Annotated in this window: 83 protein-coding genes, 1 tRNA gene, 1 rRNA gene, 1 pseudogene and 1 riboswitch (1 of these 87 running past the window's edge); of the genes and pseudogenes, 57 read left to right on the plus strand and 29 right to left on the minus strand. The window is 71.6% G+C overall.

Annotated elements, in window-relative coordinates; all coding sequences use genetic code 11:
• From rrf to ACFYP4_RS00015, 3 genes are all read left to right on the plus strand, one after another.
• A 5S ribosomal RNA gene (gene rrf / locus ACFYP4_RS00005) occupies nt 1-93 on the plus strand; the annotation flags it as partial.
• Nucleotides 94-207: 114 nt separating this feature from the next.
• A complete protein-coding gene (locus ACFYP4_RS00010) occupies nt 208-870 on the plus strand; it encodes a DegT/DnrJ/EryC1/StrS family aminotransferase (protein WP_388782627.1) in 663 nt (220 codons plus the stop codon).
• 84 nt (nt 871-954) lie between these two features.
• Nucleotides 955-1,030: transfer RNA gene (locus ACFYP4_RS00015), tRNA-Thr, on the plus strand.
• 112 nt (nt 1,031-1,142) lie between these two features.
• On the opposite strand, the gene ACFYP4_RS00020 is transcribed toward ACFYP4_RS00015, so the two are convergent.
• Nucleotides 1,143-3,890 carry a SpoIIE family protein phosphatase gene (locus ACFYP4_RS00020; RefSeq protein ID WP_358855566.1) on the minus strand — a complete coding sequence of 916 codons (2,748 nt, stop codon included), beginning with the start codon at nt 3,888-3,890 and terminating at the stop codon, nt 1,143-1,145.
• Between the two features lie 342 nt (nt 3,891-4,232).
• On the opposite strand from ACFYP4_RS00020, the gene ACFYP4_RS00025 reads away from it, so the two are divergent.
• From ACFYP4_RS00025 to ACFYP4_RS00065, 9 genes are all read left to right on the plus strand, one after another.
• Nucleotides 4,233-9,728: a HAMP domain-containing protein gene (locus ACFYP4_RS00025; protein WP_388781195.1), complete on the plus strand. Its 5,496-nt coding sequence runs from the start codon at nt 4,233-4,235 to the stop codon at nt 9,726-9,728.
• Nucleotides 9,729-10,067: 339 nt separating this feature from the next.
• Nucleotides 10,068-10,751, plus strand: a complete 684-nt coding sequence (locus tag ACFYP4_RS00030) for a two-component system response regulator (RefSeq protein ID WP_388781198.1) — start codon at nt 10,068-10,070, stop codon at nt 10,749-10,751.
• Between the two features lie 179 nt (nt 10,752-10,930).
• A complete protein-coding gene (locus tag ACFYP4_RS00035; protein ID WP_388781201.1) occupies nt 10,931-13,684 on the plus strand; it encodes a DNA translocase FtsK in 2,754 nt (917 codons plus the stop codon).
• Between the two features lie 264 nt (nt 13,685-13,948).
• A complete protein-coding gene (locus ACFYP4_RS00040; RefSeq protein WP_358855562.1) occupies nt 13,949-14,803 on the plus strand; it encodes a RodZ domain-containing protein in 855 nt (284 codons plus the stop codon).
• 92 nt (nt 14,804-14,895) lie between these two features.
• Nucleotides 14,896-16,371: a 30S ribosomal protein S12 methylthiotransferase RimO gene (rimO, locus tag ACFYP4_RS00045; protein WP_388781205.1), complete on the plus strand. Its 1,476-nt coding sequence runs from the start codon at nt 14,896-14,898 to the stop codon at nt 16,369-16,371.
• Complete coding sequence (gene pgsA / locus ACFYP4_RS00050) at nt 16,368-17,066, plus strand: CDP-diacylglycerol--glycerol-3-phosphate 3-phosphatidyltransferase (protein WP_358855560.1); 699 nt, start codon at nt 16,368-16,370, stop codon at nt 17,064-17,066. Before rimO ends, pgsA begins: the two co-directional genes overlap by 4 nt.
• Nucleotides 17,063-17,608 carry a CinA family protein gene (locus tag ACFYP4_RS00055; protein ID WP_358855559.1) on the plus strand — a complete coding sequence of 182 codons (546 nt, stop codon included), beginning with the start codon at nt 17,063-17,065 and terminating at the stop codon, nt 17,606-17,608. Before pgsA ends, ACFYP4_RS00055 begins: the two co-directional genes overlap by 4 nt.
• 109 nt (nt 17,609-17,717) lie before the next feature.
• Nucleotides 17,718-18,095, plus strand: a complete 378-nt coding sequence (locus ACFYP4_RS00060) for a helix-turn-helix domain-containing protein (RefSeq protein ID WP_037620346.1) — start codon at nt 17,718-17,720, stop codon at nt 18,093-18,095.
• A 208-nt stretch (nt 18,096-18,303) separates the two neighbouring features.
• Nucleotides 18,304-18,774 carry a Dps family protein gene (locus ACFYP4_RS00065; RefSeq protein ID WP_388781209.1) on the plus strand — a complete coding sequence of 157 codons (471 nt, stop codon included), beginning with the start codon at nt 18,304-18,306 and terminating at the stop codon, nt 18,772-18,774.
• 772 nt (nt 18,775-19,546) lie between these two features.
• Here the strand turns inward: ACFYP4_RS00065 and ACFYP4_RS00070 are convergent.
• From ACFYP4_RS00070 to ACFYP4_RS00080, 3 genes are all read right to left on the minus strand, one after another.
• Nucleotides 19,547-20,308: an SDR family NAD(P)-dependent oxidoreductase gene (locus ACFYP4_RS00070; protein WP_388781212.1), complete on the minus strand. Its 762-nt coding sequence runs from the start codon at nt 20,306-20,308 to the stop codon at nt 19,547-19,549.
• Nucleotides 20,309-20,450: 142 nt separating this feature from the next.
• Nucleotides 20,451-21,296: an Fpg/Nei family DNA glycosylase gene (locus ACFYP4_RS00075; RefSeq protein WP_388781215.1), complete on the minus strand. Its 846-nt coding sequence runs from the start codon at nt 21,294-21,296 to the stop codon at nt 20,451-20,453.
• A gap of 51 nt (nt 21,297-21,347) precedes the next feature.
• Entirely contained in the window at nt 21,348-26,471 is a 5,124-nt protein-coding gene (locus ACFYP4_RS00080) for an ATP-dependent helicase (RefSeq protein ID WP_388781218.1), read from the minus strand.
• Between the two features lie 234 nt (nt 26,472-26,705).
• Here ACFYP4_RS00080 and ACFYP4_RS00085 point away from each other — a divergent pair.
• The 3 genes and pseudogenes from ACFYP4_RS00085 to ACFYP4_RS00095 all read left to right on the plus strand — a co-directional run.
• Nucleotides 26,706-27,557 (plus strand): annotated as a pseudogene (locus ACFYP4_RS00085) (AraC family transcriptional regulator); the annotation flags it as partial.
• A 287-nt stretch (nt 27,558-27,844) separates the two neighbouring features.
• Nucleotides 27,845-28,633 carry an AzlC family ABC transporter permease gene (locus ACFYP4_RS00090; RefSeq protein WP_388781221.1) on the plus strand — a complete coding sequence of 263 codons (789 nt, stop codon included), beginning with the start codon at nt 27,845-27,847 and terminating at the stop codon, nt 28,631-28,633.
• Nucleotides 28,630-28,938, plus strand: a complete 309-nt coding sequence (locus ACFYP4_RS00095) for an AzlD domain-containing protein (RefSeq protein ID WP_388781224.1) — start codon at nt 28,630-28,632, stop codon at nt 28,936-28,938. Before ACFYP4_RS00090 ends, ACFYP4_RS00095 begins: the two co-directional genes overlap by 4 nt.
• A gap of 100 nt (nt 28,939-29,038) precedes the next feature.
• Here ACFYP4_RS00095 and ACFYP4_RS00100 read toward each other — a convergent pair whose 3' ends face one another.
• A complete protein-coding gene (locus tag ACFYP4_RS00100; protein WP_358851425.1) occupies nt 29,039-29,995 on the minus strand; it encodes a hypothetical protein in 957 nt (318 codons plus the stop codon).
• A gap of 80 nt (nt 29,996-30,075) precedes the next feature.
• On the opposite strand from ACFYP4_RS00100, the gene ACFYP4_RS00105 reads away from it, so the two are divergent.
• The 4 genes from ACFYP4_RS00105 (at nt 30,076) to recX (ending at nt 34,059) form a co-directional block, all read left to right on the plus strand.
• Nucleotides 30,076-30,270: a DUF3046 domain-containing protein gene (locus ACFYP4_RS00105; protein ID WP_358851426.1), complete on the plus strand. Its 195-nt coding sequence runs from the start codon at nt 30,076-30,078 to the stop codon at nt 30,268-30,270.
• A gap of 236 nt (nt 30,271-30,506) precedes the next feature.
• Nucleotides 30,507-31,754 (plus strand): AI-2E family transporter, encoded by a 1,248-nt coding sequence (locus tag ACFYP4_RS00110; protein ID WP_388781229.1) that lies wholly within the window; start codon nt 30,507-30,509, stop codon nt 31,752-31,754.
• 313 nt (nt 31,755-32,067) lie between these two features.
• Nucleotides 32,068-33,189, plus strand: coding sequence for a recombinase RecA (gene recA, locus ACFYP4_RS00115; protein WP_358851428.1), 1,122 nt, complete (start codon nt 32,068-32,070; stop codon nt 33,187-33,189).
• A gap of 3 nt (nt 33,190-33,192) precedes the next feature.
• Complete coding sequence (recX, locus tag ACFYP4_RS00120; protein WP_388781233.1) at nt 33,193-34,059, plus strand: recombination regulator RecX; 867 nt, start codon at nt 33,193-33,195, stop codon at nt 34,057-34,059.
• A gap of 232 nt (nt 34,060-34,291) precedes the next feature.
• Here the strand turns inward: recX and ACFYP4_RS00125 are convergent, their stop codons facing one another.
• The 8 genes from ACFYP4_RS00125 to ACFYP4_RS00160 all read right to left on the minus strand — a co-directional run bounded on the left by ACFYP4_RS00125 (nt 34,292) and on the right by ACFYP4_RS00160 (nt 41,137).
• Nucleotides 34,292-34,759: a rhodanese-like domain-containing protein gene (locus ACFYP4_RS00125; protein ID WP_358851430.1), complete on the minus strand. Its 468-nt coding sequence runs from the start codon at nt 34,757-34,759 to the stop codon at nt 34,292-34,294.
• Nucleotides 34,756-35,283, minus strand: a complete 528-nt coding sequence (locus tag ACFYP4_RS00130; RefSeq protein WP_358851431.1) for a cysteine dioxygenase — start codon at nt 35,281-35,283, stop codon at nt 34,756-34,758. The genes ACFYP4_RS00125 and ACFYP4_RS00130 overlap by 4 nt, the downstream gene beginning before the upstream one ends.
• A 76-nt stretch (nt 35,284-35,359) precedes the next feature.
• A complete protein-coding gene (locus ACFYP4_RS00135; protein ID WP_358851432.1) occupies nt 35,360-35,554 on the minus strand; it encodes a putative leader peptide in 195 nt (64 codons plus the stop codon).
• Nucleotides 35,555-35,713: 159 nt separating this feature from the next.
• Nucleotides 35,714-37,519 (minus strand): FAD-dependent monooxygenase, encoded by a 1,806-nt coding sequence (locus ACFYP4_RS00140; protein WP_388781238.1) that lies wholly within the window; start codon nt 37,517-37,519, stop codon nt 35,714-35,716.
• 255 nt (nt 37,520-37,774) lie between these two features.
• On the minus strand, nt 37,775-38,677 hold the full coding sequence (locus tag ACFYP4_RS00145) for an amino acid ABC transporter permease (RefSeq protein ID WP_358851434.1): 903 nt from the start codon (nt 38,675-38,677) through the stop codon (nt 37,775-37,777).
• On the minus strand, nt 38,674-39,342 hold the full coding sequence (locus ACFYP4_RS00150) for an amino acid ABC transporter permease (protein ID WP_358851435.1): 669 nt from the start codon (nt 39,340-39,342) through the stop codon (nt 38,674-38,676). Before ACFYP4_RS00150 ends, ACFYP4_RS00145 begins: the two co-directional genes overlap by 4 nt.
• A 114-nt stretch (nt 39,343-39,456) precedes the next feature.
• On the minus strand, nt 39,457-40,299 hold the full coding sequence (locus ACFYP4_RS00155; protein WP_358851436.1) for a glutamate ABC transporter substrate-binding protein: 843 nt from the start codon (nt 40,297-40,299) through the stop codon (nt 39,457-39,459).
• A gap of 61 nt (nt 40,300-40,360) precedes the next feature.
• Nucleotides 40,361-41,137 carry an amino acid ABC transporter ATP-binding protein gene (locus ACFYP4_RS00160; protein WP_388781243.1) on the minus strand — a complete coding sequence of 259 codons (777 nt, stop codon included), beginning with the start codon at nt 41,135-41,137 and terminating at the stop codon, nt 40,361-40,363.
• A 284-nt stretch (nt 41,138-41,421) separates the two neighbouring features.
• Between ACFYP4_RS00160 and ACFYP4_RS00165 the strand changes: the two genes are divergently transcribed.
• Nucleotides 41,422-42,108, plus strand: a complete 687-nt coding sequence (locus ACFYP4_RS00165) for a response regulator transcription factor (protein ID WP_358851438.1) — start codon at nt 41,422-41,424, stop codon at nt 42,106-42,108.
• 9 nt (nt 42,109-42,117) lie between these two features.
• Nucleotides 42,118-43,527 carry a HAMP domain-containing sensor histidine kinase gene (locus ACFYP4_RS00170; protein WP_358851439.1) on the plus strand — a complete coding sequence of 470 codons (1,410 nt, stop codon included), beginning with the start codon at nt 42,118-42,120 and terminating at the stop codon, nt 43,525-43,527.
• 45 nt (nt 43,528-43,572) lie between these two features.
• On the opposite strand, the gene ACFYP4_RS00175 is transcribed toward ACFYP4_RS00170, so the two are convergent.
• Nucleotides 43,573-44,571, minus strand: coding sequence for a TAXI family TRAP transporter solute-binding subunit (locus tag ACFYP4_RS00175; protein ID WP_358851440.1), 999 nt, complete (start codon nt 44,569-44,571; stop codon nt 43,573-43,575).
• 161 nt (nt 44,572-44,732) lie between these two features.
• Between ACFYP4_RS00175 and miaB the strand changes: the two genes are divergently transcribed.
• Nucleotides 44,733-46,259: a tRNA (N6-isopentenyl adenosine(37)-C2)-methylthiotransferase MiaB gene (gene miaB / locus ACFYP4_RS00180; RefSeq protein WP_358851441.1), complete on the plus strand. Its 1,527-nt coding sequence runs from the start codon at nt 44,733-44,735 to the stop codon at nt 46,257-46,259.
• 161 nt (nt 46,260-46,420) lie between these two features.
• Nucleotides 46,421-47,140, plus strand: coding sequence for a class III extradiol dioxygenase subunit B-like domain-containing protein (locus tag ACFYP4_RS00185; protein WP_388781248.1), 720 nt, complete (start codon nt 46,421-46,423; stop codon nt 47,138-47,140).
• A gap of 146 nt (nt 47,141-47,286) precedes the next feature.
• Here the strand turns inward: ACFYP4_RS00185 and ACFYP4_RS00190 are convergent, their stop codons facing one another.
• On the minus strand, nt 47,287-47,607 hold the full coding sequence (locus ACFYP4_RS00190; RefSeq protein ID WP_358851443.1) for an Rv0909 family putative TA system antitoxin: 321 nt from the start codon (nt 47,605-47,607) through the stop codon (nt 47,287-47,289).
• The gene (locus ACFYP4_RS00195) at nt 47,579-47,833 is read right to left on the minus strand and encodes a hypothetical protein (protein WP_358851444.1); all 255 of its coding nucleotides are present in this window, start codon (nt 47,831-47,833) and stop codon (nt 47,579-47,581) included. The genes ACFYP4_RS00190 and ACFYP4_RS00195 overlap by 29 nt, the downstream gene beginning before the upstream one ends.
• 181 nt (nt 47,834-48,014) lie before the next feature.
• On the opposite strand from ACFYP4_RS00195, the gene miaA reads away from it, so the two are divergent.
• The 6 genes from miaA to hflX all read left to right on the plus strand — a co-directional run bounded on the left by miaA (nt 48,015) and on the right by hflX (nt 56,190).
• A complete protein-coding gene (miaA, locus tag ACFYP4_RS00200) occupies nt 48,015-48,953 on the plus strand; it encodes a tRNA (adenosine(37)-N6)-dimethylallyltransferase MiaA (RefSeq protein WP_358851445.1) in 939 nt (312 codons plus the stop codon).
• A gap of 107 nt (nt 48,954-49,060) precedes the next feature.
• Nucleotides 49,061-49,600, plus strand: coding sequence for a hypothetical protein (locus ACFYP4_RS00205; RefSeq protein ID WP_388782630.1), 540 nt, complete (start codon nt 49,061-49,063; stop codon nt 49,598-49,600).
• 66 nt (nt 49,601-49,666) lie between these two features.
• On the plus strand, nt 49,667-50,560 hold the full coding sequence (gene dapF / locus ACFYP4_RS00210) for a diaminopimelate epimerase (protein WP_388781253.1): 894 nt from the start codon (nt 49,667-49,669) through the stop codon (nt 50,558-50,560).
• Between the two features lie 217 nt (nt 50,561-50,777).
• A complete protein-coding gene (locus ACFYP4_RS00215; RefSeq protein WP_358851447.1) occupies nt 50,778-52,958 on the plus strand; it encodes an HD domain-containing protein in 2,181 nt (726 codons plus the stop codon).
• 82 nt (nt 52,959-53,040) lie between these two features.
• Nucleotides 53,041-54,525, plus strand: a complete 1,485-nt coding sequence (locus tag ACFYP4_RS00220; RefSeq protein WP_358851448.1) for a M1 family metallopeptidase — start codon at nt 53,041-53,043, stop codon at nt 54,523-54,525.
• Between the two features lie 168 nt (nt 54,526-54,693).
• Nucleotides 54,694-56,190, plus strand: a complete 1,497-nt coding sequence (hflX, locus tag ACFYP4_RS00225; protein ID WP_358851449.1) for a GTPase HflX — start codon at nt 54,694-54,696, stop codon at nt 56,188-56,190.
• A gap of 121 nt (nt 56,191-56,311) precedes the next feature.
• On the opposite strand, the gene ACFYP4_RS00230 is transcribed toward hflX, so the two are convergent.
• On the minus strand, nt 56,312-57,511 hold the full coding sequence (locus ACFYP4_RS00230; protein WP_388781257.1) for a trypsin-like serine peptidase: 1,200 nt from the start codon (nt 57,509-57,511) through the stop codon (nt 56,312-56,314).
• Nucleotides 57,512-57,565: 54 nt separating this feature from the next.
• Nucleotides 57,566-58,795: a hypothetical protein gene (locus ACFYP4_RS00235; RefSeq protein ID WP_358851451.1), complete on the minus strand. Its 1,230-nt coding sequence runs from the start codon at nt 58,793-58,795 to the stop codon at nt 57,566-57,568.
• Nucleotides 58,796-59,160: 365 nt separating this feature from the next.
• Between ACFYP4_RS00235 and ACFYP4_RS00240 the strand changes: the two genes are divergently transcribed.
• The 4 genes from ACFYP4_RS00240 to ACFYP4_RS00255 all read left to right on the plus strand — a co-directional run bounded on the left by ACFYP4_RS00240 (nt 59,161) and on the right by ACFYP4_RS00255 (nt 66,027).
• Nucleotides 59,161-60,564 (plus strand): diaminobutyrate--2-oxoglutarate transaminase family protein, encoded by a 1,404-nt coding sequence (locus tag ACFYP4_RS00240; RefSeq protein ID WP_358851452.1) that lies wholly within the window; start codon nt 59,161-59,163, stop codon nt 60,562-60,564.
• A 460-nt stretch (nt 60,565-61,024) separates the two neighbouring features.
• Nucleotides 61,025-63,097 (plus strand): IucA/IucC family protein, encoded by a 2,073-nt coding sequence (locus ACFYP4_RS00245; RefSeq protein WP_388781260.1) that lies wholly within the window; start codon nt 61,025-61,027, stop codon nt 63,095-63,097.
• Nucleotides 63,098-63,127: 30 nt separating this feature from the next.
• Nucleotides 63,128-63,895, plus strand: coding sequence for a GNAT family N-acetyltransferase (locus ACFYP4_RS00250; RefSeq protein WP_358851453.1), 768 nt, complete (start codon nt 63,128-63,130; stop codon nt 63,893-63,895).
• A 92-nt stretch (nt 63,896-63,987) separates the two neighbouring features.
• The gene (locus tag ACFYP4_RS00255; RefSeq protein WP_388781264.1) at nt 63,988-66,027 is read left to right on the plus strand and encodes an ATP-dependent DNA helicase; all 2,040 of its coding nucleotides are present in this window, start codon (nt 63,988-63,990) and stop codon (nt 66,025-66,027) included.
• A 154-nt stretch (nt 66,028-66,181) separates the two neighbouring features.
• Here ACFYP4_RS00255 and lexA read toward each other — a convergent pair whose 3' ends face one another.
• On the minus strand, nt 66,182-66,958 hold the full coding sequence (gene lexA, locus ACFYP4_RS00260; protein WP_358851455.1) for a transcriptional repressor LexA: 777 nt from the start codon (nt 66,956-66,958) through the stop codon (nt 66,182-66,184).
• 515 nt (nt 66,959-67,473) lie between these two features.
• Between lexA and nrdR the strand changes: the two genes are divergently transcribed.
• Nucleotides 67,474-68,025: a transcriptional regulator NrdR gene (gene nrdR, locus ACFYP4_RS00265; protein ID WP_358851456.1), complete on the plus strand. Its 552-nt coding sequence runs from the start codon at nt 67,474-67,476 to the stop codon at nt 68,023-68,025.
• A 164-nt stretch (nt 68,026-68,189) separates the two neighbouring features.
• Nucleotides 68,190-71,084 (plus strand): vitamin B12-dependent ribonucleotide reductase, encoded by a 2,895-nt coding sequence (locus tag ACFYP4_RS00270; protein WP_358851457.1) that lies wholly within the window; start codon nt 68,190-68,192, stop codon nt 71,082-71,084.
• Nucleotides 71,085-71,289: 205 nt separating this feature from the next.
• Here the strand turns inward: ACFYP4_RS00270 and ACFYP4_RS00275 are convergent, their stop codons facing one another.
• Nucleotides 71,290-71,865, minus strand: a complete 576-nt coding sequence (locus ACFYP4_RS00275; RefSeq protein ID WP_358851458.1) for a TerD family protein — start codon at nt 71,863-71,865, stop codon at nt 71,290-71,292.
• 114 nt (nt 71,866-71,979) lie between these two features.
• Between ACFYP4_RS00275 and ACFYP4_RS00280 the strand changes: the two genes are divergently transcribed.
• From ACFYP4_RS00280 to ACFYP4_RS00295, 4 genes are all read left to right on the plus strand, one after another.
• A complete protein-coding gene (locus tag ACFYP4_RS00280; protein WP_358851459.1) occupies nt 71,980-72,585 on the plus strand; it encodes a YdbC family protein in 606 nt (201 codons plus the stop codon).
• Nucleotides 72,586-72,714: 129 nt separating this feature from the next.
• Entirely contained in the window at nt 72,715-73,374 is a 660-nt protein-coding gene (locus ACFYP4_RS00285; protein WP_388781269.1) for a histidine phosphatase family protein, read from the plus strand.
• A 12-nt stretch (nt 73,375-73,386) separates the two neighbouring features.
• The gene (locus tag ACFYP4_RS00290) at nt 73,387-74,292 is read left to right on the plus strand and encodes an ADP-ribosylglycohydrolase family protein (RefSeq protein WP_388781272.1); all 906 of its coding nucleotides are present in this window, start codon (nt 73,387-73,389) and stop codon (nt 74,290-74,292) included.
• A 601-nt stretch (nt 74,293-74,893) separates the two neighbouring features.
• The gene (locus ACFYP4_RS00295) at nt 74,894-76,744 is read left to right on the plus strand and encodes a DUF4153 domain-containing protein (protein ID WP_388781275.1); all 1,851 of its coding nucleotides are present in this window, start codon (nt 74,894-74,896) and stop codon (nt 76,742-76,744) included.
• Nucleotides 76,745-76,852: 108 nt separating this feature from the next.
• On the opposite strand, the gene ACFYP4_RS00300 is transcribed toward ACFYP4_RS00295, so the two are convergent.
• Nucleotides 76,853-78,400, minus strand: a complete 1,548-nt coding sequence (locus ACFYP4_RS00300) for an MFS transporter (RefSeq protein WP_358851463.1) — start codon at nt 78,398-78,400, stop codon at nt 76,853-76,855.
• A gap of 174 nt (nt 78,401-78,574) precedes the next feature.
• Between ACFYP4_RS00300 and ACFYP4_RS00305 the strand changes: the two genes are divergently transcribed.
• The 3 genes from ACFYP4_RS00305 to ACFYP4_RS00315 all read left to right on the plus strand — a co-directional run bounded on the left by ACFYP4_RS00305 (nt 78,575) and on the right by ACFYP4_RS00315 (nt 80,697).
• The gene (locus tag ACFYP4_RS00305) at nt 78,575-79,198 is read left to right on the plus strand and encodes a TetR/AcrR family transcriptional regulator (RefSeq protein ID WP_358851464.1); all 624 of its coding nucleotides are present in this window, start codon (nt 78,575-78,577) and stop codon (nt 79,196-79,198) included.
• Between the two features lie 93 nt (nt 79,199-79,291).
• Nucleotides 79,292-79,993 (plus strand): ribonuclease HII, encoded by a 702-nt coding sequence (locus tag ACFYP4_RS00310; protein WP_358851465.1) that lies wholly within the window; start codon nt 79,292-79,294, stop codon nt 79,991-79,993.
• A 68-nt stretch (nt 79,994-80,061) separates the two neighbouring features.
• Nucleotides 80,062-80,697: a hypothetical protein gene (locus tag ACFYP4_RS00315; protein ID WP_388781280.1), complete on the plus strand. Its 636-nt coding sequence runs from the start codon at nt 80,062-80,064 to the stop codon at nt 80,695-80,697.
• Between the two features lie 674 nt (nt 80,698-81,371).
• Here the strand turns inward: ACFYP4_RS00315 and ACFYP4_RS00320 are convergent.
• The gene (locus ACFYP4_RS00320) at nt 81,372-82,007 is read right to left on the minus strand and encodes a hypothetical protein (protein ID WP_358851467.1); all 636 of its coding nucleotides are present in this window, start codon (nt 82,005-82,007) and stop codon (nt 81,372-81,374) included.
• 224 nt (nt 82,008-82,231) lie between these two features.
• Entirely contained in the window at nt 82,232-84,412 is a 2,181-nt protein-coding gene (locus tag ACFYP4_RS00325; protein ID WP_388781283.1) for a RecQ family ATP-dependent DNA helicase, read from the minus strand.
• A 436-nt stretch (nt 84,413-84,848) separates the two neighbouring features.
• Between ACFYP4_RS00325 and ACFYP4_RS00330 the strand changes: the two genes are divergently transcribed.
• From ACFYP4_RS00330 to ACFYP4_RS00355, 6 genes are all read left to right on the plus strand, one after another.
• Nucleotides 84,849-86,534 carry a DUF4192 domain-containing protein gene (locus ACFYP4_RS00330; RefSeq protein ID WP_388782633.1) on the plus strand — a complete coding sequence of 562 codons (1,686 nt, stop codon included), beginning with the start codon at nt 84,849-84,851 and terminating at the stop codon, nt 86,532-86,534.
• Nucleotides 86,535-87,313: 779 nt separating this feature from the next.
• Nucleotides 87,314-88,072, plus strand: a complete 759-nt coding sequence (locus tag ACFYP4_RS00335; protein WP_388781286.1) for an NUDIX domain-containing protein — start codon at nt 87,314-87,316, stop codon at nt 88,070-88,072.
• A 136-nt stretch (nt 88,073-88,208) separates the two neighbouring features.
• Nucleotides 88,209-89,966 (plus strand): ATP-binding cassette domain-containing protein, encoded by a 1,758-nt coding sequence (locus ACFYP4_RS00340; RefSeq protein ID WP_388781289.1) that lies wholly within the window; start codon nt 88,209-88,211, stop codon nt 89,964-89,966.
• Nucleotides 89,967-90,128: 162 nt separating this feature from the next.
• Entirely contained in the window at nt 90,129-91,016 is an 888-nt protein-coding gene (locus ACFYP4_RS00345; protein ID WP_358851471.1) for an FCD domain-containing protein, read from the plus strand.
• A 402-nt stretch (nt 91,017-91,418) separates the two neighbouring features.
• Nucleotides 91,419-92,960 (plus strand): RNA polymerase sigma factor, encoded by a 1,542-nt coding sequence (locus tag ACFYP4_RS00350; RefSeq protein ID WP_388781292.1) that lies wholly within the window; start codon nt 91,419-91,421, stop codon nt 92,958-92,960.
• 131 nt (nt 92,961-93,091) lie between these two features.
• Nucleotides 93,092-93,910, plus strand: a complete 819-nt coding sequence (locus ACFYP4_RS00355) for a S1 family serine peptidase (protein WP_388781295.1) — start codon at nt 93,092-93,094, stop codon at nt 93,908-93,910.
• Between the two features lie 111 nt (nt 93,911-94,021).
• Here ACFYP4_RS00355 and ACFYP4_RS00360 read toward each other — a convergent pair whose 3' ends face one another.
• The gene (locus ACFYP4_RS00360) at nt 94,022-94,252 is read right to left on the minus strand and encodes a hypothetical protein (RefSeq protein ID WP_358851474.1); all 231 of its coding nucleotides are present in this window, start codon (nt 94,250-94,252) and stop codon (nt 94,022-94,024) included.
• Between the two features lie 438 nt (nt 94,253-94,690).
• On the opposite strand from ACFYP4_RS00360, the gene ACFYP4_RS00365 reads away from it, so the two are divergent.
• From ACFYP4_RS00365 to ACFYP4_RS00385, 5 genes are all read left to right on the plus strand, one after another.
• Complete coding sequence (locus tag ACFYP4_RS00365; RefSeq protein ID WP_358851475.1) at nt 94,691-96,814, plus strand: DNA topoisomerase IV subunit B; 2,124 nt, start codon at nt 94,691-94,693, stop codon at nt 96,812-96,814.
• 482 nt (nt 96,815-97,296) lie between these two features.
• Complete coding sequence (locus tag ACFYP4_RS00370) at nt 97,297-98,448, plus strand: sensor histidine kinase (RefSeq protein ID WP_388781299.1); 1,152 nt, start codon at nt 97,297-97,299, stop codon at nt 98,446-98,448.
• The gene (locus tag ACFYP4_RS00375) at nt 98,445-99,131 is read left to right on the plus strand and encodes a response regulator transcription factor (RefSeq protein WP_358851477.1); all 687 of its coding nucleotides are present in this window, start codon (nt 98,445-98,447) and stop codon (nt 99,129-99,131) included. The genes ACFYP4_RS00370 and ACFYP4_RS00375 overlap by 4 nt, the downstream gene beginning before the upstream one ends.
• Nucleotides 99,132-99,199: 68 nt before the next feature.
• Nucleotides 99,200-99,766 (plus strand): DUF485 domain-containing protein, encoded by a 567-nt coding sequence (locus tag ACFYP4_RS00380; RefSeq protein WP_388781303.1) that lies wholly within the window; start codon nt 99,200-99,202, stop codon nt 99,764-99,766.
• Nucleotides 99,763-101,355: a cation acetate symporter gene (locus tag ACFYP4_RS00385; RefSeq protein ID WP_358851479.1), complete on the plus strand. Its 1,593-nt coding sequence runs from the start codon at nt 99,763-99,765 to the stop codon at nt 101,353-101,355. The genes ACFYP4_RS00380 and ACFYP4_RS00385 overlap by 4 nt, the downstream gene beginning before the upstream one ends.
• Before the next feature lie 162 nt (nt 101,356-101,517).
• Here the strand turns inward: ACFYP4_RS00385 and ACFYP4_RS00390 are convergent, their stop codons facing one another.
• From ACFYP4_RS00390 to ACFYP4_RS00405, 4 genes are all read right to left on the minus strand, one after another.
• On the minus strand, nt 101,518-102,195 hold the full coding sequence (locus ACFYP4_RS00390) for a response regulator (protein WP_358851480.1): 678 nt from the start codon (nt 102,193-102,195) through the stop codon (nt 101,518-101,520).
• Entirely contained in the window at nt 102,192-103,979 is a 1,788-nt protein-coding gene (locus ACFYP4_RS00395; protein WP_388781306.1) for an ATP-binding protein, read from the minus strand. Before ACFYP4_RS00395 ends, ACFYP4_RS00390 begins: the two co-directional genes overlap by 4 nt.
• Before the next feature lie 140 nt (nt 103,980-104,119).
• On the minus strand, nt 104,120-105,064 hold the full coding sequence (locus ACFYP4_RS00400) for a sucrase ferredoxin (protein WP_388781309.1): 945 nt from the start codon (nt 105,062-105,064) through the stop codon (nt 104,120-104,122).
• 118 nt (nt 105,065-105,182) lie between these two features.
• Nucleotides 105,183-106,448 (minus strand): citrate/2-methylcitrate synthase, encoded by a 1,266-nt coding sequence (locus tag ACFYP4_RS00405; RefSeq protein ID WP_388781312.1) that lies wholly within the window; start codon nt 106,446-106,448, stop codon nt 105,183-105,185.
• A gap of 108 nt (nt 106,449-106,556) precedes the next feature.
• Here ACFYP4_RS00405 and ACFYP4_RS00410 point away from each other — a divergent pair, with 108 nt between their 5' ends.
• Nucleotides 106,557-107,735 (plus strand): citrate synthase, encoded by a 1,179-nt coding sequence (locus ACFYP4_RS00410; RefSeq protein WP_388781316.1) that lies wholly within the window; start codon nt 106,557-106,559, stop codon nt 107,733-107,735.
• A gap of 421 nt (nt 107,736-108,156) precedes the next feature.
• Nucleotides 108,157-109,290 (plus strand): CobW family GTP-binding protein, encoded by a 1,134-nt coding sequence (locus tag ACFYP4_RS00415; protein WP_388781319.1) that lies wholly within the window; start codon nt 108,157-108,159, stop codon nt 109,288-109,290.
• Nucleotides 109,291-109,297: 7 nt separating this feature from the next.
• Here ACFYP4_RS00415 and ACFYP4_RS00420 read toward each other — a convergent pair whose 3' ends face one another.
• A complete protein-coding gene (locus tag ACFYP4_RS00420) occupies nt 109,298-111,754 on the minus strand; it encodes a DNA topoisomerase (ATP-hydrolyzing) subunit A (protein ID WP_388781322.1) in 2,457 nt (818 codons plus the stop codon).
• Nucleotides 111,755-112,276: 522 nt separating this feature from the next.
• Here ACFYP4_RS00420 and ACFYP4_RS00425 point away from each other — a divergent pair.
• Together ACFYP4_RS00425 and ACFYP4_RS00430 are read left to right on the plus strand one after the other, a co-directional pair.
• The gene (locus ACFYP4_RS00425; RefSeq protein WP_358851487.1) at nt 112,277-113,644 is read left to right on the plus strand and encodes a pitrilysin family protein; all 1,368 of its coding nucleotides are present in this window, start codon (nt 112,277-112,279) and stop codon (nt 113,642-113,644) included.
• Nucleotides 113,641-115,029, plus strand: coding sequence for a pitrilysin family protein (locus ACFYP4_RS00430; protein ID WP_358851488.1), 1,389 nt, complete (start codon nt 113,641-113,643; stop codon nt 115,027-115,029). The genes ACFYP4_RS00425 and ACFYP4_RS00430 overlap by 4 nt, the downstream gene beginning before the upstream one ends.
• Nucleotides 115,030-115,275: 246 nt before the next feature.
• Nucleotides 115,276-115,343, plus strand: a riboswitch (cyclic di-AMP (ydaO/yuaA leader); it runs 92 nt beyond the window's last position.

Below are 115,343 nucleotides of genomic sequence, written 5' to 3' on the forward strand. Positions count from 1 at the left end.
ACGCCCGGTTACATTCCGAACCCGGAAGCTAAGCCTTACAGCGCCGATGGTACTGCAGGGGGGACCCTGTGGGAGAGTAGGACGCCGCCGAACAAATTTTGACAGAGCTGGTCCCCGAACTTCGGTTCGGGGACCAGCTCTTTTTTGTTGTGCGTCACTTGCAGTTCACGTTGCGCGACCACCATCCGAGGCATGGGTACTGCTGCAATGCTCAGGGCCGCGGGTGTCGGAGCCGGCGACGAGGTCATCGTGCCGGCCTTCGGGAACGTCGAGGTCGCCGAGGCCGTGACCCTGGCCGGGGCGATACCGGTGTTCGCCGACATAGACCCGGCGACGTACTGCCTGGACGCCCTCGCGGTCGAGGACGTGGTGACCCCGCGGACCGCTGCCGTGGTCGTCGTACACCGCTTCGGGCGGCCGGCCGCCATCACCCGCCTGCACGGGATCGGACAGCAGCACGGCCTCCTGGTGCTGGAGCACGGCGAATCCGACGCACCGTACGACGAGATGGCGCAGCGCAGGGCGCGGGCCGCCTACCTCGACGCGCGGCTCAGCGGAGTACGGACACCGGACGGCGCGGACGGGCACACCTACCAGCAGTACGTGGTACGCGTGCCCGGCAACGGGCGGCCCGACCGGGACGCCTTCGCGCGGGCGGTGCGGGCCAAAGGCATCGACTGCCGGGTGCCCGTGAAGACACCGGTGCACCGCATGCCCGGGTTCCGCCGCGACGTCTGTCTCCCGGAGACCGAGCGCGCCTCGGACGAGACGCTCGCCCTGCCCGTGGACGCCTCACTGACCAAGCGCGACATGCAGCGGCTGGTCTCCGCGTGCAATGCGCTCGGGGGACTGCTGCAACCCGCCTTCTGATCACGGCGGACTGGTTGGGTCCACGGTTCTGTTCGGGGTATGATCTATTCCGTTGCCGCGGGGGAAACCTCGAAAAGGCGACCGGCCCCCATAGCTCAGTCGGCAGAGCGTCTCCATGGTAAGGAGAAGGTCAACGGTTCGATTCCGTTTGGGGGCTCCACACGAAAAGGCCTCCGCCCATCCGGGCGGGGGCCTTTCTTCGTATTCGATTCGGGGTCTCCGACGAATCGGACTTCCGGCTTTTTCGGACAGCCGGCGGGACAGTCCGTCGGTCAGTCCCTCTGAAGGCCCGGGACGCGCATCGCGAGAATCGCCATGTCGTCAGACGGGGCGTCCGAGGCGAAACGCTCCACGGCACGCATGATGCGCGCCGCCACCGCACCGGCCGTCAGCCCCGTGCAGGTGGTGAGGACATCGGCCAGACCGTCGTCGCCGAGCATGCGGGTGCCCTCACGACGCTCGGTCACCCCGTCCGTCACGCAGAGGAGCACATCGCCGGGATCCAGCGTCACCGTCTCCTCGTACAGCTCCAGGTCCTCCATGACGCCGAGCAGGGGCTGCGGTTCCGCGGCCGGTTCGACCGTGCCGTCCTGGCGCAGGCGGAGCGGCAGCGGATGCCCCGCGCAGACCACCTTGAGGATGGCCGAGCCGTCCTCCTGCGGCCACAACTCCCCGTACAGGAGCGTCAGGAAGCGGCTGCGGGCGCCCTCGTCGAGAATCGCGGAGTTCAGGCGCTCCAGGACGGCCGGGCCGCCGAAGCCCTCGCGGGCGAGGAGCCGCAGCGCGTGCCGCGCCAGGCCCGTGACCGCAGCAGCCTCCGGGCCCGTACCGCAGACGTCGCCGATGGCGAAGCCGTAGGCACCGTCGCGGATCGGGAAGACGTCGTAGAAGTCGCCGCCCACCTCGTTGCCCTCGCCGGCCGCGCGGTAGATGACCTCGACCTCCACGCCGTCGATCACGGGGAGTTCGGGCGGCAGCAGGCTGCGCTGGAGGGACTGGCTGATGGCCGTGCGCTCCGAGTACAGGCGGGCGTTGTCCAGGGCGAGCGCGGCCCGGCGGCTCAGGTCCTCCGCCAGCTCCAGGATCTCCTGGCGGAAGTGCTCGTCCGACGGCTTGCCGAGCGTGAGCATGCCGATGACGCGGTTGCGGGCCACCAGCGGGAGGACGACGGTCTCGCCGCCGACCGCCGCGGCGGTGGCGAGGTTCGTGCCGATGCCGGAGCCCGACGACGGGGACTCGCCCAGGCCGAGACTGCGCATTGAGGTGCGCAGCGCCGTCTGGTGGGCCGCCTCGGCGGGGGCCGACCAGACGCGGGCGCCGGGGGTGGGGACCGGATCGGGCGGCGAGATCTTGGACAGCAGGGCCTTGAGGCCGTCGATGCGCTCCTCGTCCTCATGCAGGACGTACGAGAGATACGGGTCCGAGGACTGGTCGGCGATCGTGTAGACAGCGCACCAGGTGGCCAGCGTGGGGACCGTCATCTGGGCCATCAGGGCCAGCGTCTGGTCGCGGTCCAGGGTGCCGGCGAGGAGGTCGGAGGCCTCGACGAGGAAGGACAGGGAGCCGCGGCGCAGGCGTTCCAGCTCGCCGAGGCGGGCGGACTCGACGGCCAGCGCGATGCGGTCGGCGGCGAACTGCAGGCGCAGCGCCTCCTCGTTCGAGTACCTGCCGGGCGCCTCGGCGGCGACACCGAGGGAGCCGGTGAGGCGGCCCTCGACCTTCAGGGGGACGGTGACGACGGAGCGCATTCCGGTGCCGTTCAGCAGGGGGACGGCACCGGGGACGGCCGCGAGGTCGTCGTGGACGGCCGGCATGCGGGCCGAGCCGTAGCGGCCGGGGCCCGCCTCGACGGGGACGCGGGCGAAGCGCTGACGGGCGGAGGGCAGGCCTGTCGAGGCGCGTACCTCCAGTTCCGTCTCGTCGTCGGTGGCGAGGAGCAGGAAGGCGGAGTCGGCGTCGAGCATGTCGCGGGCGCGCTCCACCGTGCGCTGGAGGAGGCCGTCCAGGTCGTCCGGGGCCGGAGAGCCGATGAAGACCTCGAACGGGTCGGTGCTCTGGCCCTCGCTCATGGTGCCGGAGTCGGCGGAGGCGCCGCGCAGGGGGGTCTGCAGGACGGCGCGTTCGTGATTGCGCACCAGGAGGCAGACCGTCGAGGGTTCGCCGCCCGTGTCGCGGACGCGCAGGTGGGACGCGTACACGGCGATCACGCGGCCGTCGGCGCCGCGGAGGCCGTAGCTGCCCTCCCAGCGCGAGAGCTGGAGGGCCTCGACGATGCCGGTGCTGGTGCCGGGGGTGTGCGGCCAGGCGGCGAGGTCCGTGAGCGGTTTGCCGGTGACCTGCTCCGCCGTGTATCCGAAGAGTTCCTCGGCGTCCTCGTTCCAGGCGGTGATGGCGCCGGTGCGGTCGATCTGGACGACGGCGACGCGTACCCGGCCGTCGGCGAGGGGGAGCAGCGCGGCGGGGAGGGCGGGACCGGCGGTGCGGGTGCCCACCGCGCGCTCGGGCAGGTCGAGCTGGAACCAGACCCGCTTCCGGGTGGGCGTGTACTCGACGCCCCAGCGGTCGGCCAGGGCCCCGCAGAGCTGGAGGCCGCGGCCGCCCTCCCGGTCGGGGCTGCCCATGCCCGCGGAGGTCCCCTGGAGCGGGATCTCGCGTTCCGGGTAGCGGTCGGCCACCTCGACGCGTACGCCGTCGTCACTGCGCAGACACAGGACGTCGGCGGACGTGCCGGCGTGCACCACGGCGTTGGTGACCAGTTCACTGGTGAGGACCACGGCGTCGTCGACGATGTCGGCGAAGCCCCAGCCCTGGAGGGTGTCACGTACGAACCCGCGGGCGGTCGCGACCGATCGCCCCAGGGGCTCGAAGGTGGCGGCCGCGCGCGCGGTGATCACAGAACTCCTCGTCCGGTTGTCGGCGTGCAGGGCTCCGTGGTCTACCCGCTCCTGCCGGGGCAGGGGCTGGTCCCCCGTCGGCCGGGGATCCCGGGGTGCTTCCCCGGGACGCAGTCCGGTGGTCATGGTGCGGCGCCCCTCCGATGCCTGCCCGCTCGTGCTCGTGCCACCGCCCAGTCCGGACGGAACCGGCGTGGCTGGACAGCCGCATGCAAGGTTACTTACCTTCGCGGTCCGCGCGGATGCCGGTCGCCGGTGTTTCCGTCCGGAGGGTGTGCGGACGATGTGCGAGCTGCCGAACTGTTATGGCCTGGTTCGGCCGGGGTGAAACACTGGGGATGCTCCTTGGGAAGGTCCGGGCAGGCAGAGGACCTTCCGAGTGTGCCGGGCAGAGGTACGTTCGGTACGCCGAGCGGAAGTACCTGAGCACGCAGAGCAGTAATGGTCGACCCCTGCGGGAGGGACACAGTGGAGTCTGGCGCAGCGACGCGGGGCACGAGGACGCGCGCGAAGGACGGACAGTCCCCGAGCGGCGGGCGTGCACCGCGCGGTGGTACGACAGCGGTGGACACGGCCGCGCTGAACCGGCTGCTGGCCGCCCTGGTCTCGATGCGGGACGGCAACTTCCGCAAGCGGCTGACGGTCTCCGGCGACGGTGTGATGTCGGAGATCGCGGCGGTCTTCAACGAGGTGGCCGACCGGAACCTCCAGCTCACCGGCGAGCTGTCGCGGGTGCGGCGCATGGTCGGACGTGAGGGCAAGCTCACCGAGCGGCTGGAGACGGGTGCCTGCGAGGGCTCCTGGGCGGCCGCGATCGAGGCGTCCAACGCGCTGGTCGACGATCTCGTACGGCCCGTCTCCGAGGTCGGCCGGGTGCTGTCCGCGGTGGCCGAGGGCGATCTGTCGCCGCGTATGGAGCTGCGGGCGCAGGCTCCGGACGGCAACGGCCATCCGCTGCGCGGCGAGTTCCTCAAGGTCGGGCGCACGGTCAACAACCTGGTCGACCAGTTGTCGACGTTCACCGACGAGGTCACGCGAGTGGCCAGTGAGGTGGGCACGGAGGGCAAGCTGGGCGGGCAGGCGCGGGTGCGCGGGATGTCCGGTTCGTGGAAGGACCTCACGGACTCGGTCAACACGATGGCGTACCGGCTGACGGCTCAGGTGCGGGACATCGCTCTGGTGACGACGGCGGTCGCCAAGGGTGATCTGTCCCGGAAGGTCACGGTTCATGTGGCCGGCGAGATGCTGGAGCTGAAGAACACCGTCAACACGATGGTGGACCAGCTGTCGTCCTTCTCGTCCGAGGTGACGCGGGTCGCCCGGGAGGTGGGCACGGAGGGTGAACTCGGCGGCCAGGCCCAGGTACCGGGTGTGGCGGGAGTGTGGAAGGACCTCACCGACTCGGTGAACCTGATGGCCGGGAACCTAACGGCCCAGGTGCGCGGGATCGCGCAGGTGACGACGGCGGTCGCCAGCGGTGATCTGTCGCAGAAGGTGACGGTGTCGGCGCGCGGCGAGGTCGCGCAGCTCGCCGAGACGATCAACCAGATGACCGAGACGCTGCGCACGTTCGCCGACGAGGTCACGCGGGTGGCGAACGAGGTCGGCGGCGAGGGCCGGCTCGGCGGCCAGGCGAACGTGCCGGGTGCGGCGGGCACCTGGAAGGACCTCACCGACTCGGTGAACACGGTCTTCCGGAATCTGACCACGCAGGTGCGGGACATCGCCGCGGTGACGACGGCGGTGGCCAACGGTGACCTGTCGCAGAAGGTCACCGTCGACGTGGCCGGCGAGATGCTGGAGCTGAAGAACACCGTCAACACAATGGTCGACCAGCTGTCGTCCTTCGGTGCCGAGGTCACGCGCGTGGCGCGGGAGATCGGCGTCGAGGGCGAGCTGGGCGGCCAGGCGCAGGTGCCGGGCGCGGCGGGTACGTGGAAGGACCTCACGGACTCGGTCAACACGGCGTTCCGCAACCTCACCGGTCAGGTGCGCAACATCGCGCAGGTGACGACGGCGGTGGCGAACGGCGACCTGTCGCAGAAGGTCACCGTCGACGTGTCCGGCGAGATGCTCCAGCTGAAGAACACCGTGAACACGATGGTGGACCAGCTGTCGAGCTTCGCGGACCAGGTGACGCGGATGGCCCGGGACGTAGGTACGGAGGGCCGCCTCGGCGGTCAGGCCCGCGTGGACGGCGTGTCCGGTACGTGGAAGGAGCTCACCGACTCCGTCAACTTCATGGCGGGCAACCTGACCTCGCAGGTGAGGCAGATCGCCCAGGTGACGACGGCGGTGGCGCGGGGTGACCTGTCTCAGAAGATCGACGTGGACGCGCGCGGCGAGATCCTGGAGCTGAAGAACACCATCAACACGATGGTCGACCAGCTCTCCGCGTTCGCGGACCAGGTGACGCGGGTCGCCCGTGACGTGGGCACGGAGGGCCGGCTGGGAGGTCAGGCACAGGTGCCCGGCGTGGCCGGTGTGTGGCGCGACCTGACGGACTCGGTGAACGGCATGGCCGGCAACCTCACCGCGCAGGTCCGCAACATCGCGCAGGTCGCGACAGCTGTGGCCCGCGGTGACCTGTCGCAGAAGATCGACGTGGACGCGCGCGGCGAGATCCTGGAGCTGAAGAACACCCTCAACACGATGGTGGACCAGCTCTCGAACTTCGCCGAGCAGGTCACGCGGGTGGCCCGTGAGGTGGGTACGGAGGGCATCCTCGGCGGGCAGGCCGAGGTGCAGGGTGTCTCCGGCACCTGGAAGGACCTCACGCAGTCCGTGAACTTCATGGCGAACAACCTGACCATCCAGGTGCGCAACATCGCCGAGGTCACGACCGCCGTCGCCAAGGGCGACCTGTCGAAGAAGATCACCGTCGACGCGAAGGGCGAGATCCTCGAACTGGTCACCACGGTCAACACGATGGTCGACCAGCTCTCCAACTTCGCCGAGCAGGTGACCCGGGTGGCCCGTGAAGTGGGCACCGAGGGCAACCTGGGCGGGCAGGCGCGGGTGCCGGGTGTCACGGGCATCTGGAAGGACCTCAGCGACAACGTCAACGTGATGGCCAACAACCTGACCAATCAGGTGCGGAACATCTCGCAGGTCGCGACGGCGGTGGCCAACGGCGACCTCACCAAGAAGGTGACGGTCGAGGCGAGCGGGGAGGTCGCGCAGCTCGCCGACACCGTCAACACCATGGTGAAGACGCTGAGTTCGTTCGCCGACCAGGTGACCCGGGTGGCGCGTGAGGTGGGCACGGACGGCATCCTCGGCGGGCAGGCGCGCGTGCCGGGGGTGTCCGGCACGTGGAAGGACCTCACCGAGTCCGTGAACGGGATGGCGTCCAACCTGACCGGTCAGGTGCGCAATATCGCGATGGTCACGACGGCCATCGCGAAGGGCGACCTGACGAAGAAGATCGACATCGACGCGCGCGGCGAGATCCTGGAGCTCAAGACCACCATCAACACGATGGTCGACCAGCTGTCGTCCTTCGCGGAGGAGGTCACCCGCGTCGCCCGTGAGGTGGGCACCGAGGGCCAGCTGGGCGGCCAGGCGCGGGTCCGCGACGTCGACGGCACCTGGCGCGACCTCACCGAGTCGGTGAACGAGATGGCGGGGAACCTGACCCGGCAGGTGCGCGCCATCGCGCGCGTGGCGACCGCGGTGACCCGCGGCGACCTGAACCTGAAGATCGACGTGGACGCCTCGGGCGAGATCCAGGAGCTTCAGGACTACATCAACAAGATGATCGCCAACCTGCGCGACACCACCATCGCCAACAAGGAGCAGGACTGGCTCAAGGGCAATCTGGCGCGCATCTCGGCCCTGATGCAGGGGCGGCGCGATCTGGAGGACGTGGCCTCGCTGATCATGAGCGAGCTGACGCCGGTCGTCTCCGCGCAGCACGGTGCGTTCTTCCTCTCCATGCCGCTGCCGGACGGCAAGGACGCGGGCGCCCAGGACGAGGAGGCGTACGAGCTGCGGATGCTCGGCTCGTACGGCTACTCGATGGGCTCCATGCCGACGTCGTTCCGGCCCGGTGAGGCGCTGATCGGGACGGCGGCGCAGGAGAAGCGCACGATCCTGGTGGAGAACGCGCCGAGCGGCTACCTGAAGATCTCCTCCGGGCTCGGTGAGGCGCCGCCGGCGCAGGTGATCGTGCTTCCGGTGCTCTTCGAGGGCACCGTCCTCGGGGTGATCGAGCTGGCGTCGTTCACGCCGTTCACGCACATCCAGAAGGACTTCCTGAACCAGATCGCCGAGATGATCGCGACGAGCGTCAACACCATCTCCGTCAACACGAAGACGGAGGTGCTGCTGAAGCAGTCGCAGGAGCTGACCGAGCAACTCCGTGAGCGGTCGGCCGAGTTGGAGAACCGGCAGAAGGCCCTCCAGGAGTCCAACGCCGAACTGGAGGAGAAGGCCGAGCTGCTGGCCCAGCAGAACCGTGACATCGAGGTCAAGAACACCGAGATCGAGGAGGCGCGGCAGGTCCTCGAGGAGCGCGCCGAGCAGCTCGCGGTGTCGATGCGCTACAAGAGCGAGTTCCTCGCCAACATGTCGCACGAGCTGCGTACGCCGCTCAACTCCCTGCTGATCCTGGCGAAGTTGCTCGCGGACAACGCCGACTCCAATCTCACTCCGAAGCAGGTCGAGTTCGCCGAGACGATCCACGGCGCGGGTTCCGACCTGCTCCAGCTGATCAACGACATCCTCGATCTGTCGAAGGTCGAGGCGGGCAAGATGGACGTCTCGCCGACCCGCATCGCCCTGGTGCAGCTCGTCGACTACGTGGAGGCGACCTTCCGCCCGCTGACGGCGGAGAAGGGGCTCGACTTCTCCGTGCGGGTCTCGCCGGAGCTGCCCGCCACGCTGCACACCGACGAGCAGCGCCTCCTTCAGGTGCTGCGCAACCTGCTGTCCAACGCGGTGAAGTTCACCGACTCGGGAGCGGTGGAACTGGTCATCCGGCCGGCGGGCGCGGACGTGCCGGTGGCCATCCGGGAGCAGCTTCTGGAGTCCGGTTCGCTGCGGGACGCGGACGGTGATCTGATCGCCTTCTCGGTGACCGACACCGGTATCGGGATCGCGGCGAGCAAGATGCGGGTGATCTTCGAGGCGTTCAAGCAGGCGGACGGCACGACCAGCCGCAAGTACGGCGGTACGGGGCTCGGGCTGTCCATCTCGCGGGAGATCGCGCGGCTGCTCGGCGGGGAGATCCACGCGCAGAGCGAACCGGGGCGCGGCTCCACGTTCACGCTGTATCTGCCGCTGTACCCGAGTGAACTGCCGCCGCAGGGCTACGGGCAGCTGGCGCCGGAGCTCGGAGCGGGGGAACTGCTCGCGTCGGAGGCGGAGCAGGCCGGGTCCGGCGTCGAGACGCCGGCCGAGGTGAGGTCTTACCAGGACACCCAGAACGGTCCCGCCGCGCTCTTCAGGCGGCGGCGCCGGGCGGTGCCCGCCGCCGAGCAGCGGCCGGGGCTCGGCGGGCCGTCGGCGGCCGGGGCGACGCCGGAGCGGTGGCAGGGTGACGGGCAGCAGCAGGAGACACCGCGGCCGAGGTCCGGCATCCGCTTCGACAGCGAGAAGGTGCTCATCGTCGACGACGACATCCGCAACGTCTTCGCGCTCACCAGCGTCCTGGAGCAGCACGGCCTGTCCGTGCTGTACGCGGAGAACGGCCGCGAGGGCATCGAGGTGCTGGAGCAGCACGACGACGTGACGGTCGTCCTGATGGACATCATGATGCCGGAGATGGACGGGTACGCGACGACCACGGCGATTCGCCGGATGCCGCAGTTCGCGGGCCTGCCGATCATCGCGCTCACCGCGAAGGCGATGAAGGGCGACCGGGAGAAGGCCCTCGAGTCGGGTGCCTCCGACTACGTGACGAAGCCGGTCGACCCGGATCACCTGCTCTCGGTCATGGAGCAGTGGATGCGGGGGGAGTGAGGCGGGCACACCGCTACACCGTGTCAGCGGCAGGGGGGCCGGGCCGGGTGATCCGGATCACCCGCCGGGACCGCCCCCGCGCCCCTGTGCCGACCCGGGCCCATGGTGGAACGCGCCCGACGTGCGTGACTGACGGTGCTCGAAGTCGTGTAGAACCCGGGATGCGGGGAACCTTCTGGTCTCCTACCGCGTTTCTGCTACGTGCACAGTGACATCACGGTGACAGGGTGTGGCGACGAGCGGGGTGCGGCTACGATGACCGGCACAAGGACGGGCGGCGCAAGGGAGTCGTCCCCTGGGGCGGCGCCCGGCGCACTGCCGGGGCGAGGAGGGCGGGCCATGGTGCAGAAGGCCAAGATCCTCCTGGTCGATGACCGGCCGGAGAATCTGCTGGCGCTGGAGGCCATCCTCTCTGCGCTCGATCAGACACTGGTGCGGGCATCGTCAGGGGAGGAAGCGCTCAAAGCGCTGCTGACCGACGATTTCGCGGTCATCCTGCTGGACGTGCAGATGCCGGGGATGGACGGTTTCGAGACCGCCGCCCACATCAAGCGGCGGGAGCGGACGCGGGACATCCCGATCATCTTCCTGACCGCGATCAACCACGGCCCGCACCACACGTTCCGCGGGTACGCGGCCGGCGCGGTGGACTACATCTCCAAGCCGTTCGACCCATGGGTGCTGCGTGCGAAGGTCTCCGTCTTCGTCGAGCTCTACATGAAGAACTGCCAACTCCGTGAGCAGGCCGCCCTGCTGCGGCTCCAGCTGGAGGGCGGCGGCAAGGCGGCGCTCGGTGACGCCAAGGAGCCGGCCGGACTGCTCGCCGAGCTGTCCGCGCGGCTCGCGGCCGTCGAGGAGCAGGCCGAGGCACTGTCCAAGCAGCTCGACGACGACTCCGCCGACGCCGTCGCGGTGGCGACCGCGGCTCATCTCGAACGCAAACTCACGGGCCTGCGCAGGGCCCTGGACGCCCTGGAGCCCGGTACCGGGAGCGGCGCTCCTTCGGTTTCCTCGCAGAACTGACGCGCGGCACCCGCCGGTTGCCTGCCGGGGAACGAACCGTTCCCCGGCGCGGCTCGGTGTGGCGCGAGGCGCGGAACCGGTGAACCGGCGTCAGTTCCGGTCCCCGGCAGGGGCGACACGAACGGGTGAAGCAGTAGGCACACGTGTCCGCTGTCGTCTCCACCGGTAACCTCACACCCATGGCCTCACGTCAGCCCGCAGCCAAGAAGCCGCCCGCGAAGAAGGCGGTCGTTCCGACGCGGGCTCCGGCGAAGAAGGCCCCCGCCAAAAAAGCCGTCCCGAGACGGGCGCCGGCCAAGAAGGCCGCCGTCAGGAAAGCCCCTCCCCGGCCGGCGCCCAGTCCGACCGGGGGCGTGTACCGGCTCGTACGCGCCGTGTGGCTCGGCGTCGCGCACGCCGTCGGAGCGCTGTTCCGCGGCATAGGGGCGGGTGCCAAGGGACTCGACCCGGCGCACCGCAAGGACGGCGTCGCGCTGCTGCTGATCGGCCTCATGCTGATCACCGCGGCCGGTACGTGGTCGAACCTCCAGGGGCCCGTCGGCGAGCTCGTCGAGATGCTGGTGACCGGCGCCTTCGGCCGGCTCGACCTGCTCGTCCCGATACTGATCGGCATCGTCGCCGCGCGCCTCATCCGGCACCCGGAGAAGCCCGAGGCCAACGGCCGCATCGTCATCGGGCTGTCCGCCCTCGTGATCGGCGTGCTCGGCCAGGTGCACATCGCGTGCGGGGCGCCCGCGCGCAGCGACGGCATGCAGGCGATAAGGGACTCCGGCGGACTGATCGGCTGGGGCGCGGCGACTCCGCTGACGTTCACGATGGGCGACGTCCTCGCCGTACCGCTGCTGGTGCTGCTGACCGTCTTCGGTCTGCTGGTCGTCACGGCGACCCCGGTCAACGCGATTCCGCAGCGGCTGCGCCTGCTCGGCATGAAGCTCGGCATCCTCGCGCCCCCCGAGGACGTGGACGTCTTCGGCGAGGACGACGAGCGCTACGAGGAGCAGTGGCGCGAGGCGCTGCCCGCGCGCTCCCGGCGCCCGCGCGCCCCTGAGGCGTACGACCCGGACGGTGTCGAGCAGGAGGCGCTCACCAAGCGCCGGAGCCGCCCCCGGCGCTCCGCCGTGCAGCAGCCCGACATGGACCGCCCCATGGACGCGGTCGACGTCGCCGCGGCCGCCGCTGCCGCGCTGGACGGTGCCGTCATGCACGGAATGCCGCCCTCGCCGCTGGTGGCCGACCTCACGCAGGGCGTGAGCCCGGAGCGGGACGGTTACGAGGAGACGACGCCGGTCCCGGCCGCGCGTGCCAAGACCGCTCCGGCCGCCCGGCCCGGCGCGAGTGCCAAGCCGGCGAAGCAGGACCCGTTCAGGGCCGACGCCGTCGTGCCCGACCTGACCAAGGCCGCGCCCGAGCCGCCGCGTGAACTGCCCTCCCGCGCGGAGCAGCTCCAGCTCTCCGGGGACATCACCTACGCGCTGCCGTCCCTGGACCTGCTGGAGCGCGGCGGCCCGGGCAAGACGCGCAGCGCCGCCAACGACGCCGTGGTCGCCTCGCTGTCGAACGTCTTCATGGAGTTCAAGGTCGACGCCGCCGTCACCGGCTTCACGCGCGGCCCGACGGTCACCCGCTACGAGGTCGAGCTCGGCCCCGCCGTGAAGGTCGAGCGGATCACGGCGCTCACCAAGAACATCGCGTACGCCGTCGCCAGCCCGGACGTGCGGATCATCAGCCCGATCCCCGGCAAGTCGGCGGTCGGCATCGAGATCCCGAACACCGACCGCGAGATGGTCAACCTCGGTGACGTGCTGCGCCTCGCGGACGCGGCCGAGGACGACCACCCGATGCTGGTCGCGCTCGGCAAGGACGTCGAGGGCGGCTACGTGATGGCCAACCTGGCGAAGATGCCGCACGTCCTGGTGGCCGGCGCGACCGGCTCCGGCAAGTCGTCCTGCATCAACTGCCTGATCACCTCGGTCATGGTGCGCGCGACCCCGGAGGACGTGCGCATGGTGCTCGTCGACCCCAAGCGCGTCGAGCTGACCGCGTACGAGGGCATCCCGCACCTGATCACGCCGATCATCACGAACCCGAAGCGGGCCGCCGAGGCGCTCCAGTGGGTCGTACGGGAGATGGACCTGCGCTACGACGACCTCGCGGCGTTCGGGTACCGGCACATCGACGACTTCAACGAGGCGATCAGGAACGGCAAGGTGAAGCTGCCGGAGGGCAGCGAGCGCGAGCTGAGCCCGTACCCGTATCTGCTGGTGATCGTCGACGAGCTCGCGGACCTGATGATGGTCGCCCCGCGCGACGTCGAGGACGCGATCGTGCGCATCACGCAGCTCGCGCGCGCGGCCGGCATCCACCTGGTGCTCGCCACGCAGCGGCCGTCCGTGGACGTCGTCACGGGTCTGATCAAGGCGAACGTGCCGTCCCGGCTCGCCTTCGCCACCTCCTCGCTCGCCGACAGCCGGGTCATCCTCGACCAGCCGGGCGCCGAGAAGCTGATCGGCAAGGGCGACGGACTCTTCCTGCCGATGGGGGCGAACAAGCCGACCCGTATGCAGGGCGCCTTCGTCACCGAGGACGAGGTCGCGGCCATCGTGCAGCACTGCAAGGACCAGATGGCCCCGGTCTTCCGGGACGACGTCACCGTGGGCACCAAGCAGAAGAAGGAGATCGACGAGGACATCGGCGACGACCTCGACCTGCTGTGCCAGGCGGCCGAGCTGGTCGTCTCCACCCAGTTCGGGTCCACCTCGATGCTCCAGCGCAAGCTGCGCGTCGGCTTCGCCAAGGCGGGCCGGCTGATGGACCTCATGGAGTCGCGGAACATCGTCGGCCCGAGCGAGGGCTCCAAGGCGCGTGACGTGCTCGTGAAGGCGGACGAGCTGGACGGAGTGCTGGCCGTGATCCGCGGGGAGACCGAGGGGTAGGGAAACGGGGCGCACGGGCCGTCCCAGGGGTGGATCCGCGCCCGGCGGGTATTCGAACGTGACTTACCCGTAAGGGTTCCGTGAGCAACCGTTTCCCTTCGGCGTACGTCAAGTTGAGCGAGGGGACAGGTACACGTCCCAGCATCAGGATGACCGGCCATTCTGATGGCGTACAAAGTCCCACCGCCCGGTTGCCCCACCCTTTCGTACCCCCCCTAGACTGAACCTCCAGCACAGGTGGCTACACGCTCGAAAGGCGCCCCCGTGTCCATCGGCAACTCCCCTGACGGCAACTCCCCCGAAGACGAGCGTCCGTTCGAAGACGATCGCGAGGCGGAACGCCCCTCGATCGGTCACGCCCTGCGGCAGGCGCGCATCGACGCCGGGCTGACCGTCGACGACGTCAGCACCGCCACCCGGGTCCGCATCGCCATCGTGCACGCCATCGAACAGGACGACTTCACGCCCTGCGGCGGTGACGTCTACGCCCGCGGTCACATCCGGACACTGGCGCGCGCCGTCCACCTCGATCCGGCCCCCCTCCTCGCGCAGTACGACGCCGGCCACGGCGGGCGTCCCGCCCCGACCCCCGCGGCCCCCCTCTTCGAGGCGGAACGGATCCGCCCGGAGCGACGCGGGCCGAACTGGACCGCCGCCATGGTCGCCGCGATCGTCGCGGTGATCGGCTTCGTCGGGTTCACCATGGTCAAGGGCGGTGACGACGGGGACAGCACGGCGGCCCAGGTCGCCGAGGGGTCCACGCCCACCGCCGGCAAGACCGCGGCCAAACCCACCCGCAGCAAGCCCACCGACCCCAAGCCGGACCCGACCGACAGCGCGATCGCGGCGGCGCCCCAGGACAAGGTGACCGTCCAGGTCAGCGCCACCGACGGCCGCAGCTGGATCTCCGCCAAGGACCACAACGGCCGGATGCTCTTCGACGGACTGCTCAAGAAGGGCCAGTCGAAGACCTTCCAGGACAGCACGAAGATCAACCTCATCCTGGGTGACGCCGGCGCCATCCAGCTGTACGTGAACGGCAAGAAGATCGAGAACGACTTCCAGCCGGGCCAGGTCGAGCGCCTGACCTACACGAAGGGCGACCCCGAGGTCGGATAACCGGACCGAGGGGCAGCGCGCGCACGGGGTTGGCCATGATCGGCCAACCCCGTCGACATGAGGCCTCGGCGGGACGAAGTAGTCTTGAGTCCATGCCTGAACGCCGTACCGTCGCACTCGTCACTCTTGGCTGCGCCCGCAACGAGGTGGACTCGGAGGAGCTCGCAGGCCGTTTGGAGGCGGACGGCTGGCACCTCGTGGAGGACGCCGAGCAAGCGGACGTCGCCGTCGTCAACACCTGTGGTTTCGTCGAGGCCGCCAAGAAGGACTCCGTGGACGCCCTCCTGGAGGCCAACGATCTCAAGGGGCACGGCAGAACCCAGGCCGTCGTGGCCGTGGGCTGCATGGCCGAGCGGTACGGCAAGGAGCTCGCCGAGGCGCTGCCCGAGGCCGACGGCGTACTCGGCTTCGACGACTACGCAGACATCTCCGACCGCCTCCAGACCATCCTGAACGGCGGCATCCACGCCTCGCACACCCCGCGCGACCGCCGCAAGCTGCTGCCGATCAGCCCGGCCGCGCGGCAGTCCGCCGGCGACGAGGTCGCCCTGCCCGGCCACGGCGCGCCCACGGACCTGCCGGCGGGCGTGGCCCCCGTGTCCGGCCCGCGTGCCCCGCTGCGCCGCCGCCTGGACGGTTCCCCGGTCGCCTCCGTGAAGCTCGCCTCCGGCTGTGACCGGCGCTGCTCGTTCTGCGCCATCCCGTCCTTCCGCGGCTCCTTCATCTCGCGGCGGCCCAGCGACGTGCTGAACGAGACCCGCTGGCTCGCCGAGCAGGGCGTCAAGGAGGTCATGCTGGTCTCCGAGAACAACACCTCGTACGGCAAGGACCTCGGGGACATCCGTCTGCTGGAGTCGCTGCTGCCCGAGCTCGCGGAGATCGACGGCATCGAGCGCGTGCGGGTCAGCTACCTCCAGCCCGCCGAGATGCGCCCCGGGCTCATCGACGTCCTCACCTCGACGCCGAACATCGCGCCCTACTTCGACCTGTCCTTCCAGCACTCCGCCCCCGACGTGCTGCGCTCGATGCGGCGCTTCGGCGACACCGACCGCTTCCTGGAGCTGCTCGACACCATCCGCGCCAAGGCCCCGCAGGCCGGCGTGCGGTCGAACTTCATCGTGGGCTTCCCCGGGGAGTCCGAGGCCGACCTGGTCGAGCTGGAGCGTTTCCTCACCGGCGCGCGGCTCGACGCCATCGGCGTCTTCGGGTACTCCGACGAGGACGGAACCGAAGCGGCGACCTACGAGAACAAGCTCGACGAGGACGTCGTCGCCGAGCGTCTCGCGCGCGTGGCGCGCCTCGCCGAGGAACTGGTCGCGCAGCGCGCCGAGGAGCGCGTCGGCGAGAGCCTCGAGGTTCTGGTCGAGTCCATCGACGACGAGGAGGGCGCGGTCGGCCGCGCCGCCCACCAGGCTCCGGAGACGGACGGCCAGGTGCTGCTCACGAGCAGCGCGGGCCTGACCGTCGGTCGTATGGTCGAGGCGAAGGTGGTCGGTACGGAAGGTGTCGACCTGGTGGCCGAGCCGCTCCCGGGCTCGTCCGTGGGGACCGAGGAGGCGGGCAGATGACCGGAGTCCCGGCATCCGCGGCGGACAGTTCCCCCAGCGCCCCGGGCACGCCCGGCGCTCCGGACGGAACCAAGCCGGTGCGAAAGCTGGGCGCTGCGGCCGTCGACCAGGCCAGCCTCTGGAACGTCGCGAATCTCCTCACCATGCTCCGGCTCGTGCTCGTGCCGGGCTTCGTGATGCTGCTGCTCGCCGACGGCGGGTACGACCCCGTGTGGCGCGCGTGGGCCTGGGCCGCCTTCGCCGTCGCCATGATCACCGACATCTTCGACGGACACCTGGCCCGCACCTACAACCTGGTCACCGACTTCGGGAAGATCGCCGACCCCATCGCCGACAAGGCGATCATGGGCGCGGCGCTGATCTGTCTGTCCTCGCTCGGCGATCTGCCGTGGTGGGTGACGGGGGTGATCCTCGGGCGCGAGCTCGGGATCACCCTGTTGCGTTTCCTGGTGATCCGCTACGGGGTCATTCCGGCCAGCCGCGGCGGCAAGATGAAGACACTGGCGCAGGGCACCGCGGTCGGGATGTACGTGCTGGCACTGACGGGGCCGCTGGCGAGCCTGAGGTTCTGGGTGATGGCCGTGGCGGTCGCCCTGACCGTCGTGACGGGACTCGACTACGTAAGACAGGCCATTGTGCTGCGCAGGCAGGGAATCGCCGCACGCCGGGCGACCGCCGGGGAGGCCGAACGGTGAGGTCCGAGGCCGCTGAAGTGCTGCGACTACTCACGGTGAGGGGCGAGACGCTCGCCGTCGCCGAGTCTCTCACTGGTGGCCTGGTGGCCGCTGAGATCACCGGGACCCCCGGGGCGTCCAAGGCCTTCCGAGGCTCCGTGACCGCGTACGCCACCCCGCTCAAGCATGAACTGCTCGGGGTCGACGCCACTCTCCTGGCCGAGCGCGGCGCGGTGGATCCGCAGGTCGCGGCCCAGATGGCGGCCGGCGTCCGCAAGGCACTCGGCGCGGACTGGGGGATCGCGACCACCGGCGTCGCCGGCCCCGACAGCCAGGACGGACAGCCGGTCGGTACCGTTTTCGTCGCCGTCGACGGACCCATGACGGAAAGAGCGGATGTCGAATTTGGCGGGAAAGTGGCGTCCCTGCGGTTGAACGGCGACCGTACGGAAATTCGTATGGAGAGTGTACGGAGCGTACTCGCGCTGCTCCTCGCGGAGCTCGCGGACGAACACACCGGAAACGAGCGGGCACAGGATACGGAACAGAACGGGGGGACTTGATGTTTGCAGCCCTGAGTGAACACGACATCGCTCCCCGCACGGCCGCGGCGCAAGGCGGTACGGTGGGGCGTGAAGGATGCGGCTACGCGGTCCGAGGAGGGAGCCACCGATGATTCTGCTCCGTCGCCTGCTGGGTGACGTGCTGCGTCGGCAGCGCCAGCGCCAGGGCCGTACTCTGCGCGAAGTCTCCTCGTCCGCCCGAGTCTCACTCGGCTATCTCTCCGAGGTGGAGCGGGGGCAGAAGGAGGCATCCTCCGAGCTGCTCTCCGCGATCTGCGACGCGCTTGACGTACGGATGTCCGAGCTCATGCGGGAAGTGAGCGACGAGCTCGCCCTCGCCGAGCTGGCACAGTCGGCTGCTGCCACCGAACCGGTGCCCGCACCGGTGCGTCGCCCGATGCTCAATTCCGTATCCGTGACCGGTGTGCCACCGGAGCGGGTCACGATCAAGGCACCTGCCGAGGCCGTCGACGTCGTCGCGGCCTAGCGTTCACAGACCCTCGCGGTCTGCACTGCACCACGTCAGCGAGAGCCCCGGCCGGGGCTTCTCCGGGGAGACCCGGAGGGGACCGGCCGGGGCTCTCGCTTTGCCGCGGGCGCGGCGGAACCCCGTTTGCCGGTGTGCCCCGGGGCGGTCATGGTGGAGAGGCGGTGGCTCGGGGCCGTACTGAATGATCTTGAATCGGAGGATTCGGATGTACGTCGTGAAGAGCCCGTTGTCCGACGCGGACCTGAAGATCGTGTCCGAGGCACTGCAGGGCGCGCTGGTCGACCTGGTGGACCTGTCCCTGGTGGTCAAGCAGGTCCACTGGAACGTGGTCGGGCCGCGGTTCCGGTCCGTCCATCTCCAGCTGGACGACGTAGTGGCCAGTGCGCGGCTGCACTCCGACACGGTGGCCGAGCGGGCCTCGGCGCTGGGCGTCTCACCCGACGGCCGCGCGGCGACGGTCGCCGCCGGCAGCGGGATCGGGACCGTCACCGACGGCTGGGTCAAGGACGCGGACGCCGTGGGGACACTCGTGGAAGCGCTGGGCGCCGTGATCACGCGGATGCGGGAACGGGTCAAGTCAACCGAGAACCCGGACCCCGTCAGCCAGGACCTCCTCATCGGGATCACCGCGGATCTGGAGAAGCACCACTGGATGTTCCAGGCGGAGAACGGCTGAGGCCGGAGTGAAGCGCGGGCGATCCGGACCGTCGGGGCTCGCCGTGGCCCGGAACCCGCCGGGTACCGGGCCACGGCGGACCCCGCGTGTGCGGGAAGCCGGGCGCGCCCGTGGGCAGGGCGCGTCATGGGCGCGTGGAGGAGAACGTCCCGCGTCCGATGCTGGGGCGCGCCCGGGTCCTGGCAGCAAGAGGCGCGTGTGTGCGTGCGGTGCGCCTCTGTGCCGGTGGTGCGCCCTCCCGGCCGGCGAGAGCGGCGGTCTAGCGTCGGGCCGGAGGTGGCCGCCATGGCAGGGCGGATAGCGCGCTGGGGGGCGACGCTGACGCTCGGGGGGCTTTGGTGGTGGGGGATCCTCCGGCTCGCGCTGGCTCCTGACGCAGGTGTGTGGGAGGGAGCCGTCGCGGCCGGAGGGTGGGGGCTGGGCCTGCTGCCCGTGCACTGCGCGCCGAAGGCGCGGGCTGCACGGGCGGTGGTCGCGGACCAGAGGGCGACACGGAGTCCCGGGACGGCCGGGACGGGGCGACGAGGGTCCGGGGGAGGGCGGGGGATGTAGGGCACGAGGGTGCGGGGCGCGGGGGCGCGGAGTGCCGGGGAGTGTTGCGACATCGGGGGGCGGTGAAGGGGGCTGCGACTTCGCGGGGCGGGGCGTTGGGGTGCCGTGACGTGGCCGCCGGGTGGCTGGGCGCCGCGATTCGCCGCACTCTCACCCAAGAGGGGGTGGGTGGTGGGCTGCGGGGCGTGGCTGTCCCGTACCCCCGTCGACTGTCCCTGACTCACCAGGGCATGGCCACGCCGCCGTTCGGGCGGAGGATCTGTCCCGTGGTGAAGGGGGAGGCGTCGGAGGCCAGGTGGAGGACGGCGTGGGCGACGTCCTCGGGCTCACCGACCCGGCCCAGGGGTGACATCCGGGCCATGAACGCCTCGGTGTGTGCCTGCGTCGCCCCGTGCCGGTCGGTCATGGGCGTGCGGACCCAGCCGGGCGCGACGGCGTTCACGCGGATCCCGTGCGGGCCGATCTCCGTCGCCAGCGTCCTGGTGAGCTGGACGACGGCCGCCTTCGCCACGCCGTAGCAGAGCAGGCCGGGCCCTCCGGTGTCGACGGCGCCGGAAGCCATCGTGACGATGCTGCCCCGTACCTGCCGCGCGATCATGTGGCGAGCGGCCTCCTGGCAGGCGTACAGCACGCCCTTGAAGTTGACGCTCCACACCCGGTCCAGGTCCTCTTCCCGCGTCTCCAGGACCGGACTGCTGTGCATGATCCCCGCGACCGCCGCCATGACGTCGAGCCGTTCGCAGGAGTCGACGGCCTTCCGCAGGCCGGTCCGGTCGGTCACGTCGAGCCGGTGGACGCGGGAGGTGCTGCCCTCGTCCTCGATCAGGGCCGCCGTCTCGTGCAGGCCCCGGTCGTCGCGGTCCGCGCAGTGCACCCCGGCTCCCGCCCGGGCGAGCAGGACGGCACAGGCACGGCCGATACCGCTCGCGGCGCCGGTGACGAAGGCCGTGCGGCCGGTGAGGTCGTACGCCGTGAGGGGCATGCAAGGACGGTACGAGCATTTCTGACGGGGCGTCAATTATGTGTGCGGGGTGGAGTCGTGTGGGGTGGGTGCGCGCCGGACGGGGTGGTGCGGGGGCGCGCCGGGCGTGGCTGTTCACGAAGGGTTTTGACCTACCGGAGGTTCAGCGGGGTGCGGTGCGGGTCGAGGGTCCCGCGGCCCGGGGGGTCGTGCGCGGCGGTGTGGGGCCCGTCTGGCAGGACGGGCACCAGTAGGTGGGCCGCTCGCGGGAGCCGTCGCCCTGGTTGGCCAGGCGGATTCGGGTCCCGCACCGCAGGCAGGGACGGGACGCCCGCCCGTACACGAACAGCCGCTGCTCGCGCAGGCCCGTGGTCTGGCGGTCCGGGCGTTCCCTGTTGACCTCGAGGAGTTTCTGGGCGAGCGCCGGAAGGTAGGCGGTGCGCTCGGCGGGAAGCTCGCCGACGGGCAGCCAGGGGGTGACGCCGAGGAGGAAGCACAGCTCGCTCTTGAAGACGTTGCCGATTCCGGCGAGATTGCGCTGGTCGAGCAGGGCCTCGCCGAGGGCCCGGCCGGGCTCGCGCAACAGGTTGGCCAGGGCCGTGTCGGGGTCCCAGTCGGGGCCCAGCAGGTCCGGACCGAGGTGGCCGACGGCACGGTCCTCGTCGGCGGTGCGCAACAGCTCCAGTACGGGGAGCCGGTAGCCGACGGCCGTGCGGTCCGCGTTGCCGAGGACGGCGCGGATCTGGTGGGCGGGGCCGCCGGACCAGCGCCGCCCGTTCTCGAAGACCTTCCAGGAGCCGTCCATACGCAGGTGCGAGTGGAGCGTCAGGCCGCCTTCGATCCGGGTGAGGAGGTGCTTTCCGCGCGGCGTGACGTCCAGGACGGCGCGGCCGGTGAGATCGGCCGTGGCGAACTTGGGCACGCGCAGGTCGGCGTGGGTCAGCACCTTGCCCGCCAGGGCGATGTGCAGTCGTTTCGCCGCCTGCCAGACGGTGTCTCCTTCAGGCATGGGTTCAAGGGTGGCACGGGTCGGGGGACAGCGCCGGTGGCGCCGGCTCACTCATGCACGGAGGCGCAGGCCGCGCGGGTTGGCGATGAAACCCGCTCCCTCCAGGAGGGTGCCGAAGGGGGACGTGAGCGCGGAGGCGCCGTTGATCCGCTCGACGGTGACCGTGCCGAGGGAACCCGCCCGGGCGGCCGTGGACAGGGCCTCCGCGGCCGCCCGGAGGCGCGGATCGTCCGTGGCCTCGGTCTCGGGCGCGGACGGCCAGGCCAGCAGGGTCTTGCCGCCTCGCTCCATGTAGAGGGTCAGCTCGCCGTCGACCAGGACGACCAGGGAGCCGGCCTTGCGGCCCGGCTTGTGTCCGGCGCCCGTCGGGGGCTCGGGCCAGGACAGCGCCGCGCCGTACGCGTTCGCGGGGTCGGCGGCCGCCAGGACCACGGCCCGGGAGGTTCCGTTCGACCGGTTCCGGCCGCCGGGCCCGCCGCCGTTCGCATAGGAGCCGATCGCGGGGCCGCGGCTTCCGGTGGGACGGCCGGGGAAGCCGGGTCCCGCCGAACGGGCGCCGGTGGCGAACGGGTCGGCCCCGTTCGGTGGGGCGAGGTCGCCGGGGAAGGCGAAGTCACCGGGGGCGCCGGAATCACCGGGGAAGCCGGAGCCTGCCGGGCCGTCGGGAGAGGCGGGGGCCTTGGAGGGCTCACCGAAGTGGTCGGGCGGGTCGGAGGGTCCGGCGAAGTCGCCGGGGAAGTCGGGGACGAGGCCAGGACCGAACCCGGGGGCGCCGCCGTCCGTCGCGGGGGAGGCGGGGCCGCCTCGGGACTCGGCGAGGAAGTCCGACCGGAAGTCGGAACCGCCCCGGGATCCCTTGGCGAAATCGGGCTGGTAACCGGGATCCGCGGCCGGGAAGCCGGACGAGAAGCCCTGGGCAGGCAGCGCTTCGCCCCGGTCACGCGCGTTCGCGGCCGCGCGCAGCCGGTCCACCGCACCGTCCATCGCGAACTGCGCGGCACCGAGGCCTTCCACCACGTAGCCGCGACGGGCCTGCCCGGTCTCCTCGAAGGCGGAGAGGATGCGGTAGACCGCGGAGAAGCCGCCCTCGACGCCCTCCGCGGCGACGGCGCCCCGGGTCACCACGCCGTGGCGGTCGAGCAGAGTGCGGGCCAGGGCGTGGGCGCGCACCGTCGGATCGGCCTCGCGGTCGGGCAGCAGCGACCAGCGGCCGGCGACGGTCGGGGGGCCGGTACGGGACTGCGGGCGCGCCGCGCCGGTCAGGGAGCCGTACCGGCCGCGCGGGACCGAGCGCTTCGCACGGTGGGCCGTGGAACCGGCGGTGCGCCCCGAGCCCAGGACGGAACGCATCGGCGCGAGGGTGTCGTTCGTCAGGCGGCCGGACCAGGCCAGGTCCCAGACGGCGTCGGCCAGTCGGGGATCGGTGACGTCGGGATGGGTGGTGGCGCGGACCTGGTCGGCGATCTGGCGGAAGAACAGTCCGTAGCCTCCGGAGAGGGTGCCCAGGACGGACTCGTGGAGGGCGGTCAGCTCCAGCGGGTGCGGTGAGGGCAGAAGGAGCGGGGCCGCGTCCGCCAGGTAGAGCGAGACCCAGCCGTCCTTTCCGGGCAGTGCGCCGGCGCCGGCCCAGACGACTTCCCCGGCGGCGGTCAGCTCGTCGAGCATCGCGGGTGTGTAGTTCGCGACGCGGGAGGGCAGGACCAGCTTCTCCAGGGCGGACGCCGGCACCGACGCGCCCTGCAACTGCTCGACGGCACGGACCAGTCCGTCGACGCCGCGAAGGCCGTGTCCGCTGTCGACGTGCTGCCACTGGGGCAGGAACTGGGCGAGCGCGGCGGGCGGCACCGGCTCCAGCTCGTGGCGCAGGGCGGCCAGGGACCGGCGGCGCAGCCGGCGCAGGACGGCCGCGTCGCACCACTCCTGACCGATGCCCGCGGGATGGAACTCCCCCTGCACCACCCGTCCGTTGGCCGCGAGCCGCTGCAACGCCCCCTCGGTGACGGCCGTGCCGAGCCCGAAGCGGGCCGCGGCGGCGGCCGACGTGAACGGGCCGTGGGTCCGGGCGAACCGGGCGAGGAGATCACCCAGCGGGTCCTTCACCGGCTCGGTGAAGGCCTCCGGGACACCGACGGGCAGTGCCGTGCCCAGCGCGTCGCGCAGGCGGCCGGCGTCCTCGATCGCCGCCCAGTGGTCGGTCCCCGCGACCCGGACTCCGATGGCGCGACGGGCCCCGGCCAGCTCCCGGGCCCACTGCGGTTCGGCACCGCGCTCGGCCAGCTCGGCGTCCGTGAGCGGGCCGAGCACGCGCAGCAGGTCCGCGACGCCTTCCACGTCCTTGATGCGGCGGTCCTCGGTGAGCCACTGGAGCTCCTGCTCCAGCTCGGTCAGCACGTCGGCGTCGAGCAGCTCGCGCAGCTCCGCCTGGCCGAGCAGCTCGGCCAGCAGCCGAGAGTCCAGGGACAGGGCGGCGGCGCGGCGCTCGGCGAGGGGCGAGTCGCCCTCGTACAGGAACTGGGCGACGTAACCGAACAGCAGCGAGCGGGCGAACGGCGACGGCTCCGGAGTGGTGACCTCGACCAGGCGCACCTTGCGGGACTCGATGTCGCCCATCAGTTCCGTGAGACCCGGCACGTCGAAGACGTCCTGGAGGCATTCGCGGACCGCCTCCAGGACGATGGGGAAGGAGCCGAACTCGCTTGCCACCTGGAGCAGCTGGGCCGCTCGCTGACGCTGCTGCCACAACGGGGTGCGCTTGCCGGGACTGCGGCGCGGCAACAGCAGCGCGCGGGCGGCGCACTCGCGGAACCGCGACGCGAACAGCGCCGAGCCACCGACCTGGTCGGTGACGACCTGGTCGACCTCGCCCTTGTCGAAGGTGACGTCCGCGGCGCCGATGGGGGCCCGCTCGGCGTCGTACTCCCTGCCGAGCTTGACGGGCTCCTGGTCGAGGAGGTCCAGGCCCATCAAGTCGGCGTCGGGCAGCCGCAGCACGATGCCGTCGTCGGCGTGCATGACCTGGGCGTCCATGCCGTACCGCTCGGACAGCCTGGCGCCGAGCGCGAGCGCCCAGGGGGCGTGCACCTGGGCGCCGAACGGGGAGTGCACGACGACCCGCCAGTCGCCCAGTTCGTCACGGAAGCGCTCCACGACGATGGTGCGGTCGTCCGGGATGTGCCCGCAGGCCTCACGCTGCTCGGCCAGGTACGACAGGACGTTGTCCGTGGCCCAGTCGTCGAGTCCGGCGGCGAGGAGCCGCAGACGGGCGTCCTCCTTGGAGAGGGAACCGACCTCGCGGAGGAACGCGCCGAGCGCGCGGCCCAGTTCGAGGGGGCGTCCCAGCTGGTCGCCCTTCCAGAACGGCAGCCGGCCGGGGACACCGGGCGCGGGCGAGACCAGGACGCGGTCGCGGGTGATGTCCTCGATGCGCCAGGAGCTGGTGCCGAGCGTGAAGACGTCACCGACCCGGGACTCGTAGACCATCTCCTCGTCGAGCTCACCGACCCGGCCGCCGCCCTTCTTGGGGTCGGCGCCGGCCAGGAACACGCCGAAGAGACCGCGGTCCGGAATCGTGCCCCCGGAGGTGACGGCGAGGCGCTGGGCGCCGGGCCGGCCGGTGATCGTGCCGGCGACCCGGTCCCACACCACGCGCGGACGCAGCTCCGCGAAGGCGTCCGACGGATAGCGGCCCGCGAGCATGTCGAGCACGGCCGTGAACGCCGACTCCGGAAGCGCCGCGAAGGGCGCGGCGCGGCGGACCGTGGCGAGGAGGTCGTCGAACTGCCAGGTGTCGAGGGCGGTCATGGCGACGATCTGCTGGGCCAGCACGTCCAGCGGGTTGGCGGGGACCCGGAGGGACTCGATCGAGCCGGTGCGCATCCGCTCGGTGACCACCGCGGCCTGGACGAGGTCGCCCCGGTACTTCGGGAAGACGACGCCCGTGGAGACCGCGCCCACCTGGTGACCGGCCCGGCCCACGCGCTGGAGGCCGGAGGCCACGGAAGGGGGCGACTCCACCTGGATGACCAGGTCCACCGCACCCATGTCGATACCCAGCTCGAGACTGGACGTCGCGACGACCGCGGGCAGGCGCCCCGCCTTGAGATCCTCCTCGACGAGCGCGCGCTGCTCCTTGGAGACCGATCCGTGGTGGGCGCGGGCGATGACGGTGGGGGCACCCTGGGCCGCGCCCGATCCGCCCATCAGCTCGGCCGGGGAGTGGTGCTCGTCCAGGGGCTCGCCGGTCGCCCGCTCGTAGGCGATCTCGTTGAGCCGGTTGCACAACCTCTCCGCCAGGCGACGGGAGTTGGCGAACACGATCGTCGAGCGGTGGGACAGGATGAGGTCGGTGATCCGCTCCTCGACGTGCGGCCAGATGGACGGCTTCTCGGCGCCCTCCTTGCCGTCGGCGACCGGGGAGCCGCCCAGCTCGGCGAGGTCCTCCACCGGGACGACGACGGAGAGGTCGAACTCCTTGCCGGACGGCGGCTGGACGATCTCCACCTTGCGGCGCGGTGACAGATAGCGCGCGACCTCGTCGACCGGGCGCACGGTCGCCGACAGGCCGATCCGGCGTGCGGGCCTGGGCAGCAGCTCGTCGAGACGCTCCAGGGACAGCGCCAGATGCGCACCGCGCTTGGTGCCCGCGACGGCGTGCACCTCGTCCAGGATCACCGTCTCGATGCCGGTCAGCGCGTCGCGCGTGGCCGACGTCAGCATCAGGAACAGCGACTCCGGCGTCGTGATCAGGATGTCGGGCGGGCGGGTGGACAGGGCCCGGCGCTCGGCGGGAGGGGTGTCTCCGGAGCGGATGCCCACCTTCACCTCCGGCTCGGGCATGCCGAGCCGGACCGCCTCCTGCCGGATGCCGGTCAGGGGGCTGCGCAGATTGCGCTCCACGTCGACGGCGAGGGCCTTGAGCGGTGACACGTACAGCACCCGGCAGCGCTTCCTAGGGTCGGCCGGTGGCGGGGTCGAGGCCAGCTGGTCGAGCGCGGCGAGGAAGGCGGCCAGGGTCTTGCCGGAGCCGGTCGGGGCGACCACGAGCACGTCCGAGCCCTCACGGGTCGCCTTCCACGCCCCGGCCTGGGCGGCGGTGGGCGCGGAGAAGGCTCCCGTGAACCAGCCACGGGTCGCGGGGGAGAAGCCCTCGAGGGCTCGGTGTGCAGAGCTCGCCATGCGTCCATCCTGCACCCGACCACTGACAATGCGCCTGACCTGCGAAAACGGGGTGTGGGTGCGGCGTGGGCAGATGCCGGGCGACGGGGGGGCGCCGACAACCCGCTCCCGGGCCGGTCCGACCCGTCATCGGGCCCGGTCCTCGGCGTCGGCCCGCCGGGCCTCGGCCCGTGGCCGTCCGCCCGCTTCGCACCGCCCGGAGCGGCCCTCGGCGTGTGGCGCAGAATGGAGGGCATGGCGGGTTCCGGGGAGCGGGCACGGCACTGGCAGTACGCGGAACTGCCCGGTGTCGACCTGCTGCGGGCCCGCTACGTCGAGAAGATCTTCGTGCGGCACACCCACGAGAACTTCGTGATCGCCGCCATCGCGGACGGCGTCGAGGTCTTCCACCACGGCGGCGCCGACCGGTACGCGGGCCCCGGCTCCCTGGCCCTGGTCAATCCGGACACTCCGCACACGGGCCGCGCCGGCGTTCCCGAGGGCTGGCGGTACGGGGCCGTGTACCCGTCGCCCGGACTGGTGGCGGAGATCGCCGCCGAGACCACGGCCATCCGCGGAACCCCCGGCTTCACGAGTCCGGTGCTGGACGATCCGTACGCCGCCGGCCTGGTCCACCAAGTGCTCCGGGCGGCCGACGAGGGCAACGCACTCGCCGCGGACACCCTGCTGCGGGTGGCGGTGACCCGGCTCCTGCGGCTGAACGGCGGGCCGATGCCGCACCGGGTCGTACGCACCGCGGGTGCCCGCATCGCCGCACGCGCGCGTGCCGTGCTGGAGGAGCGGATGGCCGATCCGCCGTCCCTGGAGCGGCTCGCCGCCGATCTCGGCGCCAGCCCCTTCGCGCTGCTGCGGGCGTTCCGGGACACCTACGGGATGCCGCCCCACACCTGGCTGACCGACGCCCGCGTCCGACGGGCACGGCACCTCCTGGACGCCGGCACCGCCCCCGTGGAGGCGGCCGTCGCCGTCGGCTTCACGGACCAGCCGCACCTGAACCGCCACTTCACCCGGATCGTGGGTGTGCCTCCCGGCGCGTACCAGCGCGAGCGCAAGAACGTACAAGACCGACGGGGAGACCCGCTCCTATCGTCGGGGGCGTGGGAGAACAGTCGGCGACCGCAGACATACGCGACCAGAACGGACCGGACGACCTCGGCGGCCGGGACCGCCGGGACGCCCGGGACGCCCGGGACGGCCGGGACGCCCGGGACGGCCGGGACGCCCGGGACGGCCGGGACGCCCGGGACCGCCAGGGCGGGCAGAACCGGCGGGCCGGTGAAGCAGACCGGGAGGGCCGCCAGGCCGGTGGAGCAGGCCGGGAAAGAGCGGGCGGACAGGACGCTGAGCGGGTCGGGAAAGCCGACTCCGCCGTCGTGCGCGACGCACTCGGAGTCGGGGTCGCCGTCGGACTGTCCGGTTTCGCCTTCGGGGTGACCTCGGCGGGCAGCGGGTTGACGCTGCTGCAGACCTGCGCGCTCAGCCTCCTGGTGTTCACCGGTGCCTCGCAGTTCGCCCTCGTCGGCGCGCTCGCCGCCGGGGGCAACCCGCTGACGGCGGCTGCCGGAGCGTTCTTCCTGGGCGTGCGGAACGCCTTCTACGGACTGCGTCTCTCGCAACTGCTGGCCCTCCCGCGCGCGGTGCGGCCGTTCGCCGCGCAGTGGGTCATCGACGAGACCACGGCTGTGGCCCTCGCCCAGCCCACGCGGCGCGGTGTCCGCATCGGGTTCACGGTCACCGGACTCACCCTCTACGTGCTGTGGAACCTCACCACACTGCTCGGCGCGGCCGGTGCCGAAGCCATAGGTGACACCGACGCGTGGGGACTGGACGCCGCCGGGCCCGCCGTCTTCCTGGCGCTTCTCGCACCGATGCTCAAGTCCGCAACCGAGCGCACGGTGGCGGGCCTCGCCGTCGTCCTGGGGCTCGGTCTCCTGCCCGTCCTGCCCGCCGGAGTGCCGGTCCTGGTGGCCGCCCTGGCCGCCCCCGCCGTCCTCTGGGCGACCGGACGTCGCTCGACGACCACCGCCGGCGACGCACAGCAGGAAACAGAACGGGCAGCACTCCAGGACGCGCCGGAGGAAGCACACCCGGCAGCACCAGAGGAAGCACACCGGGCAGCACCGCAGGAAGCACCAGAGAAGGCACAGAAGGAAGAACGTTGAACATCTGGATCGCGATCGGCGCGACCGCCGTCGGCTGCTACCTCGTCAAGCTCCTCGGGCTGCTGGTCCCCGCGGGCCTGCTGGAACGCCCCCTCGTCCAGCGCCTCGCGGCGCTCCTGCCGGTCGCCCTCCTCTCCGCCCTCACGGCCCAGCAGACCTTCGCCGACGGGCGCGCGCTGGTGCTGGATGCCAAGGCCGCCGGACTCGCCGCGGCCGCAGTGGCCCTGATCCTGCGGGCGCCCTTCCTCCTCGTCGTCCTGGCGGCCGTGGTCGTGACGGCGGGAGTGCGGGCGCTGACGGGCTGACGCCGCGGCCCGCAGCCCGCACGCACGCACGCACGCACGCACGCACGCGTACGATCCCGCCCCGGGCCGACCGCCGCGGTCCGGGGTGCCCAGGCCGGGCTCAGCCGACGGCCCGCCCGTACGCCCGCAGGGTGCGCAGTGCCTCGATGGTCACCATGGGGCGGCACTCCAGGGCCGTGCCCGGTGCCCACTGACGCCAGCGCACCGGCCAGCCGCCGTCCTCCTGCTGCTCGCCCGTCAGCCGGTCCAGTGAGCGGGCCATCTCGTCGTCCGTGAACCACGCGCGCGCGAGCGAGTCCGGAGTACGCGCGTAGTCGTACGGGAAGTGATGCTCGCCCGGTGCGTAACCGGGCGCCACCGGGTACGCAGCGGGACGCGCCGGGTCCAGAACCGCGAGCCGGTGCTCGCGCACGAGGCGGCCCAGCCGGTCGGCGGCGGCCTCCGCGCGCGAACGGTCGGGCACCGCGTCCAGGAAGGCGACCGCGGCCTCGACCTCGTACGGATGGGACTTCTCCAGGGACTCCACCGCCTGCCAGCAGAAGTCGGTGGCCCGGAACAGCCAGGCGTGCCACACCTCGTTGCGGTGCAGCAGACCCACCACGGGGCCGGTGGCGAGAAGGTCGCTCGGCGGATCGTCGACGACCGGCACGAACGGAGCGGCCGGATAGCCGCGCTGGCTGGGATGGATCGCCGGCAGGGCACCGTCCGGTGTCGCCACGGAGGTGAGATAGCGGCAGACACGCTCCACCCGCTGTCCGCCGCACCGCCCGACGGAGTCCAGGACGCGCAGCGCGTGAGCCGTGTGCAGGGGCTGGCTCACGGGACCGCGCAGATCGGGCTCGAGCGCGTGACCGTACCCCCCGTCCTCGTTGCGGTACGCGGCCAGTGCCGTCTCCACCGCGTCGGCGCCCCGGTCGTCGCCGCCGTCGAGGAAGTGGTACTCGAACCGGCGCTGCTCCAGCACGCGCGCGGTGAGCCAGACGAAGTGCTCGGCGCGCGCGAGCGGGGTCGGCGCCGGGGGCGACGGGGGGAGTGGGGATGCTCCTGATTCGTCCATGGGTCAGACCGTAGGACGGAAAGCGTTTCCGGCAAGGGGTACCGGCGGGGGCCCACCCTCAGGGGCGGGATACTGGAGTCATGCGGTTGACGGTCTTCTGGCAGCGAATGGCGGATCACTTCGGAGCGGGGTACGCCGACACCTTCGCGCGTGATCACGTGATGACGGAGCTCGGCGGGCGCACGGTGCACCAGGCGCTGGACGCGGGCTGGGAGGCCAAGGACGTGTGGCGCGCTGTGTGCGCGACGATGAACGTCCCGCACGAGAACCGCTGACGCGAGGCAGCCGGGCCCCGTCCGAGGTGGGGCGACGGGGACCGCGAAAGCAACAGGAGCGATCCCGAGGTGGGGCGACGGGGGCCGCGAAAGCAGCTGGCGGGTCCGAGGTGGGGCGACGGGGACCGCGAAGGCCGAAGCCGGAGTCCGCGGCGCGGTCGCGGCCGAAGCGGCCGAAGGGTCACGAGATCGGACGATGGGGGCCGATTGTCGGTGGCGTGGGCGAGACTTGCTCCGTGGCCCCGACAGACGAGACCTCGCAGGTCGCCCCGCATCAGTCGCCGCTCGGTACGACGCCGCCCGCAGGCCCACCGGCCGGGGACGCCGCCGAGGGGGGCGGACGCATGCCCCGCTGGCTGCCGCGCGCCATGGTGCTCGCCCTGGCCCTGGTCGCCGCCTTCCAGCTGGGCAGTTGGGCGTTCCACCAGCTCACCGGCCTGCTGATCAACATCCTCATCGCGTTCTTCCTGGCGCTCGCCATCGAGCCCGCGGTGAGCTGGATGGCCGCGCACGGCATGCGCAGAGGACTGGCCGCCTTCCTGGTCTTCCTGGGCGTGATGATCGTGACGGCGGGCTTCATCACGCTGCTGGGCTCGATGCTCGCCGGTCAGATCATCAAGATGGTCGAGGGCCTCCCGGCGTATCTCGACTCGGTCATCAACTGGATCAACACGACCTTCCACACCGAGCTCAGACGGGTGGACATCCAGGAAGGCCTGGTCCACTCCGACTGGCTGCGGAAGTACGTGCAGAACAGCGCCACGGGCGTCCTCGACGTGTCCGCGCAGGTCCTGGGCGGCCTCTTCCAGCTGCTGACGGTCGCGCTGTTCTCGTTCTACTTCGCCGCCGACGGGCCGCGGCTGCGACGCGCACTCTGCTCGGTACTGCCGCCGGCCCGCCAGGCCGAGGTGCTGCGCGCCTGGGAGATCGCCGTGGACAAGACGGGCGGGTATCTGTACTCGCGCGGTCTGATGGCGCTCGTCTCCGGCGTCGCGCACTACATCCTGCTGCAGGCCCTGGGTATCCCCTACGCGCCCGTGCTCGCCGTCTGGGTCGGCCTGGTGTCCCAGTTCCTTCCCACCATCGGCACCTATCTGGCGGGCGCGCTGCCGATGCTGATCGCCTTCACGGTCAACCCCTGGTACGCGCTCTGGGTGCTGCTCTTCGTCGTGGTCTACCAGCAGTTCGAGAACTACATGCTGCAACCCAAGCTGACCTCCAAGACCGTGGACATCCACCCCGCGGTCGCCTTCGGCTCGGTCATCGCGGGCACCGCCCTCCTCGGTGCCGTCGGCGCACTGATCGCCATCCCGGCCGTCGCGACGCTCCAGGCGTTCCTGGGCGCCTACGTGAAGCGGTACGACGTCACGGACGACCCACGGGTCCACGGGCACCGGGGGCGGCGGCCGGGCAGCCTCCTGAAGCGCGCGCGAACTGTGCGTACGCGGCCGGATACGGAGTCCGGTGAGGAGCCCGCCCCCTAATCGCGCGCGGGGGCCGGCCTGTGCGCCGAGGCGTGGTCCAGTCGCTGTCGGGGCACGCGGGGACGGACAGCGGGGGCACGCCCCGCGACGCGGCGGAGGACGGTCATCCGGTCGCCGCGCAGCCGCGTGGTGCGCTTGACACTAAAATCGAACATCCATTCTTATGGAGTCTCCGGCAGGGCTTTCGGCGGGGATTTCAGGCAGAAGTGTCCGAGTTATCCACAGGGTGGGCGGGCGTCGAGGCGCATTGTCAGTGGCAGGCGTTAGCGTCTTTGACGTGAAGCGATCGACTCAAGCAAATCGGGTGGAACCCATGGCAGGAACCGACCGCGAGAAGGCGTTGGACGCCGCGCTCGCACAGATTGAACGGCAATTCGGCAAGGGCGCGGTGATGCGCCTGGGCGAGCGGCCGAACGAGCCCATCGAGGTCATCCCCACCGGGTCGACCGCGCTCGACGTCGCCCTCGGCGTCGGTGGCCTGCCCCGCGGCCGAGTGGTGGAGGTGTACGGACCGGAGTCCTCCGGCAAGACGACCCTGACCCTGCACGCGGTGGCCAACGCGCAGCGGGCGGGCGGCCAGGTCGCGTTCGTGGACGCGGAGCACGCCCTCGACCCGGAGTACGCGAAGAAGCTCGGCGTCGACATCGACAACCTCATCCTGTCCCAGCCGGACAACGGCGAGCAGGCCCTCGAGATCGTCGACATGCTGGTGCGCTCCGGCGCGCTGGACCTCATCGTCATCGACTCCGTCGCCGCCCTGGTGCCGCGCGCGGAGATCGAGGGCGAGATGGGTGACTCGCACGTGGGTCTCCAGGCCCGTCTGATGAGCCAGGCCCTCCGCAAGATCACCAGCGCGCTGAACCAGTCGAAGACCACCGCGATCTTCATCAACCAGCTCCGCGAGAAGATCGGCGTGATGTTCGGCTCCCCGGAGACCACCACCGGTGGCCGGGCGCTGAAGTTCTACGCTTCTGTGCGTCTCGACATCCGCCGCATCGAGACCCTGAAGGACGGCACCGACGCGGTCGGCAACCGCACCCGCGTCAAGGTCGTCAAGAACAAGGTCGCGCCGCCCTTCAAGCAGGCCGAGTTCGACATCCTCTACGGGCACGGCATCAGCCGCGAGGGCGGCCTGATCGACATGGGCGTGGAGAACGGCTTCGTGCGCAAGGCCGGCGCCTGGTACACGTACGAGGGTGACCAGCTCGGCCAGGGCAAGGAGAACGCGCGCAACTTCCTCAAGGACAACCCCGACCTCGCCGACGAGATCGAGAAGAAGATCCTGGAGAAGCTCGGCGTCGGTGTGAAGCCGGAGAAGCCCGCAGAGCCGGGGGCGGACGCGGTGGCCCCGGCCGCTGCGGACGACGCCGCGAAGACGGTGCCGGCCCCCGCGGCCAAGACCGCCAAGTCCAAGGCCGCGGCGGCGAAGAGCTAGTCCGTGACACGGCGAACCGACTGGGCCGAGTACGTCCGACCCGTCGCCTCCGAAGGGCAGCCGCCCCTCGGGGACGGCATCCCGTCCCCGGACGGCGACGGGTGGAAGGGCCGCGAGGGCTACGGCGACGACCACGGCAGTGACGGGCCGTACGGCGCCGGGGCGGAGGCCGCGGACGGCGGGGGATCGCCGTCGGGCGGTCCGCGCCGCGGCGGTGGCCGGTACGGAGGTGACGGGGGTCCGCGCGGGGGCGGACCGAACCGTGGCCGTCGACGGCGCGGGGGCTTCGGCGATCCGCCCGGTGACTCCTCCGGCCCCCAGGACGGAGGCCCCCCTTTCTCGTCGAGGGCCGAGCAGGGGGAGCCCCCGCGGGACCCGGCTGAGCAGGCGCGGGCGATCTGTCTGCGCCTGCTCACCGGGACCCCGCGCACGCGAAAACAGCTCGCGGACGCGTTGCGCAAGCGAGAGATCCCCGACGACGTGGCGGAGGAGGTGCTGTCCCGGTTCGAGGAAGTCGGACTGATCAACGACGGTGCCTTCGCGGAAGCCTGGGTGGAGTCCCGGCACCACGGCCGAGGGCTGGCCAGGCGGGCACTCGCGCGTGAGCTGAGGACGAAGGGGGTGGACTCGACGCTGATCGACGAGGCCGTCGGGCAGCTCGACCCCGAGCAGGAGGAAACGACCGCGCGCGACCTCGTGGCCCGCAAGCTGCGCTCCACGCGCGGCCTCGACCGCGACAAGCGGCTGCGCCGCCTCGCCGGCATGCTCGCCCGCAAGGGCTACTCCGAGGGCATGGCCCTGCGTGTGGTCCGACAGGCGCTGGAAGAAGAGGGCGAGGACACGGAGGGACTGGACGGCGAGGGGTTCTGACCTCCCGAGGGGGACTGGGGACGCTTCTCGCGGCGACGCGTGGTCGATGCCGCCCCGTTCCCGAGCGGGGTGCTGGACGGTTCCGTCTGTCCCAGACGCCTCCGAGGGGACGCCGCCTGTCTCGCCGGTCCGGCCACGTACCGACCCTCAGTCCGGGAGCGCGGTACGCGGAGACGAGCGCCCCCTTACGGCCAGGGACGCCCGTCCTCGCGTACGACACCGGTACGCCCGTCTAGGACGCCGGTACGCCTGCCTCCGACGCCGGTATCGCCGACGACTTCGCCGTCTCCTCGTCCGAGGGGGCTGTCACGGGGAACCCGGCCGCCTTCCACGCCTGGAAACCACCGACCAGGTCGGTGGCCCGGCGCAGTCCCAACTGCCGGAGGGAGTCCGCCGCGAGACTCGACGCGTAGCCCTCGTTGCAGACGACCACGACCCGCAGATCGTGGTTCGTGGCCTGCGGGGCGCGGTGGCTGCCCTGGGGGTCGAGACGCCACTCCAGTTCGTTGCGCTCGACGACGAGGGCGCCGGGGATCAGTCCGTCACGTTCGCGCAGGGCCGCGTACCTGATGTCGACCAGCAGCGCCTCGCCCGCCCCGGCGGCAGCGTGCGCCTCCTCCGCCGACACCCGGTCGAGCCCTTCGCGGACCCGCTCCAGCAACTCGTCGATGCCCACCGGGCGTTCGGGATGCGCGCTCACTGCCAGTCCTCCGGACGTTCGACCTGCTCGAGGCGCAGCACCTGGCCCGTACGGCTGAAGCGGCGGATCTGCGGCAGGGGCGGATAGTACGCGTGGACGGAGATCGCGTGCTTCTCGGTGGACTCGTTGAGCACCTCGTGCACATGGTGCCGGCCGAAGGAGCGGCCCTTGCCGGCGGTCAGGCGCCGCTCGCGGTCCACGCCTTCGGTGAGTTCCAGGGTCCGCCAGCCGTCGGTCGGCAGCCGGGCGGCCAGTGAGTTCTCCTTCAGCTCCCCCGACGCGGTGAGGAAGGCGCCGACCGAGTCGGCGTGGTCGTGCCAGCCGGTTCCGGTGCCGGGGGGCCAGCCGATCAGCCAGGCCTCGCTGCCGCCGGGGCCCTCCAGGCGCACCCAGGTGCGGCCCTCGGGGTCGAGGGGCAGGGAGGCGATCAGTGCGGCGTCGGCGGCGGCGCGGCGCACGAAGTCCAGCAGCTCGGCCTGGGTGGGGGTGTGCGGGGGCGCGGAGACAGAAGGTGACACAGACACGGGTACCGTCCTGAGGCTTTTCGCGTGGGCGCGTGCCGCACCGCGGACGGTGGGCACGCAGGAAGGAGAGGCGAATTCAGCAGGACGGACGACACACGCAGCCCGCATAGCGGACGAGGTCCATATGGACCCTCCGCCACAGGTGCACGCAGGTGTCGGTCACGCTCGCGAGTACACCATGACCGGGCGGGCTGTTCAACTCACTGTCAGTATGTGGACCGGGCGGCGACTCGCAGGTGCGGAGGGGTCCCGGACGAGCCCGGACGCCCACCGGAAGCAGGGCACTCGCCGGGCGCGAACCCGGCCCTGACCCTGCCCGACCCTGCGCGAGCCCCGGCCGGAAGCCTGCCCGAGCCGGGCCTGCCCGAGCGCGGCCCGAGCTCGGCCCGAGCCCCGCCCGACCCGGCCCGAGCCCCGCCCGAGCCCGGCTTCAGCGCCGGCCGGCCGCCGCCTCCGCCGTCGCGTCGGCATCCGCGTCGGCATCCGCATGGGCTCCGGCCTTCGCCGGTCCGCCCAGGGTCGCCTCCGCGGCCGCGTACAGATCGGCAGGGCGGACCCCGCTCAGGGCCGTGACCAGGTGGCCGTCCGGACGGACCAGCAGCACGGTGTGCGCGGCCGCGCCCGGATAACTCTCCGCGACCAGCAGCTCGGCAGGGTGCGGCAGCGCCGTGACGGCGGCGGCGAGCCGGGGCATGATCCCGGCCGACACCCAGTGCTTGCGCTCCCACACGCCCGTCCCCGGCGCGATCAGCACCACCAGCAGCACCGCGCGCCCGAGCCGGTCCCGAAGCCGCACGAAGGAACCGTCCTCGGCGGTCACCCGGACATCGGTCACCGGCGCGCCCGGCGCCGTGGCCACCGCGGCCGTCGCCTCGGCGTGTGGAGGCGCGAGCGGCGAATCGTCGTACGCTCCCGGCGCACCCAGCGGTCCGCGACCCAGGTGGCCGTCGGTGAGCAGCGCGTCGTGTCCGCGGGCCGACCCGGGGACGTACGAACGCAGTCCACCGCCCCCGCGCAGGACCGGCAGTGCCTGGTCGGCGGCGCGCAGCCGGGCGGCCACGACGGCGCGGCGTTCCGCCTGATAGCTGTCGAGCAGCGCCTCGTGCGGTCCGTGATGCCAGGCCAGCGCGAGCTTCCAGGCGAGATTGTCGGCGTCCCGCAGGCCTTCGTCCAGGCCCTGGGTGCCCAGTGCGCCGAGGAGGTGCGCGGCGTCCCCGGCGAGGAAGACCCGGCCGACGCGCCACCGGCGGGCGAGACGGTGGTGGACGGTGTGGACGCCGGTGTCGAGCAGCTCGTACGGGGGCGGGGAGCCGCCGCTCCAGCCGCCGAGGGTCTCCCTGATGCGGGCCACCAGCAGTTCGGGGGTGACCAGGTCCTTCCCGGGCGGCAGCAGCCAGTCCAGCCGCCACACCCCGTCGGGGAGGGGACGTCCGGTCACCTCGCCCGCCGAGGGACCCGACGTCCGCCACGGCGGCATCCGGTGCAGCACCGCCTCCCCGGGCCAGGGAAGCTCCGTGCGCAGCGCGGCGACGGCGTGCCGCTCCACGGCCGTACGGCCCGGAAAGCGGATGTCCTGGAGCTTGCGGACGGTCGAGCGCGGGCCGTCGCAGCCGACGAGGTGACTGCCGCGCCACCAGGTGCCGTGGGGGCCGCGGGTGTGGGCGGTGACTCCTGACGTGTCCTGCTCGACGGCGTCCAGGCGGCTGTTCACGGCGACCTTGATGAGCGGCTCGCCCGCGACGGCCTCGCGCAGGGCGGCGGTCAGGACGTGCTGCGCGATGTGCAGCGGGGCGAACAGTTCGGGGCCGCCGAGCAGCTGCGCGGCGCCGAAGCCTCCCGCGCCGCCTGCCTCCTGTGCACCGCCGATGCCGCTCGTGTCGGCCGCACCTCGCGCGGAAACCGGCCCCGGTGCCGGGACTTTGGCGCCGCCCGGGCCCCGCGTGCCGCTTCCCGGCATCACCCTGCCGTCCTCGTCGAAACTGATCTCGCGCATCACCTGCTTGCGCCGCATCGACCGCCATCCGGCCCAACGGAAGCCGTCCGCGTCCAGCGGGAACCCGGTCAGCCGGTCGACCAGCGCGGCGGTGTCCTCGCGCAGTACGACGGTGCGTGCCAACCGCTGTTCGTCCTTGCCCGGGCCTTCGTCGAGGACCACGGAGGGGACTTCGTGCCGGGCCAGCGCCAGGGCGAGCGCAAGCCCCACGGGCCCCGCGCCGACGATGATCACCGGGTCCATGACGCGGTGCCCCCTGCCCGGAGCGGTGTCCTCGACGACATACGGAAACAGGCAGTTGGAGCGGGGTGCACGATCACAGAACGTATGCAACCCATTGCCGGTGCTTGCGTCAAGTGACGGAGGCGGTGGCTCTCCGACAGGTCGGCACGGGGTGCGCCCGCGCTGACATCCTCTGACGGCTGACGCGGAACTCCGGGCGACGGTGAGCGGGCATCGTGATGGTGCCGCCGGCCGCCCGGAGATCCGTCCGTCCGATCAAGCGGAAGCTCCGGTCCCGAAAGTGCCGCCCACCTCGGCGGCGTTGAGCTCGTCCACGTCCTTGGCCCCGAGGACCGCGCCCGTGCCCTTCTTGCTGTGCCGCAGCCTCCCCTCCAGCCAGCCGGCGAAGGTGGTGAGGATGAAGTTCAGCACGATGTAGATGATGGCCACCACGATGAAACTCGGGATGACGTTGGCGTAGTTGGCAGCCAGCGTCGCGCGCGAGTTCAGCAGCTCGGTGAATCCGATCATCACACCGCCAAGCGCGGTGTCCTTCACGATGACGACGAGCTGGCTGACGATGGCCGGCAGCATCGCGGTGACCGCCTGCGGAAGCAGGATGCTGGTCATCGTCTGGCTCTTGCGCAGGCCTACCGCCATGGCGGCCTCCGACTGCCCCTTGGGCAGGGAGAGGATGCCGGCCCGGACGATCTCGGCGAGCACCGAGGCGTTGTAGAGCACCAGGCCGGTGACCACCGCGTAGAGCGGCCGGTCCTCGCTGCTGATGCCCGCCGAGCGGACGTAGAGCTCGTAGACGAAGAGCATCAGCAGCAGCACCGGGATGGAGCGGAAGAACTCCACCACCGCACCGGCGGGGATGCGTACCCACCGGTGGTCGGACAGGCGGGCGATACCGAAGAACGCGCCCAGCGGAAGCGCGATGACCATGGCCAGTGCCGCGGCCTTCAGGGTGTTCGCCAGACCCGGCAGCAGGTAGGTCGTCCAGGCCTGGGACGTGGTGAACGGCTCCCACAGCGACCACTTCAGCTGTCCCTTGTCGCTCATGGTCACCCAGATCCACCACAGAACCAGGGCGAGCAGAACGAAGAAGACCACCGAGAAGATCACGTTGCGCCGCTTGGCGCGGGGGCCAGGAGCGTCGTAGAGGACGGAGGTCATCGCTTCACCGCCAGTCGCTTGCTCAGCCAGCCCAGGATGAGACCGGTGGGCAGGGTCAGTAGGACGAAACCGAGCGCGAAGACCGCGCCGATGGCGAGTGTCTGGGCCTCGTTCTCGATCATCTTCTTCATCAGGAGAGCTGCCTCGGCGACGCCGATCGCGGCGGCCACGGTGGTGTTCTTGGTGAGCGCGATCAGGACGTTCGCCAGGGGGCCGATCACCGAGCGGAAGGCCTGCGGCAGGACGATGTACCACAGCACCTGGCTGAAGCTCAGACCGATGGCGCGGGCGGCCTCGGCCTGTCCGACGGGCACGGTGTTGATGCCGGAGCGGATCGCCTCGCAGACGAAGCAGGCGGTGTACGCGACCAGTCCGAGCACCGCCAGCCGGAAGCTCAGGGCATCGAAGTCGTCTGGCACGCCCATCGTCATACCGAAGATGTCGGCGAGGCCCAGTGAGGTGAAGACGATGATGACGGTCAGCGGGATGTTCCGGACGATGTTCACGTAGGCGGTGCCGAACCCACGCATCAACGGGACCGGACTGACCCGCATCGCGGCGAGCAGGGTGCCCCAGACCAGGGAGCCCACGGCGGAGAGGGCGGTGAGTTTCACCGTCATCCAGAACGCCCCGAGGACGTCGTAACCTTCAAGAAAGTCGAACACGATCTCCCGCGCTTCCGGGTGTGTGGAGTACGTGGCTACGGGGCGGGCGCGGCGCGCCGCCGCCGTGATCGCGGCGGGCGGCGGCGCGCCTGCAGAAACCCTGCGTGACCTGCGTTACTTGACGATGACGCCGATCTTCGGGGCCTGCTCGTACTTGTAGTTGGCCGGACCGAAGTTCGCCTTCACGGCCTTCTCCCAGGCGCCGCTGCTGACCATCTTCTCGAGAGCGTCGTTGATCTTCTTCTCGGTCGCGGCGTCGCCCTTCTTGATGCCGATGCCGTAGTTCTCGTTGCTGAGCTTGAGGCCCGCGAGCTTGAACTGGCCCTTGTACTTGTCCTGCGCGGCGAAGCCCGCGAGGATCGAGTCGTCGGTCGTCACCGCGTCCACGGCACCGCTCTGCAGGCCGGCGATGCACTCCGAGTAACCGCCGCGCTGCTGCAGCTGGGCCTTCGGCGCGATGGTCTTCTGGACGTTCTGCGCCGAGGTGGACCCGGTCACGGAACACAGCTTCTTGCCGTTGAGGTCCGTACCCTTGGTGATCTTGGAGTCCGCCTTGAGCAGCAGGTCCTGGTGGGCCAGCAGGTAGGGGCCGGCGAAGTCGACCTTCTGCTTGCGCTCGTCGTTGATCGAGTAGGTGGCCGCGATGAACTTGACGTCGCCGCGGGCCAGCGCGTTCTCGCGGTCGGCGCTCTTGGTCTCGACGAACTCGATCTTGTCGTCCTTGTAGCCGAGCTCCTTGGCCACGTAGGTGGCGACGTCCACGTCGAAGCCGGAGAAGGACCCGTCCGGCTCCTTCAGGCCGAGGCCGGGCTGGTCGTACTTGATGCCGATCTTGATCGTGCCGCCGTCGCCGGAACCGGAGCCGCTGTCGTCCTTGTCGTCGCCGCCGCACGCGGTGGCGGACAGGGCGAGGGCGAGCACGGCGGCCGAGGCGGCGGTGACCTTGCGGAGCTTCATGTGGAACATCCTTTGAGTGATGAAGAGATGCGGGCCGTCGGTGACGGGAAGATGCGGGCCGTCAGTGGTGCAGGATCTTCGACAGGAAGTCCTTGGCCCGGTCGCTGCGGGGGTTGCTGAAGAACTGGTCCGGCACAGCCTCTTCGACGATGCGGCTGTCGGCCATGAACACCACTCGGTTGGCAGCCGAACGAGCGAAGCCCATCTCGTGGGTGACGACGACCATGGTCATGCCGTCCCGCGCGAGCTGCTGCATGACCTCCAGGACCTCGTTGATCATCTCGGGGTCGAGTGCCGAGGTCGGCTCGTCGAAGAGCATGACCTTCGGGTCCATCGCCAGCGCCCGTGCGATCGCGACCCGCTGCTGCTGGCCGCCGGAGAGCTGGGCGGGGTACTTGTCGGCCTGCGTGCCCACGCCGACGCGGTCGAGCAGCCCGCGGGCCTTCTCCTCGGCGACCTTCCTGTCGGCCTTGCGGACCTTGATCTGACCCAGCATCACGTTCTCGAGCACGGTCTTGTGCGCGAAGAGGTTGAAGGACTGGAAGACCATGCCCACGTCGGCACGCAGCCGGGCGAGCGCCTTGCCCTCCTGGGGCAGCGGCTTGCCGTCGATCGCGATGTCGCCCGAGTCGATCGTCTCCAGGCGGTTGATGGTGCGGCACAGGGTGGACTTCCCGGACCCGGAGGGCCCGATGACCACGACGACCTCGCCACGGGCGATCGTCAGGTCGATGTCCTGGAGCACGTGCAACGCGCCGAAGTGCTTGTTGACGCTCTTCAGGACGACCAGGTCGTCGGTCCCGGCCACGGCGTCCTTGGCCACCGATACTTCGGTCATCGCTCTGGGGCTCCGTCCTCCTCGGTTTCGGTGGACAGTAGTGACCCCGCGCGACCAGCGTCATTACATCTGAGGGGAAATTGAGCATAACGATCCGGTAGCGTCCGGACACCAGGAGTGACGGCGGCAGGCGGAGCGCGTACCGGCTGGGTAACGGAAGCCTCGCACGACCGGAACTCCCTTGACGTCGTCGATGTCCATCGGCGTGACTGCCAGGGTGCACACGCGTGTGCCCACCGACCGAGCTGAGACCGTACGACCGATGAACCGGAGGGGGCCGGAAGATGAGACTGCTCCTCGTCGAGGACGACAACCACGTCGCCGCCGCCCTGTCCGCAGTCCTGGCACGGCACGGCTTCCTCGTCACGCACGCCCGCAGCGGTGAGGAGGCCCTGCAGGCGCTGGTCCCGGAGGGCCCCGGATTCGGCGTGGTCCTGCTCGACCTCGGCCTGCCCGACCAGGACGGCTACGAGGTCTGCGGCAAGATCCGCAAGCGGACCAGCACCCCGGTGATCATGGTCACCGCCCGTGCCGACGTACGGTCCCGGATCCACGGGCTCAACCTCGGCGCCGACGACTACGTCGTCAAGCCGTACGACACCGGTGAACTGCTGGCCCGTATCCACGCGGTCGCCCGGCGCACCGTCCCCGAGGACGCCTCGGCCGCCGGCGAGAGCGCCCTGCGCCTCGGCGCCGTACGCATCGAACTCCCCACCCGCCAGGTGAGCGTGGACGGCTCGGTCGTCCAGCTGACCCGCAAGGAGTTCGACCTGCTCGCGCTGCTGGCCCAGCGCCCCGGAGTGGTGTTCCGCCGCGAGCAGATCATCAGCGAGGTGTGGCGCACCAGCTGGGAGGGGACCGGGCGCACCCTGGAGGTGCACGTCGCCTCCCTCCGCGCCAAGCTGCGCATGCCGGCGCTGATCGAGACCGTGCGCGGAGTCGGCTACCGGCTCGTCGCTCCCGCGTCGTAGCGTGCACGAGTGCGCACTCGCCTGCTCCCGCTGCTCATCGTCCTGATGGCCGCCGTGCTGCTCGCGCTCGGCATCCCGCTGGCCGTGAGTGTGGCGGCCGCCCAGCAGCAGAAGGTGGTCGTCGACCGCATCGACGACACCGCCCGTTTCGCGGCCCTCGCGCAGTTCGTGACCGACCGCCCCACCGGCTCCCGGGTCGTCTCCTACGACGAGCGCCGAGAGATCCTGGTCAGAGAACTCAGAACGTACAACGACGTGTACGGCATCAAGGCGGGCGTCTTCTACCGCAACGACGTAGCGCCCATGGCCAACGCCCCCGACAGCTGGTACGTGCCCGAGGAGGGCGAGGGCCGCGACGCGTTCGACGAGGCGTTCCTCGGACGCCGCAGTCACGACCCCGAGCAGGTCTGGCCCTGGCAGCGACGCCGGCTCGTCGTCGCGTCCCCCGTCATCCGGGACGGCGACGTCATCGCGGTCGTCGTCACCGACTCGCCCACCGGACAGCTGCGTTCGAGGACGCTGCGCGGCTGGCTGCTGATCGGCGCGGGCGAGATCGCCGCCATGCTCCTCGCCCTCGGCGCCGCGCTGCGTCTGACCGGCTGGGTCCTCAAGCCCGTGCGGATCCTGGACGCCACCACCCACGACATCGCCACCGGACGGCTGAAGTCCCGGGTCGCGGCGGCCGGGGGGCCGCCGGAACTCCGGCGCCTGGCACGGTCGTTCAACGAGATGGCGGACAACGTCGAGGACGTCCTGGAGCAGCAGCGGGCCTTCGTCGCCGACGCCTCGCACCAACTGCGCAACCCGCTCTCGGCGTTGCTGCTGCGCATCGAGCTGCTCGCTCTCGAACTGCCCGAGGGCAATGAGGAGATCGCCTCGGTCCGCACCGAGGGCAAGCGCCTGGCCCAGGTGCTGGACGATCTGCTCGACCTGGCGCTCGCCGAGCACGCCGAGGCCGACCTGTGCCTCACGGACATCGGGGAGCTGGCGGCCGAGCGGGTGGCGGCCTGGGGGCCGGTCGCCGACAGCAAGGGGGTGCGGCTGACCGGCACCTGCCCGGCCACCACCGCCTGGGCCGACCCGATCGCCCTGTCCAGCGCCCTGGACGCGGTGATCGACAACGCGCTGAAGTTCACCCCCGAGGGCGCGGACGTCGAGGTGGTGGTGGAGTCGAACGGCAGGACGTCGCAGGTGACCGTCACCGACGCCGGCCCGGGTCTGACCGACGAGGAACTGGCCCGCGTCGGAGACCGCTTCTGGCGCAGCGCCGGGCATCAGAACATCAAGGGCTCGGGCCTCGGCCTGTCCATCTCGCGGGCGCTGCTGTCTGCGGGCGGCGGCTCGATCGCGTACGCCCGTCACGAGCCGCACGGGCTCCAGGTGACGGTGACGGTGCCGCGGACCCGACCGGCCTCCTGACGGCCGGGTTTCCGGAGCCCTACGGCTTCACCGGGCGGCAGAGGGCTACGGCTTCACCGAGCGGTAGTAGCGCTGTGCTCCCTCGTGCAGTTCGAGCGGGTCGGTGTACAGGGCCGTGCGCAGGTCCACCAGCTGTGCCGCGTGCACCTCCAGACCGATGGAGTCACGGCTGTCGATCACGACGCGGGTCAGTTCCTCGGTGAGCTCCGTGTCCATGTCCTCCCGGGTGATGAGGAGGTTCGCCACCGCCACCGTCTGCACCGGGGAGCCCCGCTGGGCCTTCGGGTAGGCCGTGGCGGGCAGGACGGCGGCCCGGTAGTGGCGTGACGGGCTCTTCTGAGCCTGCAGTGCCTCGATGACGTCGTCCTCCAGCGGGACCAGCTTGATGGCGAAGTGGCGCGACAGCGTCTCCACCGCGCTCGTCGGAAGCCCCCCGGACCAGAAGAAGGCATCGATCCGGTGCTGCCTGAGCTGCTGGGGCATGGTCTTTATGCCGTACGGCAGCGGCTCGATGTCCTTGCGGGGATCGAGGCCGGCCGCCTCCAGCACATGGTCCGCGATGAGCCGCACGCCGGAACCGTCCGGTCCCACCGCCACCCGCTTGCCCTTCAGGTCCGCCACCGACTGCACGGACGAGCGCAGGGGGACCACCAGGTGCACGTAGTCGTCGTAGAGCCGGGCGCAGCCGCGCAGCTTCGACGCGCCCCTGCCCTTCCGGTCGAGGTACGTCTGCACCGCGTCGGCCGCGGCGATGCTGAAGTCGGCCTCACCCCTCGCTACCCGCTCCACGTTGTCCTGCGACCCGTCGCTGTTCCGCAGGGTCACCTCCAGGTCGGGCATGTCCTTGGCGGCGGCCTGCCGGAGGAGGTCCCCGTACGTCTGGTAGACCCCGGTCGGTGTTCCCGTGCTGAAGTCGATCTGCCCGCCCGGCGACTCCTCGCCCAGCGGGAGCAGCCACCACAGCAGCAGCCCGAGGGTCACGAGAGCGGCCGCCGAGCCGAGCAGGGCGGGCCGTCTGCCGGTACGCGCGAGTGCCTGGAACATGCGCGCGATCCTGCCAGCCCGGACGCCGTGGTGGCCAGAGCCGGCCCGGTCCGCCCCCGCGCAGCCCGGACGAGCCCCGGCGGGCCGCGGTCACCCCGGCCCGACGGCCGCCGGGACGCAGCCGGACCGGAGGCACTCCGGGCACCGCCTACCCTTGTCACATGAGCAGCAGCGACCGGAGCCAGGCAGTGGACGTTCAGGAATCGAAGACCTACGAAGTACGCACCTACGGGTGCCAGATGAACGTCCACGACTCCGAGCGGCTCGCCGGACTGCTGGAGGGCGCCGGGTACGTCCGGGCGCCCGAGGGCTCCGACGGTGACGCGGACGTCGTCGTCTTCAACACCTGCGCGGTCCGTGAGAACGCCGACAACCGGCTCTACGGCAACCTCGGCCGCCTCGCCCCGATGAAGACGAAGCGCCCCGGGATGCAGATCGCCGTCGGCGGCTGTCTCGCCCAGAAGGACCGCGACACCATCGTGAAGAAGGCGCCCTGGGTGGACGTCGTCTTCGGCACGCACAACATCGGCAAGCTGCCCGTCCTGCTGGAGCGCGCCCGCGTCCAGGAGGAGGCCCAGGTCGAGATCGCCGAGTCGCTGGAGGCGTTCCCGTCCACGCTGCCGACCCGCCGCGAGAGCGCGTACGCCGCGTGGGTGTCGATCTCCGTCGGATGCAACAACACCTGCACCTTCTGCATCGTCCCGGCGCTGCGCGGCAAGGAGAAGGACCGCCGCACCGGCGACATCCTCGCGGAGATCGAGGCGCTGGTCGCCGAGGGCGTCTCCGAGATCACGCTCCTCGGGCAGAACGTGAACGCCTACGGCTCCGACATCGGCGACCGTGAGGCGTTCAGCAAGCTGCTGCGGGCCTGCGGGAAGATCGACGGTCTGGAGCGCGTGCGTTTCACCTCGCCGCACCCGCGGGACTTCACCGACGACGTCATCGCGGCCATGGCCGAGACGCCGAACGTGATGCCGCAGCTGCACATGCCGATGCAGTCCGGCTCGGACACGGTCCTGAAGGCGATGCGCCGCTCGTACCGGCAGGAGCGCTTCCTCGGGATCATCGGCAAGGTGCGCGCCGCCATCCCGCACGCGGCGATCACCACCGACATCATCGTGGGCTTCCCCGGCGAGACCGAGGAGGACTTCGAGCAGACCCTGCACGCGGTGCGCGAGGCCCGCTTCGCGCAGGCCTTCACCTTCCAGTACTCCAAGCGTCCCGGCACTCCGGCGGCCACCATGGAGGGGCAGATCCCCAAGGAGGTCGTCCAGGCGCGCTACGAGCGCCTCGTCGCCCTCCAGGAGGAGATCTCCTGGGACGAGAACAAGAAGCAGGTCGGCCGCACCCTGGAGCTGATGGTCGCCGAGGGCGAGGGCCGCAAGGACGGGGCCACGCACCGCCTCTCCGGCCGCGCCCCCGACAACCGCCTGGTGCACTTCACCAAGCCCGACCAGGACGTGCGCCCCGGTGACGTGGTCACCGTCGAGATCACGTACGCCGCCCCGCACCACCTGCTCGCCGAGGGCGCCGTCCTGGACGTCCGGCGCACGCGCTCGGGGGACGCCTGGGAGAAGCGCAGCGCCGCCGCGGCCGCCAAGCCGGCGGGCGTGCTGCTGGGCCTGCCGCAGATCGGCGTTCCGGCTCCGCTGCCGGTGGCCACGGGCAGCGGGTGCACCCGCCACTGACGGGGACGAAGGAAGGACGGAGGAGGGGCGGACGGTACACCGGGCGCCGCTCCCCGCCCCGAGCACAGTCCGGCCGACGCCGGCACACACGCGGGACTCGGCGCACACGGCCCCTACGGGACCCGGCGCCCACCGGTCACTGAAGGCGTACGCTGCCGATCATGCTTGTTGCCGCCGCCGTCTGCCCCTGCCCGCCGCTGCTGGTGCCCCCGGTCGCCTCGGGCGCGGCACCCGAGCTGGACGCCGCGCGCGCCGCGTGCACGGACGCGCTGGGCGTACTCGCCGCCGCGCGCCCCGATCTGCTCGTCGTCGTCGGACCGGCCGGGCGGAGCGCGCGCGGGCCGTATCCGGCCGGTACGCCGGGATCCTTCAGCGGATTCGGTGTGGACCTCCACGTGCGCCTCGGGGGAGGCGGGCCGGGCCCGGGCGGGCCGGACCGGGAGCTGCCGCCGTCGCTCGCCGTAGCCGCCTGGCTGCTGGACCGCACGGGCTGGACGGACGCTCCGCTGGAAGGCCTCGGCGTGGGGGAACCGCTGGCGGCCGAGCGGTGCTTCGAGGCCGGGCGGGACATCGGTGCCCGGGCGGACCGGGTGGCGCTGCTGGTCATGGGCGACGGCAGCGCGTGCCGGACCCTCAAGGCGCCGGGCTACCTCGACGAGCGCGCGGCGGGCTTCGACGCGGAGGTCGCCCGCGCGCTGGCCACGGCCGACGTGGCGGCCCTCAGGACGCTGGACGCCGAGCTCGCGTACGAGCTCAAGGCGTCCGGGCGCGCACCCTGGCAGGTCCTCGCGGGCGCGGCCGAGGAGGCGGGCCTGGGCGGCGCCCTCCTGTACGACGACGCCCCCTACGGGGTGGGATACCTGGTCGCCGCCTGGTCCTGACGGGACGGACGAGGCCGCGCGTTCGTGTGTCCCGGCGGAGGCGGATGGGCCAGAGGCGGTGCCCCCGGCGCGGTGGGACGGCTCGCGGCGCGGCGGACGGCCGGGAGCCCGCAGTGCTCCGCGGCCGTCCGCCGATGCGCCGAGTTTCAGGAAGCCGGAGGGGGCGCGGGCGCCTTGTCCGGCGGAGGCGTCGCCCCGCGCTCGTCCCGGTGCGCGAGCCGGAACACGGCGTCCTGGGCCTGGCCCGTACCCGTCCGGATCCGGTCGCCGTACTCGCCCCCGGTCTTCCCGCCGCCCACTCTCGCGGTCTTGCCCGGACCGGGCCGGATCGTGTCCCCGTGCTGGTCCGCGAGGTCCGGGACCTTGTCCCCGGCCGGGACGAGCCCGGATCTCAGCTCGTCCGGAAGACCCGTGGTCCGCCTCCTCGCGCGGGGGCGGTCACTTGCGGGCGCCCTCGCCGGCCTCACTGTCGGCGGCCTCGTCCGCGGACTGCTGCTTGGGGATCTCCACGCCCTCGGACGCGGTGGCCTCCGAGGGCTCCTCCGGAGCGGCCCCGCCCCCGGTCCCGGGCGATTCCTTCGCCCCGCCCGCCTGGTCCGCGTCGGCTCCGGCCGTCACCGTGCCGGCCGCCGCGACGGCCGACGTCTCCTCCGCGGCCTTCGACCTCCGGAGAAGTCGTGCAAAAACGCCCATATTCACTCCATGCGCTACTCGTGCGGGGGAAATCCCGCGCTGACCGGTGTGCCTGTTCGCGCCGCCCGGGCAACCGGCTCCCGAAATCGGCGGCTGAAACCACGCAACAGCAACGACCCCGGACCGGTGGCGTCACGTAACTCGTTCGAGGAGTGGTCCCGGGGTTTGCGAGACTGGGGCCGTGAGCAGCGCACCCCCCGCCCCCCGCGTCATCGCCGTCGTCGGCCCCACCGCGGCAGGAAAGTCCGATCTCGGCGTCTTCCTGGCCCAGCGCCTCGGCGGTGAGGTCGTCAACGCCGACTCCATGCAGCTCTACCGAGGGATGGACATCGGCACCGCCAAACTGACGCGCGCGGAGCGCGGTGACGTCCCGCACCACCTCCTGGACATCTGGGACGTGACGGTCACCGCGAGCGTCGCCGAGTACCAGCGGCTCGCCCGCGCCCGCATCGACGCACTGCTCGCCGAGGGCCGCTGGCCGGTCCTCGTGGGCGGCTCCGGGCTGTACGTCCGCGGGGCGGTCGACCACCTGGAGTTCCCCGGCACCGACCCCGACGTGCGCGCCCGGCTCGAGGAGGAACTGACGCTCCGCGGCTCCGGCGCGCTGCACGCCCGGCTGGCCGCCGCCGACCCCGGCGCCGCCCAGGCGATCCTGCCCAGCAACGGCCGCCGGATCGTCCGCGCCCTCGAGGTCATCGAGATCACCGGCAAGCCCTTCACCGCCAACCTGCCGGGCCACGACTCCGTCTACGACACCGTCCAGATCGGCGTCGACGTCGCCCGTCCCGAACTCGACGAGCGCATCGCCCGCCGGGTGGACCGGATGTGGGACGCGGGGCTCGTCGACGAGGTGCGCGCACTTGAGGCGCAGGGGTTGCGCGAGGGGCGTACGGCGTCCCGGGCGCTCGGCTACCAGCAGGTACTCGCCATGCTCGCGGGGGAGTGCACCGAGGACGCGGCACGTGCCGAGACCGTGCGCGCCACCAAACGCTTCGCGCGCCGCCAGGATTCCTGGTTCAGACGCGACCCCCGGGTGCACTGGCTCAGTGGGGCTGCGGCGGATCTCACAGAACTCCCCGGGCTCGCACTGGCGTTGCTCGAACGACCGGTCACAGCCTGATCACGTCATGGCATCGGGACGCTCAGGCCGTCATCCCGGCCTCCGGCGCCGTGCCATCATCGAGCTTCGATCGACCAGTGAAGTCCGAGTTGGGAGGGCGCGTGGCGATGGAGGCCGGCCCTCGTGACACCGCACGTGACGCTGAGCACGACGCCGATCCGGACGGACCCCGTCCGGGCATCGGTCCGGACGGAGCGGGCCTGAGCGCCGAACCGGACGCGGAGCGTCTGAGCGCCGACGGGCCCGAGGACACCCCGGACGGGGTGACCGCCGACGGACCGACCCCGGACGAGCTGTCCGCCCAGGCCGAGGTCGAGGTGGTCGAGCTGCGCCCGCAGCGCCGGCTGCGGATCTGGCAGCTCGCGCCCATCGTGGCGCTGGCGGCCGTCGGCTCGCTGATGTTCGCGTTCCCGCTCGCCTTCGAGTTCGGTGACGGCGGCGCCGTGGTCGCCATGCTCGGCCTGCTGATCTGCGCCTGCTCCGCCGGCTGGGGCATGATGGCCGCCCGCCGGGTCGGCCACACCTGGCCCGGCCTGCCGCAGCGCGGCTCCGGACGGCGGCCCGACTGGCGCGTGGTCATCGCGTACGTGGTCGTCGTCGCCGCGGTGGCGGTGCTCGCCGTGTGGCGCGTGGCCCGACTGCGCTGACCGGGTCGGTTCCGTCCCGTGGACCGTCGCCCGCCGTCGATCGTACGCACCCCGTACGATCGAGGGATGAGCACGCGGATCGCCTTCCTCAAGGGGCACGGGACCGAGAACGACTTCGTGATCCTCCCGGACCCGGAGAACGCACTCGACCTGCCCCCGGCCGCCGTCGCCGCCCTGTGCGACCGCCGCGCGGGCATCGGCGGTGACGGTCTGCTGCACGTCGTCCGGTCCGCCGCGCACCCCGAGGCCCGGGAGATGGCGGCCGAGGCGGAGTGGTTCATGGACTACCGCAACGGCGACGGATCCGTCGCCGAGATGTGCGGCAACGGCGTGCGCGTGTTCGCCCGCTACCTCCAGCGGGCCGGACTGGTGACCGAGGGGGACCTCGCGGTCGCCACACGCGGCGGCGTGAAGAGCGTCCACATCGCCAAGGCCGGATCCTCCGGCGGCTCCGCCGCGGGTGACATCACCGTCGGCATGGGCAGAGCCGTGTTCCCCGCGGGCGACGTCACCGTGAGCGTCGGCGAGCGCAGCTGGCCCGCGCGCCACGTGAACATGGGCAACCCGCACGCGGTCGCCTTCGTGGACGATCTCGCCCACGCCGGCGACCTGTTCACCCCGCCGCCCTTCAGCCCGGCGTCCGCCTACCCGGACGGGGTGAACGTGGAGTTCGTCGTCGACCGCGGCCCCCGGCACGTCGCCGTGCGCGTGCACGAGCGCGGCGCGGGCGAGACCCGGTCCTGCGGCACCGGCGCCTGCGCCGTGGCCGTCGCCGCCGCCCGCCGGGACGGCGCCGACCCGGCCGGGACCGGCACCCCGGTGACCTACACCGTGGACGTGCCCGGCGGCACGCTCGTGATCACCGAGCGCCCGGACGGCGAGATTGAGATGACGGGCCCCGCGGTGATCGTCGCCGAGGGAGAGATCGACGCGGAGTGGTTCGGCGCCGGGCGCGCCTGACCGGCCGTGCCGTCCCGGTTCGCGAAGACCCGAACCGTAAACCCGGAAACCTTCGCTCGAATGGGTGATCCGTTTCACGCTCGGCGGGAGGCGGTCAGCCGGGCGTGGTGGGCTCGGTAGCATCAAGCACCGGCCCGGACGGGGGAACGACATCAGCCCCTGAGCCGTGTACGCCCTGGGGCACCCCGTCCACCGGTCTACGCAGCCGGAGGTGCCCATGAGTGCGGAGGCGACGAATCCCGCGACGCCAGGCCCAGCGCAGCCGTCCCCCGAGCCCGCGCTGCCGCTCGGGCGGGAGGTGGCCCCGGCACACCGCAGGAAGGGCCGTCCGCGGATCGACCTGCGCCGCCTGGGCCGGGCCGCACTGCTCGGACCCGCGGCCCGGGACCGGCTGCCCGACGCGATCGGCCACGTGGCCGAGGCCCACCGCGCCCACCACCCCGACGCCGACCTGGAACCGCTGCGCCGGGCGTACGTGCTCGCCGAGTCCTCGCACCGCGGCCAGATGCGCAAGAGCGGCGAGCCCTACATCACGCACCCGCTCGCGGTCACCCTCATCCTCGCCGAACTGGGCGCGGAGACCACGACGTTGACCGCCTCCCTGCTCCACGACACCGTCGAGGACACGGACGTGACGCTCGATCAGGTGCGCGCCGAGTTCGGCGAGGAGGTCTGTTACCTCGTCGACGGCGTCACCAAACTGGAGAAGGTCGACTACGGGGCCGCCGCCGAGCCCGAGACGTTCCGCAAGATGCTCGTCGCCACCGGCAACGACGTCCGGGTGATGTCGATCAAACTCGCCGACCGGCTGCACAACATGCGCACCCTGGGCGTCATGCGGCCCGAGAAACAGGAACGCATCGCCAAGGTGACCCGGGACGTGCTCATCCCGCTCGCCGAACGGCTCGGCGTGCAGGCGCTCAAGACCGAGCTGGAGGACCTCGTCTTCTCGATCCTGCACCCCGAGGAGTACGAGCACACCAGGGAACTGATCGACGGCAACGCGGCCCACGGCGACGACCCGCTCGGGGACATCGCCGAGGAGGTGCGCACCGTCCTGCGCGAGGCGGGGATCCCGGCCGAAGTCGTCATCCGGCCACGGCACTTCGTCTCCGTGCACCGGGTGTCGCGCAAGCGCGGGCGGATGCGCGGCTCCGACTTCGGGCGGCTCCTGGTACTCGTCAACGAGGACGCCGACTGCTACGGCGTCCTCGGCGAGCTGCACACCTGCCTCACCCCGGTGGTCTCGGAGTTCAAGGACTTCATCGCCGTACCGAAGTTCAACCTGTACCAGTCGCTGCACACGGCGGTCGCCCGCGGGGACGGCGAGATCGCCGAAGTCCTCATCCGCACCCACCAGATGCACAAGGTGGCCGAGGCCGGAGTCATCGCCCTCGGCAACCCCTACGCCACCCCCGCCGACGAGCAGACGGACGGCGCCGGAGAGCGCTCCTTCGACGGCGAGCGCGCCGACCCCACCCGGCCGGGCTGGCTCTCCCGCCTGCTCGACTGGCAGGAAGCCGCCACCGACACCGACACGTTCTGGTCCACGCTGCGCGAGGACCTCGCCCAGGACCGCGAGATCACCGTCTTCCGGGCCGACGGCGGCTCGCTGGGCCTGCCCGAGGGCGCCAGTTGCGTGGACGCCGCCTACGCCCAGTACGGCGAGGACGCGCACGCCTGCATCGGCGCGCGCGTCAACGGCCGTCTGGCGACGCTGAGCACGGTCCTGCGGGACGGTGACACCGTGCAGTTGCTGATGGGCCAGGACGCCGCCTCCGAGCCCTCCCGGGAGTGGCTGGAGCACGCGCACACGCCCGCCGCCCGCATCGCCATCCAGCGCTGGATCGCCGCTCACCCCGCACCGCGCGCCACGCAGACCCCCGAGGCCCCCGCCGCGGCCCCGAGGCCCGCCGCCGAAGGGCCCCCCGCGCGCCCGGGCACCGCCAACGCCGTCGTCGACCAGCCCGGCGCGTCCGTACGCCTCGCCGGCTGCTGCACGCCCGTGCCGCCCGACGAGGTGACCGGCTTCGCCGTACGCGGGGGAGTGGTGACCGTCCACCGGCTCGAATGCCCCGCCGTGGAGCGCATGAAGGGCGTGGGGCGCGCGGAGGTCGGCGTGCGCTGGGGCGACACCACCGAGTGCCGCGTCACGCTCGTCGCCGAGTCCTTCGGGCGGCCCCATCTGCTCGCCGACCTCACCGAAGCCATCGCCCTGGAGGGCGTCGCCATCGTCTCGGCCACCGTCGAACCGCCGAGCCAGCAACGGGTACGGCACACGTACACCCTCCAACTCCCGGACGCCGCACACCTCCCCGCCCTGATGCGGGCCATGCGGGACGTGCCCGGCGTCTTCGACGTCAACCGCGCGCAGCACCAGGCGGCCGCCGCGCGGTGACCGCCCTAGGCCGTGTCCCCGTTCGGGTGGGCCCGGTGCGCGCCGTCCCCGCGGAAGGGGTGCGCGCTGGTAGCGGTGGTTCATGCTGCTCACCCCCCGCCCCGGGAGGCGACGCGTCACGACGGCGCTGCTCGCCTCCGCCGTGTCCGTCTGCCTCCTCGCCGCGAGCGCCCCCTCACCGGCCGTCCCGCTCGGCGTCGGCGACCGCCTCTTCCCGCACCTGGGCAACCCCGGCTACGACGTCACGTCGTACGACCTCGACTTCACCTACGCCGGCGCGAACGACAAGCCGCTCACCGCCGTCACCACCGTCGCCGCCCGGACCACGAGCCCGCTGGAGCGGATCAACCTCGACTTCGCGCACGGCACCGTGCGGAAGGTCGAGGTGAACGGCGTACCGGCGACGTTCACGAGCGCGGGCGAGGACCTGGTGGTCACCCCGCAGGCACCGGTCCCGGCCGGCACCGCCCTGCGGGTCACCGTGCGGCACACCAGCGACCCGGTGCCCGCCGCGGGCCGGGACGGCGGCTGGGTGCGGACCGGGGACGGCCTCGCCATGGCCAACCAGGCCGACGCCGCCCACCTGGTCTTCCCGTGCAACGACCACCCCTTCGACAAGGCGATGTTCACCATCCGTGTGACCGCGCCCGAGGGGTACACGGCGGTCGCCAACGGACTGCCCGCGGGTACGGACCGGCGGGCCGGCGCCACCACCTGGACGTACCGCACCGAGCACCCCATGGCCACCGAACTGGCCCAGGTGTCCATCGGGCGCTCCACGGTGGTGCACCGCGGCGGCCCGCACGGGCTCCCCGTCCGCGACGTCGTGCCCACCAAGGACCGGGACCGCCTGGAACCGTGGCTCGCGAAGACGCCGGGCCAGATCGCCTGGATGGAGGAGAAGGCCGGCCGGTACCCCTTCGAGACGTACGGGCTGCTGATGGCCGATGCGCAGACCGGTTTCGAGCTGGAGACCCAGACCCTCTCCCTGTTCGAGAAGGACATCTTCACCGAACCCGCGTACCCGAAGTGGCTCGTCGAGTCGGTCATGGTCCACGAGCTGTCCCACCAGTGGTTCGGCGACAGCGTCAGCCCGCGCACCTGGTCCGACCTGTGGCTCAACGAGGGGCACGCCACGTGGTACGAGGCCCTGTACGCGGAGGAGAAGGCCGGGCGGCGCATGGAGACGCGGATGAAGGCGGCCTACCGCGCCTCCGACACCTGGCGGGCCACCGGCGGGCCGCCCGCCGCGCCCAAGGCGCCCGATCCGGGTCAGAAGACCAGCATCTTCCGGCCCAACGTCTACGACGGCGCCGCGCTGGTGCTGTACGCGCTCAGGCAGAAGATCGGACGCCCGGCCTTCGAGCGCCTGGAGCGGACCTGGGTGGCCCTCCACCAGGACGGTACGGCGACGACGGCCGACTTCGTGGACCTCGCGTCGACCCTGTCCGGGCGGGATCTGACCGGGTTCTTCAAGGCGTGGCTCCACGAGAAGAGGACTCCGCCCATGCCGGGGCACCCGGACTGGAAGAGCGACGCCTCCAAGGCGCGCGGAGGCAAGGGTTAACTCGCGTGACGAGACGGGGCGTGCCGTGCGACCATCTTTCTGGTCGGCGGCACGGCCTCCCGGGGCCCGTGCGGCGGACGCCGGGAATCTCCCGGCGCCCCCGGGCGTTGTCCATCATGACGGGCGACGTCCGTCGCCGCACCGCATTCCCATCGACGTAAGGATCCAATGACCTCCTCTTCTTCCCCTTCCCAGGACGCGCAGAGCGTCGCGGCGCAGAACTACCCCGAAGGTCTTCGGGCCGATGCCCTGATGGAAGAGGACGTCGCCTGGAGCCACGAGATCGACGGAGAGCGGGACGGCGAGCAGTTCGACCGCTCCGAGCGGGCCGCCCTGCGCCGTGTCGCGGGTCTGTCCACCGAGCTCGAGGACGTCACCGAGGTCGAGTACCGGCAGCTCCGCCTGGAGCGCGTCGTACTCGTCGGGGTGTGGACCACGGGCAGCATGACCGACGCGGAGAATTCGCTGGCCGAGCTGGCCGCCCTCGCGGAGACCGCGGGAGCGCTCGTGCTCGACGGCGTCGTGCAGCGCCGCGACAAGCCCGACGCGGCCACATACATCGGATCCGGCAAGGCCAACGAGCTGCGGGACATCGTCCTGGAGACCGGCGCCGACACCGTGATCTGCGACGGTGAGCTGAGCCCCGGCCAGCTGATCCACCTCGAGGACGTCGTCAAGGTCAAGGTGATCGACCGGACCGCCCTGATCCTGGACATCTTCGCCCAGCACGCCAAGTCCCGAGAGGGCAAGGCGCAGGTCGCGCTCGCGCAGATGCAGTACATGCTGCCGCGACTGCGCGGCTGGGGTCAGTCGCTGTCCCGTCAGATGGGCGGCGGCAAGGGCGGCGGCCTCGCCACCCGTGGTCCCGGTGAGACCAAGATCGAGACGGACCGGCGGCGGATCCGCGAGAAGATGGCGAAGATGCGCCGTGAGATCGCGGACATGAAGACCGGCCGCGAGATCAAGCGTCAGGAGCGCCGGCGTCACAAGGTGCCCTCGGTCGCCATCGCGGGCTACACCAACGCGGGCAAGTCCTCGCTGCTCAACCGCCTCACGGGCGCGGGCGTGCTCGTCGAGAACGCGCTGTTCGCGACCCTCGACCCGACCGTCCGCCGGGCCGAGACCCCGAGCGGCCGGCTGTACACGCTGGCCGACACGGTCGGTTTTGTCCGGCACCTGCCGCACCACCTGGTCGAGGCGTTCCGCTCCACGATGGAGGAGGTCGGCGACTCCGACCTGATCCTGCACGTGGTGGACGGTTCGCATCCGGCTCCGGAGGAGCAGCTGGCCGCCGTGCGCGAGGTCATCCGCGACGTGGGTGCCACGAAGGTGCCCGAGATCGTGGTGATCAACAAGGCGGACGCCGCCGACCCGCTGGTCCTTCAGCGGCTGATGCGGATCGAGAAGCGGTCCATCGCGATCTCCGCCCGCACCGGCCGTGGCATCGCCGAGCTGCGCGCGCTCATCGACAACGAGCTGCCGCGTCCCTCGGTCGAGATCGAGGCGCTCGTGCCGTACACGCAGGGCCAGCTGATCGCCCGGGCGCACGACGAGGGCGACGTCATCTCCGAGGAGCACACCCCGGAGGGCACACTGCTCAAGGCGCGGGTGCACGAGGAACTGGCGGCGGATCTCGCGCCGTACGTCCCCGCGCCGCTCGCCTGATCCCGCCCGCCGCACCGCAGGCGCAGGACCGGCGATGAGCCGGACCGTACGACGGCCGAAGGCCCGCTCCCCTCGCAGGGGGCGGGCCTTCGCCGTGTGCCGTGGCGGAGCGCCGCCGTGCCTACCGGCCGCCGTACTTCCTGCTCATGCTCCGGTAGAGCGCCTCGGCGCCCGCACCGAGCTGCGGTCCGGCGAGCCAGGTGTGGTCGGACGGACCGATCGACGTGTTCGACACCAGCTTGGTCCTGCCGTCGACGACACGGAACCAGCCGCCGCCGGACGAGCCGCCCGTCATCGTGCAGCCGATGCGGTACATCGTCGGCAGACCCGGGCTGAGCGAGAGCCGCCCCGGCCGGTCGACGCACTTGAACATGCTCAGACCGTTGTACGGCGGCGCGGCGGGGTAGCCCCAGGCACCCATGGCGCCGGCACTCCGCGCGGAGGGCGCGGAGAAGTCCACGTCCAGCGCGTTGCCGACCGTCTCCTCCAGGGACTTGGCGCCCCGCTCCGGCTTCACGTGCAGCACGGCGTAGTCGTACGGGGCGCCGGCCCCGCCCGTCTCGTCACCGCCGGAGATCCACTCGCGGGAGGTCGAGGCCCAGTCGGCCCACCACTGGCCGTACGGTGCCATCTCCGCGGCGGTGGCATTGCTCAGCCGCGCCTCGGACTTGTCCAGGTCGTTGTAGGACGGGACGAAGGCGATGTTGCGGTACCAGCCGCCGCTGCCGCCCGCGTGCACGCAGTGGCCGGCGGTCCACACCAGGTTGGACCTGCCCGGGTGGTTGACGTCCTTGACGACCGTGCCGGAGCAGACCATCGAACCCTTGGGCGAGTCGAAGAAGACCTTGCCGACCGGGGCCGCGTACCGGTGGTACGGGGTCTTCTCCGGCTCGGCCCGGACCGGGTCCGGGGCGGGGTCGCTGACGCCCTGGCCGGCGGACGCGTCCTTCACCGCGATCGTCCTGTCCGGGTCCTCGGCGGACTTCATCCGCTCCGGCTTCCACAGCCCCTTGATCACCGGGTTGACGAAGTCCTTGGCGTCACTGAGCCACTTGTCCTTGTCCCAGTTCTTCCAGCCGCCGTCCCGCCACCGGTCGACGTCGATGCCGTGCTCCTTAAGGCGGTCGGCGAGGTCGCCGGGAATCCGGGCCTCGTCCTCGCCCGCCCCCCGGGACGTGCCGGCCGCGGGCTTGTCGCTCGCACTGTCGTCGCCCGAGCCGCAGGCGGTGGCGGTGAGCGACAGGGCCGCGACGATTCCCGCGGCCACGAGAACGCCGGGTCTGCCGCGCCGGGCTGCGACGGACGTACGTATGGAACGCATGTGGTGGGAACCCCCGTTGAAGAGATTATGCCGGGCGGGTCACTGTCGGGCGGGTCACTGCCCGGCGAACTTCCCGCTGACCGAGTCGTACACACCCTTGGCCTCGGCCCCCAGGTGCGGGCCCGCCAGCCAGCCCGAACTCACCGGACCGATCGAGGTGTTGGAGACCAGCGCGGGCTTGCCGTCCGCCCCCTTCGCCACCCAGCCGCCGCCGGACGAACCGCCGGTCATGGTGCAGCCGATGCGGTACATCGTCGGGTCGGACTTCACGATCGACAGCCGCCCCGGCTCGTCCGTGCACTGGAACAGCTTCTGCCCGTCGTACGGCGCCGCCGCCGGGTAGCCGGTCGCGGTGATGCTCGACACCTCCGGTACGGCCGGCGCGTTGAAGTCCACCGGAAGGGCCGAACCGACCGTCTCCTCCAGGGACTTGCCGTCGCCGCCCTTCTCCGGGGTCACGTGCAGCACGGCGAAGTCGTACGGCGCGCCCTCGCCGCCCGTGGCACCGCCCTGCTCGATCCACTGGTCCGAGGTCTGCGCCCAGTCGCTCCACCACACGCCGTAGGGAGCGATCTCCGCCTTGGCGGCGTTCTGCAACTGGGACGCGTTCTTGCCGGCGTTGTTGTAGGCCGGCACGAAGGCGATGTTGCGGTACCAGCCGCCCTTCTTGCCCGCGTGCACGCAGTGGCCCGCCGTCCACACCATGTTCGACTTGCCCGGGTGGGCCGGGTCCTTCACCACGGTCGCCGAGCAGACCATCGTGCCCTCGGGGGAGTCGAAGAACACCTTGCCGGCCTCGGGCACGCGCTCGTGGTAGGCGGCCTGCACGGACCGGGCGGGTACGGGAGCCGGGGTCGCGTCGGTGACGCCCTGGTCGCCGGAGATGTCGTTCTCGTCGACGCCCTTGTCCTGGTCCGGGTCGTCCGCGTCACGCATCCGGTCCGGGTCCCACAGGTCCTTGATGATGGGATTGACGAATTCGTCCGCCTCGCGCAACCAGTCGTCCCTGTCCCAGTTCTTCCAGGCGCCGTCCTTCCACTTGTCGATGTCGAAGCCGTGCTCTTTGAGCTTGTCCTTGACGCCCTGCGGAATCTTGACCTTGCCGTCGCCGCTCCCGGCCGCGGAGGCGGACGCCTCGGCGTTCGTCTGCTCGTCGCCCGAACCGCACCCGGTGGCGGTGAGCGCGAGCGTCGCGGTGAGGCCGACGGCGACCAGGACGGGGGAGGTTCTGCGGCGCGTGCTCCCCCCTCGGCGAGCGGTGAAGGGCGGGCGTATGGATCGCATGGTGTGAACTCCCCCTGGACGTGAGAAATGTCTGCGCTGCCTCGGCGGCGGCCGTACCCGGTTCCGTACGGACCCGCCGGTCCGGACCCCTTCGGCAGGGGCCGGGCGGTGCCGATCGGGCGGCCGGGCCGGTGACCCGCCCGCACTTCTGAGCGGCACCACACACTATGCGGTCGCTGTGGGGGAGTTCCGACGGAACGGCAACGGTTCCGTCACGGCAAGGATCTTCACCTCACCCGCTTCCCCGTGCCTGCCTCGTCGTTGGTACGTACGGGGGACCTGCCGCCTGCGTTCGGAAACCCCCGCCAACTCGCCTCTGAGCAGCGGGAGGACCTGTAGTCGTGGCCGGGACGAAGTCTGCGGTGATGGGGCGTGAGCCAGCGAGGGTACGGGAGGAGAGCGGGTCGGGGGAGGCGCACGCGGCGCACGAGGGAATTCTGCGGCGCCAGTCGGCGCGCGAGTCCGCGGCGCGCACCTACGCGCGCGCCCTGCCGATCGTGCCCGTCCGCGCACGCGGGCTGACCATCGAGGGTGCCGACGGACGGCGGTATCTCGACTGTGTCTCCGGTGCCGGGGCCCTGGCTCTCGGGCACAACCACCCGGTGGTCCTCGAGGCGATCAGGAGCGTCCTCGACTCGGGGGCGCCGCTGCACGCCCTCGACCTCGCCACCCCCGTCAAGGACGCCTTCACGACCGAGCTGTTCCGCACGCTGCCGCCCGCGTTCGCCGAGCGGGCCCGGGTGCGGTTCTGCGGCCCGGCCGGCACGGACGCCGTCGAGGCCGCGTTCAGGCTGGTGCGCGCCGCGACCGGGCGCACCGCGATGCTGGCCTTCACCGGCGCCTGCCACGGGATGACCGCGGGGGCGCTCGAAGCGTCCGGGGGCGCGCCGGAAGTACCGGTGACGCGGCTGCCGTACCCGCAGGACTACCGCTGTCCCTTCGGGGTCGGCGGTGACCGCGGGGCCGGGCTCGCGGCCCGCTGGACCGAGTCGGTCCTGGACGACGTCACGTCGGGTGTGCCGCACCCCGCCGGCATGATCCTCGAACCGGTCCAGGGCGAGGGCGGGGTGATCCCCGCGCCGGACGACTGGATGCGGCGCATGCGGGTGATCACCCGGGCCCGGTCCATCCCGCTGATCGCCGACGAGGTCCAGACGGGGGTCGGCCGCACCGGCGCCTTCTGGGCCGTCGAGCACAGCCGCGTCACGCCCGACGTGATGGTGCTGTCCAAGGCCATCGGCGGCAGTCTCCCACTGGCCGTCGTCGTCTACCGCGACGAACTCGACGTGGGGGAATCCGGCACCCACGCGGGCACGTTCCGCGGGAACCAGCTCGCCATGGCCGCGGGCACGGCGACCCTCCGCCACGTGCGCGAGAACCGCCTCGCCGAGCGTGCCGCCGCTCTGGGGGCCCGCATGCTCGCACAACTCCGTTCACTGTCCGCGGAGTTCGCCTGCATCGGGGACGTACGCGGCCGGGGACTGATGATCGGCCTGGAGCTGGTGCACCCGGACGGCGCCGGCACGGACCCGCCGCCCGCCGCACCCGGCCTGGCCGCCGCGGTTCGGCGGGAGTGCCTGCGGCGCGGTCTGATCGTCGAACTCTGCGGACGCCGGGACAGCGTCGTCCGCCTGCTCCCACCCCTGACGATCACCGACGAACAGGCGAACGCCGTACTGGAACGGCTGGCGGACGCGGTGGCGGCGGTGGCGCGGGAGGTTCCGGACGCGAGACCGGACGAGCGGGGGCCTGGCGCGGGAGACGGGTAGGGCTCCGGGACGGTGCGGAGGTGGCGGTGATCCCGCAGGGCTGTGCCGGGGACTACGGGGGCGGAGGCGGGGGTGGGAGTCCGGTTTCCGTCCAGTCCGGTGTCCGTCCGCGGCGGTCGGTGGCCGGCGGCGGTCGGGCGGTCAGTCGGTCAGTCGGGCAGTCGGCGGTGAGTGTGGCCGACCCCGTCCCCGGTGGTGACCGATGACGCGGGACCGCCGCGCGCCACCCGTCGACCGCCCGCGGACCCTCGCCGCCGGCCGACGACCGGAGACCGGGCATCCGCCACGCCCGACTCGGCCCGCCGCGACGCCGCCCTCGCCGCCCCATCACCCAGCCCCGCACATCCCCGCGCACGCCCCGGAGCCCCGCCCCGTCCTCGACGTACACCCCGACAGACACCCGACGGACCAGCCCCGACGCATTTGCCCAGTACCACCCCGGACCCCGCAAGGAACGCCCGTGAACCCCACCCCCGCATCCGACGACCTTCCGCTCGGGCCCGAGCGCGAGTCCCGCGGCGGTCAGGCCGCGCCCGTGCCGGACACCGCGGAGCGCGAGCCCCGCGGCGATCAGGCCGCGCCCGTGCCGGACACCGCCCCGGTCCCCAGGCAGAAGGACGGGACATCGGCGGCCCGGAGGCCGTCGGCGCACGAGGCCCCGGACCTGCTCGAGCATCCGGACCCGCACACCGCGGCCCAGGCGGCGGCCGTCGAGAACCTGCTGCGCTGCTGGGTGCGCGAGAACGACCTCCGGGCTCCCGACGACGGCCTCCTCCGCATCCCCCTCCCGGCAACCGGCGCCGTCCTCCTCGCTCCCGTGCACCACTGGTCCCCGGCCGGCTGGCACCGCTTCGGGTTCCCCCACGTCGAGGGCGCCCCGCAAGGGGCACCTCCCGCCGACGCCGTCACCGTGGCGGCCCTGCTGGCCCGGGAGACGGCTGACGCGGGAGCCGGGCCGCGCGGGACCACGGCTGAGCCGACGGCCGCCCAAGCCGTCGACGCCTCCGGCCCCGCGGGAAACGCGCCCGGAGCCGCCTCGCCGGACACCCCGCGGCCCGGCGGAATCAGCGACGGGAACGACCTGGTCGGACGGGTCGCCGACTCGGCCCGCCGGACCGCCGCCTTCATTGGCGAACGCCGCGAGCGCCCGGGCGACGGACCCGACCGCTTCCTCGCCGCCGAGCAGGCGCTGCTCCTCGGACACCCCCTGCATCCGACGCCCAAGAGCCGCGAGGGACTCTCCGACGCGGACGCCCGGCGGTACTCGCCCGAACTGCGCGGTGCCTTCCCCCTGCACTGGCTGGCGGTCGCGCCCTCCGTGCTCGCGGCCGACTCGGCGTGGACGGAACGCGGTCGCCCCGTCGCCGCCGGGCAGCTGACCGCGCGGCTCGCCGGTACCGGACTGGCGCTGCCCGACGGACACACGGCCCTGCCGCTGCACCCCTGGCAGGCCCACGAGATCCGGCACCGCCCGGACACCGAGGCCCTGTTCACCGCCGGGCTGCTCCGCGACCTCGGCCCGTACGGCGCTCCGTGGCATCCCACCTCCTCCGTCCGCACCCTCTACCGCACCGGCGCCCCCGCGATGCTCAAGACCTCGCTGGGCCTGCGCATCACCAACTCCCGGCGTGAGAACCTCCGCAAGGAACTGCACCGCGGCGTCGAGGTCCACCGCCTGCTGCGTGCCGGTCTGTCCAAGCAGTGGCAGGCCGCCCACCCGGGGTTCGGCATCGTCCGCGATCCGGCCTGGCTCGCGGTCGACGGCCTAGACGGCGGGCCCGTGGGGGGCCTCGACGTGGTGATCCGGCACAACCCCTTCGGACCGACGGACGACGTCTCGTGCGTGGCCGGGTTCGTCTCGCTCCGGCCCCAGCCCCAGGCAGACGGTCGTCCGCACCCCGTCATGAGGTCCCGGCTCGCCGAGGTCGTCACCCGCCTCGCGGGCCGTACCGGGCGCTCCCGGGGTGCCGTGTCCGCCGAGTGGTTCCTGCGCTACCTGGAACAGGTCGTGCGCCCGGTGCTCTGGCTGGACAGCGAGGCCGGAATCGCCCTGGAAGCACACCAGCAGAACACCCTGCTCCTGCTGGACCCCGAGGGCTGGCCCGCGGGCGGCCGCTACCGCGACAACCAGGGCTACTACTTCCGCGCCTCACGGCGGGCGGAACTCGACGCCCGCCTGCCGGGCATCGGCGAGCACAGCGACACGTTCGTCACCGACGAGGTCACCGACGAGCGCTTCGCCTACTACCTCGCCATCAACAACGTGCTCGGTCTCGTCGGCGCCTTCGGCTCCCAACGCCTCGCCTCCGAGGAGCTGTTGCTCGCCGCCTTCCGCCGCTTCCTCGCGGACGTGGCCACCGGTCCCGACCGGTCGCGTTCGTCCCTGCCCGCTTACCTGCTGGACTCCCCCGTCCTGCGCTGCAAGGCCAACCTGCTGACCCGGCTGCACGGCCTCGACGAACTCGTCGGCCCGGTCGACACCCAGTCCGTCTACGTCACCCTCACCAACCCCCTTCGTCCCCGCGGGAAGTGACCCACCCCGTCTCCTGAGAGGAGCGTCGCCGTGCCTTCCACCGATGCGAGCGCCGACGCCGCGACCGCCCCCGGCACCGACGCCGGTGCCGACCGGGCCGCCGGCCCGGACTCGGAAGGGCAGGACACCCTGGACCTGCGCCTGCCCGACGAACTCGTCGCCCTCCTCGCCGGGGAAGCCGGCAGCGGGGAGGGGGACCCCGCGGACGCCGTCGCCCCGGCGGGCGACGACCTGCTCGACCACGTCGGTACCTGGGGGCCCACAGCCACACCCGTAGGTGTCTTCCAGCTCGTCCCCGTCCGGCTCCGGCGCGATCTCCCGCTGGTCGCCCGGTGGATGAACGACCCCGCCGTCGCCGCGTTCTGGGAACTCGCCGGACCCGAAACGGTGACCGAGCGGCATCTGCGGGACCAGCTCGCAGGGGACGGACGCAGCGTGCCCTGCCTCGGCGTGCTGGACGGCACCCCGATGAGCTACTGGGAGATCTACCGGGCCGACCTCGACCCGCTCGCCCGCCACTACCCGGCCCGCCCGCACGACACCGGGATCCACCTCCTCATCGGCGGTGTCGCCGGCCGCGGGCGAGGTCTCGGCTCCGCCCTGCTCCGCGCCGTCGCCGACCTCGTGTGCGAGAAGCGCCCGTCGTGCGGGCGCGTCGTCGCCGAACCCGACCTGCGTAACACTCCGTCCGTCTCGGCGTTCCTGAGCGCCGGCTTCCGGTTCTCCGCCGAGGTGGACCTGCCCGGCAAGCGCGCCGCCCTCCTGGTCCGGGACCGGGGCCTGCGCGATGTGCTGTGACGCCACCGCGCGCCCCGCATCCGTCCTGATCACGCCCTCGCCCCCGGCGTGACCGCCCGGTTGTCAGTCCCGCCCCGTAGGGTGGTCGCGCTATGACGAAGCCCTCACTCCCCGAACTCCTGCACGCTGCCGTCACCGCCGTCGGCGGTACGGAGCGTCCCGGCCAGGTGACCATGGCCGAAGCCGTCGCGGAAGCGATCGACGACGGATCCCACCTGCTGGTCCAGGCCGGCACCGGCACCGGTAAATCGCTCGGCTACCTGGTGCCCGCGCTCGCGCACGGGGAGCGCGTCGTCGTGGCGACGGCCACCCTGGCGCTCCAGCGGCAGCTCGCCGAGCGGGACCTCCCGCGGACCGTGGAGTCGCTGCATCCCCTGCTGCGCCGCCGTCCCTCCTTCGCGATGCTCAAGGGCCGGTCGAACTACCTGTGCCTGCACCGCCTGCACGAGGGCATGCCGCAGGACGAGGAGGAGGGCCTCTTCGACCAGTTCGAGGCGGCGGCACCCACCAGCAAACTCGGACAGGACCTGGTGCGGCTGCGCGACTGGTCCGACGAGACGGAGACCGGGGACCGTGACAATCTGACGCCCGGCGTCTCCGACCGTGCCTGGGCGCAGATCTCCGTCTCCTCCCGTGAGTGCCTGGGCGCCACGAAGTGCGCGTACGGCGCCGAGTGCTTCGCCGAGATGGCGCGGGAGCGCGCCAAGCTCGCGGACGTCGTCGTCACCAACCACGCGCTGCTCGCGATCGACGCCATCGAGGGCGCCCCGGTGCTGCCGCAGCACGAGGTCCTGATCGTGGACGAGGCTCATGAGCTGGTCTCCCGGGTCACCGGTGTCGCGACCGGCGAGCTCACACCGGGCCAGGTGAACCGCGCCGTGCGCCGTGCGGCGAAGCTGGTCAACGAGAAGGCCGCCGACCAGCTCCAGACCGCCGCCGAGGGCTTCGAGCGGCTCATGGAGCTGGCCCTGCCCGGCCGGCTGGAGGAGATCCCCGAGGACCTCGGCTACGCCCTGATGGCGCTCCGCGACGCCGCTCGTACGGTGATCTCGGGGATCGGCGCCACCCGCGACAAGTCCGTCCAGGACGAGGACGCGGTGCGCAAGCAGGCCCTCGCCTCGGTGGAGGCCGTGCACGACGTGGCGGAGCGCATCACGAACGGCTCCGAGTGGGACGTCGTCTGGTACGAGCGGCACGACCGGTTCGGTGCCTCGCTGCGGGTCGCGCCCATGTCGGTGTCGGGCCTGCTCAGGGAGAAGCTGTTCGCGGACCGGTCGGTCGTCCTGACCTCCGCGACGCTGAAGCTGGGCGGCGACTTCAACGGCGTCGGGGCCTCGCTGGGCCTCGGCCCGGAGGGCGCCGAGGACGAGGACCTGCCGCAGTGGAAGGGCGTCGACGTCGGATCGCCCTTCGACTACCCCAGGCAGGGCATCCTGTATGTCGCCAAGCACCTGTCCCGCCCCGCGCGTGACGGCGACCGCGGAGACATGCTGGACGAGCTGACCGAGTTGATCCAGTCGGCCGGCGGCCGGACGCTCGGCCTGTTCTCCTCCATGCGGGCCGCCCAGCTGGCTGCCGAGGAACTGCGCACGCGCATTCCCGAGTTCCCCATCCTGCTGCAGGGTGAGGAGACGCTCGGCGAGCTGATCAAGAACTTCGCCGCAGACCCGCGGACGTGCCTGTTCGGCACGCTGTCCCTCTGGCAGGGCGTCGACGTGCCGGGGCCGAGCTGTCAGCTGGTCGTCATGGACAAGATCCCGTTCCCGCGTCCCGACGACCCGCTGATGAGCGCCCGCCAGAAAGCGGTCGAGGAGGCGGGAGGCAACGGCTTCATGGCCGTGGCCGCCACTCACGCGGCGCTCCTGATGGCCCAGGGCGCCGGTCGTCTCGTCCGGGCGTCCGGGGACCGGGGGGTGGTCGCCGTACTGGACCAGCGGCTCGCGACGGCGCGTTACGGCAGCTATCTGAAGGCCTCGCTGCCCGATTTCTGGTACACGACGGACCGCAATCAGGTCCGCAGGTCGCTGGCGGCGATCGACGAGGCGGCGCGCAGGACGGAGGACGCCTCACGCGCGGCGGAGGGAGCCGCCGGCGAGGCACAGGACGCGGCGCGCACGACGGAGGACGCCTAGACAAGGCGGCGGGCCCGACCCCCGGGGGAGGGACGGGCCCGAAGCGCGCCGCCGGTACCGGTGCCCGGGCGGAGCAGGGCCCCGGAACCGGCGCAGGTGGTCCCGGGGCCCGGTCGAGGGCGGGCGCGTAGTGAGGGCGCCCGCCGCGGGGGTGTCACACCCGCCGCAGTACGGCGACCACCTTGCCCAGGATGGTCGCTTCGTCACCGGGGATCGGCTGGTACGCGGAGTTGTGCGGCAACAGCCACACGTGGCCGTCCTCGCGCTTGAACCGCTTGACCGTGGCCTCGCCGTCCAGCATGGCGGCCACGATGTCGCCGTTCTCCGCGACCGGCTGGCGGCGGACCGTCACCCAGTCCCCGTCACAGATGGCCGCCTCGATCATCGAGTCACCGACGACCTTCAGGACGAACAGCTCACCGTCGCCGACCAGCTGCCGGGGGAGCGGGAACACGTCCTCGACCGACTCCTCGGCGAGGATCGGGCCACCGGCGGCGATGCGTCCGACGAGCGGGACGTACGACGCGGCGGGCTTGCCCGCGGTGTCCGTGGGCTGCACGGAGGACTGGTCGGAGCCGCGGACCTCGTACGCGCGAGGGCGGTGCGGGTCGCGGCGCAGGAAACCCTTGCGCTCCAGCGCCATCAGCTGATGGGCGACGGACGACGTGCTGGACAGGCCGACTGCCTGACCGATCTCCCGCATCGACGGCGGGTAACCCCGCCGCTGCACGGAATCCCTGATGACCTCGATCACCCGGCGCTGTCGGTCCGTGAGCCCGGAACTGTCCGCCCGGATGCCTGGAGGTCGGCCGGGCAGGGACCGCTTGGGTCCCTCATGATTCATGGCTTCGTTCATCGCATGCACCGGCTCGAGTCGGCCCTGGGAGCGGTCCTGGGCAGTGATGGTGGCACTGTCTGCGGTGGTGGTCACGTCGGCCCCTCTCGATGGTCTCCCTGCTGGACAACGGTAGTGGCTTTCGAAAGGTTGCGCCAAACACACGTTCGAGTGAAAAAGCGGGAATTCACTGACGCGATCAGGTGTCTGGGTGTATGGCTGACGCTGCGTCCCGCGGACAAAACGGTGGATTGCTGTACCCTTCACCGCCGGGCGCTCAGCGCGCCCGCCGCCGCCGAGGCGCCGCCCAGTGTGCCATCAGGCGCACCCCGGGCCGGGGACCGGCTCCCTTCCGTGCGTCGCACACGGTGTCACGGCAGGCCCGGGCCCCGTACGGCCGCGGCATCCCGCCGATACGTGTGCGACACGCGTGCCTCGTGGGGATTTACGCGCCCGCCACCACATGTAGTGGTTGGATTGCGGAGGCATCCCAGAAGTTGTGGTCCCCCGGGTCTTCGGACCTCAGGGCATCGCCTATGCTGGGGGCTGCTTCGAGGGGCCCGAGAGGTCCCTGAGGTCCATGAGTCGTGCCGTGAGGGAGGGTTGGAGCCATGCACTGCCCCTTCTGCAGGCACCCCGACAGCCGTGTCGTCGACAGTCGTACGACGGACGACGGCACGTCGATCCGCAGGCGCCGCCAGTGCCCCGACTGCTCCCGCCGTTTCACGACGGTGGAGACGTGTTCGCTGATGGTGGTCAAGCGGTCCGGCGTCACCGAGCCCTTCAGTCGCACCAAGGTCATCAACGGCGTGCGCAAGGCGTGCCAGGGGCGGCCTGTCACCGAGGACGCTCTCGCCCAGCTCGGGCAGCGGGTCGAGGAGGCGGTGCGCGCCACCGGAAGCGCCGAACTGACCACCCACGACGTGGGGCTGGCCATACTCGGCCCGCTGCGGGAGCTCGACCTCGTCGCCTATCTGCGGTTCGCGTCCGTGTACCGGGCGTTCGACTCGCTCGAGGACTTCGAGGCCGCCATCGTGGAACTCAGGGAAGGCAGGCAGCAGCCCGCCGCGGACAGTGACGTCGCGGACGCGGAGCGCCAGATGACCGACCGCGGGTCCGGAGGGACCGTCCAGGTCCCCGTGCCCGCGAACGCCGCCGACTGACCGGCGGGCCGGACCCGGAGGAGACGTCCGGCCCCGGTCGACCGGCGGCAGACGAAGACCTGCTGCGCGGACCGCCGACGCGGCTCGCGCAGTACCAGACACACAACGTGCCATGGGAAGAACGTGGCACTTCAGGGCGTTTTAGCCTGAAACAGGGAGGCGGCATGACAGAGACGGCGAGCGGTCCGGCACGGAGTTCCCGCGCCAAGGGCACCAAGGCGAGCAAGGGACTGCGTGTCGAGCGCATCCACACCACCCCCGGCGTGCACCCGTACGACGAGGTCGAGTGGGCTAGCCGTGACGTCGTCATGACCAACTGGCGCGACGGCTCGGTCAACTTCGAGCAGCGTGGCGTCGAGTTCCCCGACTTCTGGTCGGTGAACGCGGTCAACATCGTCACCAGCAAGTACTTCCGCGGCGCTGTGGGCACCCCGCAGCGTGAGGTGAGCCTCAGGCAGCTCATCGACCGGATCGTGAAGACGTACCGGAAGGCCGGCGAGGACTACCGGTACTTCGCCTCCCCCGCCGACGCCGAGATCTTCGAGCACGAGCTGGCGTACGCCCTCCTGCACCAGATCTTCAGCTTCAACTCGCCGGTCTGGTTCAACGTCGGCACGCCGCAGCCCCAGCAGGTCTCCGCCTGCTTCATCCTGTCCGTCGACGACTCCATGGAGTCGATCCTCGACTGGTACAAGGAAGAGGGCATGATCTTCAAGGGCGGCTCCGGTGCCGGCCTGAACCTCTCCCGGATCCGCTCCTCCAAGGAGCTGCTCTCCTCCGGCGGCAACGCCTCGGGTCCCGTCTCCTTCATGCGCGGTGCCGACGCCTCCGCGGGAACGATCAAGTCGGGTGGCGCCACGCGCCGCGCCGCCAAGATGGTCATCCTGGACGTCGACCACCCCGACATCGAGGACTTCATCGAGACCAAGGTGAAGGAGGAGGAGAAGATCCGCGCCCTGCGTGACGCGGGCTTCGACATGGACCTGGGCGGCGACGACATCACGTCCGTCCAGTACCAGAACGCCAACAACTCGGTCCGGGTGAACGACGCGTTCATGAAGGCCGTCGAGGCGGGCGACAAGTTCGGCCTGACGTCGCGCATGACCGGTGAGGTCATCGAGGAGGTCGACGCCAAGTCGCTCTTCCGCAAGATGGCCGAGGCCGCCTGGGCCTGCGCCGACCCGGGCATCCAGTACGACGACACGATCAACCACTGGCACACGTGCCCGGAGTCCGGCCGTATCAACGGCTCGAACCCGTGCAGCGAGTACATGCACCTGGACAACACGTCCTGCAACCTCGCCTCGCTGAACCTGATGAAGTTCCTGAAGGACGACAGCAAGGGCCACCAGTCCTTCGACGTCGAGCGCTTCGCGAAGGTCGTCGAGCTGGTCATCACCGCGATGGACATCTCCATCTGCTTCGCGGACTTCCCGACCCAGAAGATCGGCGAGAACACCCGCGCCTTCCGCCAGCTGGGCATCGGCTACGCCAACCTCGGCGCCCTCCTCATGGCGACCGGCCACGCGTACGACTCCGACGGCGGCCGCTCCCTCGCCGGCGCCATCACGTCGCTGATGACGGGTACGTCGTACCGGCGGTCCGCCGAACTCGCCGCGGTCGTCGGCCCGTACGACGGCTACGCCCGCAACGCCCAGCCGCACCAGCGCGTCATGAAGCAGCACTCCGACGCCAACGCCGTGGCCGTCCGCGTGGACGACCTCGACACGCCGATCTGGGCCGCCGCCACGGAAGCCTGGCAGGACGTCCTGCACCTCGGCGAGAAGAACGGCTTCCGCAACGCGCAGGCCTCCGTCATCGCCCCCACCGGCACCATCGGTCTCGCGATGTCCTGCGACACCACCGGCCTCGAGCCCGACCTCGCCCTGGTCAAGTTCAAGAAGCTGGTCGGCGGCGGTTCGATGCAGATCGTCAACGGCACCGTGCCGCAGGCCCTGCGCCGCCTGGGTTACCAGGAGGAGCAGATCGAGGCGATCGTCGCCCACATCGCCGAGCACGGCAATGTGATCGACGCGCCGAGCCTCAAGCAGGAGCACTACGAGGTCTTCGACTGCGCCATGGGCGAGCGTTCCATCTCCGCGATGGGCCACGTCCGCATGATGGCCGCGATCCAGCCGTGGATCTCCGGGGCGCTCTCCAAGACGGTCAACCTGCCGGAGACGGCGACCGTCGAGGACGTCGAGGAGGTCTACTTCGAGGCGTGGAAGATGGGCGTCAAGGCGCTCGCCATCTACCGCGACAACTGCAAGGTCGGCCAGCCCCTCTCCGCGAAGACCAAGGAGAAGGAGAAGGCGGAGGTCACGGCGACGGCCGAGGAGACCATCCGTACCGCGATCGAGAAGGTCGTCGAGTACCGCCCGGTCCGCAAGCGCCTCCCCAAGGGCCGGCCCGGCATCACCACCTCCTTCACGGTGGGCGGCGCCGAGGGCTACATGACCGCGAACTCCTACCCGGACGACGGTCTCGGTGAGGTCTTCCTGAAGATGTCCAAGCAGGGCTCCACCCTCGCGGGCATGATGGACGCCTTCTCCATCGCCGTCTCGGTGGGTCTGCAGTACGGCGTGCCGCTGGAGACGTACGTCTCGAAGTTCACGAACATGCGCTTCGAGCCGGCCGGCATGACGGACGACCCGGACGTGCGGATGGCGCAGTCGATCGTCGACTACATCTTCCGTCGTCTCGCGCTCGACTTCCTCCCCTTCGAGACGCGCTCCGCGCTCGGCATCCACTCGGCCGAGGAGCGTCAGCGTCACCTGGAGACCGGTTCGTACGAGCCGACCGACGAGGAGATGGACGTCGAGGGCCTGGCCCAGTCCGCGCCCCGCGCGCAGGAACTGAAGGCCGTCGCCACTCCGAAGGCCGAGGCCGAGGCGGTCAAGCCCGTCCCGCAGCAGGCGCACACCAGTGCCGAACTGGTGGAGATGCAGCTGGGCATCCAGGCGGACGCCCCCCTGTGCTTCTCCTGCGGTACGAAGATGCAGCGGGCCGGTTCCTGCTACATCTGCGAGGGCTGCGGCTCGACCAGCGGTTGCAGCTGACCGCAGGCGGCCGTCAGGCCTGAAGTGCACGGTGTGAGCGGGGAGTCGGCGATTCGCCGGCTCCCCGCTCGCGTCCCGGGGCCCGCCGCCGGGCGCGGCCGGCCCGACCGGTCACCGTGCCGGGGGCTCCGGGGCCTTCGCGGCGGCCCCCGCCTCCCGCAACGGCGTCGAGCCGGTGTACGAGATCCCGCGGCGGCCGGAGGGATCAGACGTCGCGTCGGGCGCCCATGAGCCTGGTGAACTCCCCGGGATCCGTGTCGTAGCCGTCGATGCCCGGGTGGAAGGTCCACTCCCCGGAGCCGTCGCGCACGAACTCCCCGACGGTCGCCGCCGTCGCCTGCGGCACACCGCTGAAGTCGTCCTCGGCCAGGACGGTGTACCCCTCGCGCATGCGCAGACCGGGGTTCACGACCTCGCCGAACGTCCTGCGGCCGGACCGCTGCTGGATGACGACGCCCACGACCACGCGCGTGTAGCGGTCGTCGAGCCGGTTCAGCTCCAGCGTCATGACCTCGTCCCAGCCGAAGCCCTTGCCGTCCTTGCTGTCCCGGTCGAGGTAGATGGTGCCGTCCGGGGAGCGGCTGTCGAAGTGGACGACGTAGTCGGCGCTTCCGTGCGGGTCGTCCGCCAGGTAGGTCCCGGCGACGATGTCGAGGTCGGTGTCCGGCTCGCCGGTGGGACTCGGGTCCCACTTCACCGACAACTCGACCTTGTTGATGCCCTTGCTGAGACCGTTCACCATGATCTTCCCTCCCCGTGTCCGACTGTCCGTCTGCCCCAACTGTGCTGATCCAAGGGCTGGTTGCACATCGTGTCACGAGCGCGGGGGCGCCTGCCCGGGTGCACTCCGCCGGAGCGTGACCGGCGCCACGTCCCTTGGCCTTACGATGGCGCGGTGCTGGTCAAGTGGATTCGCTGCACCGTGGTGGACCGCCGCGGTTTCGAGCGGGGGCAGCGAAAGTGGGCGGGGCTTCTGGGCGAGCCTGGTTTCCGGGGGCAGGGCGGGGGCTGGAGCCGGGGACGGCCGGGTGTGGCGCACCTCTTCGCCTTCTGGGAGAGCCGCGCCTTCTACGACTCCTTCATGGCCCGCTCCCACGACCGGCTCGCGGCCGCGCAGTCGGGCACCTACAAGGACCTCCAGGCGAAGCTGTTCGACCACCGTTTCGACGTGAAGACCGGCTTCGAGCCGAGGTTCACGGACGCCGACCTGGTGCGGGTGGCGCACTGCCGGGTCCACGAGGAGCGTGCCGAGCACTTCGCCCTCATGCAGGAGAAGGTGTGGAACCCCGCCATGGCGGGCTCGCCGGGCATGATCCGCGGGCTGTTCGGCGAGGGGCCGGGCCAGGAGTTCCTGATCCTCTCCATGTGGCAGTCGGCCGCCGAGCACGGAAAGTACCGGGACGAGCGGGTCGAGCGTCTCGCCCTGCGAGCCCAGACCGAGGCCGACGTGGCCGCTCTTGCCGGTGACATAGTCCAGCTGGAACCGTCCTGGATCGTCTGAGGCGGGAGGGCGCGCCCGGGGCGGCGGAAAAGCGTCCCGGTCCCCTCTGCGAGGTCGAATTGTGTGATCTACGCCGTATGGAGCCCGTACGAGTGCTCGATCGGGCGTCGGCCGATCTAGGGTTTCGGCATGGCACGACCGCGGCGCATCGTTCTTGTCCGGCACGGCGAGTCGGCGGGCAACGCCGACGACACCGTGTACGAACGCGAGCCCGACCACGCTCTGGCGCTCACCGACGCCGGGTGGCGGCAGGCGGAGGAGCGGGGCAAACAGCTTCGCGAGCTCTTCGGACGTGAGCGCGTAAGCGTTTACGTCTCCCCGTACCGCCGTACGCACGAGACGTTCCGGGCCTTCCATTTCGACCCCGAGCTGGTGCGGGTGCGCGAGGAGCCCCGGCTGCGCGAGCAGGACTGGGGCAACTGGCAGGACCGGGACGACGTACGTCTGCAGAAGGCGTACCGGGACGCGTACGGCCACTTCTTCTACCGCTTCGCCCAGGGGGAGTCCGGTGCCGACGTGTACGACCGGGTCGGCAACTTCCTGGAGAGCCTCTATCGGAGCTTCGAGGCCCCGGACCACCCGCCGAACGTGCTCCTGGTCACACACGGCCTCGCCATGCGGCTGTTCTGCATGCGCTGGTTCCACTGGACGGTCGCGGAATTCGAGTCGCTGTCGAATCCCGGGAACGCGGAGATGCGGATGCTCGTTCTCGGGGACGACGGCAGGTACACACTTGACCGGCCTTTCGAACGCTGGCGTGATCCGGAATCGTACGGAGTCACCGGATAGAGTGGCAGGGCGATGACCGCTGACTCCTCTCCCGACGGGCGCTTGGCCCGCGCCCTGTCCAGCCTGCGCGGACTCGCGGTGGGAGACGCGCTGGGCTCGCAGTTCTTCCTGCCCGCGAACCTCCCGCTGCTCAAGAGCCGCGAGCTGCCGGCCGGCCCGTGGCGGTGGACCGACGACACCGCCATGGCCTCCTCCGTGGTGGCCGTGCTGGCCGCACGCCACCGCATCGACCAGGACGAGCTGGCGCTCTCCTTCGCCGAGCACCACGACATCGAGCGGGGTTACGGGCCCGCCGTCGACCGCCTGCTGCGGCAGATCCGCGACGGCGGCGACTGGCGCGAGCTGTCCTCCGCGCTCTTCAAGGGACAGGGCTCCTGGGGGAACGGCGCAGCGATGCGGATCGCTCCCCTCGGTGCCTGGTACGCGGACGACCCGGAGCAGGCGACGCACCAGGCCGAGATCTCGGCCTACCCCACGCATCAGCACCGCGAGGCCGTCGTCGGTGCCATGGCCGTTGCCGCGGCCGCCGCCCTGGCGGCCGACCCGGCGGGCCCGCCCGGAGCCGAGGCGCTGCTGGACGGCGTCATCGCGCTCGTACCGCGCAGCGCGGTCGGCGCGGGCCTGCGCCGCGCCCGGGACATGCTCGACTACGGCGACACCGCGACGGTCGCCGCCGTGCTGGGCTGCGGACGGCGTACGACGGCGCACGACACGGTGCCGTTCGCCCTCTGGTCGGCCGCCCGGGCCCTCGGTGGTTACGAAGAGGCGTTCTGGTCGACGGCCCAGGTGGGCGGCGACATGGACACCACCTGCGCCATCGTGGGCGGTGTCGTGGCCTCGGGGAAGACCGGTGCCCCGCCGCACACGTGGCTGGAGCGGACGGAGCCGCTGCCGGAATGGGTGGCGGTCCCGGCGTGAGCCGACGGACCCGATCCGGCCCCTGAGCTGCCCCGGTCCGACGCCCGGTCGTGGCTCCAGCTGGGCGGGTTCAACGTGTCCCCACCGCCCTCGTCCGGCACACCCGCCTCGTCTGTCACAGGCTTGCTACAGCACGGCCGCCCCCGGCCCGGGCCCGCCACCCGTGGATAACGTGGGCCGCCACGCCGCCTGTTGATCATGCCGGGCGCGCGCCGACGAGACATCGGTCCCCAGCCCTGCCGCCGCTTCGGCGTGCCCCGGGCTGCGCGTGGACCGGCTGGGAGGGGGTCCCGTGTCCGACACACCGTCCACGTCCGAGCCAGGAGAAACGGCACCGGAACCGGAGAGCTCCGGGGGAGTCCAGCGGACCGGGAACGGCGGGGCCGCGAAGGGGTCCGGTGCGCGGGGTGACGCCGTTCCCCGGAGCGGAGCGGAGAGGGTGGCCGGCGACACCGTGCCGAAGACCGGGGCGGTGGGCGGCGCTGTCCCGCGCGCCGCTGTCCCGGCTGACTCTGGGGTCGGCGAGGGCACTGACGGTCACGCGGGCGACGACGCACACGGGACGCCCGCCGACGGTCACGCGGACGGCGAGGCACACGCCATGCCCGCTGACGGTCGCGCGGACGACGGGCGAGCCGACGGTCGCGCGGACGACGGGCGAGCCGACGGTCGCGCGGACGACGGGCGAGCCGACGGTCGCGCGGACGACGGGCGAGCCGATGCCGACGAGGACGGCGCGCGCACCGGCAGGGTCGAGGACGAGGGCGGCGATCGAGCCGAGGACCAGCACGGCGATCGCGCCGACGACGAGGACGGGGACGTTGATCGCGTCGACGACGGGGCGGAGGACGACGACGGCGTCGACGACGGAGCGGGGGATGACGGAGCGGGGGATGACGGGCGCACCCGCGACGAACGCGCCGACGAAGAGGCGGAGGACGCCGACTGGGCCGCCCCGTCGCCCCCTCCCGTGTCCTGGCTCGCCGGGCTCCGGGTCGAAACGCCGGCACCCATCCGTACGGCCACCCTGTGGGCGGTGCTCGCCACCGGACTGCTGAGCATGCTGCTCCTGGGCGACGGCCTGGCACTCAACCTCCTGCTCGTCGCGCTGCCCGCCGCCCTCGCCGGCTACTTCGCCGCGCAGGCCGCGGGACGGCGCACGCGCGCGTGGACACTCGGATGGGGCATCGGCGGACTGGCCCTGCTGGCGGTACCGGCACTGCGCGACGCCGACTGGCCGTCCTTCCTGGCCGTCGCCGCCGCGGTGGGGACGGGCTCGCTCGCCCTGAACGGCGGCCGCAGCTGGCTCGCCGTGCTGCTCAGCCCGCTGGGGGTGTTCAACTCGGTCGTCACCGGTCCCGTCTGGGGCTGGCAGGGACTGCGTGAGCGCGCGGGCGGCGCCCGGGGGCGTGTCGGTCCCGCCCTGCGCGCCCTGGCGGTGACCGCGGTCCTGCTGCTGGTCTTCGGCGCGCTGTTCGCGGGGGCCGACGCGGCGTTCGCGGACCTGCTCGGCGGCCTGTTGCCGGACGCGTCCGTCTCCGGCGGCCCCTGGCATCTCCTGCTCCTGGTGTTCGGACTGGTCCTCGGCCTCGCGGCCGCCCATACGGCGGCGGCGCCCGTCCACTGGGACCGCGCCCGGATACCCGAGGGCCCCGCCCGAGGCCGCGTCGAGTGGGCGCTCCCGCTGACCGTGCTCGTCGTGCTCTTCGCCGTCTTCAACGCCGTCCAGTTGGCCGTGCTCTTCGGCGGGTACGACGCCGTACTGGAGCAGACGGGCCAGACCTACGCCGAGTACGCGCGACAGGGTTTCTGGCAGTTGCTGACGGTCACTCTGCTGACGCTGCTCGTCATCGTCCTCGCCCTGCGCTGGGCGCCCCGCGACGGCGCCCGTGACCGCACACTGGTACGCGGTGTCCTGGGAACCCTGTGTGCGCTGGCGCTCGTTGTCGTGGCGTCGGCTGTGCGGCGTATGGACATGTATGTGGAGGCGTACGGGCTGACGCGCCTGAGGGTCTCGGTGGTGGCGATGGAGCTATGGCTCGGGCTCGTCATCGCGCTCATCATGGCGGCGGGGGTGTGGGGAGCGCGTTGGCTGCCCCGCGTCGTCGCCGCCGGCGCCGCCGCCGGAGTGCTCGCGTTCGGACTGCTGTCACCGGACGCGATGATCGCCGAGCGCAACGTCCAGCGGTACGAGGACACGGGCAGGATCGACCTCGACTACGCGCGCGGCCTGTCCGCCGATGCCGTACCCGCACTGGACAAGCTGGAGGAGCCGCTGCGCAGTTGCGCGCTGCGGCTCGTCGCCGACGACCTGGCCGACGGCGACGAGCCCTGGTATGCGACCAGCTGGGGTGAGGCGCGCGCCCGGGCCATTCTCGCCGGGCGACCGCTGTCGAAGAGCGCGGACTGGACCGTGTGCAGCGGCCTCGGGGACGAAAGCGCGTACCGCTGAGGTCCTGCCGGTTCCCGGTGGTTCGCGCGGTACTGCTGCCGCGGAAGGTCGGGCCGACGTCCTGGTCGCCGGTCTCCGGGCGCGGCCCGGCCTCCTCGGCATTGTTGTTCAGCCTCCGGCCGGCCCCGCCGTCCCGGCCAGTGCGTCCAGGTCGCTCCTGCGGACCTTGATCATGAGCGATGCGACGATCAGCGCGAGCACGGCCATCGCGGCGGCCGGTACGAAGGCGGCCGCGATGCCCTCGGCGAGCACCTCATGGCCCCACGGGGAGGGCAGTTGATGGGTCTTGGCGAACTCGGCCTTCTGCTCGGCCGAGGCCTCGGCGAGGAAGTCCGGCAACTGCTTCTCCGCCTCGTCCCGGCCGGCCGAACCGAAGACCGTGGTGAGGATGGAGAGGCCGAGCGAACCGCCGACCTGCTGCGTGACGTTGAGCAGGCCCGACGCCGCGCCCGCCTCGTGCGAGGAGACACCGGAGACAGCGGTGAGCGTCAGGGTCACGAAGTTCAGCCCCATGCCGAAGCCGAAGAGCAGCATGGGGCCGAGGATCCCGCCGGCGTACGAGCTGTCCGGGCTGATGAAGGTCAGCCAGCCCAGCCCGAGGGCGACGAGCGCCGAGCCCACGACCATGAACGGCTTGGGGCCGAGCACGGGCAGGAACCGCTGCGACAGTCCCGCGCCGGTGACGATCGCGACGGTCACGGGCAGGAAGGCCACGCCTGCCGAGATCGGGCTGTACCCCAGCACGTTCTGCACGAAGAGGACGATGTAGAAGAACATGCCGAACATGGCCGCGGCCAGGCTGAGCATGATCACGTACGTGCCCGAGCGGTTCCGGTCGACGAACATGCGCAGCGGAGTGATCGGTTCCTTGGCCCGCATCTCGACGAATCCGAAGGCCAGCAGCAGGACCACCGCGGCGCCGAAGGACCCGACGGTGAGGCTGTCCCGCCAGCCCTCCTCCGCGGCGCGGATGAAGCCGTAGACCAGAGACGCCATGCCGAGCGTCGAGGTGAGTGCTCCCGCGACGTCGAAGCGGCCCGGGTGGCGTTCGGACTCGTTGATGTACATCGGTGCGAGCGCGGCGATCAGCAGGCCGATGGGCACGTTCACGAAGAGCACCCAGCGCCAGTCGAGCCACTCCGTGAGCATGCCGCCCGCGAGGAGCCCGACCGCGCCGCCGCCGGCCGAGACCGCGGCGAAGACCCCGAACGCCCGGTTGCGCTCCGGGCCTTCCGGGAAGGTGGTGGTGATCAGCGCCAGTGAGGTGGGCGACGCGATCGCGCCGCCCACTCCCTGGAGCGCGCGCGCCGCCATCAGCTGCCACGGCTCCTGGGCCAGCCCGCCCAGCAGCGAGGCGGCCGTGAAGAGCAGGATCCCGGTCATGAAGACCCGGCGCCGGCCGAGGATGTCGCCGGCCCGCCCGCCGAGGAGCAGCAGCCCGCCGAAGGTGAGGGTGTAGGCGCTGACCACCCAGGTCAGGTCGGTCGTGCTGAATTCGAGTGCGTCTTGAATGTGCGGGAGCGCGATGTTCACAATCGTCGCGTCGAGTACCACCATGAGTTGGCAGGCCGCGATGACCGCGAGTGCGATGCCGGGATGTCCCTCCCGGCGGGCCGCTCCGGGTTTTCTTTCGGGTATCAACTGAGAGGTCGTCACTATGGGTCCCCCACAAGTACGTTAGTGAACGCTCGCGTTCACTGTCGCGAGCAACGGTAGTGACTCCCCAACAGTGAACGCAAGCGTTCACTGAAGACTCTGCCGGTTTTCGCCAGGTGCTCGCTCGTCCCCACCGGGAATCCCTGATCCCGCATGCTCAACGGAGAGACACTGATGGCTACTTCGCACCCCACGGCCGCCCCCGCTCGGGCGGCCTCCCCGCGTCGGCGCGGCGCCGTGCTCGAACAGGCGATCCTCGAAGCCGCCCTGGAACAGCTCGGCACGGTCGGCTGGAGCGGCCTCACCATGGAGGGTGTCGCCGCGGGAGCCCAGACGGGGAAGGCGGCGGTCTACCGTCGGTGGCCGTCCAAGGAGGACCTCGTCGCGGACGCCCTGGCGGCCGGGCTGCCGCGCCTCGCGGGGGCGCCCGACCTCGGCAGTGTCCGCGAGGACCTGCTGGAGCTGTGCCGGCGGGTGCGTGAGGCGATGTTCTCGCGTCCCGGCGTCGCGCTGCGTTCGGTCCTTCACGAATGCGACGCCCCGCAGGCCGAGCGTTTCCACGGCGTGATCCTCGACGGAGTGGTCGAGCCGACCATGCGGCTGCTCCAGGTGGTCATCCGCCGTGGCATCGGGCGGGGCGACGTGCGAGCCGACGCCGCGAACGCCTACGTGTTCGACGCCATCCCGGCGATGATGATGTACCGATCGAAGGTGTGCGCCAGCGAATGGAGTCAGACCGATCTGGAAGAGATGATCGACCAGCTCATGATGCCGCTGCTGCGTCCGGACGCCGCGTGACCAAGGCGATTCCCGTCGCCCCTGCGCACCGGGGACGGGCCCGGGAAGCCTGGGTGTCGCCGCGGGTTCCGGGCGGCGTACGCTAAGGGCGCCATGCCGTACGAACCTCCCACCCACACCGTCGAGCGCTCCCTCCGCGCCACGACCGGAGCGAAGGTCATTGCCGGTGTCGACGAGGTGGGGCGCGGTGCTTGGGCCGGCCCCGTCACCGTCTGCGCGGCGATCACCGGACTGCGCCGGCCGCCCGAGGGCCTCACCGACTCCAAGCTCCTCACCCTCAAGCGCCGTACCGCCCTCGCGGAGGAACTGCGCACCTGGGTGACGTCGTACGCCCTCGGTCACGCCTCCCCGGAGGAGATCGACGACATGGGCATGACGGCCGCGCTACGGCTCGCGGCGGGACGCGCCCTGGAGACCCTTCCGGTCCGCCCCGACGCGGTCATCCTGGACGGGAAGCACGACTATCTCGGCTCTCCCTGGCAGGTTCGCACCGTGATCAAGGGCGACCAGTCCTGCGTGGCAGTCGCCGCGGCCTCGGTGATCGCCAAGGTGCAGCGCGACAAAATGATGGCCGAACTGGGTGTCGACCATGCAGACTTCGGTTTTGCGGCCAACGCCGGGTATCCGTCCCCGGTGCACAAGGCCGCGCTGGCGGAGCGGGGCCCCACCCCGTACCACCGGCTGACGTGGGCGTATCTTGATGCGCTGCCCCGGTGGCGGCACCTCAAGAAGGCCCGCGCCTGGGCGGACGGGAACGTTCCGGAGATCGAGGGCCAGCTCGGTTTCGATTTCTGACGGTCCCGCTCGCACGTATGTGCCACCCGCCGACGCGTGTCGCACCGGCGTTTGATAGATATCAGCTCATGCCTCTCCCTCCCGAGGAGCCTCAGATTCACGAGAGTGCCCAGGGTCCCCGCGCCACCTCGGCCAGTGGCCGCGTCGCGCCGACCCCCCGCCCCGTACCCGGCCCCCGTCCCGCGGCCCCGCCGCGTCCCGGCCGTCCGGGTCCTGTCCGGCCCATGCCGGTCCAACGCACGTCGCGCGAACCGGCCGCGGCGGCCGTGGCCAAGCCCGCGCCTTCGGCCCGGGCGGCCGCACAGGCCGGTTCCCACCCGCAGATCCAGCTGATCCCGGCGTCGGCCGAGGGTGCGCTGGACGCGGCGGAAGAAGCCGTCGACCTGCTCCTCGAGTCGGGCCGCGCCCCGGGTGAGGTGCTGGTGATCACCACCGGCGATCCGCACCCGTGGGCCGCGCACGAACTCTCCTTCGGCGAGACCGCCTACTGGGGTCTGCACGACGCGGGCGACGACGTCTTCTACGCCGACGCCTCCGTCGCCGGCCGGGCCACGTCCCGGCCCGTGGTCGTGGTCGCCGTCAACGGTGGTTCCACCGCTGCCGTCGCCTCCGCGCTGCCGCTGGCCCTCGGCCGGGCCGGTGCCGTGCTGATCGTCTGCGGCGACCCGCAGCAGATCAACGCGGTGCTGGGCGCGGGGGTCTGAGCCTGTTCCGGACCCTCGTCCGGAACCGTTCGGCGCCCGCTCCTGGCCGCCCTTCCTGCTTCCGTCCGGGGGCGGGCGGGCGGCTGGGCATGGGTGCGGGCCAGGGCCCCGACGCGGACATGCTTCGGGTGCCGCGGTAGCGGCACCCGCATGGCGGGCGTCTCCCGGTGTGCCGAGACCGGCCGGGCATGCCGGTGTCCCCGGCGTGCGGCTCGGTCGGTCCCTCGGCGCAGACCGGGTGCCTTCGCCGTGCCCGCGGCAATCCCTACGCATAGACCCTGCCGTGTGCCGTGTGCCGTGTGCCGTGTGCCGTGTGCCGTCTGCCGTCTGCCGTCTGAGGCCTGCGGTCTGCGGGTCTGCGGTCTGCCGGCGGCCTGGAGGCGCAGGGCGTTCAACGCTCCCGCGGCCCATCCAGTCCGATGCGGCCAAGAGGCCGCCCACCGCCAGCGGCAGTCGATCGCCTTGCGCTGCTGCGGCGTCGACGGGGGCGTCTCTGGAGAGGCCCCCGAGGCCCCCGTCCCCTTCGGCGGACGGCACGCCTCACTCGGCGGTCCGCACGACTCTTCGGCGGCAGGCAGCTGCATGGCGAACGACGCCCCAGCAGGCGGAGGCGGCTCCTCCCGGGGTGGAGGCAACCGGGTGGAGGCAACTCCCCAGTGGCTGGAAGGGACTCCTCAGCGGGCGGCGGCCCGCCGCAGCAGCTCCGAAGCGGCGCCCCCGGTGCGCGGCGGCGGGGGCGGCGCGTCGGCCGTGGCGAAGGGCTCCGGCTCCGAGTCCGCGCTGGGACGGCGCCCGCCGCGTCCCTCGCCGAGAACCTGCCAGCCGTCACGCGTCAGCGTGATGTACGCCCCGCAGCGCAGGCCGTGCAACGTGCACGCGTCCCGCAACCCCCACATCCACGCTCCGTCCTCCTCCGTCCAGCGCGCGTCGCCGTCACGGCAGTAGATCAGGACAGCCGTACGAATCGGGGTGCGGCGGCGGAGGTCGTGCGGGATGACCCGGCGCAGCTGCTCCAGCAGCACGTTGCGGAAGAGCCATCCGTCGGCGGGCGCGGGCCGGCGCGTGAACGAGGCGCTTGCCCGCAGCCGTTCGTCCGGGTCGAGGACGGCCACGATCACCGTGGCGGCGCCGGGGCGGTGCCGGGAGTGCAGCCCGCTGACGACCTCGCGCGGGTCACGCAGCAGGGGGATCCCCGCGGCGGCCCATTCGGCCGGCTCGAGCATTCGGGTCAGTGGATTGGCGGAAGCGGCGGACAGGTCGGCAGACGTCGACATGGATGCCGCCGAGGACGGAGCGAATCCGAAGGTCACGGTCCTCCCTTCGGCTACGCGCCCACACTTCGGGCGAGGGTCGGACTTGGGGGAGCGCGCACCGCAACAGAGCCCTACCGGACCACGGACGAGCCGTGCGGGGAGCGGAGTTCGATTCTTCCTGGCGAACTTGGTTGCGGCAACGAGCAATTGGGGCCACAGGCGGTTTTGCGGCGATAGGCCGCCTATATCCCTGCCCGCTGTCCTCCTCGGCGGCGCACGGGTCACGCTTGCACGGCGAGGACCAGCGGCAACACCCCCTGTGCTCCGGCCCGTCGCAGGAGTCGCGCGGCCACCGCCAGCGTCCAGCCCGTCTCCGTCGCGTCGTCCACGAGCAGCACCGGTCCGTCCGCCTCCCTGAGCGCGGCGGCCAGCTCGGGCGGCACGGTCAGCGCGCCGTCGAGCGCCTTCAGCCGCTGTGCGCTGTTGCTCCGGGAGGCATGCGAGAGCTCACCCGTGTACTCGACGGACCCCAGCAACGGCAGTCGGCCGATCTCGGCGATCCGCGCGCCGAGTGACTGGATCAGCTGAGGACGCGTGCGTGAGGCCATGGTGACGACACCGGCGGGGCGTGGTTGCGCGTCGGCCTGACCCGAGGCCCATCCACCGGGTCCCTTCGCCCAGTCGGCCAGCACCCCGACCACGGCCTGTGCCACGTCGTCCGGAACCGGCCCGTCGGGAGCCTGAGGAGCGAGCATTGGCCGCAGCCGGTTTCCCCAGCCGATGTCCGAAAGTCTGCCCAGCGCCCGCCCCGGCGAGAACTGCTCCCCGGCGGGAATCCGGCCCTTCAGATCGACACCGACCGCCGGCAGACCGGTGGGCCACATCTTCCGGGGCTCGACCTCGACGCCCGCGCGACCGAGCTCACCGCGCGCGGCGTCCAGCGAGGTGTCGGAGACCGAGTCGGTGAACCGGGGCCCCGCGCAGTTGTCGCACCGCCCGCACGGCGTGGCACCCTCGTCGTCCAGCTGCCGGCGCAGGAACTCCATCCGGCAGCCCGTCGTCGTGACGTAGTCCCGCATCGCCTGCTGCTCGGTGGCCCGCTGCTTGGCGACCCAGGCGTAGCGCTCGCCGTCGTACGTCCACGGAACCCCCGTGGAGATCCAGCCGCCCTGCACCCGCCGCACCGCCCCGTCCACATCGAGGACCTTGAGCATCGTCTCCAGCCGGGAGCGGCGCAGCTCCACCAGAGGTTCGAGTGCGGGCAGTGACAACGGTCTGCCGGCCCCGGCGAGCACGTCGAGAGTGCGGCGGACCTGCTCCTCCGGCGGGAACGCGATCGACGCGAAGTACTGCCAGATCGCCTGGTCCTCCTTGCCCGGCAGGAGCAGCACCTCGGCGTGCTCCACACCTCGGCCGGCGCGCCCCACCTGCTGGTAGTACGCGATCGGTGAGGAGGGGGAGCCGAGGTGCACGACGAAACCCAGGTCCGGCTTGTCGAAGCCCATACCCAGGGCGGAAGTCGCGACGAGGGCTTTCACACGGTTGGCGAGCAGATCCTCCTCGGCCTGCTGGCGGTCCGCGTTCTCCGTCTTGCCCGTGTACGACGTCACGGTGTGCCCGCACTGCCGCAGGAACGCGGTGACCTCCTCCGCGGCGGCCACCGTGAGCGTGTAGATGATTCCCGACCCGGGCAGGTCGCCGAGGTGCTCGGCCAGCCAGGCCATGCGGTTCGCCGCGTCCGGCAGCTGCAGCACCCCGAGACTCAGGCTCTCCCGGTCCAGCGGCCCTCGCAGGACGAGCGCGTCCGTGCTGCCGCCCGTACCGAGCTGCTCGGCCACGTCGGCCGTCACGCGCGCGTTGGCTGTGGCTGTGGTGGCCAGCACGGGTACGCCGGGCGGGAGGTCGGCGAGCATCGTGCGCAGCCTGCGGTAGTCCGGCCGGAAGTCGTGGCCCCAGTCGGAGATGCAGTGCGCCTCGTCCACCACGAGGAGGCCGGTCGCGGCGGACAGCTTCGGGAGGACCTGGTCGCGGAAGTCGGGATTGTTGAGCCGCTCCGGGCTCACCAGCAGCACGTCGACCTCACTCGCCGCCACCTCGGCCTGGATGGTGTCCCACTCCTCCGTGTTGGACGAGTTGATCGTGCGGGCGCGGATGCCGGCGCGGGCGGCGGCCTCCACCTGGTTGCGCATCAGGGCGAGCAGGGGGGACACGATGACCGTGGGCCCGGCTCCCCGTTCCCGCAGCAGCGCGGTCGCGACGAAGTACACCGCGGACTTGCCCCAGCCGGTGCGCTGCACGACCAGGGCTCTGCGCTTGTCGGCGACCAGGGCCTCGATGGCGCGCCACTGGTCCTCGCGGAGCCGGGCCTCGCCCACCGGCGCACCGACCAGCCGGGCGAGTACGGCATCGGCCGCGGTGCGCAGGTCTTCGTCGGTCCGAGGGCGCTGGTCTTCGTTGCTCATGGCTCCATGCAACCCGATGGGTCGGACAAAGCGCGAACGAGCGGACCAGACTGTGGACAACTCCTGTCGTGCCCATGTTCGTGGTTATCCACAGGGCGCAGCGGAGATTTCGGTTTCGCGGGATGGTCACGGCATGACGAATCACAGCGAAACGACCGGCACCTCCGGCGAAGACGACATCGACGCGCGGGCGGACCGCCGCGGGGACCCGGGTCGGATCGATCACGGAGGCCCGGGACGGGCCGATCACCGGGATGCTGGGCTCGCGGAGCGCTCGGAGGCGAGCGCCCACGCCGGGGACGAGAGGACTCTCGGGCCGGCGGGCCTCGGATCATGCGCCGCGGAGGTCGGGAGCGCGTCCCCGGCATACGTGAGCGGGAGCGAGCCGACCGCGTCCGTCGACGAGAGCGCCGCGGCGGACGACACGGGCGAGAGGATGCCGGAGGACGGCCCGGGCGGGGGTGTCCCGACGGAGCTCCCGACTCCGGGGGGATCCGTCGAAGAACCGGGATGCGAGGAAGCACGGGATCCGGGACTTGACGAAGCACACGACCGGGAATTCGGCGAGCCCGGAGCCGGGGCGGATGACGCTGCCGCACTCGCCGGAGGTGCGAGTCCGTCAGAACCTCTCGCTTTCGCAGGGCACGCCGAGGTTCCGGGCCTCTCCGGCCAGCAGCAGGTCACGCTGCGAACACCGGCGGAGCTTGCCGACGCGCTGCCGTATCTCCTCGGCTACCGCCCCGAGGACAGCATCGTGCTCGTCGCCCTCCACGACCGGGAGCGGAGCGGTCGGTTCGGCGGACGGGCGCGGCTCGGCATCCCCGCCCAGACGGACGACTGGCCCTCGGTGGCCGGACAGCTGGCCCGGGGACTGGTGACGGGAAGCGAGCGCAGGAGCGGCCGGCCGGAGACCATGGTCGCCTACCTCTGCCAGGAGCCGCGCAGCGGCGAGACGGGGCGGGACGTCATGGAACGCCTTCGGCCACTGGCCCAGCTGCTGCGCACTGCCTGCGGCAGCTTCGACGTACCGGTCGTCGAGGCCCTGTGCATCTCGGACGGCCGTTTCTGGTCGTACTGCTGCCCCAGCGAGGCGTGCTGCCCGCCCCAGGGCCAGCCGATGGGGCTTCCGGGTACGTCCGTCCTCGCTGCTGCGGCGACCTACGCCGGACTGCAAGTGCGTGGCAGCCTGCGCGAGTTCCGGGCCAGGCTCACCCCGTGGGAGACCGGGGCATGCCTGGAGCAGGAAGCCGCTCTCGACGCCGCGAGCATGGCCCTGGTCCCCAGAATCCTGGACGACGTGAGCCGCGCGGAGGTCGCGGAGGAAACCCTGGATCTGGCCCGAAAGGTCATGGGGCGCCTTGCCGACGCCCGTCCGATGTCCGGCACGCTCGAGGCGGACATCCGCGACGACGGGCTTCTCGGACACGACGAGGCGGCCGCCCTCATCCTCGGCATCCAGGACCGCACGACCCGCGACCGTGCGGCGCAGTGGATGGAGGGCGCTGAAGCGGGCCCCGCGCTGCGCCTCTGGCGCGCACTGGCCCGCCGCTGTGTCGGCCCGTACGGCGAGCACGCGGCCGCGCCCCTCACCCTCGCCGGATGGGTCGCATGGTCGTCCGGCGACGAGCTGGAGGCCCGAGAGGCTCTGGCCATGGCACTCGGAGCCGACTCCGACTACCTCTTCGCCCGCCTCCTGCACCAGGCGTGCAACGAAGGCCTGGACCCGGAGTCGATCCGCCGCTGTCTGCGCGCGGAGCGCGGCGACGGCACGGCGTCCACCGGACCCGTGGAGAATCCGGACTCCTCCGACCCCGCGGAGCCGCTGTCGTGTGCCGGGCCGCCGGCCGCGGCGGTGCGGGCGTCGGCGACCGTTCGCCGCCGTCGCCGGGTGCGTTCGGCGGCGGGCGGGGGCACGCACCCGGGCCACCGTGCCCCCGGGGCGGCCTCCCCTCGCCATCGTCGCCCCGACGGCAGCCGGTCCGGCGCTCGCTCCCTGGACGGCAACTGCTCCGCGGGCGACGAGGCCGTCGCGGCAGATGATGCTGGGATTCGGGCGGGTGACGGGCCGCAGGTCCTGCCGCAGGTCGGCCGCTGGGGCTCGGGGAGGACACATGAGGACTGAACGCACGCCGGGACGGTGGGGAGCCCGGTCGACGCACTCCAGCGAACCGTCCGACGCCACCCCGTCCCTGCGCGTCGAACCCCCTCACGGGCCACCGCACGCCCACCTGGCCGCCGATGTCCCGCCCCTTCGGTCAATCCCCGGAAGACCCGCGCGGGACTACCGATGCCGGGCCCTTCCGCCTCAAGTCCCAACTCGGGTCCTGTGCTTGGTCACCGCCAACCGGACGGCTTCTCCGCGCCGCGGCGTGAACCGTCCGGAGCCCCGCACCGTTCACCTGAGTGGCGGACCCCGTGGCCGGGCCGCGCCCGCTCGTCGCGGCACGAATGACGTCGGCACTCGGCACACGGCTCGCCGCGGGCACCCTTCAGGGCCCTCCCACCCCCAACTCGCGGAAGGCGCAGCGCGGTCCGGGATGATCCCGGGGCCCGCCGGGACGCCCGCCCCACCTGCCGCCGGGCGTCCCGGGGCCCCGCCGGGACGCCCGCCCCACCTACTGCCGGGCTGCACCGCCACGGAGGCGACCCTCCTGTTGCCCACGCGGCTTGGCGGAGGCCCCCCCACCTCGGTCTCCCGGACCGGAGGAGCGAGGACTGCTGCTCGTCGTGCTGCGCTGCTGGGAGCCGTCCGGCCGCAGTCAAGGACGTGAGCTGGGGTGACGCGGCCAGGGGAGAGCCCCTGGCCGGGGCCCGGACGACGTGCCGGGCGGGAGCGGATCAGCCACGGATGCGACCGAGGAAGGGAGTGTTTATCGTCAGGCAGACGACTATGATCGCCGCATGCCCTACGACCCGTCGGCCTTCCCGCCCATCGCCGTGACCGTGGACCTGGTCGTGCTGACCGTGCGCCGCCATGCCCTGTGCGCGCTGGCGGTCAGGAGGGGCGAGCAGCCGTTCCAGGGCCGCTGGGCGCTGCCGGGCGGCTTCGTACGGCCCGACGAGGATCTGGCGCAGGCGGCGGCGCGTGAGCTGGTCGAGGAGACGGGACTGTGCGCTCACGACCCGTCGGCCCCGGCGCAGGACAACGGCGCGCATCTGGAACAGCTCGCCACCTACGGCGATCCCGAGCGCGACCCGCGGATGCGGGTGGTCAGCGTCGCCCATCTCGCCCTGGCTCCCGACCTGCCGGCCCCCAGGGCGGGGGGCGACGCCAACAGCGCACGCTGGGCCCCCGTCGAAGAGCTGTTGCAGCAGGGCGGCTACGCCCGGGACGGCGAACAGGCCGCCCCGCTCGCGTTCGACCACGCGCAGATCCTGTCGGACGGTGTCGAGCGCGCTCGTTCCAAGATCGAGTACTCGTCGCTGGCCACTGCCTTCTGCCCGACCGAGTTCACCGTCGGGGAGCTGCGCCGGGTGTACGAGGCGGTGTGGGGCGTGGCGCTCGACCCGCGCAACTTCCATCGCAAGGTCACCGGCACACCGGGCTTCCTCGTCCCCACGGGCGGTACGACCACCCGGCAGGGGGGCCGCCCCGCACAGCTCTTCCGCGCCGGGGGCGCCACACTCCTCAACCCGCCGATGCTGCGCCCCGAGGTCTGACAGCATGCAGTGACGCGGTCCGCGCAGGACCGGCCTGAGGCAACTGCGAGTCCCGAAGCCGGGAACAGTGCGAAGTTGATCCGAAGCCTGACCAATATGCCCGAAAAAGTACAGGTATCGCGCTATCTTGCGTCAGGTGATCCAGGCCATCGGACTGACCAGCAACCCTCGCAAGGAGCTGCCGCCCGCCCTCGACGACGTCTCCTTCGAGGCACCCGCGGGCCGTGTCACCGCACTGCTCGGAGCGCCGGGCGCAGGCAAGACGACGGCGCTGAGGCTCATGCTCGAACTCCAACAGGGCCGCGGCATCACCTACTTCAGGGGAAGGCCGCTGCATGCCATCGCCCATCCGTCCCGCGAAGTGGGAGTTCTCCTCGGTGAAGTGCCCGGCCACCCGGCCCGCACCGTCCGCGGGCACCTCCGCATGCTGTGCGCCGCCGCGGGCGTGCCCGTGCGCCGCGCCGACGAGGTCCTCGAAGTCGTGGGTCTCGTCAGCCTGCGCGACGAACGCCTGGGCACCCTCTCGCGCAGCATGGACCGGCGCCTCGGCCTCGCGTGCGCACTCCTTGCCGATCCGCACACGCTCGTGCTCGACGAGCCCGCGACCGGGCTCGCGCCGCGCGAAGGCCGCCGGCTGCACGGAATCCTGCGCGCGCACGCCGCACAGGGCGGCACCGTGCTGTTCACCACCGACGACCCCAAAGAGGCGGCGGGCGCCGCGGACCGGGTCGTCACGCTGGCGGAGGGAAGGCTGCTCGCCGACCAGGAGGCCGCCGACTTCGCCCGCACCCGGCTGCGCCCCAGGGTCGCTGTCCGCAGCCCCCACGCGGCCCGGCTCGGCACCCTGCTCGCCAAGGAGGCCAGGGCCGCCCGGCGCTCCGTCGAGGTCGTCCACGAGGACGGCAACCGGCTCTCCGTGTACGGCAGCGCCTGCGCCGACGTCGGCGAGACCGCCTTCCGCCACGGCATCCTCATCCACCAACTCGCCGACGAGGTAGGGGACATGGGGCCCCGCGCCGCCGCAGCCCCCGATGAGGCCAAGAGCGAGGGAGCGTCACCGGCCGAGACGCTGAGCCCGGACGACGCCCCGTCCCTCCTGCCGACGCCCATCAGCGTCCGCCAGGCTCCCAGCCCGCTGCGCCCGCTGCGCTACGAACTGCGTCGCGCCGCCGGAGTCGCCACCGGCTACCTCACAGCGGCCGCCGTACTCGTCACCTCCGTGCTCGTGTCCGTCCTCGCGGCGAAAATCGGGCACACCCCGCAGGCGCGTCTCCTCGCCGCTTGGCCGAGGGAGCTCCCGCTGCCGCCCGCGGCGCTCGGCGCGGGGCTGCTCGGCGCGCTCGCCTTCGGTGAGGAGTTCCGTCATCCCGCCCTCGCGGCGGACCGGGGCACCGTGCCCCGAAGGCTCGGCCTGCTCGTCGCCAAGCTCCTGGTCGCCGGGGCCACGGCACTGATGCTGGCCGTCCTCACCGTCGCCTGCGATCAGGAGGCGCTCTATCTCGTCTACGGCCGCGAGCTCACCGGAGTTCCCCCCGAATGGCGCTCTCTCGGCGTGAGTTGGATCGCCGTCGTGGTGGCGTGCGCCTGGGCGGGGGTGCTGGCCGCGGGAGTCTTCCGGTCCACGACGGCGGGGCTCGCAGCCGTGCTCACCGTGCCGGTCGTCGTCGTACCGCTCGTACAGAAAGCCGTCGAGGGTCCGCATGTGCGGACGACGGCCGGATTCTCCGTGCGGCTGCGGGAGCACCTGCTGTCGCAGTGGCCGTTCGGCGGGGAGCGCGTTCTGGCCGCCGGAGCGAAGGCGGTGGCTCAACCCGTGGGTGGCGCGCTGACGTTGTCGCTGGCCGCCCTGCTCTGCGCATATCTGCTCACGACCGTGCGTGGCAGGGTCCGATGACGGCCATCCGCACCCTTCCCGTCCGCCGCTGCACACAACTCCCCGGGGAACGCCCATTTCTTTCCGATAAGGCGTCAATTGCGACGGGGTGAGCGATCACCCTTTCGTGTGCTTTTCACCAAAGACCTCAAGGGAGTTGAACGGGGCGCCGACAAAGGATCCGTGAGTACCCTTGCGCACACCATGATGACCGCCGCCCGCTCCGCAGACTCCGGCCTGGCCGGCCCGGGCGATCTCGACCGCTATCCCTACGCCGAAGCCCCCGGTGTCGGCCGCGTGGGCATTCCCGCCTGGGAGCACTCGGACCCGGAGCTGGGCCGCGTGGGGCGGCGTGCCGGCGGCAGCCGCGGCCGCGGACTGCACGGCCAACTCGTTCAGCAGCTGGGCCAGATGATCGTCTCGGGCGACCTGGGTGCGGACCGCCCGCTCGTGCCCGAGGAGATCGGCCAGCGGTTCGAGGTCTCCCGTACCGTCGTCCGCGAGTCGCTCCGCGTCCTGGAGGCGAAGGGCCTCGTGAGCGCGCGGCCCAACGTCGGCACGCGCGTGCGTCCCGTCAGTGACTGGAACCTGCTCGACCCGGACATCATCGAGTGGCGGGCTTACGGGCCGCAGCGCGACGACCAGCGCCGTGAGCTCAGCGAGCTGCGCTGGACGATCGAACCGCTCGCGGCACGCCTGGCGGCCGGCCACGGACGCGAGGAGGTGCAGCAGCGACTCGGCGACATGATCGAGATCATGGGTCACGCCATGGCGCAGGGCGACGCGCTGACCTTCTCCCGAGCCGACGCGGAGTTCCACTCCCTCCTCATTCAGATCGCCGGCAACCGCATGCTGGAGCACCTCTCCGGGATCGTCTCCGCGGCGCTCCAGGTCGCGGGCAACCCCGTCACCGGCTGCGACCGGCCGACCGAGGCGTCGCTGTCGTGCCATGCCCGGATCGTCGACGCACTCGCGGCGAGCGACGGAGCCGCGGCCGAGGCCGCCATGCGTCAGCTGCTCACCGTCCACCCCGAGGTGGAGCGTGTGGTGCCCGCACCGCGCGAGCACTGACGCGCGTCGAGGGCGGCACGGTCGCGGACGGGTGCCCGCGAGTGGCATCGCGCGAGCGGCCCGTTTCTCCGCCGGACCTCGTTGGATCTTCCGGGATCGGCGGGGTCCGGTGGTGCGAGGGGCCACGTAGCCAGCAGAATGAGCACGTCTGACATTGTTCGACCGCTTCTGTGTGCTTACGGGGTGTGACTCGGGCCACGCAGATTGGGCGTAACACTCCTCGGAACCACGCGATGACCTAAGAGGTGACTGCCGAGGAAGGAATACGGACGCCGTTGACGGCGCTGTTCAACTTCCCGGCCCCCGCCCGCGCCGTCGACCCATCCCCAGTCGGCGGTCGTCGGCTCCTGTCCGCACCGGACGGGGCCGGAAGCCGTTTTCCAACGTTCCGAGAGGTTGTTCGTGTCGGCCAGCACATCCCGTACGCTCCCGCCGGAGATCGCCGAGTCCGTCTCTGTCATGGCGCTCATCGAGCGGGGAAAGGCTGAGGGGCAGATCGCCGGCGATGACGTGCGTCGGGCCTTCGAAGCTGACCAGATTCCGGCCACTCAGTGGAAGAACGTACTGCGCAGCCTCAACCAGATCCTCGAGGAAGAGGGTGTGACGCTGATGGTCAGTGCCGCGGAGCCCAAGCGCACCCGAAAGAGCGTCGCAGCGAAGAGTCCGGCGAAGCGCACCGCGACCAAGACCGTCGCGGCGAAGACGGTGACGGCCAAGAAGGCCACCGCCACCACTGCCCCGGCCGCGCCCGTGGCGGACGATCCGGCTGAGGACCCGTCCGTGAAGCAGGTCGCCGCCAAGAAGGCGACCGCCAAGAAGACCGTCGCGAAGAAGAGCGCCGCCAAGAAGACGGCGGCCAAGAAGACCACCTCCAAGAAGGACGACGCCGAGCTGGTCGACGACGAGGCGGTCGAGGAGACCGCCGGTGCCGTCAAGCCCGGTGAAGAGGAGGAGGAGGGTGGCGAGAGCAAGGGCTTCGTCCTCTCCGACGACGACGAGGACGACGCGCCGGCCCAGCAGGTCGCCGTCGCCGGTGCCACCGCCGACCCCGTCAAGGACTACCTCAAGCAGATCGGCAAGGTCCCGCTGCTCAACGCCGAGCAGGAGGTGGAGCTCGCCAAGCGCATCGAGGCCGGTCTCTTCGCCGAGGACAAGCTGGCGAACGCCGACAAGCTCGCCCCCAAGCTCAAGCGCGAGCTGGAGATCATCGCCGAGGACGGCCGCCGCGCCAAGAACCACCTCCTGGAGGCCAACCTCCGTCTGGTGGTCTCCCTGGCCAAGCGCTACACCGGCCGCGGCATGCTCTTCCTGGACCTCATCCAGGAGGGCAACCTCGGTCTGATCCGCGCGGTGGAGAAGTTCGACTACACCAAGGGCTACAAGTTCTCCACGTACGCCACCTGGTGGATCCGTCAGGCGATCACCCGCGCGATGGCCGACCAGGCCCGCACCATCCGTATCCCGGTGCACATGGTCGAGGTCATCAACAAGCTCGCGCGCGTGCAGCGCCAGATGCTCCAGGACCTGGGCCGCGAGCCCACCCCGGAGGAGCTGGCCAAGGAACTCGACATGACCCCCGAGAAGGTCATCGAGGTCCAGAAGTACGGTCGTGAGCCCATCTCGCTGCACACCCCCCTCGGCGAGGACGGCGACAGCGAGTTCGGTGACCTCATCGAGGACTCCGAGGCCGTGGTCCCGGCGGACGCGGTCAGCTTCACGCTTCTGCAGGAGCAGCTGCACTCCGTCCTGGACACGCTCTCCGAGCGCGAGGCGGGTGTCGTGTCCATGCGTTTCGGTCTCACCGACGGTCAGCCGAAGACCCTCGACGAGATCGGCAAGGTGTACGGCGTGACGCGTGAGCGGATCCGTCAGATCGAGTCCAAGACCATGTCCAAGCTGCGTCACCCGTCGCGCTCGCAGGTGCTGCGCGACTACCTCGACTAGGCCCGGCCGTACGTCATCGAGGGCCCGGCTCCCACGAGGGAGCCGGGCTCTCGATGCATGTGCGGCGTGCGCGTCGGCCGCCGCTGGATCACTCTGGGTCTTCCACGACCACCCCTGAGTGAGGAGCGCGCATGCGTCGTCCCTTCGCCCGAATCCTGGCCCTCGCGGCCACGACGGCCGTGATACCGCTGGCGTCCCCCGCCCCCGTGGCGGCCGACAGCGTCGTCATCGGCGGCTATCCCGTCGAGATCTCGCAGAGCCCATGGACGGTGGCGCTGGCCAGCCGTGACCGGTTCGGGGGTACGCGGGCGGGGCAGTTCTGCGGAGGTGTGGTGATCGGCAGGTCGACGGTCCTTACCGCCGCTCACTGTCTGAGTGAGGACGTACTCGGGGCGTCCCCGCAGCAGGTGCGGGACCTGAGGGTCATCGCGGGCCGGGCGCAGCTGACCTCCGACTCCGGACGGGAGATCCAGGTCCGCGACACCTGGGTGAACCCCGCGTACGACACCCGGACGAAGGCCGGGGACTTCGGGGTCATCACCCTCGCCACTCCGCTTCCGGAGAGTTACGTCATCACTCCGGCGCCGAAGGGCGACCCCGCGTACGCCCCCGGGACGGTCGCCGAGGTCTATGGCTGGGGAGACACCACGGGCGCCGGGGACTACGCGGGCAGCCTGCGGGCCGCACGAGTCAAGGTGCTGCCGGACGCGGACTGCGAGGAGGCCTACCCGGGCAGCTCGGACGGCACGTACCGGGTTGCCTCCATGCTGTGCGCCGGGGAGCTCACGGGCGGCCGGGACGCCTGCCAGGGGGACAGCGGGGGGCCGCTGGTCGCTCACGGGCGGCTGATCGGCCTGGTGTCGTGGGGCAGCGGCTGTGGGCGCGCGGGGAGCCCCGGGGTATACACCCGGGTGTCGGACGCGATCCGCCGGCTCGACACAGGACGCTGAGCGCCGAACACGCGATGCGGTACGAGTACGGGCGGCCACCCCCTGTGTGGAGGGGGTGGCCGCCCGCAGACCGGCCTGATGCCGGCACTCGCTCGTCGTCGACGCGAAGTGTCAGCGTTCCTCTTCGTTGACGCTCGCCGGAACGGTCGTCAGCCGCTCCGTCTCGTCCTGTATCTCAGCGGCGATCTTCTTGAGTTCCGGCTCGAACTTGCGACCGTGGTGGGCGCAGAAGAGCAGTTCTCCGCCGCTCAGGAGGACGACGCGCAGATATGCCTGGGCGCCGCAACGGTCGCAGCGGTCAGCGGCCGTCAGCGGGCTCGCGGGGGTCAGAACAGTAGTCACGTCGCCTCTTCTCTAGCTCGACGAGCTGTCGTACCAGGGTCAACATCCAACCAGGCCGAAAACGTTCCCGCTCGTGGCTTCTCCTTGAAAATTTCTTTCCGAGGTGGCTGTCTGCTGCCGGTTGGCGGCGAATGTGCCGTATTACGTGGTTCGCGTCGTACGGGTTCGCGTTGTCTGTCAGTGTCGGTCCTCCGGCTGGCTTGCCGGTTGTTCAAGAGGACGTGCCCGGAGCCTAAATGGTTCATGCCCGGAAGGGAACGTGATATGTACTTCACTCCATAGAGGGATCGAACACCTATGCGACTCTCGACTAGTCTAAGTTCGGACGAGGGTGGCGCTACAACGGCTCTACCAGGCCTCGGTACCCTCTGAGCGGCGAACCAAGCCGGGCCCTTACCCACAAGGGTGCCATGTGAAATTCAGCGAGGAGCGAACCGCGTGACCGCCGAGACGTCCGTGCCGTCCACAGCGTTGCTGACCGGAGCAGACCGGGACGGTTCCAACTACACCGCGCGGCACCTGCTCGTCCTCGAAGGACTCGAGGCCGTACGCAAGCGCCCTGGCATGTACATCGGCTCGACCGACAGCCGTGGCCTGATGCACTGCCTCTGGGAGATCATCGACAACTCGGTGGACGAGGCCCTCGGAGGCTACTGCGACCACATCGAGGTGATCCTGCACGACGACGCGTCCGTCGAGGTGCGGGACAACGGCCGTGGCATTCCCGTGGACGTCGAGCCCAAGACCGGCCTCTCGGGCGTCGAGGTCGTCATGACCAAGCTGCACGCCGGCGGCAAGTTCGGCGGGGGCTCCTACGCCGCCTCGGGCGGTCTGCACGGTGTGGGCGCCTCGGTGGTGAACGCGCTGTCCGCCCGGCTGGACGTCGAGGTCGACCGCAACGGCCACACGCACGCCATCAGCTTCCGTCGCGGCGTGCCGGGCGCGTTCGCCGGCATGGGAGCGGACGCCAAGTTCGACGCCGGCAGCGGCCTGCGCAAGACGAAGAAGATCCCCAAGGCGCGCAACGGCACACGCGTGCGTTACTGGGCCGACCTCCAGATCTTCCTCAAGGAGGCCAAGCTCTCCCTGGAGAACCTGCACCAGCGCGCCCGCCAGACCGCCTTCCTCGTGCCGGGCCTCACCATTGTCGTGCGGGACGAGTTCGGGCTCGGCGAGGGCGGCAGCAAGGGTGAAGAGTCGTTCCGCTTCGACGGCGGCATCAGCGAGTTCTGCGAGTACCTGGCCGCCGACAAGCCCGTCTGCGACGTACTGCGCTTCTCCGGGCAGGGCAGCTTCAAGGAGACCGTTCCGGTCCTCGATGACCACGGCCAGATGACGCCCACCGAGGTCACCCGTGATCTCGGCGTCGACGTCGCCCTGCGCTGGGGTACCGGCTACGACACGACGCTCAAGTCGTTCGTGAACATCATCGCCACCCCCAAGGGCGGCACCCACGTCGCCGGCTTCGAGCAGGCCGTCGCCAAGACGGTCAACGAAGTACTGCGGACGAAGAAGCTGCTGCGCGTCGCCGAGGACGACATCGTCAAGGACGACGCCCTGGAGGGCCTCACCGCCGTCGTCACGGTGCGTCTCGCCGAACCTCAGTTCGAGGGGCAGACCAAGGAGGTGCTCGGCACCTCGGCGGCCCGCCGGATCGTGACCAATGTGGTCTCCAGGGAGCTCAAGGCGTTCTTGACGTCCACGAAGCGGGACACGGCCGCGCAGGCGCGGGTCGTCCTGGAGAAGGCCGTCTCCGCCGCCCGTACGCGCATCGCGGCCCGCCAGCACAAGGACGCGCAGCGTCGCAAGACGGCGCTGGAGTCCTCCACGCTGCCCGCCAAGCTCGCGGACTGCCGCAGTGACGACGTAGGGCGCAGCGAGCTGTTCATCGTGGAGGGCGACTCGGCGCTCGGTACCGCGAAGCTGGCACGGAACTCCGAGTTCCAGGCGCTGCTCCCCATTCGCGGCAAGATCCTCAACGTGCAGAAGTCGTCCGTCACGGACATGCTGAAGAACGCCGAGTGCGGTGCGATCATCCAGGTCATAGGGGCGGGGTCCGGGCGGACCTTCGACATCGACGCGGCGCGTTACGGGAAGATCATCCTGCTCGTCGACGCCGATGTGGACGGTGCGCACATCCGGTGCCTGCTGCTGACGCTGTTCCAGCGCTACATGCGGCCGATGGTGGAGGCCGGGCGGGTGTTCGCCGCGGTGCCGCCGCTGCACCGTATCGAGCTGAGCCAGCCCAAGAAGGGGCAGGACAAGTACGTCTACACGTACTCGGACCGCGAGCTGCGCGAGACACTGCTGGAGCTGCAGCGCAAGAACGTGCGCTACAAGGACTCGATCCAGCGGTACAAGGGTCTCGGTGAGATGGATGCCGACCAGCTGGCCGAGACGACGATGGACCCGCGCCACCGCACGCTGCGCCGGATCAACATCTCCGACCTCGAGGCGTCCGAGCAGGTGTTCGACCTGCTGATGGGCAACGACGTGGCGCCGCGCAAGGAGTTCATCTCCAGCTCGGCGGCTACGTTGGACCGGTCGCGGATCGACGCGTAGGGAGCTGTCCGGCGGCGGCCTCCGCTCCGTGGGCGGGGCGGGTGCCTGCCCCGGGACCACCGCCCGGCAATACGGCTGACCAGGCGGGACTACCCAGCGTGTCCACCCGTGGGTGGAGGGCTCGGCCGTAGGAGATCCACCCTTCATCCACCCGGGGGCCGATCTGCCGGCCACGCGATCTCCGTAGCGTCGGGGGTGTCGCCGGCTCCCGCCGGCGGCACGGATACGGGCAACGCCGGACGGCGCAGTGTGGACCAAGGGCACCAGGGCAACGGTTTGCCTTCCTCGGCGCCGGCCTGTGCAGCGCCGGGGTCCGGCTCGGTGTCCAGCAGGACACCTCCGCCCCCGCCGCTCGCCCTCGCGGCCACCCTGCTTGTCCGCTCCGGGATCCTGCTCCGGCGAGCTCAGAGGCTGCCTGTGGTGGCCACGGGGAGTGCGCCCTACGGTGACGGCGTACCGCGCGCCGCGTGGAAGGAGTCCGTATGACGGGGAACGCGTGGACGAGCTGGCCCTCCCGCGAGGCTCTGTCCCCGGAAGGCGTGCCGAGGCCCCGGCGAGCGCTGGCCTGGGCCGTCCGCCTGTCGGCACTCGGCGCCCTTCTGTGGACGACGTTCTCGGACGACCGGCTCCAGGGCTGGGGCATCGTCGCGGCGGCGCTGGGTGTCGTGCTGTGCGCCCTCGCCGCCCGGGGCTTCCTGCACAGCACACTCGAACACCGCCTACTGCCCTCGCTGGCCCTGTTCGCGCTGTTGCTCGTGGCCGCGACGGCGGCCCGGGGGACGGGTTTCCGGATTCCCGCCCTCGTCCTGTGCTGTGCGTGTGCCGTCAGTGCCATCGAGCGGCTGCCTCTCGCGGCCGCGGTGCCCACCACCTCCGTGGCGCTCACCGGCTACGCGCTGATCAACGACGACGGCCGGCTGACGACCCTGGCGACAGTCGGCGGCCTCGCCCTGGCCGGCTATGTCCTGCGGCTCGACGCCGAGGCGCGCGGCAGCGCCCAGCGGCTGCTCGCCCAGGAGCGGGCGGCGCGCGCGGCCGAGGCGGAGTCGGCCGCCCTCGCGGAACGGGCCAGGATCGCGAGGGAGATACACGACGTGCTGGCGCACAGCCTCTCCGCCCAGCTCGTGCACCTGGAGGCGGCCCGGCTCCTGATCGAACGGGGCGCCGGCCAGGACCGGATACTCGAACGGGTGGTGGCCGCCCGGGGGATGGCCAGGGAAGGCCTCGCCGAGACGCGACAGGCTCTCTCCGCGCTGCGCGGTGAGATGTCCCCGCTGGAGGACTTCCTGAGCGAACTCGTCGCCACGGCCGACGCGGCGGACGTCAGGGTGACGGGTGAGCGACGGCTGCTGCCCGCGGAGGCGTCACAGGCGGTGCGCAGGGTCGCACAAGAGGCCTTGACGAACGTCCGGAAGCACGCGCCGGGGGCCAAGGTCCACATGCGCCTGGACTACGGGGACCACGAAGTGCGGCTGGACGTGCGGGATTCGGGCGGCCCGCCGGGAGAGATGACCGGCTCCGGTGCCGGGTACGGTCTGCTGGGCATGCGGGAGCGTGCCGAGTTGCTCGGCGGTTCGCTGGAGGCCGGGCCGCAGGAGGAGGGATTCGTGGTGACGCTGAAGGTGCCCCTATGACGCAGGACCCGGGGCGGAAGCCGGCGCGGGTCGTCGTGGCGGACGACCAGACCGTGGTGCGCGAGGGCATCGTGATGCTGCTGGGACTGCTGCCCGGAGTCGAGGTCGTCGGAGCGGCGGCCGATGGTGACGAGGCTGTGGCGCTCGTCGCCGAACTGGCTCCGGATGTGGTCCTGATGGACCTGCGGATGCCGCGCTGTGACGGAGTCGAGGCGACCCGGCGCATCAGGTCCGAGTATCCCGGCACCCAGGTCGTCGTACTCACGACGTTCGCGGACGACGACTCGCTGTTCCCCGCGATCAGGGCCGGCGCCCGGGGTTATCTGACCAAGGACGCGGGCGGCGACGAGATCGTCCGAGCGGTGCAGAGCGTGTGCTCCGGGGATGCCGGGCTGTCGCCCAGCATCCAACGGCGCCTGCTGGAGCGGCTGTCGCAGACCGAGCCGGAACCACCGGCAGGGCCGTCGGAGGCGCCCGACGGGCTCACCACCCGCGAGGTGGAGGTGCTGGTCCTGATCGCCGAAGGTCTCTCCAACCATGAGATCGCCCGCAAGTTGCATGTGTCCACCGCCACCGTGAAGACCCACATCAACAACATGTTCGCCAAGACGGGACTCAAGGACCGTGCACAGGCGGTCCGTTACGCCTACGGGAAGGGGCTGGTGCGGCCATCACTGACGTGAGTCACCTGATGGAGTGAAGACCACGGATTGAAGAGGCCGGGATCTTCCCGTTCTGTCCATCCTTGGGCATGCAGTCAAGGAACGATCGTCACCGCCTGCGTGGAGAGGGCCCTGAAGGCCCGGCCGAGGACCACGAACGGCGTGAGCGTGTCCCCGTCCAGTCGGCGAAGGGCGGAAGTGTCGGGTACGACGACCCCTGGTACGACGCTCTGGCGTCCGGCTGGGGCGAGATGGACGGTACGGGCGCGCCCGCTCAAGTCGAGCCGTCCGTGCGCCGGGAGGACGAGGGCAGGGCGGGTGGTGCGGCCGAGGTCTATCTCGACGTGCAGCGCAGCGCGGCCTTCCAGGGAGTACGCAGCCGGTACCGGCGGTTCGTGATCCCGGGTGCCGCGCTCTTCCTCACCTGGTACGTGGGCTACGTGGTCACAGCGACGACCGCGCCCGGGCTGATGGCGCGACCCGTGGCGGGCGCGGTGAACGTGGCGATGCTCGCGGGGCTCGGGCAGTTCCTCACCACCTTCCTGCTCACCTGGGCGTATGCGCGTCACGCACGGCTGCGCAGGGACCGGGCCGCGCTCGACCTGCGCTGGGACACCCAGGAGCTGACGCGAAGTGCCGGGGGTGGGCAGCGGTGACGGGACATCACCAGACGCTGGCGCTACTGCTGTTCAGCGCGTTCGTGGCGGTGACGCTCGGGATCACGACGTGGGTCAGCCGTAACCGGCATGGTTCCGCCGAGGAGTTCTACGCGGGCGGGCGGCTGTTCTCCCCCATGGAGAATGGTTTTGCCATCTCGGGTGATTATATGTCGGCCGCGTCCTTCCTCGGCGTGACGGGACTCATCGCGCTCTTCGGGTACGACGGGCTGCTGTACGTCGTGGGCTTTCTCGTGGCCTGGCTCGTGGTGCTCTTCCTGGTCGCCGAACTGGTGCGCAACTGCGGCCGGTTCACTCTCGCCGACGTGGTCGCGGCGCGCATGAGCGAGCGTCCGGTGCGCATCGCGGCGGGAACTTCGTCGGTAACCGTGTCCGTTCTGTACCTGGTGGCGCAGATGGTCGGCGCGGGCAGCCTGGTCGCCCTGCTCCTCGGAGGCACCAGCGAAGCGGCGCGCAACTGGACGGTGATCGGTGTCGGCGCGCTCATGGTGATCTATGTGTCGATGGGAGGGATGCGGGCGACCACGTGGATCCAGATCGTCAAGGCAGTCATGCTGCTGGGCGGGGCGGTCGCGCTGACGGTGCTCGTGCTCGTGCGCTTCCACGGGGACTTCGATCAGCTGCTGCGCACCGCGGCCGCGCGGAGCGGGCACGGTGACGCCTTCCTCGTACCGGGACTGAAGTACGGGGACACCTGGACCGCGCGCTTCGACTTGATCAGCCTGGGGCTCGCCCTGGTGCTCGGTACGGCCGGGCTGCCGCACATCCTGTCCCGTTTCTACACGGTGCCGACCGCGAGAGCGGCGCGTCGCTCGGTGGTCTGGGCGGTCGGACTCATCGGCGGTTTCTACCTGATGACGATCGTGCTGGGCTTCGGAGCGGCCGCGATCGTCGGCCCCGAGGCGTTACGCGGGTCGAACGCCGCCGGGAACACGGCTATGCCGCTGCTGGCACTCGATCTGGGCGGTGGTGCGTCCTCCACGGGAGGGACGGTTCTGTTCGCGGTCGTCGCCGCGATCGCCTTCGCCACGATCCTCGCCGTGGTCGCGGGGATCACCCTCGCCTCCTCGGCATCCGTGGCCCACGACCTGTACGCGTCGCTCAGGCGACGGCGGGCGAAACCGCGCAGCGAGGTCGCCGTGGCGCGCGTCGCGGCGGTCGGTGTCGGGGTGGTCGCGATCGCGCTCGGACTGCTGGCCCGCGACCTCAATGTGGCGTTCCTGGTGGGCCTCGCGTTCGCGGTCGCCGCGTCGGCGAACCTGCCGGTACTGCTGTACTCGCTGTTCTGGCGGAACTTCACGACGCGCGGCGCGGTCTGGGCGGTGTACGGCGGTCTGGTGCCGGCGCTGCTTCTGGTCGTGCTGTCGCCGGTGGTGTCGGGAAGCCCCGAGTCGTTGTTCCCGGGCGTCGACTTCCAGTACTTCCCGTTGCAGAACCCGGGACTGGTCTCGATTCCGCTGGGCTTCCTGGCGGGCTGGATCGGCACGGTCACCTCGGCGGAGCCGGCGGACGCAGCCAAGCACGCCGAGACCGAGGTGCGGTCGCTCACCGGGGCCGGAGCGGTCTGAGGGCGCGGCCATCCGCGTACGGAGGCGCGGGGGTCCCGTGGCCGGCGCGCAGCTCGTCGGCGGGCCGACCGGCTCGGGTTGGACGCGCTCGTGGCAGGGCGACGCGTACTCGGCAGTGCCGGGCGTCACCGGGTGCCGCGCCGGGCGAAGCCGCCTAGCCGCCTACGGGGTCACCCACGCGTACCGGTGCTCCGGGCGGCCCGCGTCGCCGTACTTGAGGGTCAGCCTGGTGCGTCCCGTACGTTCCAGGAGCTTCAGGTAGCGCTGGGCGGTCTGCCGGCTCAGTCCGGTCCGCTCCGCGATCTCCAGAGCGGACAAGGGTCCCTCGGCGCTCACCAGGACGCGGCGCACGAGTTCGGCGGTGGTGGGGGAGTGCCCTTTGGGCAGCTCGGGTTCGGCGCCCGTGGACAGGGCGCCGAACATCCGGTCCACCTCGGCCTGTTCGGCCAGGCCGCCGCCGTCGAGAGTGCGGCGCAGCTCCGCGTACGCCTCCAGCTTGGCGCGCAGCCCCGCGAAGGCGAACGGCTTGACCAGATACTGCAGTGCGCCCTGCCGCATCGCCGCCTGAACGGTCGCGACGTCCCGCGCCGCGGTCACCATGATGACGTCCGTCTGATGACCGCGCCGCCGCATTTCCTGCACGACGGCGAGACCGGTGCCGTCCGGCAGGTAGTGGTCCATCAGGACCAGATCCGGACGCGGGAGCAGCTCCATCCGGTGCAGCGCCTCGGCGGCGGTGTGCGCCTCGCCGGCCACGTGGAAGCCGGTCACCTTCCGCACGTACGCGGCGTGCACGCGTGCGACGCGGACGTCGTCGTCCACGACGAGTACCTCGATCATCGCGACCTCTCCTCGGCGGGGGCGGCCTCCGGAGAGGACCCCGGCGCGCCCGGCCCGACGGCGTCCGGGGCGGGTGCGTGCTCCGCCTCCGGCATCGCTCCGGCAGTCGTTCCGGTCCCCGGTCCGCCGGTCGTGCCCGGCGTCGGGATCTGCCCCGGCCCCGGAGCGAGACCGGGTTCGGTGAGGGCCTCCGGCAGGACGACGGTGAACTCCGCGCCCCCGCCGGCCGCCTCCGCCACCTGCGCACTGCCACCCTGCCTCTCGGCCAGCCGGCGTACGAGGGAGAGGCCGATTCCGCGCTTGCCGTGCGCCGGGGGCTCCTTCGTGGACCATCCGTCCGTGAAGATCAACTGCCGTCGCTCGGCCGGAACGCCGGGCCCAGTGTCCCGCACCCGCAGCACGGCCGTGCGTCCCTCGACGCGCAGTTCGACCTCCACGCGTGCGTGGGGCGTGCCCGCCACGGCGTCCAGCGCGTTGTCGACGAGATTCCCGACCACGGTGACCAGTCCTCCGGGATCGATCAGCAGGTCCGGCAGGAACGTCCGGTCTGATATCCACAGGGCCACCCCGCGTTCGGCGGCGACGGTGGCCTTACCCACCAGCAGTGCGGCGAGCAAGGGATCGTGGATCTTCTCGGTGACCTGCTCCGCGGTGGCCCGGTGGTCGCCGACCGCCTCGCCGACGAACTCCACCGCTTCCTCGTACATCTCCAGTTCGAGCAGTCCCAGGAGCGTGTGCATGCGGTTGGCGTGTTCGTGGTCCTGGGCACGCAGGGCGTCGATGAGTCCGCGCGTCGAGTCGAGCTCGCGGCCCAGCTGCTCCAGTTCGGTGCGGTCGCGCAGGGTGGCGACGGCGCCGCCGTCGTCGGTGGGCATCCGGTTGGCGACCAGCACGCGCTGGCCGCGGACGGTCAGGAGATCCGTGCCGGTGATCCTTCCGGCCAGCACGTCGGTGGTACGGCCCGGCCCGAGCGTGTCGTCGAGCGGCCGCCCGACGGTGTCCGCGTCGAGCCCCAGCAGGCGCTGCGCCTCGTCGTTCAGCAGCCGTACCCGGCCGCCGCGATCGAGGGCGACGACGCCCTCCCGGATGCCGTGCAGCATGGCCTCACGTTCCGCGAGGAGTGCCGAGATGTCCGAGAAGGCGAGGTCCCGGGTCTGCCGCTGCACTCTGCGGGAGATCAGATACGCGGCCAGCGCGCCGACGGCCATGGCCCCGCCCGCGTACGCGAGGAGTTCGGGGATCGCGTGGATCAGCCGGGCGCGCACGCTGTCGTACTCGATGCCGACCGAGACGGCACCCACGATGTCGCCGTCGGCGTCGCGCAACGGCACCTTGCCGCGGGCGGAGCGGCCCAGGGTGCCGGTGTCGATCTGCATGACGTCCTTGCCCGCCAGGGCCTGGCGGGGGTCGGTCGAGACGACGTCCCCGATCTGTGCGGGGTCGGTGTGCGACCAGCGCACGCCCTGCATGTTCATGACGACGACGTACTCGGCGCCACTGGCCTGCCGGATGCGCTCCGCCGCCCGTTGGACGGGTCCGTCGGCCGACGGCCGGGTGGACCGCAGATCGTCGGCGATCTGCGGCTGGGCCGCCGTGGTCTGCGCGATCGCGAGCGCCCGGCGCATCGCCTGGTCGTCCAGCTGGTCACTCAGCGGCGCGAGGAAGAGCCCGGTCGCGAGCACGGCGACTCCGGCGGCGATCGCCACCTGCATCAGCAGCACCTGCGCGAACATGCGCCGCGGCAGAGCGAGGCGAAGGCGTCGCGCGGGGGGAGTGGAGCTCATCCCTAGACGGTACGGGGGGTGGCGGGAGAGTCCGTAGGGGGTGTGGCGGGGATCTCGTGGGGGACACGCGCGTGTGCCGGGCCGAAGGGTTGGGTGATCCGGGGGCGCGGCCCGAATCCGGCCGGGTGCCGTCGGCCCGGTCAGTGCGGGACGGGCAGATCGGCCCGGTGCAGTTCCCGTACGGCCACGACGTCCATGCGGGCCGGGGAGCCGAGCGCCGAGCCGCAGCTCTCCTGGCGGGGCGGCTCCGACGCGCCCATGGCGACGACGACACGCCAGACGCGGCCGTCGCTGTGGGCGACCGTCACCTCCCACCTCGGCGCCGTCCCGTCCGTCCGGATGACGGTCAGTGCGTCGGCCGCGTGTTCCCCGGCCGCCTCGCGCACGGCCAGCTCGGCCGCCTGTGCCGGGCGCTCCCAGGCGGAACTGCCCCGGCACCCCTCGGTCACGACGCGTCCTTCCCGTACGCCCCGGAGGACCTCCTTGACGTGATGGGCACCCGCGCGCCCGTACGCGTAGCCGAAGGGCAGGACGAGGAGCGTGGGCGAGAAACGGTGGCCGCCGAGGTGGGTGACCTCCCAGGCGCCGTCCACACCGGAGGCGGCGAGTTCGGCGGCCAGGGGGCGGCCGAGGAGCGCGCAGCAGCGGTCGCGCTTGCCGTTGGTGCAGACGAGTGCGAGCGGACCGGCCGTGTGCGGGCGGCCCCGCAGAGCCGAGTCGAAGGTGAGGTGGTCGCCTCTGCCGAGCGCGGCGAAGTCGAGGTCGAGCAGGCGTTCCGGATCGGACACCGTCGCGCCGTGGAGCCAGGTGGCTCCGGGGACGGTGTGGGCCGCGTACACCCGGCGGTCGGCTGCGGTACCGCGGTCGGCGTGCCTTCCCGGACGCCGGATGAGTGCGATCCGTACGCCGGTGCCCTCCGCGGCGGCTTCGAGGGCACGGCCCAGCGCGGGGTCCAGATGGCTCGAGGTGAGCGCTTTGGCACCCCAGGGTCCCGACTGCTCCAGCAGCAGCCAGGTCTTCGCGGTGGCCGCGGTGCCCGCGAGGGGCTCGCCGAGCTCCCGGGACGCGGTCGTGCACGTACTCACAGAGGTGAGCCTAACCTGACTTCCCCGCCAAACGCTTCCAGTGGCGCGAAGGGGGGCGCATTGACGTGACACCCGGCGCGTGAAGAGGCGTGAACGCATCGGGCTTCGCCGCGCCCGCTCACCCACCGGGGAGCGGCTGAGGCGGTCGTGCTCCTACGTAGTGCCCGCTCGGCCGCATGCGCAGGGGCCGTTCGCCGTACTCCTCCAGGGTGTGGGCGATCCAGCCGGCCGTGCGGGCCACGGCGAAGACGGTCTCGCCTGCCGTGGAGGGCATACCGGAGGCGACCGTCAGGACGGCCAGGGCGAGGTCGACGTTGGCGTGCAGGGGGGTGTGGCGGGCGGCGGTGGCCGCGACGTCCTGGGCGGCGGCGAGGGCCGGTGCGGCGTGCGGCACCTCGGCGAGGAGGGCGAACAGGGCACGCGCGCGGGGATCCTCGCCGGGGTAGAGGCGGTGTCCGAGCCCGGGAACGCGGCGCCCGGCGCGCAGTTCGTCGGCGATCACGGGGACCGCGGTGCCCCGGTCCAGCACCTCCAGCAGCAGTCGGTGCGCAAGTCCACTGGCCGCTCCGTGCAGGGGTCCCTCCAGGACGCCGAGGCCCGCCGAGACGGCGGCGTAGGCGTGTGCCCGGGCCGAGGCGGCGACACGGACGGCGAGCGTCGAGGCGGCCAGGTCGTGGTCGACGAGCAGCCCCAGCGCCGTGTCCAGCGCGCGCAGGGACACCTCGTCGGGGCTGCGGCCGGTGAGGCGTGCCCACAACCGGTGGGCCAGCGGTCCCTCGTCGCGGTGGTCGTGCCGCACCGGCGCCAGCGCGGCCACGAGGGTGGGGATGAGAGTGCGTGCGGTGCCGAGTACCGCGCTCTCGGAGAGGTCGAAGCGCAGAGGGTCCGCGGCCGCGGCGGCGATGGCCGCCACCCGCAACCGGTCGGTGGGACTGCTGTGTTCGGGCAGCGCGTCGACGGCGCGGCGGGCCGGGGCGACGGAGGCTTCCGGGGCGGTGAAGGTGACACCGGGGCGCAGCCGTCCGGTCCACAGCCACTCGGCGATCTCCTCGTAGGAGTGGCGGGCGGCGAGTTCGGTCGCGTCGACCCCGCGGAAGTAGTAGCGGTCCTGGTCGATCAAGGTGATGCGGGTACGCACCGAGAAGTCCCCCGCGGCGCTCGAACTCCCTCCCGCTCCACGCCCGTTGCGCCGTGCGAGCGCCTCGACCTCGTGGGGGTCGAAGGTGCTGCCGCGCCCGCCGGGCTCGCGGCGGCTGCTGAGCTGGCCCCGGCTGACGTACGCGTAGACCGTCTCCGGCTTCACGCCCAGCAGCTCGGCGGTCTCTCTGGTGCTGATCCGCCGTTCCACGTCGCGGGTGGGCGCCGGCAGTTCTCGATCCCTCATGGCGTCACCGTATCCATACCTCGACGACATTGATTCACATTGATCCAATCAATATTGACAACCATTGAGTCAAGCATGGACAGTCGAATCAAGTCCAGGGAGGAAACCATGCCGAACAACCGGGCCGCTGCCACCGCGTCCTTCGCTCCTGTCGATATCCCCCGAGGGCTCGCGGGTGTCGTCGTCACCGACACCGCTCTCGGGGACGTCAGAGGACGGGAGGGCTTCTACCACTACCGCCAGTACTCGGCCGTCGAACTCGCGCGGACCCGGGGCTTCGAAGACGTCTGGCACCTGCTGCTCCACGGCGACCTGCCCGACACGGCTCAGCGTGCCGCGTTCCTCGGAAGGACGGCGGCGCTGCGACGGCTGCCGGACGAGGTGCGCGCGGCACTGCCGGCCATCGCCGCGGGGAGCGCCGGCAGCGGGGCCCTCGCCGGAATGCGCACCGCCCTGTCGCTGCTCGGCGCGTCCCTGGGGTTCCGGCCGGTGTACGACATCGGCGCCGACCGGCGTCGCGCCGACACCCTCGCCGCCTCCGCGGCCGTGCCGACACTGCTGACGGCGCTGTACCGGCTCGGGCAGGGGCTCGATCCGGTGGAGCCGCGCGACGATCTCTCCTACGCGGCCAACTACCTCTACATGCTCACGGGCACGGAGCCGGACGAGACGCGGGCCAGGGCGATCGAGCAATACCTCATCTCCACCATTGACCACGGATTCAATGCGTCAACGTTCACGGCGCGGGTGATCGCGTCGACAGGCGCGGATGTCGCCGCGTGTCTGGTCGGCGCGGTGGGAGCACTGTCCGGCCCCCTCCACGGTGGCGCTCCGAGTCGTGCCCTGGACACCCTCGACGCCATCGGCACGCTCGAACGCATCGATTCCTGGATCCGCGAACGCGTCCTCGCAGGCGACCGCATCATGGGTTTCGGCCACCCCGTCTACCGCACGGAGGACCCCCGTTCCCGCATGCTCCGGGGCATTGCCGAGGGTTTCGGCGGGCCGCTGGTCGACTTCGCGGTGGAGGTCGAACGCCGGGTGGAGGCGATCCTCGCCGAGCTGAAGCCGGGCCGGGAACTTCACACGAACGTGGAGTTCTACGCGGGCGTCGTCATGGAACTGTGCGGGCTGCCCCGTGAGATGTTCACGCCGACCTTCGCCGCGGCGCGGGTCGTCGGCTGGAGTGCCAACATTGTGGAACAGGCGGAGGACCCGAAGATCATCCGGCCGGCGGCGCGGTACGTCGGGGAGCCGGCACCTCAGCGAGTTCCGGCGGCGGCCTGAACGTCGCTCTTGTCCGGTGCCTCGCGCCCGCGCCCGCGCCCGCGTCCGCGCCCGCGTGCGGCGCCCGGCGTCCGGCGCCCGACGTCATACGCCCGGCGCCCGCGCCCGCGTGCGGCGCCCGGCGTCCGGCGCCCGACGTCATACGCCCGGCGCCTGGCACCCGGCGTCCGGCGATCCGAGCCGGCCGGTGCAGCAGTTCTGCCGAGCGGCGCCGATCGGCAGGGGGCGGAGAGGAGGCGTACGGAGGGAAATGCGGGGCGGGTGCCCCGGCGCCATGCCCGACGTGTGTCCCGCGAGCGCTGCCGACGTGAGGTTCACTTCGGGGCGTTTCCTCCCGCTCGTATCCTGGGTCGGCATTCGTCGCGAGCACGCGAATCCGGTCCATGAGCCGGTGCACGCTCAGGTCCAGAGAGGGCGCACGTTGAGTCAGCCGAGTGAGTCGAGTCCGCAGATCCCGGTCGTGGTCCTCGCCGGGTTCCTGGGTTCCGGCAAGACCACCTTGCTCAACCATCTGCTGCACCACAGCGGAGGCAGCCGTATCGGCGCGATCGTCAACGACTTCGGGACGATCGAGATCGACGCCATGGCCGTGGCCGGAGCACTGGGCGACTCCACCGTCGCTCTCGGAAACGGCTGTCTGTGCTGCGCCGTCGACGCCGGAGAGCTCGACGACTATCTGGAGCGGCTCGCCCGGCCCTCGGCCGGGATCGACGTCATCGTCATCGAGGCGAGCGGGCTCGCCGAGCCGCAGGAGCTCGTGCGGATGGTGCTGGCCGGAGAGAATCCGCGGGTCGTCTACGGCGGTCTCGTCGAGGTCGTCGACGCCGCCGAGTTCGACGCCACTCGCGCGCGACACCCCGAGATCGACCGGCATCTGGCCCTCGCCGACCTCGTCGTCGTCAACAAGCTGGACCGGGCCGTCGCGGGACGCGGGACCGGCCCGCACACCTCCGGCGCGGAGGGCACCGGGGACGAGCCGGCCGCCGACGGTGAGCACGTGCTCCGGGTCGTCCGTGAGCTCGCCGACCGCGCCGCCGTCGTCCCGGCGACCTTCGGCCGTATCGACCCCGAGTTCCTCTTCGACTGCAGGCCGACCGAGGAGCGCATCGGGCAGCTGTCCTTCGACGACCTCCACGTCCACGGCGGCGGAGAGGGGCACGGCGACGGGAGCGGCGACCACGGCGGGCATCTGCACTCCGCCTACGACTCCGTGTCCTTCACCTCCGAGGTCCCGCTCGGACCGCGCCGGCTGATGGACTTCCTCGACAGCAGGCCCGAGGGGCTCTACCGCATCAAGGGGTACGTCGACTTCGGCGCCGCCGACCCGCGCAACCGGTACGCGGTGCACGCCGTCGGGCGGTTCCTGCGCTTCTATCCCGAGCCGTGGGCCGACGGCGACGAGCGGCTGACCCAGCTCGTGCTCATCGGCGCGGGAATCGACGCCCACGCCCTCGGCAAGGAGCTGGAGGCATGCAAGGAGGACGCCCCGCACGCCGACGAGCACAGCATGTGGGGCGTCCTCCGCTACGTACAGGAGCAGCGTCCGCAGGAGTGAGCCGGGGCTACACCGGTCCGGCCACCACCGCCACCGTCTTCGCCAGGGACACCCCCGAGCCGTCGCGGCGCGGGTCCATCTCGGGCAGCTCGGCCGGCGTGCCGTTCTTCTGCGCCGCCCGCGCCGGAGCGGGGCCCGCCCAGGCCAGCGAGAGGCAGTCCTCGCCCTTGAGGAACCGCTGGCAGCGCACGCCGCCCGTGGCGCGCCCCTTGCGCGGGTACTGGTCGAAGGGGGTCAGCTTGGCGGTCGTCTGGACCGAGTCGTCCAGTGTGCCGCGCGAGCCCGCCACCGTGAAGACGACCGCGTCCGCCGCGGGGTCGACGGCCGTGAACGAGATCACCTTGGCGCCCTCGGTGAGCTTGATGCCCGTCATACCGCCCGCGGGACGGCCCTGCGGGCGGACGTGTGCGGCCTGGTAGCGCAGCAGCTGGGCGTCGTCGGTGACGAAGACCAGGTCCTCGTCGCCGGTGCTCAGCTCGACGGCTCCGACGATGCGGTCGCCGTCCTTGAGCGTGATGACCTCCAGCTCGCCCCTGTTGGAGGGGTAGTCGGGGACCACGCGCTTGACCACGCCCTGTGCCGTGCCGATCGCCAGTCCCGGCGACGACTCGTCGAGCGTCATGAGGCAGACCACCGTCTCGTCCGCCGCCAGGGAGGGCAGGAACTCCGAAATCGGCGCGCCTCCCGAGAGGTTGGGCGCCGACGCCGTCTCCGGCAGCTGCGGGAGGTCGATCACGTTCAGCCGGAGCAGGCGGCCGGAGGAGGTGACCGCGCCGATCTCGCCGCGGGCCGTCGCCGGCACCGCGGAGACGATCACGTCGTGCTTGCTGCGCTTGCCGTCCGCGTCCTCGCCGAAGGGGTCGCCGTTCGCCGTACGGGCGAGCAGGCCCGTGGAGGACAGCAGGACCCGGCACGGGTCGTCCGCGACCTGGAGGGGGACGGCGGCGGCGGGCGAACCGGCGGAAGCCAGCAGCACCGTGCGCCGGTCGGTGCCGAACTTCTTGGCCACCGAGGCCAGTTCGTTCGAGACCAGCTTGCGCAGCTCCGCGTCCGAGTCCAGGATGCCGGTCAGTTCGTCGATCTCGCCGTTCAGCCGGTCGCGCTCGGTCTCCAGCTCGATGCGGTCGAACCTGGTGAGCCGGCGCAGCGGCGTGTCCAGGATGTACTGCGTCTGGATGTCGCTGAGCGAGAAGCGTCCGATCAGACGCTCCTTGGCCTGGGCGGAGTTGTCGCTGGAGCGGATCAGCCGGATGACCTCGTCGATGTCGATCAGGGCGATCAGGAGCCCGTCGACGAGGTGCAGCCGGTCGCGCTTCTTGGTGCGGCGGAACTCGCTGCGTCGGCGCACGACGTCGAAGCGGTGGTCGAGGTAGACCTCGAGCAGTTCCTTCAGGCCCAGGGTGAGGGGCTGGCCGTCGACCAGAGCCACGTTGTTGATGCCGAAGGACTCCTCCATCGGCGTCAGCTTGTAGAGCTGTTCGAGGACGGCCTCCGGCACGAAGCCGTTCTTGATCTCGATGACCAGGCGCAGGCCGTGCGCCCGGTCGGTGAGGTCCTTGACGTCGGCGATGCCCTGCAGCTTCTTCGCGCCGACCAGGTCCTTGATCTTGGCGATCACCTTCTCCGGGCCCACGGTGAAGGGCAGTTCGGTGACGACGAGACCCTTGCGGCGCGGTGTCACGCTCTCCACGGCGACCGTGGCGCGGATCTTGAAGGTGCCGCGGCCCGTCTCGTACGCGTCCCTGATCCCCGAGAGCCCGACGATCCGCCCGCCGGTGGGCAGGTCGGGCCCCGGGACGTACTTCATCAGCGTGTCCAGGTCGGCGCCCGGGTGACGGATCAGGTGCCGGGCGGCCGCGATGACCTCGCCGAGGTTGTGCGGCGGCATGTTGGTCGCCATGCCGACGGCGATGCCGGACGCGCCGTTCACCAGCAGGTTGGGGTAGGCCGCCGGGAGGACGCCGGGCTCCTGCTCCTGCCCGTCGTAGTTCGGTGCGAAGTCGACGGTGTTCTCGTCGATCGACTCCGTCATCAGGGACGTCGCGTCGGCCATCCGGCACTCGGTGTACCGCATGGCGGCGGGCGGGTCGTCGTTGCCGAGGGAACCGAAGTTGCCGTGGCCGTCGACCAGGGGGAGCCGCATGGAGAAGGGCTGGGCCAGCCGCACCAGGGCGTCGTAGATCGACGCGTCGCCGTGCGGGTGGAGCTTGCCCATGACCTCGCCGACGACGCGGGCGCACTTCACGTAGCCGCGGTCGGGGCGCAGGCCCATCTCGTTCATCTGGTAGACGATGCGGCGGTGCACGGGCTTGAGGCCGTCACGCGCGTCCGGCAGGGCCCGGGAGTAGATCACCGAGTACGCGTACTCGAGGAAGGAGCCCTGCATCTCGTCGACGACGTCGACGTCGAGGATCCGCTCCTCGAAGTCGTCGGGCGGCGGGGTCTTCGTGCTGCGGCGGGCCATCGCTGCTGCGGCTCCTTCACCAACATGAACGGGTTCTGACGCGCACCATTGTGGACCGCTCCACTGACAACGCGGACCACTACCCGTCCCCAACCGCTCCCGCCGGGCCCCGCGGCCCGCCCGCCGGCGGCCCGCACGGCCGCTCCGGTCGGCTCGGCCACCCCCGCGCCGGTCGCCCGCACGGCGCTCCGGACGGCCCGGCCCGACCGTCCGCTCGTGGCCCGGCCCGACCACCCCCTCGCGGCCCGGCCCGACCGTCCGCTCGTGGCCCGTGCGTCCGCTCCGGGTGGCCCGGCCGCCCCGGGGAGGACCGGCCGGCCGGCCCCCGACGCGGCACCGCGAGCGACCGCCCACCGGGCCGCCCACCCCGCGGTGACCGCTTCGCGCAGGCGTCCGGATCCCACGGCGGAAGTCTCGCTGTGGGCGTACGAGGTGCGGGAACTTCGCCAGGCGTCTGCGCGCTTGCATACAGTGGCAGGACCGACAGGAATTCTGCAGTTTTCCGCGATCGAAGGGACGTACATGCCCATGGGTCACACGGCCACAGCTGAGGCAGGCTCCGGCGGCCTGACAGCGACCGAGCACCGCCTGGCCAACGGCCTGCGCGTGGTGCTCTCCGAGGACCATCTGACCCCGGTCGCGGCGGTGTGCCTCTGGTACGACGTCGGCTCGCGCCACGAGGTCAAGGGCCGGACCGGCCTCGCCCACCTCTTCGAGCACTTGATGTTCCAGGGGTCGGGCCAGGTGAAGGGCAACGGCCACTTCGAACTCGTACAGGGCGCCGGCGGCTCGCTGAACGGCACGACGAGCTTCGAGCGCACCAACTACTTCGAGACCATGCCGGCGCACCAGTTGGAGCTCGCTCTCTGGCTGGAGGCCGACCGCATGGGCTCGCTGCTCACCGCGCTCGACGAAGAGTCCATGGAGAACCAGCGGGACGTCGTCAAGAACGAGCGCCGGCAGCGCTACGACAACGTGCCCTACGGCACCGCGTTCGAGAAGCTGACCGCCCTCGCCTACCCGGAGGGCCACCCTTACCACCACACCCCGATCGGGTCGATGGCGGACCTGGACGCGGCCACCCTGGAGGACGCCCGCGCGTTCTTCCGGACCTACTACGCCCCCAACAACGCGGTCCTGTCGGTCGTCGGGGACATCGACCCCGAGCAGACCCTCGCCTGGATCGAGAAGTACTTCGGCTCCATCGCCGGGCACGACGGGAAGCCCGCCCCGCGCGACGGCTCGCTGCCGGACATCATCGGCGAGCAGCTGCGCGAGGTCGTCGAGGAGGAGGTCCCGGCCCGCGCGCTGATGGCCGCCTACCGCCTCCCGGAGGACGGCACGCGCGCGTGCGACGCGGCCGACCTGGCGCTCACCGTCCTCGGGGGCGGCGAGTCGTCCCGCCTCTACAACCGGCTCGTCCGCCGTGACCGCACCGCCGTCGCGGCCGGGTTCGGTCTGCTGCGGCTCGCCGGAGCGCCCTCCCTGGGCTGGTTCGACGTGAAGACGTCCGGTGACGTCGAGGTCCCGGTCATCGAGGCGGCCGTCGACGAGGAGCTCGCCCGGTTCGCCGAGGAGGGCCCCACCACCGAGGAGATGGAGCGCGCCCAGGCCCAGCTGGAGCGGGAGTGGCTGGACCGGCTGAGCACCGTCGCGGGCCGCGCCGACGAATTGTGCCGGTACGCCGTCCTGTTCGGTGACCCGCAGCTCGCCCTCACCGCGGTGGAGCGCGTGCTCGCCGTCACCCCCGAGGAGGTGCAGGAGGTCGCCAAGGCCCGGCTGCGCCCCGACAACCGCGCGGTGCTCGTGTACGAGCCGGTCGCCGCCGACGAGGCGGAGGCCGCAGCGGCCGCCGAAGCCACTGACGAGGACGAGGAGTCGGCCAAGTGACCGAGCTCGCGACGATGGAGTTCCACCCCCGGCCGCAGGCAGGCGAGGCCCGGCCGTGGGCGTTCCCGGCACCCGAGCGCGGCACGCTCGACAACGGCCTGACGGTTCTGCGCTGCCACCGCCCCGGCCAGCAGGTCGTCGCCGTGGAGGTGCTCGTCGACGCCCCCCTGGAGGCCGAGCCCGCCGGTATCGACGGCGTCGCCACGATCATGGCCCGCGCCTTCTCCGAGGGAACCGACAAGCACTCCGCGGAGGAGTTCGCAGCCGAGCTCGAGCGCTGCGGCGCCACCCTCGACTCGCACGCCGACCACCCGGGCGTGCGTCTCTCGCTGGAGGTCCCGGTCTCCCGGCTCGAGAAGGGGCTCGGCCTGCTCGCCGACGCCCTGCGGGCACCGGCCTTCACGGACAGTGAGATCGAACGGCTGGTGCGCAACCGGCTCGACGAGATCCCGCACGAGAGCGCCAACCCGGCCCGCCGCGCGGCCAAGGAGCTCTCCAAGGAGCTGTTCCCGGCCGGCTCGCGCATGTCGCGTCCGCGCCAGGGCACCGAGGCGACGGTCCAGAAGATCGACTCTGCGGCCGTGCGCGCCTTCTACGAGAAGCACGTGCGTCCCGCCACCGGCACCGCCGTGGTCGTCGGCGACCTCACCGACGTCGACCTCGACGCGCTGCTCGCCGACACGCTCGGCGCCTGGACCGGCTCCCCGGCCGAGCCGCGTCCGGTGCCACCGGTCACCGCCGACGACCGGGGCCGCGTGATCATCGTCGACCGCCCCGGCGCCGTACAGACGCAGTTGCTCATCGGCCGCGTCGGAGCCGACCGGCACGACCGGGTGTGGCCCGCCCAGGTGCTCGGCACGTACTGCCTCGGCGGCACCCTCACCTCGCGCCTGGACCGCGTCCTGCGCGAGGAGAAGGGCTACACCTACGGAGTGCGGGCGTTCGGCCAGGTGCTGCGCTCGGCTCCGGACGGCTCGGGTGCCGCGATGCTCGCCATCAGCGGTTCGGTGGACACGCCCAACACCGGTCCGGCACTGGACGACCTGTGGAAGGTGCTGCGCACGCTCGCCGCGGACGGTCTGACGGACCCCGAGCGCGACGTGGCCGTGCAGAATCTGGTGGGCGTCGCACCGCTCAAGTTCGAGACGGCGGCGGCGGTGGCGAGCACGCTCGCCGACCAGGTCGAGCAGCACCTGCCGGACGACTACCAGGCGACGCTCTATCAGCAGCTCGCCGCCACAGGCACCGTGGAGGCCACCGCGGCCGTCGTGAACGCCTTCCCGGTCGACCGCCTGGTGACGGTCCTGGTGGGCGACGCCGCGCAGATCGAGGAGCCCGTCAAGGCCCTCGGCATCGGTGAAGTGAGCGTCGTTCGGGCCGAGTAGAGCCCCGCGGACGACGGGACCCTGGTGACTGATGAGTCACCAGGGTCCCCGCGTTTACCCGTCGTCCATCCGGGGTTCCGCGCGCGCTTACCCGGCTTCGTCCGCGTTATGTCCGTATTGCCGGGGCGTTGCCCTTCTGCCCTGTGGCGTGCACTACAAAAGCCGTGATTCGTTTGTCGATTGAAAGACGCCCCCCTTAGCGTCAGTCCGACTGTTCGTCGGGCAGTGCGCCGCGTCCGCGGCACCGGACAGTCATCGCCGAGTCCCCGTACGGCGCGAGCCAGGGGAGCCGGGGACCCATCGCAGTCCCTGGG

Origin of the sequence: Streptomyces sp. NPDC005551 (assembly GCF_042871785.1) — a bacterium.
GTDB lineage: Bacteria > Actinomycetota > Actinomycetes > Streptomycetales > Streptomycetaceae > Streptomyces.

Coding starts and splice junctions, on each gene's coding strand:
- ACFYP4_RS00330 (WP_388782633.1), top strand. CDS start 84,849: ATGCCGGAGGACGGCCCGGGCGGGGGTGTCCCGACGGAGCTCCCGACT.
- ACFYP4_RS00405 (WP_388781312.1), bottom strand. CDS start 106,448: ATGAGGGATCGAGAACTGCCGGCGCCCACCCGCGACGTGGAACGGCGG.
- miaB (WP_358851441.1), top strand. CDS start 44,733: ATGAGCAGCAGCGACCGGAGCCAGGCAGTGGACGTTCAGGAATCGAAG.
- ACFYP4_RS00145 (WP_358851434.1), bottom strand. CDS start 38,677: ATGACCTCCGTCCTCTACGACGCTCCTGGCCCCCGCGCCAAGCGGCGC.
- ACFYP4_RS00075 (WP_388781215.1), bottom strand. CDS start 21,296: ATGCCTGAAGGAGACACCGTCTGGCAGGCGGCGAAACGACTGCACATC.
- ACFYP4_RS00370 (WP_388781299.1), top strand. CDS start 97,297: ATGACGGGGAACGCGTGGACGAGCTGGCCCTCCCGCGAGGCTCTGTCC.
- ACFYP4_RS00155 (WP_358851436.1), bottom strand. CDS start 40,299: ATGAAGCTCCGCAAGGTCACCGCCGCCTCGGCCGCCGTGCTCGCCCTC.
- ACFYP4_RS00105 (WP_358851426.1), top strand. CDS start 30,076: ATGCGGTTGACGGTCTTCTGGCAGCGAATGGCGGATCACTTCGGAGCG.
- ACFYP4_RS00165 (WP_358851438.1), top strand. CDS start 41,422: ATGAGACTGCTCCTCGTCGAGGACGACAACCACGTCGCCGCCGCCCTG.
- ACFYP4_RS00020 (WP_358855566.1), bottom strand. CDS start 3,890: ATGACCACCGGACTGCGTCCCGGGGAAGCACCCCGGGATCCCCGGCCG.
- ACFYP4_RS00230 (WP_388781257.1), bottom strand. CDS start 57,511: ATGCGTTCCATACGTACGTCCGTCGCAGCCCGGCGCGGCAGACCCGGC.
- ACFYP4_RS00100 (WP_358851425.1), bottom strand. CDS start 29,995: ATGGACGAATCAGGAGCATCCCCACTCCCCCCGTCGCCCCCGGCGCCG.
- ACFYP4_RS00395 (WP_388781306.1), bottom strand. CDS start 103,979: ATGAGCTCCACTCCCCCCGCGCGACGCCTTCGCCTCGCTCTGCCGCGG.
- ACFYP4_RS00410 (WP_388781316.1), top strand. CDS start 106,557: ATGCCGAACAACCGGGCCGCTGCCACCGCGTCCTTCGCTCCTGTCGAT.
- dapF (WP_388781253.1), top strand. CDS start 49,667: ATGAGCACGCGGATCGCCTTCCTCAAGGGGCACGGGACCGAGAACGAC.
- ACFYP4_RS00030 (WP_388781198.1), top strand. CDS start 10,068: ATGGTGCAGAAGGCCAAGATCCTCCTGGTCGATGACCGGCCGGAGAAT.
- ACFYP4_RS00390 (WP_358851480.1), bottom strand. CDS start 102,195: ATGATCGAGGTACTCGTCGTGGACGACGACGTCCGCGTCGCACGCGTG.
- ACFYP4_RS00295 (WP_388781275.1), top strand. CDS start 74,894: ATGCCCGCTGACGGTCGCGCGGACGACGGGCGAGCCGACGGTCGCGCG.
- pgsA (WP_358855560.1), top strand. CDS start 16,368: ATGACCGGAGTCCCGGCATCCGCGGCGGACAGTTCCCCCAGCGCCCCG.
- ACFYP4_RS00010 (WP_388782627.1), top strand. CDS start 208: ATGCTCAGGGCCGCGGGTGTCGGAGCCGGCGACGAGGTCATCGTGCCG.
- ACFYP4_RS00060 (WP_037620346.1), top strand. CDS start 17,718: ATGATTCTGCTCCGTCGCCTGCTGGGTGACGTGCTGCGTCGGCAGCGC.
- ACFYP4_RS00160 (WP_388781243.1), bottom strand. CDS start 41,137: ATGACCGAAGTATCGGTGGCCAAGGACGCCGTGGCCGGGACCGACGAC.
- ACFYP4_RS00375 (WP_358851477.1), top strand. CDS start 98,445: ATGACGCAGGACCCGGGGCGGAAGCCGGCGCGGGTCGTCGTGGCGGAC.
- ACFYP4_RS00195 (WP_358851444.1), bottom strand. CDS start 47,833: ATGGGCGTTTTTGCACGACTTCTCCGGAGGTCGAAGGCCGCGGAGGAG.
- nrdR (WP_358851456.1), top strand. CDS start 67,474: ATGCACTGCCCCTTCTGCAGGCACCCCGACAGCCGTGTCGTCGACAGT.
- ACFYP4_RS00420 (WP_388781322.1), bottom strand. CDS start 111,754: ATGGCCCGCCGCAGCACGAAGACCCCGCCGCCCGACGACTTCGAGGAG.
- ACFYP4_RS00235 (WP_358851451.1), bottom strand. CDS start 58,795: ATGCGATCCATACGCCCGCCCTTCACCGCTCGCCGAGGGGGGAGCACG.
- ACFYP4_RS00335 (WP_388781286.1), top strand. CDS start 87,314: ATGCCCTACGACCCGTCGGCCTTCCCGCCCATCGCCGTGACCGTGGAC.
- hflX (WP_358851449.1), top strand. CDS start 54,694: ATGACCTCCTCTTCTTCCCCTTCCCAGGACGCGCAGAGCGTCGCGGCG.
- ACFYP4_RS00305 (WP_358851464.1), top strand. CDS start 78,575: ATGGCTACTTCGCACCCCACGGCCGCCCCCGCTCGGGCGGCCTCCCCG.
- ACFYP4_RS00290 (WP_388781272.1), top strand. CDS start 73,387: ATGACCGCTGACTCCTCTCCCGACGGGCGCTTGGCCCGCGCCCTGTCC.
- ACFYP4_RS00325 (WP_388781283.1), bottom strand. CDS start 84,412: ATGAGCAACGAAGACCAGCGCCCTCGGACCGACGAAGACCTGCGCACC.
- ACFYP4_RS00205 (WP_388782630.1), top strand. CDS start 49,061: ATGGAGGCCGGCCCTCGTGACACCGCACGTGACGCTGAGCACGACGCC.
- ACFYP4_RS00080 (WP_388781218.1), bottom strand. CDS start 26,471: ATGGCGAGCTCTGCACACCGAGCCCTCGAGGGCTTCTCCCCCGCGACC.
- ACFYP4_RS00070 (WP_388781212.1), bottom strand. CDS start 20,308: ATGCCCCTCACGGCGTACGACCTCACCGGCCGCACGGCCTTCGTCACC.
- ACFYP4_RS00255 (WP_388781264.1), top strand. CDS start 63,988: ATGACGAAGCCCTCACTCCCCGAACTCCTGCACGCTGCCGTCACCGCC.
- ACFYP4_RS00065 (WP_388781209.1), top strand. CDS start 18,304: ATGTACGTCGTGAAGAGCCCGTTGTCCGACGCGGACCTGAAGATCGTG.
- ACFYP4_RS00220 (WP_358851448.1), top strand. CDS start 53,041: ATGCTGCTCACCCCCCGCCCCGGGAGGCGACGCGTCACGACGGCGCTG.
- ACFYP4_RS00185 (WP_388781248.1), top strand. CDS start 46,421: ATGCTTGTTGCCGCCGCCGTCTGCCCCTGCCCGCCGCTGCTGGTGCCC.
- ACFYP4_RS00215 (WP_358851447.1), top strand. CDS start 50,778: ATGAGTGCGGAGGCGACGAATCCCGCGACGCCAGGCCCAGCGCAGCCG.
- recA (WP_358851428.1), top strand. CDS start 32,068: ATGGCAGGAACCGACCGCGAGAAGGCGTTGGACGCCGCGCTCGCACAG.
- ACFYP4_RS00380 (WP_388781303.1), top strand. CDS start 99,200: ATGCAGTCAAGGAACGATCGTCACCGCCTGCGTGGAGAGGGCCCTGAA.
- ACFYP4_RS00315 (WP_388781280.1), top strand. CDS start 80,062: ATGCCTCTCCCTCCCGAGGAGCCTCAGATTCACGAGAGTGCCCAGGGT.
- ACFYP4_RS00310 (WP_358851465.1), top strand. CDS start 79,292: ATGCCGTACGAACCTCCCACCCACACCGTCGAGCGCTCCCTCCGCGCC.
- ACFYP4_RS00140 (WP_388781238.1), bottom strand. CDS start 37,519: ATGGACCCGGTGATCATCGTCGGCGCGGGGCCCGTGGGGCTTGCGCTC.
- ACFYP4_RS00425 (WP_358851487.1), top strand. CDS start 112,277: ATGCCCATGGGTCACACGGCCACAGCTGAGGCAGGCTCCGGCGGCCTG.
- ACFYP4_RS00355 (WP_388781295.1), top strand. CDS start 93,092: ATGCGTCGTCCCTTCGCCCGAATCCTGGCCCTCGCGGCCACGACGGCC.
- ACFYP4_RS00285 (WP_388781269.1), top strand. CDS start 72,715: ATGGCACGACCGCGGCGCATCGTTCTTGTCCGGCACGGCGAGTCGGCG.
- ACFYP4_RS00035 (WP_388781201.1), top strand. CDS start 10,931: ATGGCCTCACGTCAGCCCGCAGCCAAGAAGCCGCCCGCGAAGAAGGCG.
- ACFYP4_RS00175 (WP_358851440.1), bottom strand. CDS start 44,571: ATGTTCCAGGCACTCGCGCGTACCGGCAGACGGCCCGCCCTGCTCGGC.
- ACFYP4_RS00240 (WP_358851452.1), top strand. CDS start 59,161: ATGGGGCGTGAGCCAGCGAGGGTACGGGAGGAGAGCGGGTCGGGGGAG.
- ACFYP4_RS00270 (WP_358851457.1), top strand. CDS start 68,190: ATGACAGAGACGGCGAGCGGTCCGGCACGGAGTTCCCGCGCCAAGGGC.
- rimO (WP_388781205.1), top strand. CDS start 14,896: ATGCCTGAACGCCGTACCGTCGCACTCGTCACTCTTGGCTGCGCCCGC.